The 114,314-nt window shown below is 67.5% G+C and carries 102 protein-coding genes, 1 rRNA gene and 3 pseudogenes (1 of these 106 running past the window's edge); 53 read left to right on the forward strand and 53 right to left on the reverse strand.

Going from position 1 to position 114,314, the window contains the following annotated elements; all coding sequences use genetic code 11:
- The 7 genes from AB0M22_RS32745 to AB0M22_RS32775 all read right to left on the reverse strand — a co-directional run.
- A 16S ribosomal RNA gene (locus AB0M22_RS32745) occupies positions 1–88 on the reverse strand; the annotation flags it as partial.
- 571 nt (positions 89–659) lie between these two features.
- Positions 660–1,655, reverse strand: coding sequence for a TAXI family TRAP transporter solute-binding subunit (locus AB0M22_RS32750; RefSeq protein WP_364735169.1), 996 nt, complete (start codon positions 1,653–1,655; stop codon positions 660–662).
- A gap of 190 nt (positions 1,656–1,845) precedes the next feature.
- Positions 1,846–2,439 carry a TetR/AcrR family transcriptional regulator gene (locus AB0M22_RS32755; RefSeq protein WP_364735171.1) on the reverse strand — a complete coding sequence of 198 codons (594 nt, stop codon included), beginning with the start codon at positions 2,437–2,439 and terminating at the stop codon, positions 1,846–1,848.
- On the reverse strand, positions 2,436–3,521 hold the full coding sequence (locus tag AB0M22_RS32760; RefSeq protein WP_364735173.1) for a saccharopine dehydrogenase: 1,086 nt from the start codon (positions 3,519–3,521) through the stop codon (positions 2,436–2,438). Before AB0M22_RS32760 ends, AB0M22_RS32755 begins: the two co-directional genes overlap by 4 nt.
- Before the next feature lie 72 nt (positions 3,522–3,593).
- Complete coding sequence (locus AB0M22_RS32765) at positions 3,594–4,589, reverse strand: TAXI family TRAP transporter solute-binding subunit (protein WP_364735175.1); 996 nt, start codon at positions 4,587–4,589, stop codon at positions 3,594–3,596.
- On the reverse strand, positions 4,586–6,613 hold the full coding sequence (locus tag AB0M22_RS32770) for a TRAP transporter fused permease subunit (protein ID WP_364735177.1): 2,028 nt from the start codon (positions 6,611–6,613) through the stop codon (positions 4,586–4,588). Before AB0M22_RS32770 ends, AB0M22_RS32765 begins: the two co-directional genes overlap by 4 nt.
- Positions 6,614–6,701: 88 nt before the next feature.
- Positions 6,702–7,685, reverse strand: a complete 984-nt coding sequence (locus AB0M22_RS32775; RefSeq protein ID WP_364735179.1) for a YafY family protein — start codon at positions 7,683–7,685, stop codon at positions 6,702–6,704.
- A 62-nt stretch (positions 7,686–7,747) separates the two neighbouring features.
- Here AB0M22_RS32775 and AB0M22_RS32780 point away from each other — a divergent pair, with 62 nt between their 5' ends.
- Complete coding sequence (locus AB0M22_RS32780) at positions 7,748–10,033, forward strand: excinuclease ABC subunit UvrA (RefSeq protein ID WP_364735181.1); 2,286 nt, start codon at positions 7,748–7,750, stop codon at positions 10,031–10,033.
- A 6-nt stretch (positions 10,034–10,039) separates the two neighbouring features.
- On the opposite strand, the gene AB0M22_RS32785 is transcribed toward AB0M22_RS32780, so the two are convergent.
- On the reverse strand, positions 10,040–10,798 hold the full coding sequence (locus AB0M22_RS32785) for a tyrosine-protein phosphatase (RefSeq protein ID WP_364735183.1): 759 nt from the start codon (positions 10,796–10,798) through the stop codon (positions 10,040–10,042).
- Positions 10,799–10,898: 100 nt separating this feature from the next.
- The gene (locus AB0M22_RS32790) at positions 10,899–11,225 is read right to left on the reverse strand and encodes a hypothetical protein (RefSeq protein WP_364735185.1); all 327 of its coding nucleotides are present in this window, start codon (positions 11,223–11,225) and stop codon (positions 10,899–10,901) included.
- A gap of 74 nt (positions 11,226–11,299) precedes the next feature.
- Here AB0M22_RS32790 and AB0M22_RS32795 point away from each other — a divergent pair, with 74 nt between their 5' ends.
- The gene (locus AB0M22_RS32795; protein WP_364735187.1) at positions 11,300–12,187 is read left to right on the forward strand and encodes a glycosyl hydrolase family 32; all 888 of its coding nucleotides are present in this window, start codon (positions 11,300–11,302) and stop codon (positions 12,185–12,187) included.
- 5 nt (positions 12,188–12,192) lie between these two features.
- Here AB0M22_RS32795 and AB0M22_RS32800 read toward each other — a convergent pair whose 3' ends face one another.
- Positions 12,193–14,352 carry an HAD-IIB family hydrolase gene (locus AB0M22_RS32800; protein ID WP_364735189.1) on the reverse strand — a complete coding sequence of 720 codons (2,160 nt, stop codon included), beginning with the start codon at positions 14,350–14,352 and terminating at the stop codon, positions 12,193–12,195.
- A 24-nt stretch (positions 14,353–14,376) separates the two neighbouring features.
- A complete protein-coding gene (locus AB0M22_RS32805; RefSeq protein WP_364735191.1) occupies positions 14,377–15,333 on the reverse strand; it encodes a carbohydrate kinase family protein in 957 nt (318 codons plus the stop codon).
- Positions 15,334–15,468: 135 nt separating this feature from the next.
- Between AB0M22_RS32805 and AB0M22_RS32810 the strand changes: the two genes are divergently transcribed.
- The 4 genes from AB0M22_RS32810 to AB0M22_RS32825 are packed head-to-tail and all read left to right on the forward strand — an operon-like array spanning position 15,469 to position 19,915.
- Positions 15,469–16,881, forward strand: a complete 1,413-nt coding sequence (locus AB0M22_RS32810; protein WP_364735193.1) for an L-fucose/L-arabinose isomerase family protein — start codon at positions 15,469–15,471, stop codon at positions 16,879–16,881.
- Positions 16,878–18,365 (forward strand): FGGY-family carbohydrate kinase, encoded by a 1,488-nt coding sequence (locus AB0M22_RS32815; RefSeq protein ID WP_364735195.1) that lies wholly within the window; start codon positions 16,878–16,880, stop codon positions 18,363–18,365. The genes AB0M22_RS32810 and AB0M22_RS32815 overlap by 4 nt, the downstream gene beginning before the upstream one ends.
- Positions 18,366–18,423: 58 nt before the next feature.
- Positions 18,424–18,891 (forward strand): thioredoxin family protein, encoded by a 468-nt coding sequence (locus tag AB0M22_RS32820; RefSeq protein WP_364735197.1) that lies wholly within the window; start codon positions 18,424–18,426, stop codon positions 18,889–18,891.
- A 19-nt stretch (positions 18,892–18,910) separates the two neighbouring features.
- A complete protein-coding gene (locus tag AB0M22_RS32825) occupies positions 18,911–19,915 on the forward strand; it encodes a glycoside hydrolase family 172 protein (protein ID WP_364735199.1) in 1,005 nt (334 codons plus the stop codon).
- Here the strand turns inward: AB0M22_RS32825 and AB0M22_RS32830 are convergent.
- Entirely contained in the window at positions 19,907–20,410 is a 504-nt protein-coding gene (locus AB0M22_RS32830) for a hypothetical protein (RefSeq protein ID WP_364735201.1), read from the reverse strand. The two genes, AB0M22_RS32825 and AB0M22_RS32830, sit on opposite strands and share 9 nt — an antisense overlap.
- Before the next feature lie 78 nt (positions 20,411–20,488).
- Between AB0M22_RS32830 and xylB the strand changes: the two genes are divergently transcribed.
- The gene (gene xylB / locus AB0M22_RS32835) at positions 20,489–21,973 is read left to right on the forward strand and encodes a xylulokinase (RefSeq protein WP_364735203.1); all 1,485 of its coding nucleotides are present in this window, start codon (positions 20,489–20,491) and stop codon (positions 21,971–21,973) included.
- Between the two features lie 7 nt (positions 21,974–21,980).
- Here the strand turns inward: xylB and AB0M22_RS32840 are convergent, their stop codons facing one another.
- On the reverse strand, positions 21,981–22,655 hold the full coding sequence (locus AB0M22_RS32840) for a GH25 family lysozyme (protein ID WP_364735205.1): 675 nt from the start codon (positions 22,653–22,655) through the stop codon (positions 21,981–21,983).
- A 245-nt stretch (positions 22,656–22,900) separates the two neighbouring features.
- On the opposite strand from AB0M22_RS32840, the gene AB0M22_RS32845 reads away from it, so the two are divergent.
- Both AB0M22_RS32845 and AB0M22_RS32850 read left to right on the forward strand, forming a co-directional pair.
- Complete coding sequence (locus tag AB0M22_RS32845) at positions 22,901–24,625, forward strand: amidohydrolase family protein (protein ID WP_364735207.1); 1,725 nt, start codon at positions 22,901–22,903, stop codon at positions 24,623–24,625.
- A gap of 199 nt (positions 24,626–24,824) precedes the next feature.
- Positions 24,825–25,493 carry a maleylpyruvate isomerase family mycothiol-dependent enzyme gene (locus tag AB0M22_RS32850; RefSeq protein ID WP_364735209.1) on the forward strand — a complete coding sequence of 223 codons (669 nt, stop codon included), beginning with the start codon at positions 24,825–24,827 and terminating at the stop codon, positions 25,491–25,493.
- Here AB0M22_RS32850 and AB0M22_RS32855 read toward each other — a convergent pair.
- Entirely contained in the window at positions 25,490–26,683 is a 1,194-nt protein-coding gene (locus tag AB0M22_RS32855; RefSeq protein ID WP_364735211.1) for a cytochrome P450, read from the reverse strand. The genes AB0M22_RS32850 and AB0M22_RS32855 overlap by 4 nt on opposite strands.
- 192 nt (positions 26,684–26,875) lie before the next feature.
- Here AB0M22_RS32855 and AB0M22_RS32860 point away from each other — a divergent pair, with 192 nt between their 5' ends.
- Entirely contained in the window at positions 26,876–27,505 is a 630-nt protein-coding gene (locus AB0M22_RS32860) for a maleylpyruvate isomerase family mycothiol-dependent enzyme (protein WP_364735213.1), read from the forward strand.
- A 54-nt stretch (positions 27,506–27,559) separates the two neighbouring features.
- Positions 27,560–28,084, forward strand: a complete 525-nt coding sequence (locus AB0M22_RS32865; RefSeq protein ID WP_364735215.1) for a DinB family protein — start codon at positions 27,560–27,562, stop codon at positions 28,082–28,084.
- Between the two features lie 5 nt (positions 28,085–28,089).
- Here AB0M22_RS32865 and AB0M22_RS32870 read toward each other — a convergent pair whose 3' ends face one another.
- Together AB0M22_RS32870 and AB0M22_RS32875 are read right to left on the reverse strand one after the other, a co-directional pair.
- Positions 28,090–30,387 carry a LuxR C-terminal-related transcriptional regulator gene (locus AB0M22_RS32870; protein ID WP_364735217.1) on the reverse strand — a complete coding sequence of 766 codons (2,298 nt, stop codon included), beginning with the start codon at positions 30,385–30,387 and terminating at the stop codon, positions 28,090–28,092.
- 92 nt (positions 30,388–30,479) lie between these two features.
- A pseudogene (locus tag AB0M22_RS32875) lies at positions 30,480–31,796 on the reverse strand (2-isopropylmalate synthase); the annotation flags it as partial.
- A gap of 241 nt (positions 31,797–32,037) precedes the next feature.
- Here AB0M22_RS32875 and AB0M22_RS32880 point away from each other — a divergent pair.
- Positions 32,038–32,709, forward strand: coding sequence for an FCD domain-containing protein (locus AB0M22_RS32880; protein ID WP_364735219.1), 672 nt, complete (start codon positions 32,038–32,040; stop codon positions 32,707–32,709).
- Positions 32,706–33,512 carry an ATP-binding cassette domain-containing protein gene (locus AB0M22_RS32885; RefSeq protein ID WP_364735221.1) on the forward strand — a complete coding sequence of 269 codons (807 nt, stop codon included), beginning with the start codon at positions 32,706–32,708 and terminating at the stop codon, positions 33,510–33,512. The genes AB0M22_RS32880 and AB0M22_RS32885 overlap by 4 nt, the downstream gene beginning before the upstream one ends.
- 36 nt (positions 33,513–33,548) lie before the next feature.
- Here the strand turns inward: AB0M22_RS32885 and car are convergent.
- Positions 33,549–37,065 (reverse strand): annotated as a pseudogene (car, locus tag AB0M22_RS32890) (carboxylic acid reductase).
- A 249-nt stretch (positions 37,066–37,314) separates the two neighbouring features.
- Here car and AB0M22_RS32895 point away from each other — a divergent pair.
- Complete coding sequence (locus AB0M22_RS32895; protein WP_364735223.1) at positions 37,315–37,692, forward strand: YciI family protein; 378 nt, start codon at positions 37,315–37,317, stop codon at positions 37,690–37,692.
- Between the two features lie 13 nt (positions 37,693–37,705).
- Positions 37,706–38,974, forward strand: a complete 1,269-nt coding sequence (locus tag AB0M22_RS32900) for an RNA polymerase sigma factor (RefSeq protein ID WP_364735225.1) — start codon at positions 37,706–37,708, stop codon at positions 38,972–38,974.
- On the opposite strand, the gene cpt is transcribed toward AB0M22_RS32900, so the two are convergent.
- On the reverse strand, positions 38,975–39,508 hold the full coding sequence (gene cpt, locus AB0M22_RS32905; protein WP_364735227.1) for a chloramphenicol phosphotransferase CPT: 534 nt from the start codon (positions 39,506–39,508) through the stop codon (positions 38,975–38,977). It lies immediately after the preceding gene.
- 175 nt (positions 39,509–39,683) lie between these two features.
- On the opposite strand from cpt, the gene AB0M22_RS32910 reads away from it, so the two are divergent.
- The gene (locus AB0M22_RS32910; protein WP_364735229.1) at positions 39,684–40,157 is read left to right on the forward strand and encodes a hypothetical protein; all 474 of its coding nucleotides are present in this window, start codon (positions 39,684–39,686) and stop codon (positions 40,155–40,157) included.
- On the opposite strand, the gene AB0M22_RS32915 is transcribed toward AB0M22_RS32910, so the two are convergent.
- Genes AB0M22_RS32915 through AB0M22_RS32930 form a run of 4 tightly spaced genes read right to left on the reverse strand, consistent with a single transcriptional unit; the run spans position 40,151 to position 42,088 of the window.
- A complete protein-coding gene (locus AB0M22_RS32915; RefSeq protein ID WP_364735231.1) occupies positions 40,151–40,390 on the reverse strand; it encodes a hypothetical protein in 240 nt (79 codons plus the stop codon). The two genes, AB0M22_RS32910 and AB0M22_RS32915, sit on opposite strands and share 7 nt — an antisense overlap.
- A gap of 43 nt (positions 40,391–40,433) precedes the next feature.
- A complete protein-coding gene (locus AB0M22_RS32920) occupies positions 40,434–41,198 on the reverse strand; it encodes an alpha/beta hydrolase (protein WP_364735233.1) in 765 nt (254 codons plus the stop codon).
- Positions 41,199–41,222: 24 nt separating this feature from the next.
- Positions 41,223–41,723 carry a hypothetical protein gene (locus AB0M22_RS32925; RefSeq protein WP_364735235.1) on the reverse strand — a complete coding sequence of 167 codons (501 nt, stop codon included), beginning with the start codon at positions 41,721–41,723 and terminating at the stop codon, positions 41,223–41,225.
- The gene (locus AB0M22_RS32930) at positions 41,720–42,088 is read right to left on the reverse strand and encodes a hypothetical protein (RefSeq protein WP_364735237.1); all 369 of its coding nucleotides are present in this window, start codon (positions 42,086–42,088) and stop codon (positions 41,720–41,722) included. The genes AB0M22_RS32925 and AB0M22_RS32930 overlap by 4 nt, the downstream gene beginning before the upstream one ends.
- Before the next feature lie 21 nt (positions 42,089–42,109).
- Between AB0M22_RS32930 and AB0M22_RS32935 the strand changes: the two genes are divergently transcribed.
- On the forward strand, positions 42,110–42,706 hold the full coding sequence (locus AB0M22_RS32935; RefSeq protein ID WP_364735239.1) for a TetR/AcrR family transcriptional regulator: 597 nt from the start codon (positions 42,110–42,112) through the stop codon (positions 42,704–42,706).
- A 4-nt stretch (positions 42,707–42,710) separates the two neighbouring features.
- Here AB0M22_RS32935 and AB0M22_RS32940 read toward each other — a convergent pair whose 3' ends face one another.
- Positions 42,711–43,367, reverse strand: coding sequence for an HAD family phosphatase (locus AB0M22_RS32940; protein ID WP_364735241.1), 657 nt, complete (start codon positions 43,365–43,367; stop codon positions 42,711–42,713).
- Between the two features lie 213 nt (positions 43,368–43,580).
- Between AB0M22_RS32940 and AB0M22_RS32945 the strand changes: the two genes are divergently transcribed.
- On the forward strand, positions 43,581–44,252 hold the full coding sequence (locus AB0M22_RS32945) for a PaaI family thioesterase (protein ID WP_364735243.1): 672 nt from the start codon (positions 43,581–43,583) through the stop codon (positions 44,250–44,252).
- Positions 44,253–44,432: 180 nt separating this feature from the next.
- Here AB0M22_RS32945 and AB0M22_RS32950 read toward each other — a convergent pair whose 3' ends face one another.
- From AB0M22_RS32950 to AB0M22_RS32960, 3 genes are read right to left on the reverse strand one after another with little or no spacing between them, the layout of a single operon-like run.
- Positions 44,433–45,596 carry a sulfotransferase gene (locus AB0M22_RS32950; protein ID WP_364735246.1) on the reverse strand — a complete coding sequence of 388 codons (1,164 nt, stop codon included), beginning with the start codon at positions 45,594–45,596 and terminating at the stop codon, positions 44,433–44,435.
- Positions 45,597–45,637: 41 nt separating this feature from the next.
- A complete protein-coding gene (locus AB0M22_RS32955) occupies positions 45,638–46,414 on the reverse strand; it encodes an SDR family oxidoreductase (protein ID WP_364735248.1) in 777 nt (258 codons plus the stop codon).
- Positions 46,414–47,577, reverse strand: coding sequence for a hypothetical protein (locus tag AB0M22_RS32960; protein ID WP_364735250.1), 1,164 nt, complete (start codon positions 47,575–47,577; stop codon positions 46,414–46,416). Before AB0M22_RS32960 ends, AB0M22_RS32955 begins: the two co-directional genes overlap by 1 nt.
- A gap of 91 nt (positions 47,578–47,668) precedes the next feature.
- Here AB0M22_RS32960 and AB0M22_RS32965 point away from each other — a divergent pair, with 91 nt between their 5' ends.
- The 3 genes from AB0M22_RS32965 (at position 47,669) to cysC (ending at position 51,408) form a co-directional block, all read left to right on the forward strand.
- Positions 47,669–48,565, forward strand: coding sequence for a helix-turn-helix domain-containing protein (locus tag AB0M22_RS32965; RefSeq protein WP_364735252.1), 897 nt, complete (start codon positions 47,669–47,671; stop codon positions 48,563–48,565).
- A gap of 75 nt (positions 48,566–48,640) precedes the next feature.
- On the forward strand, positions 48,641–49,573 hold the full coding sequence (gene cysD / locus AB0M22_RS32970) for a sulfate adenylyltransferase subunit CysD (RefSeq protein ID WP_364735254.1): 933 nt from the start codon (positions 48,641–48,643) through the stop codon (positions 49,571–49,573).
- Complete coding sequence (gene cysC / locus AB0M22_RS32975) at positions 49,573–51,408, forward strand: adenylyl-sulfate kinase (RefSeq protein ID WP_364735256.1); 1,836 nt, start codon at positions 49,573–49,575, stop codon at positions 51,406–51,408. Before cysD ends, cysC begins: the two co-directional genes overlap by 1 nt.
- Before the next feature lie 58 nt (positions 51,409–51,466).
- Here the strand turns inward: cysC and AB0M22_RS32980 are convergent, their stop codons facing one another.
- The gene (locus AB0M22_RS32980; protein ID WP_364735258.1) at positions 51,467–52,624 is read right to left on the reverse strand and encodes an epoxide hydrolase family protein; all 1,158 of its coding nucleotides are present in this window, start codon (positions 52,622–52,624) and stop codon (positions 51,467–51,469) included.
- A 117-nt stretch (positions 52,625–52,741) separates the two neighbouring features.
- Between AB0M22_RS32980 and AB0M22_RS32985 the strand changes: the two genes are divergently transcribed.
- The 12 genes from AB0M22_RS32985 (at position 52,742) to AB0M22_RS33040 (ending at position 68,515) form a co-directional block, all read left to right on the forward strand.
- A complete protein-coding gene (locus AB0M22_RS32985) occupies positions 52,742–55,561 on the forward strand; it encodes an AAA family ATPase (protein ID WP_364735260.1) in 2,820 nt (939 codons plus the stop codon).
- A 139-nt stretch (positions 55,562–55,700) separates the two neighbouring features.
- A complete protein-coding gene (locus AB0M22_RS32990) occupies positions 55,701–56,822 on the forward strand; it encodes a CaiB/BaiF CoA-transferase family protein (RefSeq protein WP_364735262.1) in 1,122 nt (373 codons plus the stop codon).
- Positions 56,823–56,939: 117 nt separating this feature from the next.
- On the forward strand, positions 56,940–58,736 hold the full coding sequence (locus tag AB0M22_RS32995; protein ID WP_364735264.1) for an acyl-CoA dehydrogenase: 1,797 nt from the start codon (positions 56,940–56,942) through the stop codon (positions 58,734–58,736).
- A 35-nt stretch (positions 58,737–58,771) separates the two neighbouring features.
- A complete protein-coding gene (locus AB0M22_RS33000) occupies positions 58,772–59,398 on the forward strand; it encodes a QsdR family transcriptional regulator (protein WP_364735266.1) in 627 nt (208 codons plus the stop codon).
- Position 59,399: 1 nt separating this feature from the next.
- A complete protein-coding gene (locus AB0M22_RS33005) occupies positions 59,400–60,392 on the forward strand; it encodes a pyridoxal-phosphate dependent enzyme (RefSeq protein WP_364735268.1) in 993 nt (330 codons plus the stop codon).
- 184 nt (positions 60,393–60,576) lie between these two features.
- The gene (locus AB0M22_RS33010; RefSeq protein ID WP_364735270.1) at positions 60,577–61,362 is read left to right on the forward strand and encodes a GntR family transcriptional regulator; all 786 of its coding nucleotides are present in this window, start codon (positions 60,577–60,579) and stop codon (positions 61,360–61,362) included.
- Complete coding sequence (locus tag AB0M22_RS33015) at positions 61,363–61,590, forward strand: ferredoxin family protein (protein ID WP_014984269.1); 228 nt, start codon at positions 61,363–61,365, stop codon at positions 61,588–61,590.
- A 12-nt stretch (positions 61,591–61,602) separates the two neighbouring features.
- Positions 61,603–63,030 carry an ABC transporter substrate-binding protein gene (locus tag AB0M22_RS33020; protein ID WP_364735273.1) on the forward strand — a complete coding sequence of 476 codons (1,428 nt, stop codon included), beginning with the start codon at positions 61,603–61,605 and terminating at the stop codon, positions 63,028–63,030.
- On the forward strand, positions 63,027–63,905 hold the full coding sequence (locus tag AB0M22_RS33025) for an ABC transporter permease (protein WP_364735275.1): 879 nt from the start codon (positions 63,027–63,029) through the stop codon (positions 63,903–63,905). Before AB0M22_RS33020 ends, AB0M22_RS33025 begins: the two co-directional genes overlap by 4 nt.
- Positions 63,902–64,639 carry an ABC transporter ATP-binding protein gene (locus tag AB0M22_RS33030; protein ID WP_364735278.1) on the forward strand — a complete coding sequence of 246 codons (738 nt, stop codon included), beginning with the start codon at positions 63,902–63,904 and terminating at the stop codon, positions 64,637–64,639. Before AB0M22_RS33025 ends, AB0M22_RS33030 begins: the two co-directional genes overlap by 4 nt.
- The gene (locus AB0M22_RS33035) at positions 64,636–67,323 is read left to right on the forward strand and encodes a fumarate reductase/succinate dehydrogenase flavoprotein subunit (RefSeq protein ID WP_364735280.1); all 2,688 of its coding nucleotides are present in this window, start codon (positions 64,636–64,638) and stop codon (positions 67,321–67,323) included. Before AB0M22_RS33030 ends, AB0M22_RS33035 begins: the two co-directional genes overlap by 4 nt.
- Positions 67,324–67,369: 46 nt before the next feature.
- Entirely contained in the window at positions 67,370–68,515 is a 1,146-nt protein-coding gene (locus AB0M22_RS33040; RefSeq protein ID WP_364735282.1) for a MarP family serine protease, read from the forward strand.
- On the opposite strand, the gene AB0M22_RS33045 is transcribed toward AB0M22_RS33040, so the two are convergent.
- Positions 68,512–69,093: an NAD-dependent epimerase/dehydratase family protein gene (locus AB0M22_RS33045; protein WP_364735284.1), complete on the reverse strand. Its 582-nt coding sequence runs from the start codon at positions 69,091–69,093 to the stop codon at positions 68,512–68,514. The two genes, AB0M22_RS33040 and AB0M22_RS33045, sit on opposite strands and share 4 nt — an antisense overlap.
- A 71-nt stretch (positions 69,094–69,164) precedes the next feature.
- On the opposite strand from AB0M22_RS33045, the gene AB0M22_RS33050 reads away from it, so the two are divergent.
- Together AB0M22_RS33050 and AB0M22_RS33055 are read left to right on the forward strand one after the other, a co-directional pair.
- Positions 69,165–70,619 (forward strand): carboxylesterase family protein, encoded by a 1,455-nt coding sequence (locus tag AB0M22_RS33050; protein ID WP_364735286.1) that lies wholly within the window; start codon positions 69,165–69,167, stop codon positions 70,617–70,619.
- Positions 70,620–70,975: 356 nt separating this feature from the next.
- A complete protein-coding gene (locus AB0M22_RS33055) occupies positions 70,976–71,182 on the forward strand; it encodes a DUF397 domain-containing protein (RefSeq protein WP_364735288.1) in 207 nt (68 codons plus the stop codon).
- Between the two features lie 87 nt (positions 71,183–71,269).
- Here AB0M22_RS33055 and AB0M22_RS33060 read toward each other — a convergent pair whose 3' ends face one another.
- Positions 71,270–71,995, reverse strand: a complete 726-nt coding sequence (locus tag AB0M22_RS33060) for a hypothetical protein (protein ID WP_364735290.1) — start codon at positions 71,993–71,995, stop codon at positions 71,270–71,272.
- 130 nt (positions 71,996–72,125) lie between these two features.
- Complete coding sequence (locus AB0M22_RS33065) at positions 72,126–72,803, reverse strand: GntR family transcriptional regulator (protein ID WP_364735292.1); 678 nt, start codon at positions 72,801–72,803, stop codon at positions 72,126–72,128.
- 103 nt (positions 72,804–72,906) lie between these two features.
- Between AB0M22_RS33065 and AB0M22_RS33070 the strand changes: the two are divergent.
- The 3 genes and pseudogenes from AB0M22_RS33070 to AB0M22_RS33080 all read left to right on the forward strand — a co-directional run.
- Positions 72,907–73,413: pseudogene (locus tag AB0M22_RS33070) on the forward strand (YbhB/YbcL family Raf kinase inhibitor-like protein); the annotation flags it as partial.
- Positions 73,411–73,932 (forward strand): SRPBCC family protein, encoded by a 522-nt coding sequence (locus AB0M22_RS33075; protein ID WP_364736099.1) that lies wholly within the window; start codon positions 73,411–73,413, stop codon positions 73,930–73,932. The pseudogene AB0M22_RS33070 and the gene AB0M22_RS33075, both read left to right, overlap by 3 nt.
- A gap of 43 nt (positions 73,933–73,975) precedes the next feature.
- On the forward strand, positions 73,976–75,004 hold the full coding sequence (locus AB0M22_RS33080; RefSeq protein WP_364735294.1) for a fused (3R)-hydroxyacyl-ACP dehydratase subunits HadA/HadB: 1,029 nt from the start codon (positions 73,976–73,978) through the stop codon (positions 75,002–75,004).
- A 121-nt stretch (positions 75,005–75,125) separates the two neighbouring features.
- Here AB0M22_RS33080 and AB0M22_RS33085 read toward each other — a convergent pair whose 3' ends face one another.
- From AB0M22_RS33085 to AB0M22_RS33100, 4 genes are all read right to left on the reverse strand, one after another.
- The gene (locus AB0M22_RS33085) at positions 75,126–77,546 is read right to left on the reverse strand and encodes an excinuclease ABC subunit UvrA (RefSeq protein ID WP_364735296.1); all 2,421 of its coding nucleotides are present in this window, start codon (positions 77,544–77,546) and stop codon (positions 75,126–75,128) included.
- 31 nt (positions 77,547–77,577) lie between these two features.
- A complete protein-coding gene (locus tag AB0M22_RS33090) occupies positions 77,578–77,805 on the reverse strand; it encodes a hypothetical protein (protein WP_364735298.1) in 228 nt (75 codons plus the stop codon).
- A gap of 122 nt (positions 77,806–77,927) precedes the next feature.
- On the reverse strand, positions 77,928–78,338 hold the full coding sequence (locus tag AB0M22_RS33095; RefSeq protein ID WP_364735300.1) for a VOC family protein: 411 nt from the start codon (positions 78,336–78,338) through the stop codon (positions 77,928–77,930).
- Between the two features lie 5 nt (positions 78,339–78,343).
- Positions 78,344–78,793: an AraC family transcriptional regulator gene (locus tag AB0M22_RS33100; RefSeq protein WP_364735302.1), complete on the reverse strand. Its 450-nt coding sequence runs from the start codon at positions 78,791–78,793 to the stop codon at positions 78,344–78,346.
- A gap of 176 nt (positions 78,794–78,969) precedes the next feature.
- On the opposite strand from AB0M22_RS33100, the gene AB0M22_RS33105 reads away from it, so the two are divergent.
- The 3 genes from AB0M22_RS33105 to AB0M22_RS33115 all read left to right on the forward strand — a co-directional run bounded on the left by AB0M22_RS33105 (position 78,970) and on the right by AB0M22_RS33115 (position 81,677).
- Positions 78,970–79,707 (forward strand): DUF6882 domain-containing protein, encoded by a 738-nt coding sequence (locus tag AB0M22_RS33105; RefSeq protein ID WP_364735304.1) that lies wholly within the window; start codon positions 78,970–78,972, stop codon positions 79,705–79,707.
- Between the two features lie 214 nt (positions 79,708–79,921).
- Complete coding sequence (gene aspS, locus AB0M22_RS33110; protein ID WP_364735306.1) at positions 79,922–81,214, forward strand: aspartate--tRNA(Asn) ligase; 1,293 nt, start codon at positions 79,922–79,924, stop codon at positions 81,212–81,214.
- Positions 81,215–81,332: 118 nt separating this feature from the next.
- The gene (locus AB0M22_RS33115) at positions 81,333–81,677 is read left to right on the forward strand and encodes a hypothetical protein (RefSeq protein ID WP_364735308.1); all 345 of its coding nucleotides are present in this window, start codon (positions 81,333–81,335) and stop codon (positions 81,675–81,677) included.
- Between the two features lie 10 nt (positions 81,678–81,687).
- On the opposite strand, the gene AB0M22_RS33120 is transcribed toward AB0M22_RS33115, so the two are convergent.
- Entirely contained in the window at positions 81,688–82,044 is a 357-nt protein-coding gene (locus AB0M22_RS33120; protein ID WP_364735310.1) for a hypothetical protein, read from the reverse strand.
- 226 nt (positions 82,045–82,270) lie between these two features.
- Positions 82,271–83,080, reverse strand: coding sequence for an endo alpha-1,4 polygalactosaminidase (locus AB0M22_RS33125; RefSeq protein ID WP_364735312.1), 810 nt, complete (start codon positions 83,078–83,080; stop codon positions 82,271–82,273).
- Positions 83,081–83,234: 154 nt separating this feature from the next.
- On the opposite strand from AB0M22_RS33125, the gene AB0M22_RS33130 reads away from it, so the two are divergent.
- The 3 genes from AB0M22_RS33130 (at position 83,235) to AB0M22_RS33140 (ending at position 86,231) form a co-directional block, all read left to right on the forward strand.
- A complete protein-coding gene (locus tag AB0M22_RS33130) occupies positions 83,235–83,864 on the forward strand; it encodes a TetR/AcrR family transcriptional regulator (RefSeq protein ID WP_364735314.1) in 630 nt (209 codons plus the stop codon).
- 27 nt (positions 83,865–83,891) lie between these two features.
- Positions 83,892–85,664, forward strand: a complete 1,773-nt coding sequence (locus AB0M22_RS33135; RefSeq protein ID WP_364735316.1) for a long-chain fatty acid--CoA ligase — start codon at positions 83,892–83,894, stop codon at positions 85,662–85,664.
- 72 nt (positions 85,665–85,736) lie between these two features.
- The gene (locus AB0M22_RS33140) at positions 85,737–86,231 is read left to right on the forward strand and encodes a phosphoribosyltransferase (protein WP_167462628.1); all 495 of its coding nucleotides are present in this window, start codon (positions 85,737–85,739) and stop codon (positions 86,229–86,231) included.
- Between the two features lie 6 nt (positions 86,232–86,237).
- Here the strand turns inward: AB0M22_RS33140 and AB0M22_RS33145 are convergent, their stop codons facing one another.
- Positions 86,238–86,774, reverse strand: a complete 537-nt coding sequence (locus AB0M22_RS33145; protein WP_364735319.1) for a MarR family transcriptional regulator — start codon at positions 86,772–86,774, stop codon at positions 86,238–86,240.
- A gap of 316 nt (positions 86,775–87,090) precedes the next feature.
- Between AB0M22_RS33145 and AB0M22_RS33150 the strand changes: the two genes are divergently transcribed.
- The 5 genes from AB0M22_RS33150 to AB0M22_RS33170 are packed head-to-tail and all read left to right on the forward strand — an operon-like array spanning position 87,091 to position 93,749.
- Positions 87,091–87,960: an ABC transporter permease gene (locus AB0M22_RS33150; protein WP_364735321.1), complete on the forward strand. Its 870-nt coding sequence runs from the start codon at positions 87,091–87,093 to the stop codon at positions 87,958–87,960.
- 11 nt (positions 87,961–87,971) lie between these two features.
- Positions 87,972–88,964, forward strand: coding sequence for an ABC transporter permease (locus AB0M22_RS33155; protein ID WP_364735323.1), 993 nt, complete (start codon positions 87,972–87,974; stop codon positions 88,962–88,964).
- Positions 88,964–90,646, forward strand: a complete 1,683-nt coding sequence (locus AB0M22_RS33160) for an ABC transporter substrate-binding protein (protein ID WP_364735325.1) — start codon at positions 88,964–88,966, stop codon at positions 90,644–90,646. Before AB0M22_RS33155 ends, AB0M22_RS33160 begins: the two co-directional genes overlap by 1 nt.
- Positions 90,643–92,289 carry an ABC transporter ATP-binding protein gene (locus tag AB0M22_RS33165; RefSeq protein WP_364735327.1) on the forward strand — a complete coding sequence of 549 codons (1,647 nt, stop codon included), beginning with the start codon at positions 90,643–90,645 and terminating at the stop codon, positions 92,287–92,289. The genes AB0M22_RS33160 and AB0M22_RS33165 overlap by 4 nt, the downstream gene beginning before the upstream one ends.
- A gap of 56 nt (positions 92,290–92,345) precedes the next feature.
- On the forward strand, positions 92,346–93,749 hold the full coding sequence (locus AB0M22_RS33170; protein WP_364735329.1) for a DUF2252 family protein: 1,404 nt from the start codon (positions 92,346–92,348) through the stop codon (positions 93,747–93,749).
- A 1-nt stretch (position 93,750) separates the two neighbouring features.
- Here AB0M22_RS33170 and AB0M22_RS33175 read toward each other — a convergent pair whose 3' ends face one another.
- From AB0M22_RS33175 to AB0M22_RS33185, 3 genes are all read right to left on the reverse strand, one after another.
- Positions 93,751–95,124: a serine hydrolase domain-containing protein gene (locus AB0M22_RS33175; protein WP_364735331.1), complete on the reverse strand. Its 1,374-nt coding sequence runs from the start codon at positions 95,122–95,124 to the stop codon at positions 93,751–93,753.
- A gap of 144 nt (positions 95,125–95,268) precedes the next feature.
- Positions 95,269–95,976 (reverse strand): cupin domain-containing protein, encoded by a 708-nt coding sequence (locus AB0M22_RS33180; protein WP_364735333.1) that lies wholly within the window; start codon positions 95,974–95,976, stop codon positions 95,269–95,271.
- Between the two features lie 275 nt (positions 95,977–96,251).
- A complete protein-coding gene (locus AB0M22_RS33185; RefSeq protein WP_364735335.1) occupies positions 96,252–96,713 on the reverse strand; it encodes a MarR family transcriptional regulator in 462 nt (153 codons plus the stop codon).
- 104 nt (positions 96,714–96,817) lie between these two features.
- Between AB0M22_RS33185 and AB0M22_RS33190 the strand changes: the two genes are divergently transcribed.
- The gene (locus tag AB0M22_RS33190) at positions 96,818–98,404 is read left to right on the forward strand and encodes a nitrilase-related carbon-nitrogen hydrolase (protein WP_364735337.1); all 1,587 of its coding nucleotides are present in this window, start codon (positions 96,818–96,820) and stop codon (positions 98,402–98,404) included.
- On the opposite strand, the gene AB0M22_RS33195 is transcribed toward AB0M22_RS33190, so the two are convergent.
- The 6 genes from AB0M22_RS33195 to AB0M22_RS33220 all read right to left on the reverse strand — a co-directional run bounded on the left by AB0M22_RS33195 (position 98,380) and on the right by AB0M22_RS33220 (position 104,552).
- Entirely contained in the window at positions 98,380–99,591 is a 1,212-nt protein-coding gene (locus AB0M22_RS33195) for an arylsulfotransferase family protein (RefSeq protein WP_364735339.1), read from the reverse strand. The genes AB0M22_RS33190 and AB0M22_RS33195 overlap by 25 nt on opposite strands.
- Positions 99,592–99,672: 81 nt before the next feature.
- On the reverse strand, positions 99,673–100,665 hold the full coding sequence (locus AB0M22_RS33200) for an aminotransferase class I/II-fold pyridoxal phosphate-dependent enzyme (RefSeq protein WP_364735341.1): 993 nt from the start codon (positions 100,663–100,665) through the stop codon (positions 99,673–99,675).
- A 4-nt stretch (positions 100,666–100,669) separates the two neighbouring features.
- Complete coding sequence (locus tag AB0M22_RS33205) at positions 100,670–101,692, reverse strand: 3-oxoacyl-[acyl-carrier-protein] synthase III C-terminal domain-containing protein (RefSeq protein WP_364735343.1); 1,023 nt, start codon at positions 101,690–101,692, stop codon at positions 100,670–100,672.
- Positions 101,692–102,363: an SRPBCC family protein gene (locus AB0M22_RS33210; RefSeq protein ID WP_364735345.1), complete on the reverse strand. Its 672-nt coding sequence runs from the start codon at positions 102,361–102,363 to the stop codon at positions 101,692–101,694. The genes AB0M22_RS33205 and AB0M22_RS33210 overlap by 1 nt, the downstream gene beginning before the upstream one ends.
- A complete protein-coding gene (locus AB0M22_RS33215) occupies positions 102,360–104,075 on the reverse strand; it encodes a thiamine pyrophosphate-binding protein (protein WP_364735347.1) in 1,716 nt (571 codons plus the stop codon). The genes AB0M22_RS33210 and AB0M22_RS33215 overlap by 4 nt, the downstream gene beginning before the upstream one ends.
- A gap of 198 nt (positions 104,076–104,273) precedes the next feature.
- Positions 104,274–104,552: a hypothetical protein gene (locus AB0M22_RS33220; protein WP_364736101.1), complete on the reverse strand. Its 279-nt coding sequence runs from the start codon at positions 104,550–104,552 to the stop codon at positions 104,274–104,276.
- A gap of 407 nt (positions 104,553–104,959) precedes the next feature.
- Here AB0M22_RS33220 and AB0M22_RS33225 point away from each other — a divergent pair, with 407 nt between their 5' ends.
- Positions 104,960–105,787, forward strand: coding sequence for an SAM-dependent methyltransferase (locus tag AB0M22_RS33225; RefSeq protein WP_364735349.1), 828 nt, complete (start codon positions 104,960–104,962; stop codon positions 105,785–105,787).
- Here the strand turns inward: AB0M22_RS33225 and AB0M22_RS33230 are convergent.
- Positions 105,784–106,803: an NADP-dependent oxidoreductase gene (locus AB0M22_RS33230; RefSeq protein WP_364735351.1), complete on the reverse strand. Its 1,020-nt coding sequence runs from the start codon at positions 106,801–106,803 to the stop codon at positions 105,784–105,786. The two genes, AB0M22_RS33225 and AB0M22_RS33230, sit on opposite strands and share 4 nt — an antisense overlap.
- Before the next feature lie 151 nt (positions 106,804–106,954).
- Here AB0M22_RS33230 and AB0M22_RS33235 point away from each other — a divergent pair, with 151 nt between their 5' ends.
- Positions 106,955–107,683: a hypothetical protein gene (locus AB0M22_RS33235; protein WP_364735353.1), complete on the forward strand. Its 729-nt coding sequence runs from the start codon at positions 106,955–106,957 to the stop codon at positions 107,681–107,683.
- 94 nt (positions 107,684–107,777) lie between these two features.
- On the forward strand, positions 107,778–108,515 hold the full coding sequence (locus AB0M22_RS33240) for a hypothetical protein (RefSeq protein ID WP_364735355.1): 738 nt from the start codon (positions 107,778–107,780) through the stop codon (positions 108,513–108,515).
- Between the two features lie 14 nt (positions 108,516–108,529).
- Here the strand turns inward: AB0M22_RS33240 and AB0M22_RS33245 are convergent, their stop codons facing one another.
- From AB0M22_RS33245 to AB0M22_RS33270, 6 genes are all read right to left on the reverse strand, one after another.
- Entirely contained in the window at positions 108,530–109,342 is an 813-nt protein-coding gene (locus tag AB0M22_RS33245) for an SAM-dependent methyltransferase (RefSeq protein WP_364735357.1), read from the reverse strand.
- A 92-nt stretch (positions 109,343–109,434) separates the two neighbouring features.
- Positions 109,435–110,487 carry a BadF/BadG/BcrA/BcrD ATPase family protein gene (locus tag AB0M22_RS33250; protein WP_364735359.1) on the reverse strand — a complete coding sequence of 351 codons (1,053 nt, stop codon included), beginning with the start codon at positions 110,485–110,487 and terminating at the stop codon, positions 109,435–109,437.
- A gap of 44 nt (positions 110,488–110,531) precedes the next feature.
- Positions 110,532–111,818, reverse strand: coding sequence for a 6-phospho-beta-glucosidase (locus AB0M22_RS33255; RefSeq protein WP_364735361.1), 1,287 nt, complete (start codon positions 111,816–111,818; stop codon positions 110,532–110,534).
- Entirely contained in the window at positions 111,818–112,708 is an 891-nt protein-coding gene (locus tag AB0M22_RS33260; RefSeq protein ID WP_364735363.1) for a carbohydrate ABC transporter permease, read from the reverse strand. Before AB0M22_RS33260 ends, AB0M22_RS33255 begins: the two co-directional genes overlap by 1 nt.
- Before the next feature lie 3 nt (positions 112,709–112,711).
- Positions 112,712–113,668: a sugar ABC transporter permease gene (locus tag AB0M22_RS33265; RefSeq protein ID WP_364735365.1), complete on the reverse strand. Its 957-nt coding sequence runs from the start codon at positions 113,666–113,668 to the stop codon at positions 112,712–112,714.
- A gap of 7 nt (positions 113,669–113,675) precedes the next feature.
- On the reverse strand, positions 113,676–114,314 hold the final stretch of the coding sequence (locus AB0M22_RS33270; RefSeq protein ID WP_364735367.1) for an ABC transporter substrate-binding protein. 702 nt of this gene lie beyond the right edge of the window; the window shows 639 of its 1,341 coding nt (coding positions 703–1,341); the start codon falls outside the window, past its right edge; the stop codon is at positions 113,676–113,678.

Consider the following 114,314-nt stretch of genomic DNA (forward strand, 5'->3'; position numbering starts at 1 on the left):
TGTACCCCGAAGGGCCTTACCGCTCGACTTGCATGTGTTAAGCACGCCGCCAGCGTTCGTCCTGAGCCAGGATCAAACTCTCCGTTGAAGACTCTTGACTTACCCCGAAGGGCTAATCAGAAGAATAACTAGAGTCCGAAAACCTAGCAAAACAAAACGCCAGCAAAAAGATTTGCTGACTAAATGTCCAACCTCTCAACCGGGGGGTATGAGAAGCCGGAACCAATTAAATAATTGGCACTGACATTCATCGACACACTATTGAGTTCTCAAAGAACACACGCACACACCACTTAGCGGGCTTGGCCCGATCGGTCGGTGAGGCAACTTTTACAGCTTAGCGCAACCATGAACCCGACGTGAAATCGAGGTGCCGGTCTTGCTAGTGTGAGCGTCAGGCGCTCCTCGTACGACCTCGTTTCCCGGTCCTCCGCTCAGCATTTCCGCTGGGCTTCTCGGCTCCGGGTCGGTGTCCGTGTCGCTCTGACTCGAACTAAGTTACGCGTTGGCGAACGCCTCGTCAAATCCCCTGCGCAGCCCGAGAATTCGCAGGTCAAGCCCCCTGACATCGGCCGAGAATCCGCCCGGATCGCCCGAATGTGACTCAGGCCACGAAGACTTCACCCGAACGAGCCCGGCCGGCCTTCCGGCAGCCCCCGTCAGTTGGCCAGCGCGTGCTGGGCCCCGCGGTGCAGCGGAACCGGGTTCGTCTCCCGCGCCGCCTCCCGCACGATCCCCTTGGCCGCGGCGTTCGCCTGTTCCAGCTGAGGTTTCCGATCGAACAGCGCCTTGGTCAGCACGCAGGCGACATCGGCATCCAGGTTGTCGCGCACCAACAGCACGTTCGGGACCACGATGGACGGCACGTCCTCCGACAGCCCATAGGTGGAAGCGGGTATCGCGCCCAACTCGTACACCGGGTTCAGGATGCGCATGCCGGCCAGCTGCTCAGAGGTGTCGAGGAAGCGGAACTTGTCCCCGCCCGACTTGAACAACTCCGTCAGCCCCGGCGTCGGCAAACCGCCGGTGAAGAACAGCGCGTCGAGCGAGCCGTCCTTCATACCGGCGACGGCCTTGGTCAGATCCAGACGATTGACCGCGATATCACTGTCCGGGTTCAACCCGCCGGAGCGCAGGATGCGCCGCGCCAGCATCTCGGTCCCGGACTTCGGCGAACCGGTCGACACCCGCTTGCCGCGCAACCCGGCAACGGACGTGATGCCGGAGTCGGCGCGCACGACCACCTCGGTATAGCTGGGATACAGCCGCGCCAACGCCTGCACCGGCTGCTTGTCCCCGTCGAAGGTTCCGATGCCGAGCACCGCGTCGGCCGCGGTATCGGTCTGCGCGAACGCCACCTGATACTTGCCGGCCACCAGGTCCTGAATGTTCTGTACCGACGCCATCGTCTCCGCGGCGGTCGCCGTCACTCTGCCGTCGGTGGCCAGCGTGATCTGATCCGCGTAGGCGGTCCCCAGCGCGGAGAACACACCGGATGCGTTGCCCGTGGCGATATCAAGCTTGGTCCCCTGCTTCACCTCGCAGGTGACCGGAGCACCCGAGTCGGTCGGTGGCCCGTCCTGGCGCTGCCCGCAGCCGGCGACGAACCCCGCCGACACCGACACCACGGCGAAAACGATCGCCACTCTTCTCATCTCGTCCTCCCTGGAGCGGGCCGAGCGACCACACCGGCCGCGACCAACCCGCCCGCCCACCAACTCGACGCCCATGCGGGCAGCTCCACATCACCGATCACGACCGCAGACGACTGGTCCCGTCGACAAGGCGTGACGATATCAACGCCACCCGCCCAGCTACTGAAAAACGTTGGTATCCGGTCGATTTTCAGCCCCGCAGCAAAGCGACAGCGGTGGCGACCAGTGCGTCGTCGGTCGCCGCCGTGCGTTCGCCGGCGATGCCGGAACGGAACAGCGCGGCGCCCTCGATGAGGATCGTGAAGACCGCGGCGCGCGCGTCGCGAACGGCTTCCGGCAGGTCAGGGTTTCCGGCGCGCACGACATCGGCGACGTGGGATCGATATGTCCCGTAGAACTTTCGCAGCACCGCCGCGACAGCGTCGTCATGTCCGGCCAGCGCCCACAGCTCGGTATAGACCCGAACGAGCTGCGGGTCGTCCTGCTCTGCCAGCAACGTCCGCACCAACTCCTCGGCCGAATCCGGCTGGGCGACCGAGGCGAACACCGGAGTCAGGCGCTCGCGGGATCGCTGCAGAGTGCGCTCCAGGACAGCGGCCACCAGGTCGGCGCGCCCGGGAAAGTAGTACTGGAGATGCCCGAGACGCACGCCTGCGGCGGTGGCGACCGCACGCATCGTCAGTTCCCCGTGTCCGGACTCGGACAGGATGTGTTCGGCGGCATCGAGCAGCTCGGCCCGCCGCTGCGCGCCCTTGCCGGTACCGCCCGGGGTGCCGTCGCTCATGCGGCCTCGTCATCGGCGGGTGCGTGGCCGACGCGCAGCTCGACGCCGTGCGCGGTAAGCAACTCGCGAACCCGTACCGGATTCGGAATCTGTTCGGGGAAGGCCACTCCGGTCGGCGCAGGCAGACCATCCGTGCCGAGTATCCGATGCACTCCGAGCATGGCACCGACAGCCGTCAGATGCGCTTGACCCGCAGGGTCGGTGACCGTCGCGCTGTACGTACGGCCGGCGTGAGCGACATCGACCCGCAGCCGGGCGACCCCGTTTTCACCGGGTGAGTACAGCAGCGCGCGCCGCGCCGGCGTGAAGCACTCGCCCCGGCCCCAGCGGAAGAAGCCGAGCCGCTTGACCGCGAGCAATGCGGAAGTGGATGCGGCAGAACTGAATCCGATCCGGGTGGCCGCGGTCGCGGTGCCGAGTGTGAGTGGCAAGGTGAACTGCTCGGGAGTGTCGATGCGGGCAACCCGGGTGACCGAGTCACCGATGCACACCTTGCGAACGTCGCTGAGCGGCATGACGGTTTGCCGCCGTCCGTCGCGGACGATCTCGTAGTCCAGCCCCAGCCGGTCCATGAATTCGACGGAGTCGGCGCCCGCTCGATCGTTCAGATCCCAGCGGATCGAGATGTCGACCGTGTCCGCGCCACCCAGCTCCGCGGCGAGGTGGGCGACGACCAGGCTGGTCACTCCACCCATCCACGCGGAGCTGAACAACACCGGCGCGGTCGGGCCGAGCATCGCCGCCACGGTCGCCGCTCGCTGCATCCGCGCGGTCCATCGGGTGACGTCGACATACGGCACTCCCCCGGCGACCGCCGCACGCAGCACCCGGTCGTCGGGATCGTTCACCACGCCGACGACTGCCCGGATCCGAGCCTGAAAGGGCTTGGGATCGGCCAGATCCCAGGTTCGAAGCGCTGCTCCGACTTCTTCGGCCAGGGTCCGTCCGCGCTCGATCGTGCGGCCGGTCAGCAGCAGCGGCCAGGACCTCGCCGCCATCCGCGCGAACTCACCACCAACCGTTCCGTAACCGCCCACGACCAGCACCGGACCTTGTCGGTCGAACTCGAGTTCGTCATCCATGGTCACCAATATAGGTCAAACGACCTAAAATAGGAGGTGAGGTCCGGCACAGCAGGGTGTTCGAGGACCTGCTTACTTGGTCAGGGCGTGGTCGGCGCCGCGGTTCAGGGGGACGGGGTCGGTTTTGCGGGCGTCGTCGCGGGTGATGTCCTTGGCGGCGGAGTTCGCTTGTTCCAGTTGGGGTTTGCGGTCGAAGAGTGCCTTGGTGAGGACGCAGGCGAGGTTGGCGTCCAGGTCGTCGCGGACCAGCAGGACGTTGGGGACGACGATGGTTTTCGCGTCGGCGGACAGGCCGTAGGTGGCGGCGGGGATGGTGCCCGCCTCGTAGACGAGGCTCAGCTTGCGCATGGCGGGGAGCTGGTCGGTGAGGTCGAGGAAGCGGACCTTGTCCTTGGCCGAGGTGAACAGGTCGGTGATGCCGGGGGTGGGCAGGCCGCCGGAGAAGAACATGGCGTCGATGGAGCCGTCCTTCATCCCGTCGACGGTTTTGGTGAGGTCGAGGCGCTGGGCGGAGATGTCGCTGTCGGGGTTCAGGCCGGCGGCTTGCAGGACGCGCTGGGCGATGACCTCGGTGCCGGACTTGGGCGAGCCGGTGGATACCCGCTTGCCGCGCAGGTCGGCGACGGAATTGATGCCAGAGCCGGTGCGCGCGACCACCTGGGTGTAGTTCGGGTAGAGCCGCGAAAGCGCCTGCACCGGTTGCTTTTTGCCGTCGAAGCTGCCGGTGCCGAGCACCGCGTCCGCCGCGGTGTCGGCGAGCGAGAACGCCACCTGATAGGTGCCGGCGACGAGCTGCTGGATGTTCTGCACGGACGCGCCGGTCTCCGCCGCGGTCGCCTTCACCTTGCCGTTGGTGGCCTGGGAGACCTGGTCGGCGTAGGAGTTGCCGAGCGCGAAGTACACGCCGGTCGCGTTGCCGGTGGCGATGCCGACCCTGGTCTCCTGCTGCACCTCGCAGGTGATCGCGCCACCCGCGTCGTGGTGCGGCGCGTCCCGGCGACCCCCGCATCCGGTGAGCAGACCGGCCGATACCGCGGCGACGGCGAAAACTACGGCGACTCTTCTCATGTCGTCCTCCTTCGAGCGAGCAGAGTGATCCCGACGGCCGCGACGAGTGCGACCAGGCCGGCGATGAGCGCGCCGGTCTCCAGGTACAGCAGCAGCAGACCGCCGATCGCGGCCAACGCTCTGGCCAGCGGTTTCGCCGGACCGACGCCGAGGATCCAGCCGCCGGTGGCGACCGCGAGGGCGGCGACGCCGAGGCAGGCGACGGCCGTGGTCCACAGGATGCCGAGCACCGGACCGCGGCCGAGCAGATACTCGCCGGGTTCGGTGAGCACGAAGACCACCGGCACCAGGAACGCGGGCAGCGCGTATTTCAGCGCCTGCCACATGGTCGGCACGGTGCGCGCGCCGGTGACCGCGGCGGCGCCGACCGCGGCCAGGGCCGTCGGCGGCGTCACCTCGGAGAGCACGGAGTAGTAGAAGACGAACATCGCGGCCGCCGGCGGCGGCACGTCGAGCGCGAGCAGCGCGGGGCCGATGATCGCCCAGCCGATGATGAACGACGCGGTCACCGGCACCGCGAGGCCGAGCAGGGCCAGAGCGATCGCGGCGAGCACAACGGTGCAGGCCAGTACCACGGTGTGGTTGTCGGACAACGACTTCGCCGCGCGCACGAGCAGCGAGGCGAGCTGCGCGCCGAGCCCGGTCTTGGTGGTCATCGCGGTGATCACGCCCGCCGAGGCACACACCGCGACCACCGGCAGCGCGGCCCGCACGCCGCTGCCGATCGCGTGGAACACCCGCCGTGCGGAGAGCGCGGTCTCGCGGGTGCGCGGGTCGAAGAAGGCGAGGACGAACGCCAGGCCGGTCGCGTAGACGACGGCTTTGGTGGCGCTGACATCCAGCAACAGCAGGACAACGATCGCGATCAGCGACAGGAAGTGATAGCCGAAACGCAGCAGCAACCGCCAGGCCGAAACCCCGTCGGTCTCCACCGGTTTGGTGCCCAGCCGGCGCGCGTCGATCTCGACGGCGAGCAGGATGCCGAGGTAGTAGAGCAGCGTCGGAATCAGCGCCCAGCCGAGCACCGTCACATACGACACCTCGAGGTACTCGGCGACGATGAACGCCGCGACACCCAGGGTCGGCGGGGAGAGAATCGCGCCGACCCCGGCCGCCGCGAGCATGCCGCCCGCCTGTTCCGGTGGGTACCCGGCGCGTTTGAGGATCGGCCAGGTGACCGCACCGATGGTCACCGCGGTCGCGGTGCCCGACCCGGATACGGTGCCGAGCAGGAATCCCGAAGCGACGGCGGTCCGTCCGGCCGCGCCGCGCGAGCGCCGGAACGCGGCCACCGACAGGTCGACGAAAAACTGTGCCGCGCCGGAGAATTCGAGCACCGCGCCGTACAGCGTGAACAGCACGATGTAGGTGGCCGCGACATCCAAAGGCGTGCCGTAGAACCCGCTGCCCGAGTTGTAGAGCGCGTCGATGATCTGCCCGAAGTCCAAGCCCGCGTGCGCGATTGTCCAGTCCTGCGGCAGGAATCCGCCGTAGTACCCGTACGCGACGAACACCAGGCAGACCGCGACGAGCACCCAGCCCGTGGTCCGCCGGCAGGCTTCCAGCACGAGAACGAGCAGCACCGCGCCCATGGCGACGTCGACGGGATCCAGCAGACCCTGGCGATCCAGGAAGGCGTTGTAGCCACCGCCGCCCGAGCCGATCGGGAACGGCAGCACCGGATACAGGCACACCAGCATGGCGGCAACGGCGAGCAGCCAATCGAATACGCCCGGCCCGTCGCCTCGATCGAGGAACCGCACACCGGAGCGGTAGGCGATGAACACCAACGGCAGTGTCGCCGCGAGGAATACGACGAGGTAGTACTGACTTCCCTGCGGCAGCGGCCGAAAGACCTGCCACACCACCAGGATCGCGACCACGAAGGACACCGTCGCGACCACCCGCTCGGCCCAGCCGGTCAGTACCCGGGCGGGGCGCTCCTCGTCATCGACCTCCAGCAGTGTGGGCCGTTCTTCTACGGGCGCCTCGGACTCCAGGCGATCGCCCGCCTTGTTCGACATGGCGGAACGATAGCAACGCACGACCGGTCGTATACCGGTATTGAAAACAGGCGAATCGGTCATTCTTCGATTCCGCCTCCCCCGCGCGTCAGTCCGGGCTTGCCACCTGCGGATTCCCCGCCGCGCGAAGCAGTTTGGCGCCGACCTCGTGCAGCATGCGCTTCATCTCCGGCGGTTCCCGCACCTCGAATTCCACGTTCAAGTGGGCGATCCGGACGGCGGTCCATTCGAGCGAGTCGGCGCTGGTGCGGATCAGGCAGCTGTGCTCGTCGATCGGCTCGACCTCTTCCGGTCGCACCCGGAAGGTGTCGGCGAGTTGCTCGGCGGAGGCGTGCACGAGGAACACCACGGTGCGCATCGGCCGCGCGTGCGCGAGCTGAGCGGTGACGAATGCCGCAGCGTCTTCGGCGGGCAATTCCCTTGGCGCGCAGCGCACTCCGGTCGGAAACGGCGCGTCGATCCGGTCGAGACGGAAGGTGCGCCAGTCGGCCCGATCGATGTCCCAGGCGACCAGATACCAGCGGCGGCCCGCGGAGACGAGGCTGTGCGGTTCGGCGAACCGCTTGGTCTCCGCATCACTCTTGTCGCGATAGCGGAACCGGATCCGCTCGCCGTCCCGGGCCGCGGCGGCCAGCACGACCAGCGTTTCCGGGTCGACCCGCGGCCCGGCCGCGGGGCCGCCCAGCGACACGGTCGCCGAATCGATCGCGTCCACCCGCCCGCGCAGCCGCGACGGCAACACCTGCTGAAGTTTGACCAGTGCCCGCGCGGCCGACTCCTCGATGCCCGCCACCGAGCCCTGGGCGGCGCTGCGCAGACCCAGCGTGATCGCGACCGCCTCCTCGTCGTCGAGCAGGAGCGGCGGCAGATCGGTCCCCGCCTCCAGCCGATATCCACCGACCGAGCCGAGGCTCGCGTGCACCGGGTACTCCAGCTCACGCAACCGTTCGATGTCCCGGCGCACCGTGCGCACGGTGACGCCGAGGCGGTCGGCCAGCTCGGGGCCGGTCCATTCGCGGCGGGTCTGGAGCAGCGACAGCAGTTGCAGCAGCCGCGCGGCGGTCTCGGTCACTGTTTCAGTATGCCGCTTAATGAGGACTGATCCTGACCTCATTGCCGCATAGCGTGGTTGTCGTGAATGCAGAGCGAGAGACCATCCAGATCGTCGGCGCCCGGGAGAACAACCTGCGCAACGTCACGCTGGAGATCCCGAAGGGCAAGATCGTGGTCTTCACCGGGGTGTCCGGGTCGGGCAAATCCTCGATCGTGTTCGGCACGGTCGCGGTCGAGTCGCAGCGCCAGCTCAACGAGACCTACACCTGGTTCATCCGCAATCGGCTGCCGAAGTACGAGCGGCCCGAGGCGGACGCGATCGACAACCTGGCGCCCGCGGTGGTCGTCGATCAGCGGCCGATCGGCGGCAACTCGCGCTCCACCGTCGGCACCATGACCGACATCCAGTCGATCATCCGGGTGCTGTTCTCCCGGCACAGCGAGCCGAGTGCCGGTGAGGCGACCGCCTATTCGTTCAACGACCCGCTGGGCATGTGCCAGGAGTGCGGCGGACTCGGTCACGTGGTGCGGCCGGACCTGGACAAGCTGCTGGACACCGGCAAGTCGCTCAACGAGGGCGCGATCACGTTCGCGCCGTTCGCGATCGGCACGTTCCAGTGGCAGCTCTACGCGCAGTCGCAGTTGTTCGATCCGGACAAGCCGTTGCGCGAGTTCAGTGCCGAGGAGTGGCAGCTGTTCCTGCGCGGCAACGGCTTTCGGGTGCCGCGACCGAACAAGACCGGCGGCGTGGGGAGCAACGCGTACGAGGGGCTGCTCGAACGGTTCGATCGCCTGTACATCAAACGTGATCTCGACTCGTTGTCGGACAAGAACCGGGCGGCCGCGCGCGAGGTGGTCACCGAGGAGATCTGCCCGTCCTGCGGCGGTGCGCGGTTGAGCGCGGCCGCGCTGGCCAGCCGGATCGACGGGCTCGGCATCGCCGACTACGGCCGGTTCGAGGTGTCGGACCTGATCGACGTGCTGGGTGCGATCGACGATCCGATGGCCGAGGTGATCGCCAGGGCCGCCATCGACCGGCTGCGGCGGATCGAGGAGGTCGGGCTCGGCTACCTCTCGCTGGACCGGGAGACCTCGTCGTTGTCCGGCGGTGAGGCGCAGCGGCTGAAAGTCGTTCGGCACCTCGGTTCGAGCCTCACCGGCATGACCTACATCTTCGACGAACCGAGCGTCGGCATGCACCCGCGCGACGTCGGCCGGTTGAACAACCTGCTGATCCAGTTGCGCGACAAGGGAAACACGGTGCTGGTGGTCGAGCACTCCCCCGACGTCATCCAGATCGCCGACCAGGTGGTGGACATGGGCCCGGGTGCGGGCGCGCACGGCGGTCAGGTCGAGTTCCAGGGCACGGTCGAAAAGCTCCGGGCCTCGGGCACTTTGACCGGTGAGCTGCTGCGCCGGGTGCAGCCGGTCAAGGAGGTCACGCGCACGCCGACCGGGTGGCTGACCGTTTCCGATGTGGCGCTGCACAATTTGAAGAACGTCACCGCACGGTTCCCGACCGGCGTGCTGACCGCGATCACCGGTGTGGCCGGCTCGGGTAAGAGCACGCTGGTCTCCGGGGCGTTCCTGGGCGCACACCCGGACGCGATCGCGGTGAGCCAGTCCGCGATTCACGCGTCGCGGCGGTCCAGCCCCGCCACCTACATCGGGATCATGGATCCGATGCGGCAGCTGTTCGCCAAGGAGCACGGCGTGAAGCCGGGGCTGTTCAGCTTCAACTCCGAGGGCGCGTGCGCCGAATGCGGCGGCGCGGGCGTCATTTTCACCGATCTGGCGTACATGGATCCGATCACCACCGTGTGCCAGACCTGTCACGGCCGGCGATTCCGGCCGGAGGTTCTCCCCTACACGGTGCGCGGCGCGTCCATCGCCGACGTGCTGGACATGACCGCCGAGCAGGCCCTGGATTTCTGGGACGGCAACGCCGACAGCAAGATCCGCACGCCGTTGCGCTCGCTCAACGAGGTCGGGCTCGGCTATCTCACCCTCGGCCGTTCGCTCAGCTCGCTGTCGGGCGGTGAACGTCAGCGGATCAAGCTGGCCGATCACCTGCACCGCAGCGGCGGGATCTATGTGCTCGACGAACCGACCACGGGCTTGCACATGGCCGACGTCGATACGTTGATGGCGCTGCTGGACCGGCTGGTCGACGCGGGCAACACGGTGATCGTCATCGAGCACGACCTGGACGTGGTCAAACGTGCGGACTGGGTGATCGACCTCGGACCGGACGGCGGCAAGCACGGCGGCGAGATCGTGTTCACCGGAACGCCGGCCGCGTTGCTCGCGGACGAGAACTCGATTACCGCCGATTACCTGCGGCGGAGCATGGGCGAGGCGGCATAGGCCCGGTTATTCGACCATCGCGCGGCGCAGGGCGGTCAGTTCGGCGGCGCTCAGGCCGTTCGCGCGCAGCCAGTTGGCCGCGCCGCCATGGTGGGCGTGCAGGCCGGCGACGAAGCGGCGCATCGGTGCCGGGTCGACGGCGAAGATACGGGTGCGGGCCAGCGTGAGGCCCTGGTAGGAGACCATGGTGGCGAGCCGGGCGCGGATCCGGACGATGCGTTCGGCGGTGAGCACGTAGTCCGCGATGATGGCTTCGGGGCGGACACCGACGGCGTCGAGCAGGACGGCGGCGAGGATGCCGGTGCGGTCTTTGCCTGCGGCGCAATGGAAGACGACCGAATGGCGGCCGGTGTCGGCGATGATCCGGGCGGCGGCGACCACGGATTCGCCGCTGCCGGAGAGGAGTTCGCGATACAGCCCGCACAGGTCGAACCGGTCCGCGTCCGGCACGAGTTCGCTGGGCGTGGCCGCGCTCGACAACTTGCACACGGGCAGATTGACCAGGCGCACAGCACTTTCCGCGAGCAGGCCATACCCCTCCTGTGCCGTTTCGGCGGGCGTGCGCAGATCCACCAGAGTCCGCAAACCCACGGGACCGAGCAGCTGCGCCAGATCGGATTCGGACAGCTGCTGCGGCGTGCTGGAGCGATAGACGACCCCGAAACGGGTTGTGCCGCCGTCGTTCACGGGCAGGCCACCGAGATCGCGCACGTTGTCGATCTCCGCGAACTCCACCCACCGGCGCGGGTCGAGATGGGTATACATGACAACTCTCTGCCGGACCCGGATCGACGCCTTCCGAACCCCGCCCACCCAGTTTAGTCCGCGGCGATCATGGCGGTGGCGTAAACGTGTTGCCGGGCTCTCATTTTCGTGTTTCGCTGGCAACGTATTCGCGGGCATGAACCTGTGTCGCGGTGGAGCAGGCCAGTGGACGGCCGCTGCTGTCCGGCATCCATGCCTGCTTCAGCTTGGGCATGATCGGTGGCGCGGCGCTCGAGCGCGCGCACGTCGCGCTCGCGGCCCACTTCGTCGGCGTCGGCGTGCTGGTCGTCGTGGCGACATGCTCGGCGCGCGGGGGATGCTGCCGTCGTCCACCGACCGCATTGTTGGGGTTCGCGCTGTTCGCCGGGTCGATGTTCGTCGGCCGGCTGCTGCCGCCGCCGGGTCGGGCGCGCTGCGACCACGGCACTGAACCGGCCACAATGCGATACCCGAACCGCATCAGTGCGGGTGATCGGCCGCGGGGCGAGGATGATGAGACGTATGGCGATGCGCGAAGTGGTCTGTGCGGGCGCCTTTGTGCGTATCTACGATCCGGGCGCCGGGGAGGCCGAGCCCTGGTACATCAACGATCACACGATCGTCCGGGACGCGGGCGGGCGGTGGCATCTGTACGGGATCACCCATCCGGAGCCCGCGAATCCGTTCGAAGAGGTCGAGTTCGCGCACGCGACGGCGGACGAACTGCTCGGCCCGTGGACCAAGCAGCCGCCCGCGCTGGTGGTCGACCCGGACTACGGGGAGACGCATCTGTGGGCGCCGTATGTGGTCGCGGCGCACGGGCGGTACTACATGTTCTATGCCGGCGGCGGCCCGGACCGGACCGCGGCGCAGATCAACCTGGCGACCTCGACGGACATGTTCACTTGGGCGCGTAGGCGTTCCGGGCCGTTGTTCACCGACGGCTACGACGCGCGAGACCCGATGGTGGCCCGGGTCGGCGATCAGTGGGTGATGTACTACTGCGCGACCAGCGAACCCGCGGGCGGCAATCACGTGGTCGCCTACCGCACCAGCACCGATCTCGTGCACTGGGGCGACCGGCATATCGCCTACACCGACCCGACCGTGGGCACCGATGCGGGAAATACCGAGTCGCCGTTCGTCGTTCAGCAGGACGGCTGGTGGTATCTGTTCATCGGCCCGCGGCCGGACTATGTCGGCACCGACGTGTTCCGCAGTGACAACCCGTTCTGCTTCCGGATCGGTGACAAGGTCGGCCATATCGCCTCGCACGCGGCGGAATTGGTGCACGACGATGTGCGCTGGTGGATCACCAGTGCGGGCTGGGGGCAGGGTGGGGTGTACCTCGCTACGCTGACCTTCCCGCCGGCCCGCGATCCCTATTCCGCGAAAGCCGTGCCGCGGTAACGGGTTCAGGCCGCGCGGTCGGCCGGTCGGGAGCGGGCGGCCTGGATCGCCGCGATGATCTCGGCGGCCCATTCGGCGGGATTGTGTTGCCCGAGCAGGTCGCTCAGGCAGGACAGTCGCTGCGTGCGCTGGGCCGGTGGGAGAAGCAGTGCGCGGTGGAGTGTTTCGACGAGGTCGGCGGGTGAATTCGGCTCGGTGAGCAGCGCGCCGGTTGCCAGTTGTTCGGCGACGCCGGCGTGCCGGGAGAGCACCAGCACGCCGCGACCGTGCACCGCGGCCTGGGCGGCGATGAACTCCTTCGCGGTCAGGTTCATGCCGTCCTGGAGCGAGGTCACCCAGAACACGTCGGCGGCCAGGTAGTGGTCGATGACCTCAGGGAAGGTCAGGAACTGCGGGAAGTATTCGATGGGCTGCCAGTCGTCGGCCGCCCAGGCGCGGTTGACCTCATCGATGCGGCGTTCGAGCAGCCGGCGGGTGTCGTCGTAGGCGGTGATGCCGGGCTCCGGCGGCGGGCAGACGAGCCGGAAGCGAAGTGCGCCGCGCAGTTCGGGGTGGCGGACCAGGAGATCCGCTATGGCGTCGACCTTTTGCACGGGGGCTTTGACATAGTCGAGGCGTTCGACCGAAAGCACCACGGGGCCAACGGGTTTTCCATGATCGAGCGAGCGCGAGCGGGCCAGCTCTGCGATGGCCAACCGATCGATGCCCAACGGATGAACGCCGACCGCGGGCGGTTGAGCGAGGTCGGCCAGCGAGCCGAGAAAGCGTTCGGCGAAGACTTCGGTGTGGAAACCGGCCCAGTCGAGCGCGCCGAGCGATTCGCGGATCTCGGCGGCGGGCGGCAGGGCGGCGAAGACGTCCGGCTCGGGAAACGGGGTGTGGTGGAACAAGCCCACCCGCAGGTCGGGCCGGGTCTCGCGCAGCCGGCCGGGGACGAGCCACAGGTTGTAGTCGTGCAGCCACACCGTCGCGCCGGGAGCGGCCCGGAGGCTGATGTGGTCGGCGAATCGGGTGTTCACCTCGCGATACGCGGCCCAGGCGGTGGGATCGAAGCGCAGTCGGTGCGGTTGCGACATCAGCACCGGCCACAGCGCCTCCTTGCAGGCCCGGTGGAAGTACTCGCTCCACTCGGCCGAGGTCAGCGGCAGGAAGGCGAGCGGAAGTCCCGTGTCGTGATCGTCGAGACGTCCGGCGTCGTCGGGTTCGATGACCACGCCGGCCGCCCACACCGCCCGCAGATCACCGGTGAACACGCTGTTCAGCGTCGGCAGAATGCCGTTGGGGCTCGACGGGGTTCGCCAGCCGTCCGGCGTCCACGTGACCGGTGCGCGGTGGTATCCGACGACCAGCGGATAGTCGGGCTCGACCCAGCCGAGTTCACGTAGTGCCGCGAGAATGCCCGCCGCACCCGGCCGGTCTGGTCGATGCGCCGCTTGCGTCGGCGGAACCGCTGCCAGCAGACCACTTTCGGCGTTGCCCACGAGCACGCCGTGCGCGCCGCGGCCGAACATCGAACGGTCGTTGCCGGAGTCGCCGGCGACCAGCACGCTGTCCATCGACCAGCCGCATTCTCCGGCGAGCGCGACGAGCGCACTGCCCTTGTCCGCGTGTGCGGGCAACACGTCGAAGTAGGTGTCCGCCGAGTACTGCCACGAGCAGCCCAGTGCCACAACGGTGTCGGTCAGTTCCGGGGTCAGGTCCGTGCGCGACAGCAGGAACGAGCAGCGGCCGTCCTGGGCTACGCCTTCCTGATAGGTCAAGGCCGGAAAGTGCTGTAGGGCAGCGCGAACGAGCTCGGCGCCGGGCCACCCGGCGCGCAGGCGTGATTGCACCGTCGCGACCGGGGCCAGATCCGTCCCGTCGACGACGCTGGCGCCGACGTCGGCGATGATCCACCGTGGTTGCGGCACAAGCGGATCGCGCAGTACCTCGCGGATCGAGTCGAGGCCGCGGCCGGTCGCGAAGACCACCGTCACCTCGGGATGGCGGGTCAGCGCGTTGCGCAGGCGCAGCCGATCGGCGTCGGTACCGCCCAGCAGCGTGCCGTCCAGATCCGTGACCAGGACCTTACCGGTGCCCGCGGCACCCGCAGCGACGCCGCAGCATCGATTGCCGGGTGAACCAGCTTCCGGCTCAACAGATTTGGAACCCTCGCCGGTTGCCATCTACGCAACGATAGCAGGATCGCATCACACCGTGGGTACGCGAGCGAGCCACTGTGGCAGCTCTGCCAGGTCCAGTGCGGCGCTGGAGCCGAGGGCCGTAGTAGCCGCCGCACCGCAGGCCACCGCGGTCGCGAGGCAGTCGGACAGCGACTGTCCGGCCAGGTGAGCGTGCAGAAAACCGGCGTTGAAGCAGTCTCCGGCCGCGGTGGTGTCGACGACTTCGACCGGAACCGCGCCGATCTCGCACCGCAGACCGTCTCGAACCGCGATGGCTCCCCCACTGCCCCGCTTGACGACGACCATATCCACCAGGCCCGCAAGGATATCTATCGCCGCGTCGAGCGACGGAACGCCCGTCAAGCGCAATGCCTCATCGGCGTTCGGCGCGAAAATATCCACCTGCCTCAGTATCTCGCGCACGGTCGGCGTCTCGAGCGTGCACGGAACGTCCTGGCAGTCCATGAAAACCTGAGTCCCGAGCTCATGCGCGACCTCGAGGGCGGTCAGCACATCCGCGCCGTGTTGTAGCAGCGGCAAGACCACCACTCGCGCACGGTGTTCGCGCAATACGATTGAGAGTGGATACGCCACGACCGGATCCTGATAACTCACCATCGCCCGATCCACCGGCGACGACAAGGCCGCGGTCACACTGCGCACCGGCGCCGCGTGAAAGCGAAACCCGCTCTCGTCGAGCCCCTCCGCCCGCGCCGCCGCCAGCACCTGCGCGCTGAACAGATCGGTGCCGAAATCCGTCGACCACACCACGTCGTGCCCGAGCCTGCGCATCGCCATCGCCGGCGTGAACGCCCCGCCCGGCAGCATCTCGAAGCCCCGGGCGAACACCTCGGTCCCCGGCTGAACGGGCCGGGACAGTCCGTGGAAGACGAGATCGGCGTAATACGCGCCGACAACGAGCACGCGGTATCGATTGTGCGCTGGGGTCGCGGGATCGACCCGCCCCGCCGGGTCCGTTCCCATCGGCCGACCGTAGCAAACCGCACCTCATCACCCAGGCCGGTCGCGCGATTTGCCGAATCCGCCCAATTGTTTTGTTCTGCCTGGTATTTCTTGAATCAAACCGTCTATCCGACCACCCTGCGCGGAGGGACCGGCATGGCCCGTATCGGTGTAATCAGCATGTCCGACGGTCGCGATTATGTGCACGCGGGCATTGCGGACTTCATCAGCTCGACGGAGGACCACTTGGTCGCCGCGCTGATCCAGGCCGGGCATGAGGTGGTGCGTGGCGAGGAGACGATCAGCGACAACGCGTCGGCGAGTTCGGTGGCGCGCGGCGTCGCCGCGGCCGAGGTCGATCTGACCGTTTTCCACTACGCGGTCTGGGCGTTCCCGCACTTCACCATGCTGGCCGCGGGCGCGACGCCCGGCCCGCTCCTGCTGCTGTCGAACATCGACCCGGTGCAGCCCGGCATGGTCGGCATGCTGGCCGCCGGCGGCGCGCTCGACCAGATCGGGCGCACCCACACCCGGCTGTGGGGTGATCCGGCCGATCCCGCGCTCATCGAGGCGATCGGCGTGCAGGCCGGTGCCGCCGCCGCGGTGGCGAGCCTGCGCGGCAGCACCTTCGGGCGCTTCGGCGGACGACCGATGGGCATGAACACCGCGGTCGCGAATACCGATCAGTGGCAACGGATCTTCGGCATCGACGTCGAGGAGATCGATCAGTGGGAGATCGTCCGGCGCGCCGAACTGGCCGACGCGAGTGAGGCGAAGGCGGCCCGCGAATGGCTCGAAACCCACGCCGCGGGCGTGCATTACGACGGCGCGAAGCTGACGCCGGAGATCCTGGAGCGCCAGATCCGTTCGTATCTGGCGGTGCGTGAGCTGATCGCCGAATGGCGCCTGGACTTCTCCGGCATCAAGGGTCAACCCGAACTCACCCAGTACTTCGCCACGATGGACATCACCGAGGCCTTCCTCAACGATCCGTACGACTGGAACGGGCCGAAGGAAACCCACGTGTGCGCCACTGAGGCGGACATGGACGGCGCGCTCACCATGCAGCTGCTCAAGCAGATCGCCGGTACCCCGGTGCTTTTCGCCGATGTGCGGCACTATCACGCCGATCGCGACATCTGGGATCTGTGCAATTCGGGTCAGCACGCGACCTGGTACGCCGCCCGCAGCGCGGACCCGGCGGAGAACCTCGCCAAGGTGCACCTGTATCCCGAGGTGTTCTTCTTCCCGGCCGGCGGCGCCTCGGTGCATCACCTCGCCGCGCCCGGCGGCATGACGCTGGCCCGCCTCACCCGCAAGGACGGCGACTACCGAATGCAGTTGATGCTCGGCGACTTCGAGACCTACGACGAGCAGACCAACGAAGCGCTGATGAAGCAGTCCACCTGGGAGTGGCCGCACGCCTTCGCCCGGCTCGACGCCCGCGCCGAGGATTTCCTGTCCCGCTTCGGCGCCAACCACATTCACGCGGTGCCCGGCGATCACCGGGCCGCCGTGCGGGCGGCGTGCGAGCTGCTCGGCGTCACCCTCGACGAGTTCGTCCGGTGACGAGGTTCCTCGGCGTCGACATCGGTACCTCCAGCTCGAAGGGTGTACTCACCGACGAGCGCGGCACCGTCCTGGCCAGATCCGAACGCGCGCACGGCGTTTCCACGCCGCGTCCGGGGTGGGTCGAGCACGACGCGGAGCAGGTGTGGTGGGCGGACTTCGTCGCGATCATCCGCGACCTCGTCGACGCGGCGGACGGCGGCGCCCTCGACGGCCTCGCCGTCTCCGGCATCGGCCCGTGCCTGCTCCCCACCGACGCGACCGGCCGACCGCTGCGGCCCGCCATTCTCTACGGCGTCGACACCAGGGCAACCGTCGAAATCGCCGAACTCGAAACCGAATTCGGCGAGCAAGCCGTGCTCGAACGCGCCGGGTCGCCACTGACCAGTCAAGCGGTCGGTCCGAAACTGCGCTGGCTGGCCCGGCACGAACCCGAGGTCGCCGCCCGAACCCGCATGCTGCTGATGGCAAGTTCCTTTCTGGTGCACCGGCTCACCGGCCGCTACGTGCTCGACCATCAATCGGCCAGCCAGTGCGTCCCGATGTATGACCTGCGGAACCGCGAATGGGCAACGGACTGGGCCGAACTCGTCGCGCCGGGCTTGCCACTGCCCGAGCTCGCCTGGCCGACCGAGGTCGTCGGCCGGATCAGCGCCGAGGCCGCGGCGAGTACCGGTCTGCCCGTTGGCCTTCCGGTCACCACCGGCACCATCGACGCCTGGGCCGAGGCGGCCAGCGTCGGCGTGCGCGCGCCGGGCGACGCGATGGTCATGTACGGCACGACCATGTTCCTGGTGCAGGTGCTGACCGATCCGCGCCCGCACCCGGGACTGTGGGGCACCTGCGGAACCTGGCCCGGCACATACACGCTCGCCGCGGGCATGTCCACCTCGGGCGCGGTGACCGACTGGCTGCGCAACCTAGTCGGCGGCGAATTCTCCGACCTGGTCACCGAGGCCGCGCAGGTGCCCGCGGGCGGCCGCGGACTGCTGGTGCTGCCCTACTTCGCCGGCGAGCGCACGCCGCTGTTCGATCCGGACGCCCGCGGCATCGTCGCGGGACTGACCCTCGGACACGGACGCGCCGAGCTGTATCGGGCGGTCCTGGAAGGCATCGCGTACGGCGTGCGGCACAACCTCGCCGCGATGACCGAGGCCGGTGGCCAGGCCGGGCGGCTGGTCGCGGTCGGCGGCGGCACCAAGGGCGGGCTGTGGACGCAGATCGTCTCCGACGTCACCGGCCTGCCCCAGCAACTGCCTGCCGAGACGATCGGCGCCTGCCTCGGCGATGCTCTCCTCGCCGCGGAGGCCGCGGGCGTCGACACCGCGAACTGGAATCCGGTCGTCTGCACCGTCGAGCCTTATCCTGAACGCACCGAAGAATACGATGCGTACTACCAGCGCTACCGCGAACTGTACGAATGCAGTACGGCTATTACCCATTTCCTCGCGAGCGAACAACACCGCAAGGGGGTGTTTTCCTGAGCCTCGCCGGCCATGCGAGGATGCAGGGTTGCTCTGTCGGAATCAATACGAGGATCTCATGCCCACTCTCCCCCTGACCCCGGCGAATTTCGAGGCCGTCATCACCCGCCACCCCATCGTGCTGGTGGACTGGTGGGCCGACTGGTGCGGCTGGTGTACCCGGTTCGCCCCGGTGTACGAGTCGTCGTCGGAGCGGCACCCCGACGTCGTGCACGGCACCGTCGACGCCGTGGCGGAAGAAGCGATGAAGAACGCGGCGGAGGTCAGCGCGTATCCGACGCTGATGGCTTATCGCGAGGGCCTGCTCGTTTACAACGAGGCCGGCTATATCGATTCCGAATCGCTCGAAGAACTCGTCCAGAACATCAAATGGCTGGACATGGAAAAGATCCGCCGGGAATTCGCCGAGCAACACGGCGCTCCGGCCGATCCATACGGTGCGGTCACCCCGGCCGTACCGGGCGCGACCTCGCGGATGGCGGGACTCGCGCCGATCCCGAGTAGATACGGCTGGCCCGGCCTGTAACCAACCCTGGAGGCGCCCGATGGAACTATGGCAGCTGGACAACACGCGCACGCGGTCGATCAGCGCCGAGAACCCGACGGGCGCTCCGGGCCAGGGCGGTCGCGCGACCACCGGCACCGGCGCGCACGCGGCCCGGTTCCTCGGGGTCGGCTGGAAGGTGTCGCCGTCGATCCTGCTCGACGACGGCGAAACCGCCACCCTGGCAGACATTTCCGGCCCCGGCGTGATCCGGCATATCTGGCTGACCACCGATCGCGGTGCGCTGCGCGACATCACGTTGCGGATCTCCTGGGACGACGCGAGCGAGCCGGCGATCGACCTGCCGCTCGGCTACTTCTTCTGCAACGGCTGGGAGGAACTCGCCCTGGTCGAGTCGGAAATGATCGTGGTCGCGCCGGCGGGTGGCCTGAACAGCTACTGGGCCATGCCATTTCGCGAGCACGCCAGGATCACCCTGGAAAACCACTCCGGCCGGACGGTTCCGGTGTACTACCAGGTCACCTACACCGAGGAAGAGGTACCGGCCGCCGCCGGATACCTGCACACCCAGTGGTCCCGCCGCAATCCGTTGGGCCACCCCGCCATTCACACCGTGCTGGACACCGTTCCCGGGCCGGGTCGCTACGTCGGCACCTACCTTGCGATGCGGCCCAACGCCCCCGGCTGGTGGGGCGAGGGCGAATTCAAGTTCTTCCTCGACGGCGACACCGAATTCCCCACCCTGTGCGGCACCGGCACCGAGGACTACTTCGGCGGCGCTTGGAATTTCGACATCGACGGGACCTACCGCAGGTACTCGGCACCCTACGTCGGGCTCGTCCAAGTGATGCCGCCGGACGAGATCTACCAGCCCTACCAGCAATTCGGCATGTACCGCTGGCACGCGCACGACCCGATCTGCTTCGACCGCGAACTGCGGGTCACCGTGCAAGCGCTCGGCTGGCAGGGGGATGCCTATCTGCCGCTGGAGAATTCGGATATCGCCAGCACCGCGTGGTACTACCGGGCCGTGACGTCACGGTGATTCGCCGGGCTCGGCATCCAGCTCGTCGAGGTCCATGGCGAGCAGTTCGTCGGCACGGGCCAAAGCGTCGTCCATAGACGCCTGGATGCCGTCGAGCACGTCCATGCCGCCCAGCAGCTCGTCGAAATCGCGCAGGACGGACTGCACCTCCGCGACAGCCGGATCGACCCGGTACCAGGCGACGGCGGCGTGCCACCACGGGTCCTCGTCCACCCACGCCCACATGACGTCACGGACCAGGCGGGCATCGGGGGTGTACACCTGGAACTGCTCGTCGGAGCCGTCGGCGCGGTGCTCGATCTCGTAGACGCCGTCCGGGAGCAGGCGGGTCTGGATGTATTCGTGTTCGCCGCGGTTGATCACGATGAACGGGCATTCCGGATCGGGCGGCTCGTCCAGCAACTCGGTGAGCAGGTCGTCGGTCAGCTCCGGTACCGGGTCTCCGGCACCGGTCCGGACATGCACGTCGGCAGGTCGGTCCGGATCGTCGGTCACCGAGCCAGTGTGCCCGATCCGGGCATCGAATACCCGAAATGCGTCGTGCGGGGACGGTTCGGGTGCAAGGTGGAGCGTATGTGTGCGGCAATGGTGGCCGGGGTGGACAGCTCTACTCAGTCCTGCAAAGTGGTGGTCTGCGATGCGGACACCGGGGAGATCCTGCACCAGGCGCAGGCCCCGCATCCGGACGGCACCGAGGTGGCGCCGCAGGCGTGGTGGGACGCGTTGTGCACGGCGGGCGACGGGTTGTTCGACCAGGTGGACGCGATTGCGGTGGCCGGCCAGCAACACGGGATGGTCGCGCTCGACGCCGAGGGGAATCCGGTGCGCGATGCGCTGCTGTGGAACGACGTCCGGTCCGCGGCGGCGGCCGACGAGCTGATCCTCGAACTCGGCGGGCCGCAGGCGTGGGCCGAGGCGGTCGGCAGCGTTCCGCTCGCCGCGTTCACCGTGACCAAGTTGCGCTGGCTGGCCGATCACGAGCCGCAGCTGGCCGACCGCACCGCGCGGGTGCTGCTGCCGCACGACTATTTGACCTGGCGGCTGCGCGGCGGCGGACCGTCGAATCCGGCGCTCGAACCGACCACCGATCGGGGCGATGCCTCGGGTACCGGGTACTGGTCGCCGGCGGATTGCGAGTATCGCAAAGACCTGCTCGCGCTCGGGTTTCGCGGGCGGACGCCCGAATTGCCCAGGGTGCTCGCGCCGGCCGAGGTCGCCGGGCGCACTCCGGGCGGGGTGCTCGTCGCGGCGGGGACCGGTGACAATGCCGGTGCCGCACTGGGTCTCGGGCTCGGGGAGGGCGATGTGGTGGTTTCGCTGGGTACCAGCGGCACTGTCTTCGCCCGGTCTACGGCGCCCAGTGCCGATGCCAGCGGGGCGGTCGCCGGGTTCGCCGACGCGACCGGCGCTTTCCTGCCGTTGGTCTGCACGCTCAATGCCGCGCGAGTGCTCGAATACGCCGCCGCTCTGCTCGGAGTCGATCTCGCCACGCTCGAATCGCTTGCCGCGCAGGCTCCGCCGGGCGCGGACGGACTGGTGCTACTCCCCTACCTGTCCGGCGAACGGACGCCGAACCTGCCGCATGCCACCGGCAGTTTGCACGGTCTGCGGCCGGAGACCATGCGCCCCAGCCACATTGCCCGCGCCGCCTTCGAGGGGATGCTGTGCAATATGGCCGAGGCGCTCGACCATCTGCGTTCGCGGGGTACCGGGGTGCGGCGAATCCTGTTGATCGGCGGGGCCGCTCGGTCCACGCTGGTCGCGGAGATCGCCGCGCAGATCTTCGGTGTGCCTGTCACTGTTCCGCAGCCGAACGAGTATGTGGCGCTCGGGGCGGCCCGGCAGGCGGCGTGGGCGCTCAGTGGTGCGGCGGAGCCACCGACCTGGTCCGCGCGTACGGTCGCCGAGATACCCGCCCCGGATGCCCGCTCGATCGGCACGCACATCCGGGCGGAATATCAGCGGGCGCAAGGGGATCTGTACGGCGGATCCAGTGCCGCGCCACCGGCTCCGGTGCCACGGCGACAGCGGCGGCGCAGTCACGAGCGGAGGACGTGAGTACCACTCAATCCTGCTGCGGCAGGATGAAGTTGTTCAGCGTGTCCGTGCTCCCGTTGAACTTGTCCTTGCCCTGCTTGGATCCGGAGACCGCGTACTGCATGAGGGTGTAGGCCTGCCAGCCCCCGGGCAGCTTCTCGGTCGAATCGGCGGAGTGCAGCAACCAGAACGGGTTAGCACCGAATGCGTGGGAGTCGCCGGTGCAGGTTTCCCACCAGTCGGTGGTGGTCGCGATCACCGGGTGCGGGCCCTTCGACCTGTTGATGTACGTGTTGTCGAACATAGCCAGCCAGCTGACCATCGCGGTGGGGTCGAGTCCATAGCACTTGTCCGTCTTGGAACTGTCCCGCAAGACGATGGCTCCGGGCATTGTGTGTTTGTCAGCAGCGGTCGAGCCGCCACCGCCATGTTCCACAAAGTGATTGGCCTGGTCCATACCGTTGCTCAGATTGGGCGCGGCAACGTGATACGCGCCGTGAAACAGACCGGCTTTGCTCGCGGAGTCGTTCAGCTGGATGAATGCCGCGTTGACGCCGTCTCTTCCGTCCGTCGCCTTGGCGTAGGAGAAGGAGGCGGTCTTCTTCACGTTGCCCCAGTTGACCCCGGCGGCCTCCACGTCGATGCCCTCGATGCCGCCGTCCGCCCGCGCCGCACTCGACGGCGACAAACCGACCAGCGCCACGACACAAAAGGCGGCCAGCGTACTGATCCGAGCGGACCTTCCGCGCATGCATGATCCCCGTTCTCCGTGGTGTCCGCTGCCGCGACAGCGAGTGGACCGAGCGACCCACCGTTCTCGTATTCGTTTCTGCGCGCGGCCTGGATGGATAGGCCCATCTACGGCCAACAGGTGACCTCGGGTAACTACCCGTGCGACCATGTACGCCATACCGGAGGTATCAGATACCGGAGGGCATGGAGGCGCAGATGACGCGGTACGACGTGGTACTTCGCGGCGGGTCGGTATTCGACGGCGCGGGTTCGCCACCGCGGACCGCGGACGTCGGCATCCGGGACGGCAAGGTCGTCACGATCAGCGCCGAACCGCTGCCGGACGGCGTCCGCACCATCGACGCGACCGGCAAGTGGGTCATTCCGGGCATGCTCGACGTGCACACCCACTACGACGCGGAGGTGCTCGGCAGTCCCGGGCTCGGCGAGTCGGTGCGGCACGGCGTCACCTCCGTAGTGATCGGGAACTGCTCGCTGTCCACGGTGTACGCCGAGGCCGACGACTGCGCGGATATGTTCGCCCGGGTCGAGGCGCTGCCCTGGGACGCGGTGCATTCGGCGGTGAAGGAACACAAAGACTGGGACGGGCCGCGCGCCTACGCCCAGTCGCTCGCCGCGCGGCCGCTCGGCGCGAATGTGGCGGCGCTGCTGGGACATTCCGATATTCGGGTCGCGGTCATGGGGCTCGGTCGCGCGGTCGACCCGCAGGCGCAGCCGACCGGCGACGAGCTGAATCGGATGCGGCAGATGCTGACCGACGCGCTCGACGCCGGCTTCCTCGGCCTGTCCACCATCCGCAGCTCGTTCTCGAAGCTGGAGGGGGTGCGCTTCCCGACCAGGCAGCTGCCCTCGACCTATGCCGGCTGGCGTGAATACGCGGCGCTGAACAAGATTCTGCGGCAACGAAACCGGATCCATCAGAGCACGCCGAACCTCACCTCGCGGTTGGAGATCGCCCGCTACTTCGCGCAGAGTGCCGGTCGATTCCGCAAGCCGCTCAAGACAACCCTGATCGCGGGCATGGATGTGAAGGCCGACCGCACGACCGCGCGGGCCGCGATCAGCGCGGCCTGGATCGCGAATATCGTTGGCGGGGCGGCATTCCGGTGGCAGCATCTGCCGGTGCCGTTCGAGGTGTACGCCGACGGCGTCGATCTGGTGGTGTTCGAGGAGTTCGGCTCCGGGGTGGCGGCGTTGAACATCCGCGATGTGATGAAGCGCGGCGAGCTGCTGGCCGACGAGTCCTACCGCAGGCAGTTCCGCAAGGATCTCGCGAAGAAATACGGTCCACGGGTGTGGCATCGGGACCTCTACGACGCCCAGATCATGGCCTGCCCCGAGGCCGAGGTGGTCGGCAAGTCGTTCGGCCAGGTGGCCGACGAGCGCGGCATCCAGCCCGCCGACGCGTTGCTCGACCTCGCCGTCGCGCACGGCGCGAAGCTGCGCTGGCGCACGGTCATCGCCAACGATCGCGACGACGTGCTCGACCGGCTGCAACGCTCGCCCAACGTGCAGGTCGGATTCGCCGATTCCGGTGCGCACCTGCGCAATATGGCCTTCTACAACTTCGGCCTGCGCATGCTGGAACGTACGCACCAGCGCGACTTCATGCCGATCGAGGCGGCGGTGCACCGGCTGACCGGCGAGCTGGCCGACTGGTACGGCCTCGACGCAGGCCGCCTGCACGAGGGCGCCCGCGCGGATATCGCCGTCATCGATCCGGCCGGCTTCGACGGGTCGAGTGCCGGCTACGCCGAAACGCCATTTCCCGGCATCGCCGGACTGAATCGGATGGTCAATCGCAATGACCGGGCCGTGGCCGCCACCATTGTCGGCGGACACGTCGTTTATGAATACGGCGCCTTCGTCCCCGGCTTCGGCACCACCCTCCACGCAGGCACTTTCCTGAAACCCGCCTAGTTTGCTTGCGCGACACGCCGGTTTGAAACGCCGAGTTCCCACACTCCGGCGTTTTGGCCGGCAATAGGCATAGCATCGCCGGAAGGGGATATACCCGGCAAATCCCAATAAATTACGCGGCAGCGTCCTGCCCGGCCGACAAATCAAAGGCCGGCGATATCTGCGGACACGGGAGGAATGGTCGCGGCGAGGAGAAACAATGACCGATACCGAGGTGCGCGCGGCGATCACGGCGGAACGGACGGAACTCGCCGAAATCTTGACCGGCCTCGACGCCGACAGCTGGGACGCACCGACGCTGTGCAAGGGCTGGCGGGTGCGCGAGGTCCTCGCGCACATCACCCTGCCGTTCCGCCTGTCCGAAACCCGGTTCGCGCTCGAACTGCTCCGGGCGGCAGGCGGTTTCAACAGATTGGCCGATCATGCCGCCCACCAGGACGCGGCCAGGTACAGCGCCGAGGATCTGCTGAAGTCGCTGTGGGACAACGTCGCTCACCCGTGGAAGCCGCCGGGTTACGGGTTCGCGGGCGCGTTGAGTCACGACATCATCCACGGGTTGGACATCACGGTCCCCCTCGGCCTGGAACGCCGGGTGCCGGAGGACCGGCTGCGGCTCGTGCTGGACGCCGTAAATCCCAAGAGCGTCAAATTCTTCGGCGTCGACCTCAAAGGAATCGAACTCCGCGCCGAAGACCTCGACTGGAGCTATGGCACCGGCGAAGTCCTCTCCGGCACCGCCCAGCACCTACTGCTCGTGCTGTGCGGGCGCACCCTGCCCGACGGAACGCTGCACGGCGAGAACGCCCAGCAGTTCAGCTGGTCCGGGCAACACGGACGCCACCGCAAACACCTGCCCAGCCCGGTTTAGTCGCCTACGAACAAAGGCAAAGCATGCAGGCCATGTTCACGGAATGACGAGCGCCAGCGGATTTGATCGCGCGGTATTGCCAGCTCGATTCGCGGGAAGCGGTACAGGAGGCTGCCGATGGCGATGCGGGTTTCGAGTCGGGCCAATGGGGCGCCGAGGCAATAGTGAATGCCGTGACCGAGGGCGAGGTGTGATTTTTCCTGTCTCCACAAGTCGAGTGTTTCAGGATTGGGCACGAACAATGGATCCCGATTGGCAGACGCGGTACCGAGCAGCACGGTTTCCCCGACGGGGATTCGGACGTCGCCGATGGTGATGTCTTCGGTGGGAAAGCGGCGGATGGCGAATTGGCTCGGATGGGCGTAACGCAGCAGTTCCTCGACCGCCGAATCACTCACCGAAGGCGCGGTCTTGCGCAGCGCGGCAAGTTGTTCCGGGTTGTCCAGCAACGCGAGAACGGCCTTGCCGATGAACTCGACGGTGTTCTGGTACCCGGCCCAGAGGATCAGGAATGCCATGGACACGAGTTCGCTCTCGGTGAGCCCATCGCCCGCATCGCGCACCGCGATCAGGTCGGACAGGAAATCATCGGCGGGTGCCGCGCGCTTGGCGGCGACGAGATCGACGATGAATCGTTCCATGCCGACAACGGCCTGCTTGGCCTGTCGGGGCTCATTCGGATCGGGGGCGAGCAGCGTATTCGTCCACACCCGGAATCGCTCACGATCGTCGTTCGCGACGCCGAGTAGGTCGTTGATCACCGTCAGCGGCAATGGCGCGGCGAACTCGGCAATGAGATCCGCCTGTTCACGGCCGGCGATGCGATCGAGTAGGCGATCGGCTTCGGCCTGGATCCGGTCTTGCAGACTCTCGATGCGCCGACGGGTGAAGGCATGAGCGACCAACCGACGCAAACGCGTGTGGTCGGGCGCGTCGGTATTGAGCAAATGCGCCTCGAAGACCTGCGGTAGTGCGAAACCCCGATATCCCGTGCTGGACGACCGTTTGTCGCTCGACAGACGCGAGTCGGCAAGCCCGCGACGGACATCCGCTTCCCGGGTGACCAACCATGCCTCGGTGCCATCGGGCAGCGCGACCCGGTGCACGGGCGCACTCTCGCGCAGCTTCCGGTGCACGACATACGGATCGACAAGGTACTCCGCATCGAAAGGTGCGATCGGTGAGGTCAAAGCTCTACTCCCGGATGGCTGAACGGTCGCGGCGTGCGGGTGCGGTGCCCGGCCCCATCATGCAGAGCCCCGCCGGTCCCCGGCAAATGCGCCCCAAAACGCGACCCTCGATCCTGTTGCGGGATCACGAATTTCCCTCGTCGTGTGGCATCTCGCCGCGTGGCGGGGAATGATCTCCGGCGAGGAGACATGATGACGGAGACCGAGGTGCGCAAGGCGATCACGGATGAGCGGACCGACCTTGCCGAGTTGCTGGCCGGGCTCGATGCGGAGAGCTGGGACGCGCCGACGCTGTGCAAGGGGTGGCGGGTGCGGGAGGTGGTCGCGCATATGACCATGCCGTACCGGCTGTCGGGGCCGCGATTCGCGTTCGAGATGGTGCGGGCGGCGGGCAGTTTTCATCGGATGTCGGATCGGACCGCCCGGCACGACGCCGCGGAGCTGTCCGCCGAGGACCTGCTGAAGTGGTTGTGGGACAACGTCGCTCACCCGTGGAAGCCGCCGGGTGGCGGATTCGAGGGTGCGCTTAGTCACGATGTCATCCACGGTCTGGACATCACCGTCGCGCTCGGCTTGGACCGCAAGGTGCCCGAGCACCGATTACGCCTGGTCCTGGACGCGATCAATCCGAAGAGCGTGAAATTCTTCGGAGTTGATCTCAAAGGAATCCAGCTGCACGCCGATGACCTGGAGTGGAATTATGGGTCCGGCGAGGTCGTGTCCGGCGCCGCGCAAGACCTGCTGCTGGTGCTGTGCGGACGCACCCTGCCAGCCGGCCGGTTGCACGGCGACAAGGCGACGCAGTTCACCCGTCCGGGCTGACGCGCGGCGATAAATCACGAGCCTCCGGCAACCCCGGCGAGTTACAGTCGCCCCGTGACCTGGACCGCACCCGACCGCACCCGAACCAACCCGCCGCTGATCGCCGACGAACGGCCGATGTTGCAGGCCTGGCTCGACTTTCACCGCGACACCCTCTTGCAGAAGTGCGCGGGGCTCGACGAGAAACAGCTCAAAGAGCGGTCGGTCGCACCGTCGACGCTGTCGCTGCACGGCCTGGTCCGGCACCTGTCCGAGGTCGAGCGCGGCTGGTTCCGCCTGGCCGCCGCAGACCTGGACGTGGAATACATCTATTGCAGCACAGACAATCCGAATGGCGATTTCAACGACACCGAACACGCCGACCCTGCCGCAGATTTCGCGCTCTACCAGCAGGAGATCGAACTGGCCGACGCCGCGGTCGCCGGCCTGTCGCTCGAGCACACCTTCCCACATCCCCGTCGCCCGGAACTGGTCTACAACCTCCGCTGGGTCTACACACACATGATCGAGGAGTACGCGCGGCACAACGGGCACGCCGACCTGCTGCGCGAACGCATCGACGGCGCGACCGGCGACTGACCCGGTCAGAGCGTGTGCCGGCTGACCCAGGCCGCGACCTGCGCGCGTGATTCGAAGCCGAGCTTGGTCAGGATGTGGTCGACGTGGCTCTCCGCGGTGCGGATGGAGATGACCAGTTCGGCGGCGATGCGCTTGTTGCTGTAGCCGGCCGCGATCAATCGGGCCACGTCCTTCTCCCTGCGCGTGAGCTGTTCGTCGGCAACGGATTTCGGCGTCGGCGGCGGAGCGGCCTGCTCGACGCCGAGCGCGTAACTCACCGCCTCGTCCAGGGTGAGCGCGGCGCCGCTGTCGAACGACGCGCCGAACTCGTTGTCCCCCAGCGCATCATGCACCCGAAGGCGGACCTTCTCGCCGACCACATCGGTCATGGCGTGCGCGAGACGCTGTGTGCTACCGCGCCGCACCGTCGCCGCCGCCCCCATGAGGCGGGCGGCCCGGCGCTGGTCGCCACTCGCGGCCGCCGCCCAGGCGAGCCCGTCGAACGCGGACGCCGTCCAGACGCAGCGATCGAACAACCGCAACAATTCGACCGCGCGACGCAGATCCTCGATCGCCCTGTCCTCGTTGCCGTTTCGCCAATGATTCGTCCCGACCGCCCACCACGCGAGTCCGCCGAGCAGATGCGAACCGTGTTCGGCGGTCTTGGCCAGGAACTGCTCGGCCAACGTGCCTGCCCGCCCGTCCTCGAGCACCATCGCGCACACATACCCGAACGCGAGACACTCCATCTCCGTGCCGTGATGCCCACACGCGCGCGCCCGCACCGCGGCATCCTCGGCGATTTCGAGCGCCCGCACCGGATCGGCCTCGGCGAAAGCCAGCACCGACGCCAGCAACTGCGCCTCGACCAGCACCTCTTCGGCGGCCAATTCCGTTGCTATCCCGACACATTCGGCCAGGTACTCGTGTGCCGACACGGTGTCCGACAGCATGCCGGCGATGACCGAGGCGGCGGCCAGCGCCCGCGCCCGGTCGGAGGTCCGTGCGAGATCCTTGCTGAGCGCGTCCATCAACCACCGGTAGCCCTCCAGGAAGAACCGGTAGTGCTCCCAGAACGGCCGCAGCTCACTGGCGATCTGTAACCCGCGGTGCGCACCGTCCGGGTCGGCGAGCGCGAATTGCAGTGCCGCACGCATATTCGCGTGTTCACGCGTGACGTCGCGGAACCAGACGACATCCGCGTCACCCCAGTACTCGACGCGCCCCCGCTGCGCGACCCGGTAATAGTGGTCGCGATGCCGAAGTCGGAGCGCGTATTCGTCGCCGTGCGCCGCCAGCCGCGCCAGCGCGAACTGCCGCAGCGGCTCGAGCATGGTGTAGCGGCCGGTGCCGTCACCGTCCTGCCGATGACTCAGCACCGATTTGTCGACCAACCCGGTCAGCGCGTCCACCAGCGCACCGGGCGGCTCGAGCACGCACACCGCCTCGGCGGCGATCAGGTCGAAACCGCCCGCGAACACCGCGAGTTGCTCCCAGAGGAGCTGTTCGTCCGAGGTGCACAGGTCGTAGCTCCAGCGGATGGCCGCCTCGAGGGTCTGCTGGCGTTCCGGCGCGGTGCGCAGGCCGGTGGTGAGCAGGCGCATGGTGTCGTCGAGGCGTTCGAGCACCTGGTCCGGAGTGAATGCCCGTAGCCGCAGCGCCGCCAGCTCCAACGCCAGCGGAATACCTTCCAGCCGAAGGCAAATCGCCGCGAGCGCCCCGAGATTCGCCGGGGTGACCTGGAATTCGGGGTTCGCGGCGGTCGCTCGATCGATCAGCAGCCGCAGCGCCGGATTGTCGGTCGCGTCGACTTCGCCGGAGTCCTCGTCGATTTCGGGCACCGGCAGCGGCGCGACCGGCAGCACCTGCTCCCCCACCACGCCGAGCGGCTCCCGGCTGGTCGCCAGCACCCGGATGTCGGGGGTGCTGGCGATCAGCCGGTCGACGAGTTCGGCGCAGGCGCCGATCAGGTGCTCGCAGTTGTCCAGCACGAGCAGCAGGTGTTTGCCGCCGAGGTACTCGGTGAGGCCGGCCAGCGGAGCGCTGGTGTCGTCGCGCAGGCCGAGCGCTTGCGCGACGGTCAGCGCCACCAGTTCCTCGTCATTGACGTGGGCCACCTCGACCAGCCACACGCCGTCCGGAAAGGCCCGCCGCACCGCCTCGCCCACCCGCCGGGCCAGCCGGGTCTTACCGACGCCGCCCGGCCCGGTGAGGGTGAGCAGGCGGGTGCTGGACAGCAGTTTCCTGGCGGCGGCGACTTCGCTGCCCCGCCCGACGAAGCTGGTCACTTCGGCGGGGAGGTTTCCTGTCACGTACCGCGCCACGCCGATTACCTTCGCACGGACGGGCGCGCCGCCGGGCGTTTTGCCCGAAGACGCCGTGCGGGTCAGGACGTCGGCAGCGTCGGATAGACCGTCTCGAACAGCGCGCGCAGCTCGGCGGCGGTGATCTCCCGGCCGGTGCCGTCGGTGTGCGCCTGCACGTGCCTGGCGAAGTCGATCTGCTGATGGCGGGGCAGGTCGAGGCCGAACTCCGTCTTCAACAGGTAAGCGATGCCGCCCTTGCCCGACTGCGAGTTGACCCGGATGACCGCGTCGTAGGTGCGGCCGAGATCGGCCGGATCGATCGGCAGGTACGGCACCTGCCAATCCAGTTGGCGTTCCGGGATTCCCGCCTGCGCGGCCCGGGCGCGGTGCGCCGCCATGCCTTTGTTGATCGCGTCCTGGTGTGTGCCGGAGAACGCGGTGTGCACGAGATCGCCTACGTACGGATGACGTTCGTGCACCGGCATGCGGGTGCAGTACTCGACGGTCCGGCGGATCTCGTCGATATCGGCGAAGTCGATCATCGGATCCACGCCCTGCGCATGCAGATTCAGCGCCAGGGTGGCCAGATCGACGTTGCCGGTGCGTTCCCCGTTGCCGAAGACACAGCCCTCGACGCGTTGCGCGCCGGCCAGCACCGCGAGTTCGGCGGCGGCGATGCCGGTGCCGCGATCGTTGTGCGGGTGCACGGACAGGATGACGCTGTCCCGGCGGGCCAGGTTGCGGTGCATGTATTCGATCTGGTCCGCGTAGACGTTGGGCGTCGCGACCTCCACCGTGGCAGGCAGATTCAGGACGACCGGGCGTTGCGGGGTGGCGTCCCACAGCGTGGTCATCCGGTCGCACAGATCGAGCACGTAGTCGGGCTCGGTCAGGTTGAACACCTCGGGCGAGAACTGGAACCGCACGTCCGGCAGGCCGGTGGTGAATTCCAGGACGTCGCGGCCGCCGGCCAGGATCAGTTCGCGCAGCGCGGCACGGTCCTTGCCCAACACGGTGTTTCGCCAGGTGGGCGCGGTCGCGGCGTACATGTGGACGACGACCTTGCGCAGTCCGCGCACCGATTCGACCGTCCGTTCGATGAGATCCCTTCTGGCGGGGGTGAATACGACGATGGTGACGTCGTCGGGCGCGAGGTCGGTGTCGGCGATCAGCCGGACGAAATCGAAGTCGGTCTGCGAGGCGGACGGGTAGCCGACCTCGATCTCCTTGTAGCCCATGGCCACCATCAGTTCGAAGAAGCGGCGCTTGCGCTCGGGGTCCATGGGTTCGGCGAGGGCCTGGTTGCCGTCGCGCAGGTCGACCGGCACCCACAGCGGCGCGGCGGTGATCCGCGCGTTCGGCCAATCACGGTCGGCGAGCGGCACTTCCACCCGGTCGTAGACGGATCGGTAGCGGTGTGAGGGCATCTGGGAATGCCGCTGCGCATTCCAGGCGGGCGCGTTGCCGGGGATCGAGCCGGCGGGAGTGTTGATCGTCGGAAAAGACATGCGGTGCCTTCTGGTCGTCACGAAACAGAGGTGACCGGCCACGACAGAGCCCCACGGCGGGGGGCCGGTCGTTCAGGCCCCGCCGTGGCGGCTAAGCAGAAGCATGGTGCGCATGATGGCTAGACTATACACAACTCCTCAGACAAGTAGAGAGGTTGCGATGGTCTCGCAGGTACGCCGGCACCCGCTGGCAGCGCAGGCGGCCGAGCTGCTGATGACCCGCATCAAGGCGGGTGAATGGCCGCTCGGACACCGTTTACCAGGTGAAACGACCCTGGCCGCGCAGCTCGGCGTCGGCCGCTCGACGCTGCGCGAAGCGATCCGCGAACTCGCGGGCAAGGGCGTGCTGGACAGCAGGCAGGGCGCGGGTGTGTTCGTCACGGCGCTGGACGCGAAGGACGATTGGGACGTGGTGCTGCGCCGCGCCACCATCGCCTCGGTGATCGAGGCACGGATCGCCATCGAGGCCGAGGCGGCCGCCCTCGCCGCGCACCGGCGCACCCGCGCCGACCTGCGTATCCTCCGTTCCACCCTGCTCGCCCGCGAGGCACACGGCGAGCCGGTGGCCGAGCACGTCGACGCGGACATGGCCTTCCATCGCGCGGTGCTGGTCGCGGCGCACAACGAGGTACTGGTCCAGCTGTTCGACACGTTCCTCCCCCGGCTGCGCCTGGCGATGATCGACATGCTGACCATCCGCCCGGTGCCGTCCGAGCGCGCCGACCACGCCGCGCACGAACTTCTCGTCGAGGCGATCGTCGCCCGAAACCCCACGGCCGCAGCGGAACTCAGCCGCTCCCATCTGACCTCATTGAAGGAGGCTTTCACGTGACCGGAGCCCCGGTGCTCGAACTGACGGACGTGACGTTCCGCCGCGAGGGCAAGAAGATCATCAACGGCATCTCGCTCACCGTGCGCGCCGGCGAGCACTGGGCACTGCTCGGGCCGAACGGCGCGGGCAAGAGCACGCTGCTCGGCTTCTGCGGCGCGGTCACCTTCCCCACCACGGGAACCGTCCGTGTGCTCGGTGAACAGCTCGGCCGGGTCGAACTGCAACGCCTGCGCCACTCGATCGGCCATGTGAATCCGCGGCACCCGCTGCAATATCCACTGACCATCCGCCAGGTCGTGCTGACCGGGATCACCGCGACCATCGATACGCCGATGCGCTGGAACCCGACCCCGGATCAGCTCGTCCGCGCCGACGCGATGATCGACACCGTCGGCCTCACCGGCAAGGCCGACAACACCTGGAACACGCTCTCCCAAGGCGAACGCGGACGCACCCTGATCGCCCGCGCGCTCATCGCCGAGCCGCGACTGCTGCTGTTCGACGAACCCTCCACCGGCCTGGATCTCGCTGCGCGCGAACAACTCCTGGAAACCATCGACACCCTCGGCGATACCCACCCCGAGGTCGCGTCGGTGCTGGTCACCCATCACCTCGAAGAGCTGCCGAGCACCACGACGCACGCCCTGCTCATCGCCGACGGCCACACCGTCGCCGCTGGTCCGGCCCGGGAAACCCTCACCACCGACAATGTCACCGCCGCCTTCGCGCATCCGGTCGAGGTCCGCTACGACGGTCGCTGGACCGCCCGCGCCGCACACGCCACGCCCGCCTGGCCGACCTGATCCCGGTGCGGCGCAGTGCCGCACCGGGTTTCGCGCTCAGAGCAGTCCGCGCATCTTCAGGTTGGTGATGTACTTGACGATGATCGGCGCGGTGACATGCGGAATGTCTTTGTCCTGGCCGACTTTCGCCTCCTGCACCGCGGCGTGGAATCGTTCGGTGGGCGCGAACGAACCGCGGATCGGCTGCTCGGGTTGCTGATAGTTGTGCAGCAGCGGCAGCAGCGAATGTTGCCGCTGCTGTTCCGGCAATGCGCGCAGCGCGGTGTCGAATCTGCGCAGCCAGTCGTCGTATTCGGCGATCCGCTGGATCGAATAGCCCGCGTCGATCAGCCAGTCGACGTACTCGTCCAGGCCGATGCCGTCGTCGTACGGGTTCATCACGTGATAGGTCTCGAACCCGTCGGTCACCTGCTCGCCGAGGGTGGTGATGGCCTCGGCGATGAAGTCGACCGGCAGGCCGTCGTAGTGCGCCCGCTGCCGGTTGCCGTCCGCGTCGGTCTGGTAGAACGAGCCGGGCGCGACGCCGGTGGCGACCAGGCTGAGCATCATCCGGGTGAACATGTCCGGCAGGTTCAGCTGGCCCTCGTACCGGCCGCTGACCAGGATCATGTCGCAGCGGAACACCGCGACCGGCAGCCCGCACAGGTCGTTGGCCTGCCGCAGCAGCACCTCACCCGCCCACTTGCTGTTGCCGTAGCCATTGGCGTAGCTGTCATCGACCGCGCGAGTCGGGCTGGCCACCCGGATGTCCGCGTCCTCGGTGAACGCCGACGGTTCGATCTGCGCGCCGACCCCGATGGTCGACACATAGGTGAACGGCTTCAGCTTCGTGGTCAGCGCGAGCCGGATCAGCTCGGCGGTGCCCGCCACATTCGGGCCGAACAGCTGGCTGTACGGCAGCACGTGGTTGACCAGGGCGGCGGGATCGACGATCACGTCGACCGTGTCGGCCAGTCGCTGCCAGGTCTGCCGATCGAGGCCGAGGTCCGCCTCGCCCTTGTCGCCGGCGATGACCTCGAGGTGGTCGGCCGCCAGATTCCGGTAGTGCCGCAACAACTCCGGGTCACCGCTGTCGAAGGTCTGGTCCAGCCGGGCGCGGGCCGCCGCGTCGTCCTTGGCTCGCACCAGGCAGATCAAACCTCCCGCCGACCAGGGACAAGCGCTCGAGCCATTCCAGCGCCAGGTAGCGGCCGAGGAAACCGCTCGCGCCGGTCAGCAGAACCGTCCGCACTTCGGCGCTGGGAGGCGGCAATGCCGGTGCGGCGGCTAGGGTTTCGGCGTCGATGAACTTGTCCAGGGTGAGATCACCGGCGTGTGCCGCGGTGGCGTCGCGGCCGTGCACCGTCGCGAACGTCGGCCGCTTCGAGCCGCCGGTCCGTTCCGCCTCGATGTAGTCGGCGATGGTCTGCAGATCCGTCGCCGGGCTGACGATGACGCCCACTGGCACGTCGAGGTCGTAGATCTCGTGCAGCAGATTGGCGAAGGTCAACGCGGACAGCGAATCTCCACCCAGGTCGGTGAAGTGCGCGTCCGGCCGCCGGTCCGCGGTGGACGCGCCGAGCAGCGCGCCGGCCGCCCGGCTGACCGTCTCCAGCACCGGCCGATCGGCCCCGTCACGACGCAGCGCGCGCAGCTCGTCGGCCTGTCCCGCGGCCAGCTCGAGGTAGAGCTGTTCGAGCCGATCACCGTAGTGCTCTTTGAGTTTCGGCCGCGCCAGCTTGCGGATGCCGGTGAGCAGGCCGTTCTCCAGCGTGAACGGCGTGGTCTCGAGCAGGAGTCCGCGCGGGATCTCGTAGGACTGCAATTCGGCCGTGCGCGCGACCTCTTGCAGCGAGTCGCTGATCAGCGATTTCAGCGCCTCGGCGTCGCCGCCGGTGCGCACCAGCGCTTCCGGCGTGGGCACGACGACCGCCAAAAGGTAAGCGCGAGCGCTGTTTCCGTAGATGTAGATCTGCTGCACGACCGGGCTGCTGTCGAACACCGCCTCCAGCGTCGAGACGGTGACGAACTCGCCCTGGGACAGCTTCTGCACGTTGTTGCGCCGGTCGAGGTAGACCAGCTCGTCCGGACCGAGCTCGGCGACGATATCGCCGGTCCGGTAGTAGCCGTCCGCGTCGAACACGCCCGCGGTGACCTCGGCCCGCTTGTAGTAGCCGGGGAACATGTCGTTCGACTGGACCAGCAGCTCGCCGCGCGGATGCGGCCGGTCGGTGCGGAAGTAACCGAGTTCGGGCACGTCGACCAGCTTGTAGTCGGTGACCGGCGGGCGGCGCACGTGCCCGTCGATGAACACGGCACCGGACTCGGTCGAGCCGTAGCCTTCCAAGAGATGCAGGTCGAGGTAGGTTTCGACGAACGCGCGCAGCTCCGGGGAGATCGGCGCGGACCCGGTCAGCGCCGTGACGAACCGGCCGCCGAGCAGCGACCGGCGCTGATCCGCCATCACCTCGGCCTCCAGCTCCGCCCGATCGGCGCCGTCGGCGGAGCGCCGATCCAGCTCGCTGTGGAACTCCTGGAACAGCATGTCCCAGATCCGCGGCACGAAGTTCAGCTGGGTCGGCCGCACCAGCGCGAGATCCTCCAGCAGCGTCGAAAGATCGCTCCTGGCCGCGAAATACGCGGTGCCGCCGGTGCCGAGCGTCCAGTACAGGACGGCGCGACCCATGACGTGACTCATCGGCATGAAGTTCAGCGTGATCGCCGGGGTCGAACCCTCCTGTCCCCAAGCCGCTTTGGTCGACTTGCGCCAGAAGTTCGCGACCAGCCGCTCGGTGTACATGGCACCCTTGGGCGCGCCGGTGCTGCCGGAGGTGTAGATCAGCAGCGTCAACGGGTCGGCCTCGGCCGGCACGAAATCCGTAGTGGTCAGGGCTTTTCCACGGTCGAGCACGTCAGCGAGGGTTTCCAGCACCGCTGGGCTGCCCGCCTCGGCCAGCCGCGCTCGGGCCGCTTCGAACGCCTCGCGCTGCGCGTCCACCTGCGGCAGGTAGTCGAACACGACCAGCCGCTCGGGCGTGGCGGCCAGCGCCAGTTCGACGGCGTCGGCGAGATAGTCGACGCTCGACGCGATCACCCGCGGTTCGGTCTCCTCGACGATCGGGCGCAGCTGACTGACCGGCGCGCTCGTCTGCAACGGAACCGACACCGCACCGAGCGGGACCAACGCCAGGTCGATGGTGGTGTAGTCGACACTGCTGAAGCCCAGGATGCAGACACAATCACCGGGTCGGACCACGTCCGCGAGCGCACCGGCGAAGGCGTCGATGCGCGTCGACAGTTCGCCATAGGTGATGGTGTCGAAACTGGGCAGCAGTTCGGTGGCGACGCGCCCGGTCGCCTGGTCTTCGACGAACCGCACGGCGCGTTGCCCGAGCGCGGGCCGGTCCGCGTAACCGGACAGCGCGGTTCTGACGAGCTGGGACAGCCGCAGGCCGGGTTGCTCGAGCGCCGCGGTCACCGCCTCGTCGGGCAGTGCGCTGACGAACTGTGCGTCCGTGGCGTGCAAATCTGCGATGCGGGCTGCGAGCCGCTCTTCACGGGAATCTATCGACATAAGGTCCACCTCCACGACCAGCAAAAACTTGACGGGATCAGGTAGAAACTCGGCGGCGCGATACGCGCCCGCCGTTATTACCTTAGCAAAACTAACGTCTTTGTTGGCTGGGAGTCTGCTGTGAACAGCGCGGCGGGCCAACGCAAACGCGTCTCGCGGCCACCCGCGGAAAAATCCGGGGAGAATCTTCGGCGAGATGTCGATCCGGGCGATGACCGTTCGATGCAGTGAGGTGAGGATCGACCGATCTTGACGACGACGAGCAAAGGACCCGAGATGCGCTACATGATGTTGATCCACGTCGACCCGACCACCGCGCCGGAGCCGGACGAGGCATTGTTCGAGCAGGTCGGCAAGGTGATCGAGGAAATGACCAAGGCGGGCGTGCTGCTGGACACCAACGGCCTGCGCCCGGTCACCGAGGCGGTCAAGATCAACCAGAGCGGCGGCAAGCAGACCGTGCTGGACGGCCCGTTCACCGAGTCGAAGGAGGTCGTCGGCGGCTACTGCATCTTGCAGACCAAGTCGAAGGACGAAGCGGTCGAGTGGACCTCGCGCTTCCTCGGCGTGCACGGGCCGGAGTGGGATATCGAGGTCGAGATCCGGCAGATCGACGAGCCGGCCTGATCGGGCAGCGCGGATGAGCCCCGACCGGTCGCCTGAACAGACCCATCGCGCCGTGGAAACGGTGTGGCGGATGGAATGGCCGCGGCTGGTCGCGGGGCTCACCCGCGTCGTCGGCGATATCGATGCCGCCGAGGAACTGGCGCAGGACGCGCTCGTCGCGGCGCTCGAACAGTGGCCGCGCGACGGCGTGCCGCCGAATCCCGGCGGCTGGCTGATGCTCACCGCCAAGCATCGGGCGATCGATCGGATCCGCCGCACGCAGAACCTCACCCGCAAGCTGGCGGTGCTCGGCCACGCCATGGTGACCGAGCGGTCGGCGGATCCGGAACTCGGCGACGCCGTCGAGGACGATCTGCTCCGGATGATGTTCACCGCCTGTCATCCGGTGCTGTCCGAGCAGGCGCGGGTGGCGTTGACGCTGCGGCTGCTCGGCGGGTTGACCACCGAGGAGATCGCCCGCGCCTTCGTCGTCCCGGAATCCACTGTGGCGCAACGCATCGTCCGGGCGAAACGGACCATCGCCGCGAAACGGGTGCCCTACGAGGTACCCGAGGGCCCGGAGCTGACCGAGCGGCTCGCCTCCGTGCTCGCGGTCGTCTATCTGATCTTCAACGAGGGGTATACGGCGACCGCGGGCGCGGACTGGATTCGAATCGAGCTGTGCCAGGACGCATTACGGCTCGTCCGCATCCTGGCCGAGCTGCTGCCCACCGAACCCGAGGTGCACGGGCTGGCCGCACTACTGGAGTTGCAGGCGTCGCGGCTGCCCGCGCGCACCGGTCCCGCGAAAGATATTGTCCTGCTTGCCGATCAGAACCGGTCACGATGGGACCACCTGCTGATCCGGCGCGGATTCGCGGCGTTGGCGCGGGCCAACGCGGTCGCCAGGGACCGCGATCTGCCGCCCGGCAACTACGCGTTGCAGGCCGCGATCGCCGCCGTGCACGCCATGGCGGCGACCACGGAAGACACCGATTGGCGACGCATCGCCGGCCTGTATGCCGTTCTCGCCGAACGCTTCCCGTCCCCGATCGTCGAACTCAATCGCGCGGTGGCGGTGAGCAAGGTGCACGGCCCGGCAGCCGGCCTCGACCTCGTCGACGCACTCGCGTCCTCGGGCGCACTGGACACCTATCACCTCTACAACGCAGTCCGCGGCGACCTGCTCGTCCAACTCGGCCGCCCGGAGGAAGCGCGAACAGAGTTCCTGCGCGCCGCCGAACTCACCGCCAACGACGCCGAACGCGCACTGCTCCTCGACCGCGCGCGGGACGCGCATTAGTCACGTGACGTGAGCCGCGATCACCCGCGCGCAGGCCAGGGATTCGGTCAGGGTCGTATCCACCTCCAGGTCGTAGACCATGCCCTGGTGGACCACCTCCGCCTGCGAGACCGCCATGCCCGGCACCCGATCCCCGCGGGCGACCTCGCGGCCGGCGGCGACCGCGCTGTCACAACGGACACCGACCCACAGCACGCTCAATCCGGCCACCGCCTTCTGCCAGCGCTGCTGCGACGACGCGCCGCCGAGGAAGACCTCGTCGACGATGATCCGGCCGCCGGCTCTGGCCATCGCGGCGACGCCCTCGATCCACGCCGCCTCCAGGCGCAGGAATTCCAGCCCGATCCGCACGCCGCCGTCGGTCGCGAACTCGATCCCCGCGCCCGCGGCCCGCAGCGAAACGGGCAGGGCCTGGATCAGCGTGTCGACGCCGAGGGTCAGCCAGGCATCCGGCAGGACCGCCTGCAGACATCGGGCGATACCGGACTTCCCCGAACTGGAGCCGCCATTGAGCACGATCACCTGAGTCGTCACGTCGTCACGTTAGGCGCGACACCAGCATGCCTCCAACAAATTTCGCCAAATGCCGCCCGCCGTTCACGTTCGCGGGCGCCGCTCTAGTCCGGTTGTAACGCCGTGGTAATCGCCGCACCGCAATCGCGTGTGAGCATGCTACGAAATCGCTTACCTCCGAAAGGAATCCGGCCACGTGCGGCAGTTCTATCGAGCAGTGCTCCTGGACGACGACCACCGGCTGATCGGCTATGTGGAGCCGGACACCCAGCTCGAGGAACACGCGTGGATCGGCAACCACGCCGTTCAGGGCATCGAACGGCTGCTGAGCACGCCCGCCCGCGTGGTGTGGGCCAGGCAGCGGATCGGCCGCGAAAACCTGTACGCCACCGCCGCTTCCGTCGCGCCGCTGGTCCCGCCGGAACACGGCTGCACCGGCCGCTACGTCCTCAACCACGATCAACTCGGTTACGTGGACAAAGCGACCGTGCGGGAGAACGCGGCGCGCCGGCGCGTCCATCCGCTGCCGATGCTCACCGCCGAGGGCGGCGCCGACCTGCACCCGCTGGCGGGCAAGTGGGCGCACGACCGGATCTCGGTGGGCGACAACGTGCCCGCGGGGTTCGAGCTGTGGAAGTTCGATGTAGCCGAACTTCACCAGTTTCAGTAAATAGTGGGCAATCCGCCGACGACACGCGGCATCTCAACCGTGTCGTCCATCGCTTGCGCGCGCACGTCCGCCAACTTGTCGAGGAAAGCCTCTGCGGAACCGAACCGGGCCGCAACCTGCGCTAACAGTTGTTCAGCTGGTTTCATGAAGTCCATACCGCTCAGCATGACCGGTCGAATGACCAACAGCAGCGCCGTTAGCGCACAGTTTGCCGAAATGTCTTGCGCGCGCAAGCGTCATCCGGTTTCTGCTACCGGATGGAAACGTCTGATTCGATCAGGCGCGGCGGATCGGCTGCCAGGTCTGGGTCGCGTCGGTGGTGAGGAAGAGACCGACGAGGCGATAGACCTCGGCGGGCTTTTCCACGACCAGCAGATGTGAGGCGCCAGGGATGACGGCGAGTTCGGAGTCCGGGATCGCGCGGTAGAGGGCGATGGTGTGTTCCAGACTCATCGCGTCGTCGTCGGCGGCGATCACGAGGGTCCGGCTGGTGATGCCCGCGAGTTCCTCGACCGTCATGGTCGGTTCTTCGCGCGCCATCCGCAGGACCTTCTCGGCGACCACGGCGAAATGCTCCTGGCCGTCCGGTGACACCTCGCCGTAGCGAGTGGCCAAGCGCTGCATCGCCTCCCCGTGGCCGAAACCGTCGAGCACGCCGGGCAGGATGCCGTCGCGGTGGAAGTTGCCGCTGATCGAGACGAGCCTGCCGACCAGATCCGGCCGGCGGATCGCGACCAGCAGCGCGACGATCGCACCGTCGCTGTAACCGACCAGGTGCGCGGGCCCGCCGACCACCTTGTCCAGGAACGCGATGGTGTCCTGTGCCATCAGGTCATAGGAGATCGGACCCTCGACATCGGGCGTGCGGCCGTGCCCGCGCCGGTCCATCCGGAAGACGCGGAAGTGCTCCGCCAGTACGGCGACGGCGGGCTCGAACGACCGCGAGTCCACGAAGCCGCCGTGCAGCAGCAACACCGGCTCGCCGTCGCCGGTTTCGTCATACCAAGTCCGGACCTCGCCGAGCTGTACCTCTTGTGCCATATGTTGATCATGCTCGATCGCCGGTCAGGCGCGCGGCACGGCCCGAACTTCGGCTTCGGCCAGCTCTTTCAGCGTCAGCAGTTGCTTTCGCATCATGATCAGATCGCCGATCGCCAGCAGATGTCCGACTGCCCGTGGCGAATTCATCCGAACGCGGACGACCAGACGCGTACCGGCGCCCTCAGGATGCACCGCATAGGTGACGGCCACTTTCCCGGTGAAGAGGGTGATGTGCCGATTCGGCTCGAAGGAGATCAAGTCGAACAGCCCCATGAAGCGTTGCCCCACTGCGAGTTCGGTGAGCCGGGGCTCGCGATGCCGCGGACTGGGGCGGCCCCAGTGATCGAGGAGGTCGTAACTGTATGGCGCTACCCGCAATTGGCACAGCCAGGCATAGACCAGGTCGGGTGGGGCATCGATGCTGATGGCCCGATCGACTTGCAGCCCATCGGGTCTCAGGTCGTCACACGGCATCGGGTCGGCGCATTCCGCCGCGGTCGAACCCCAGACCAGCCCGGAAATCATGCCGCGGCGGCTATCTGGCGGAGCAGCCGGCGCACCACAACCTTGTGGCCGCCGCTGCCGATGACCAGTGCGCGGTAGATCTTGCCGTGCAGCCCGGGGAAATTCCCCCAGGATTTGGCGCGGACGCGGGTCCGGCTCGCGCCTTCGTCGTCGAGTTCGAAGACCAGGGCGTACTCCGAGAACCAGTGCCGTCCCTTCATGGCCAGCCGGGCGGGGGCCTCCGCGGCATCCAGCACGAAACCGCCCGGCACGGTGGACGGATCAGCCGGGTCTCTGCAGATAACTTTGAGCAGTGCCTTCCAGGCCCGATCGCGATTCGCGTCGATCGATCTGGCATGCTCATCAATGTAGGACAAACGCTCCATATAGAAGGAACGTACTAGTACATGGCACCTCCCCGCAAGCACGACACCGACGTGATCCTCGACGCAGCGCGCGCCCTGGTGCTCGCCGACGGGCCGCGCGCGGCCAGCGTGGCGGCGATCGCCGAGGCCAGCGGCGCGCCGGTCGGCACGCTGTATCACCGCTTCGGCAACCGCAACGGTGTGCTGACCGCGGCCTGGCTGCGCGCGCTCGAACGGTTCCAAGGCGGCGTGCTGACCGCCGCAGGCGACCCCGACCCGGTCGAGGCCGGTGTCGCGATGGTGCGCGCCGCGCTGGCCTTCGGTCGCGAATTCCCCGACGACGCAAGACTTCTGCTCAACGTGCGCTTCCGCGATCTACTCGACGGCGGCCCCGACGACGACTTCCGCGCCCGGCTCGCCACCATGAACGCGCCGCTGATCGAACACCTGCGCCGCCTCGCCACCGACCTGTTCGGCCGCGCGGGCAAACGCGAAATCGACGCCGTCAGCCGAGTAGTCGTCGACCTCCCCTACGCCACCCTGCGCCGCCACGCCCCCGGCCTGCCCGATTGGCTGGACATCGACCTCCCCGAGGCCGCCCGCACCCTGCTCGCCTCCTACCGCACGAGCGGGACCTGACGGGTCAGGCCGGTTCGGTGACCAGAGTCGGCGTCAGCTCGGCGAGGTCGGTGATGACGTGGGTGGCGAGGGCCAGGGCATCGGCGGCCGGCGGGTACTCCGGGCGCGGGGCGGCGATGACGCGCATGCCTGCGGCGTGGGCGGAACGCATGCCGTTGCTCGAATCCTCCACTGCGGCACAGTCGGTGGGGCGTTGGCGGAGGAACGCGGCGACGGCCACATAGACATCGGGGGCCGGCTTGCCGCGGTCGACCTCCTCGGTCGAGAAGGTCACGTTGAAGAATTCGATCAGCCCGGTGCGGCCGAGCACGACGTCGATCAGCGCCCGCGGCGACGAGCTGGCCACGCCGAGCGGCCACTGCTCGCTCATCCGCTGCACCGCGTCGATCGCGCCGGGCAGCAGGGGGACCTCGCGGTCGTAGTGCGCGGCCATCCGCTCGATCACGTCGCGCGCCACCGTCTCCGGCGCGGCGTCGACCCCGAGGTCGGTACTCAGATACTCCGACCATTCGCGGGTGCTCATGCCCATCAATCGCTGCTGCGCGTCGGGCAGCCACTGCCCGCCCTGCTCGGCCACATAGTCGCGACGCACCTGTTCCCACACCGGCTCGGAGTCGATCAGTACGCCGTCCATGTCGAAGACAACCGCCGTAATACCCATCTACCCACAGCCTTTCGCCGCCGGACCGGTCAGTGCGTTCGGTGGTGGACGGTTATCGAGCACGCGCCGCCAACCTTCTGGTTCCTCCCTGAGTAACCACGATCGATGATCGCGAACCAGCCTAGGCCACCCCGGGCGTTTCGAAACCCACTCGGCGGACCGTCGGACGCCCACGAAGTGAGCACCCGGCGGGCAACCTATAACGTGTTCTGCATGAACGAACAACAGGCCGGTGACTCGCTGCCAAGCAAGGAGCACCACGAGGGCGCGTTCCGGCCGATGAGTGAGCTGATCAACGCGCACGAGCAGAGTGTCGACATCACCCGCGGCGGCCCGCACTACGGCGAATTCATCGAGCAGGTGCGCGGGCTGATGGATCGTGTGCGCCTCTCCTCCCCCTCCGACGAATTGGCCGTGGAGACGATCGGCCTGCTCAAGCAGCTGAACGACAAGCTGGACGCCGCGAAGGTGGACGAGTGGTCCACACCGAACTGGACCAGGCACGACCTGCCGGGCCGGGGCAACATCACGCTGCCGCCGTTCGTCTTCGATCATGTCGGCCGCGACGGCGTCGACGCCCGCATCACCTTCCGCACCTTCCACCTCGGCGGCAACAACGCCGCGCACGGTGGCGTCATCGCGATCGGCTTCGACGACATACTCGGCATGGCCGCGGCGGTCTACGCGGGCGAGGTGACCCGCACCGCGTCGCTCACCGTCGACTACCGCTCCATCACCCCGCTGCATACCGAGCTGAAGGTGCGCGCCTGGGCCGAACGCCGCGAAGGCCGCAAGGTCTATGTCCGGGCCACCCTGCATGACGGCGACCGCCTCTGCGCCGAAGCCAACGCCCTTTTCGTCGTGCTCAAGCCCGGCCAGCCGTAACTCGCCGGCCGGCCCGGTCCACCCGGAATTGCGCACTCTGCACTTCTGCACGAGATGTCCCCGCGGCCAACCCTATTCGCAGTCGGCCCCGCGACGCGACCGATGTCGCGCCGCAGGCCCGATTACTGCACACTCTGCACGTCTGCATGAAATGCCATGCGCGGCACCTGCTCCCGCCGATCAACGGCCCGGAAAGTGCGCCTCCCGATACTCCGCGAACCGCTCGTCGACCTGATCCGCGGTGAGACCGAAGTCCGCAAGCGTGTAGCGGTGCACGGGACGCGCTGCACCGGAGGTGCTTTCCGAGTGCAGCGCCGTCATCGCCGACGTCGCCTCCTCGGTCAACGGCAGATCGAAATGCCGGTAGATCGATTCGACCGTCCCGATCGGGTCCGCGACGAAGTCGTCATAGTCGACATCGCAGAACTGAGCGGCATTGTGCCGCTTACGGTCCGCCAGGAACCGATCCGCGCCCCGCGCCCACAGATCCAATTGCGCGCCGCCGACCACCGGCCCGCGGAACTTGTCCGACCACCCGGCCGAGGCCTGCTCGTTGAGGCTGCACACCGAGGCGATGATGGTGCGCGGATCGCGATGCATCTGGATAACGAGCGCGTCCGGATACACCTCGAAAATGGCATCGAGTGCGAATAAATGGCTGGGGTTCTTCAACACCCAGCGCCGCCCGGCGTCGGGCAGGCCGATCAGTTGCAGGTTGCGCCGGTGCCGGCGATAGGCGTCGGTCCAGTCCTGCTCGCGCAGCCATTCGGAGTAGGTGGGCAGATATCCGAGGCACTCGTAGGACACCGACATCGCCGACTGCCGGAGCAACTGCCAGCACTCCTCCACCTGGTCGGCGGAAATATGGTGCACGCCCATGAATTCGGGATGCTCCACGTGATGCTGCTCGAACGCGGCCTCGATCCGCTGATACACCGGGTTGCTCGCCCAGGTCTCCCGGGGCGGGCGCGGCTGCGGCATCTCGGTGAGCCACATCTCCAGACCCTGGTGCGCCGGATCGGCATTGAGTAGCCGGTGCACCGCGGTCGTCCCCGAGCGGGGCAGGCCGGTCACGAAGATCGGCCGTTCGATCGCCACCTCGGCGTGCTCCGGAAAGCGTTGCCACGCGGCCTCGCTGAGCAGCCGGGCGATCAGGGCCCCGCGCAGGAACGCGCGATTCACCTTGTTGCCGAACGGCGTCAGCTCCGCGTCCTTGGCATAGGACTCGAGCAGCACTTCGAGCCCGACGCGGTAGTCGTCGGCACCGAAATCGGTCAGCCCGACGACCTTGGTCGCCGACGCGTGCAGATCATCGATGGTCCCGACATCGTCCCTACCGATCAACGTTCATCTCCTCCGTAGTGGTGCGAGACAGTCGCACCCGATCAGTGGTGGTATTCGCCGCCGTTGACGTCCAGGCACGCGCCGGTGATCGCGCGCGCCATGGGCGAGGCGAAGAACACGACCGCGTCGGCGATCTCGTCGGGTTCGGGCAGCTTGCGCAGATCGATGGTCTTCGCCGTCTCGGCGTAGACCTCGTCGGCGGTGATGCCGCGCTGTTCGGCGAGGTAGTTGAAGTACCACTTCAGGTTGTCGGCCCAGATGTAGCCGGGCGCAATGGTATTCACCCGGATGCCGCGCGGTCCCAGCTCGGTGGCCAGGCTCTGGGCCAGGGCGAGCAGGCTGGCCTTGGCCATCTTGTAGGGACCGAAGGTGCGCCGGGAGTGCCGCAGCACCGCCGAGTTGATCATCACGACGGAACCGTTGGACTCGTCGAGCGCGGGGATGAACAGCCGGGTCAACCGCAGCGCGGCAAGCACATTGGTCTCGAATCCGGCGCGCACCTGATCCAGGTCGACGTCGGCGAGATCGGTGATCGGCGGGATCGCGAACGCGTTGTTGACCAGCGTGTCGACCCGGCCGAACGCGCTGTGCGCGGCCTCGACCAGATGGACCGCGGCGGCCTCGTCGTTGATGTCGGTCGGCACCACCACCGCGCGCCGGCCGAGCTCGGTGATTTCCTTGGCCACCTCGGTGAGCCGCGATTCGGTGCGCGAAGCGAGCACCACGTCCGCGCCCGCCTTGGCGCTCTGCACCGCGATGGCGCGACCGAGCCCGGGGCCGACCCCGGAGACCACAACAACCTTGTCCTGCAACAACATCAGCCGAGCATCCTTTCCGCGACGGCAGCCTGCCGTACCGCGATTCGTGCGCGCCATTGTTCCGGCGTGACGCTCGCCTGGTCGTGGAACGGAAGTCGCTGCGCCAGGTCGTCGACCGGCACCACCTCGACCGTCGGGCCGTCTTCGGGCTTCATGTCGCGGGCCAGGCGCTGCCAGCGGAACTGTAGATAGCCGCGATCGTGCCCGGTCCGTTCGATCCAGTTGGCCAGACCCGGATTTCGCTCGCTGACCACCAGTCGGATCATTCCGTCGGGGTCCACGTGCGCCTGGTCGGCGGTGAGGCTGGTCTGGTGGTTGATGTAGTCCAGCGACAGGTACCACATGCTGCCGAGCTGGAAACCCTGGTACGGCGCATCGGATTTCGGCACCGTGATGATCATCGCCTGATCGTCGGTCAGCTCGTAGTGCCCGGCCGAGGAGAACTGGGTGGTGAGACCGCCAGGCGTGGAACGGGGTTCGGTCATCGTGTTCACCGGCAGGTTCAGATAGAACCAGCCCGGGAAGGCGAGGAAGGTCTGCAACCGGGAGATGAGCATCTTGCCCGCGACGCCGTACCGCTTGGTCAGCAGGTCCTTGGTCAGCGGCGGCGGTGCGTCGCCGACGCGGTCGACCCGTGCGATCCGGATGGTGCCGGGCTTCTCGGTGGCCCAGTCGCTGTAGACCTCGCGGACCACCAGCATCGCCGAGTCGGCGGCGAGATGTACGTAACCCGGGCGCGATTCGCCTGGTCCGAGCCGGAGTTCGTAGGAACCGTCCGGCCCGATCTCCAAGGAACGGTCGTCGAACGCGGTCTGACTGTCCGGCACATCCACCGGCGAGTAGTTGCCGTTGAGCACCTGGAAGCTCAGATCGCTTGTGCTGCCGCGCTTTCCGGTGACCACGTATTCCGCGTCCGGCCGCAGATAGGAGTGGAAGTACAGGGTGTCCGGGTTGTCCAGGCCCATCTTGGTGTACGGCCCGGTGGACTGGACGAAGAACGGGAAGTCCCGCTCGTAGGCCCACGCCATCTGTAAGGCCGCGCGAATGCTGCCCGCCAGGTAGTCGTAGCCCTCGACGAGGTCCTGTTCGGTGCGGATGTGCGCCGCCTCGGTGATGATCTGCTCGGCGGCGGCGATGGCGTCCGCGAACGGCTGTGTCAGCAAAAGGTCTCCATTGAATCGCGGTGTTCCAAATACGTACCACTCTGGTACATTTCGTCTGAGGCAAGATTAGAACGTGTTCTAGGAGTGGTCAATGGTCGCCCGTAGATCCGCACCGACCGTGCGGGTGGTTCAGGTAATGGATTTCCTGGTCGAGCAGCGCGGCAAGCGCTACGGCCTGTCCGAGCTGGCCCGCGCCCTCGACCTGGCGAAACCGACCTGCCTCGGCATTCTCACCGAGCTCACCGCGGGCGGTTACCTGGTGCGCGACGCCGACACGCTCACCTACGGCCTCGGCCCGGCCCTGATCGCCGCGGGCCGAGTCGCGCAGGACAGCTTCGCGATTTCCGCGCTCGCCCGCGCCGAGCTGGAGAAACTGACCGCGCGCTACCGCACGACCTGCACCGCGTCCGCCGTGGTCGGCGAGCAGATCATGGTCCTGGAGAGCACCGGTCCGGGCCTGGTCAAGGTCGGCGCGGCCTACCATTTCGCGCCGCCGGTCGGGCTGATGTACGTGCTGTGGGATACCGACGCGGCCTTCGATGCCTGGCTGGCCAAGCCGGCCACCGTGCCGTTGCAGCAGGACGAGGCGCGGCTGCGGCAGATCGTCGCCGAGTGCCGCGAGCGCGGTTACCTGGTGGAGAGCCTCACCGCCGCGGGCCGCAGGTTGTATTCGATGCTGGCCGGATTCGCCGCCCGCGATCTACCCGACGACCTGCGCGAACTGGTCGGCGAGCTGGTCACCAGCCTCGGCGAGCGGGTATACCTCGGCACGGATCTACGCCCGCGCAAGGAACACCCCGTCAGCCTGCTCGCCGCGCCGACCTACGGCGGCGACGGCCGGCAGAACATGGTGCTGACCATGTACGTCGGCAAGTCGATCACCGGCGCCGAAATCGACCGGCGCGGAACCGCTCTGGTCGCGGCTGCGGACGCCGTGACCACCGCTTCGGGTGGTAATCGACCGGCGCAGCAGTCATCCTGGAGTTGACCCCCGCGGTGTTCCGCCGATTCCGGTCCGGCACGACCTGTTGCCAACTATCGAAACGTGTTCTAGTTTTGCGGTGTGAGCCAGTACGCAAAGTCGACGGCGAGCACCTACGAGCTGCCTCATCTGGACGCGCTCGAGGCCGAGTCGGCACATATTTTCCGAGAAGTCGCGGCAACCTTCGAGCGTCCGGTGTTGCTGTTCTCCGGCGGCAAGGACTCGGTGGTGATGCTGCACTTGGCGGCCAAGGCCTTCTGGCCCGCGCCGCTGCCGTTTCCGGTGCTGCACATCGACACCGGGCACAACTTCGATGAGGTGATCGCCTTCCGCGACGAGACCGTCGCGCGGTTCGGGCTGCGACTGGTGGTCGGCAGCGTGCAGGACGACATCGACGCGGGCCGGGTCACCGAGGAGACCGGTCCGCGCACCTCGCGTAACCGATTGCAGACCACCACGCTGCTGCGGTCGATCCACGAGGGCAATTTCGACGCGGTGTTCGGCGGCGCGCGCCGGGACGAGGAGAAGGCGCGGGCCAAGGAACGCGTCTTCAGCTTCCGCGACGAGTACGGCCAGTGGGATCCGCGCAGCCAGCGGCCCGAGCTGTGGAACCTCTACAACGGCAGACACCGTGCGGGGGAACACATTCGGGTGTTCCCGCTGTCCAACTGGACCGAGCTCGACATCTGGACCTACATCGCCGCCGAGGGCATCGACCTGCCGCCGCTCTACTACGCGCACCGCCGCCCGGTGGTCGCCCGCGACGGAATGCTGTTGGCGCACACGCGCTTTCTGGAATTGCTGGACGGCGAGGAACCGCACGAGACGACGGTGCGGTTCCGCACGGTCGGCGACGCCACCTGCACCGGCTGCGTGGAGTCGACCGCGGCCACCCCCGCCGAGGTGGTCACCGAGGTCGCCGCGGCCCGGGTCACCGAGCGGGGCGCGACCCGCGCCGACGACCGGATCTCGGAGGCGGGCATGGAAGATCGCAAACGAGAGGGCTACTTCTGATGACCGCAACCCTGCTGCGTCTCGCCACGGCGGGCAGCGTCGACGACGGCAAGTCCACCCTCATCGGGCGCCTGCTCTTCGATTCCAAGACGATCTTCACCGACCAGCTCGCCGCCGTGGAGCGGACCAGCCGCGACCGCGGCGACGACTACCCGAACCTGGCCCTGCTCACCGACGGCCTGCGCGCCGAACGCGAACAGGGCATCACCATCGACGTGGCGCACCGCTATTTCGCCACGCCCCGACGGAAATTCATCATCGCCGACACCCCGGGCCACATCCAGTACACCCGGAACATGGTGACCGGCGCGTCCACCGCCGACCTGGCGCTGATCCTGGTCGACGCCCGCAAGGGTGTGGTGGAGCAGACCCGCAGGCACGCGTTCCTGGCCAGCCTGCTCGGCATCCCGCACCTGGTGCTGTGCGTGAACAAGATGGACCTGGTCGACTGGTCGCAGGCGCGGTTCGAGGAGATCCGCACCGAATTCGCCCAGTTCGCGTCGAAACTCGACATCTTCGACCTGACCTTCGTGCCGATGTCCGCGCTGGACGGCGAGAACATCGTGCACCGCGGGGCGAGCATGCCGTGGTACGAGGGCACTCCCCTGCTGCACCATCTCGAAGAGGTGCACATCGCCTCGGACCGCAACCTGATCGACGCGCGGTTCCCAGTGCAGTACGTAACCCGCAGCCACGCACAGGATTTCCGGGGTTACGCGGGCACGGTGGTCGGCGGTGTGTTCAAGCCCGGTGACGAAGTGGCCGTGCTGCCTTCGGGATTCACCACCACGGTCGAGGCGATCTGGGGTCCGGGCGGCAAGCCGGTCGCGGAAGCCTTTCCGCCGCAGGCGGTCACCATGCAGCTGGCCGATCACCTCGACGTGTCCCGCGGCGATATGATCTGCCGTCCGAACAACCGGCCCACCGCCGGGCGCGATCTCGACGCGATGGTCTGCTGGTTCGCCGACGAAACCCAGCTCACGCCGGGCTCGACGTACACCATCCGGCACACCACCCGCACCGCCACCGCGGAGGTGCGAACCCTGGACTACCGGCTCGACGTCAACACCCTGCACCGGGACGAGAACGCGGAATCGTTGTCGCTCAACGAGATCGGCCGCGTGCAGCTGCGCACCCGGCAGCCGCTGCTGTTCGATCCGTATCGCCGCAATCGGTTCACCGGCAGCTTCATCCTGGTCGACGACACCACCAACAACACCGTCGGCGCGGGCATGATCACCGGCCCGAGCCTGCCGTCCTCGCGGGTGGTCTGGCATTCGACCGCGGTCGGTCGGGACGAGCGCGCGACCCGCGGCCTCACCGTCTGGCTGACCGGCCTGTCCGGCTCCGGAAAGTCGACCGTCGCCGTGGAACTCGAACGCCGGCTGGTCGCGGCGGGCCGTCCGGCCTTCCTGCTCGACGGCGACAACCTGCGACACGGACTCAACGCCGACCTCGGCTTCAGCGCCGCGGACCGGGTCGAGAACGTCCGCCGCGTCGGCGAGGTCGCCCGGCTGTTCGCCGAAGCCGGTGTGGTGGCGGTGGTTTCGCTGATCAGCCCGTACCAGGCCGACCGCGATCGCGTCCGCGCGGCGCATCTGGCCGCGGGCATCCCGTTCGTCGAGGTCTTCGTCGACACTCCGCTGGAGATCTGCGAATCCCGCGACCCGAAAGGCATGTACGCCAAGGCCAGGGCCGGTGAGATCAAGGGCTTCACCGGCATCGACGACCCGTACGAGGCCCCCGCCGAGGCCGAACTCGTCCTGCGTCCCGACCACGGCGATCCGGCGGCGATGGCGGCCACCATCCTCGCCCGTCTCTCCGGTCTCGAATAACTCCAGGTAGCCGAAGGGGCAGACAGCGGATAGCTGCCTGCCCCTTCGGCTTTCGCGCTCAGATCAGCGTGCGGAAGAACTCGCGCACATCACCGGTGAGCAGTTCGGGCACCTCGAGCGCCGGAAAGTGACCGCCGGAGTAGAACTCCGACCAGTAGGTGACGTTGTGCACCCACTCGGCGAACCGGCGGATGGCGTAGTCGCCGTCCTTGAACACCGCGACCCCGGTCGGCACGGTGCCCTTCGGCTGCGGCGCGAACATGCTCGCGTCGTGGAACCGCTCGTAGTAGTAGTTCGCCACGCTGCGCGCGGTAGCGGTGAACCAGTAGACGCTGACGTTGGCCAGCAGCCGGTCCCGGTCGATCGCCTGCTCGGGCAGCTCGTTCGCCTGGTCGACCCATTCCTTGTACTTCTCCACGATCCAGCCGAGTTGCCCGGCCGGCGAATCGGCCACCAGTTGCGCGAGGGTGTTCGGCCGGGAACCCTTCAGATTCATGTAGGCCGCGCCGTCGTTTTGGAAGTTCTTCATCCGGCCCAGCCGCTGCTGCTCGGCCTCGGTCAGCGCGGCCAGGTCGGCCGGGTCGCCGGTCGGGAAGGTGACCAGCGCGTTCACGTGCACGCCGAGCACATGGTCGGCGTCCACCCGGCCGAGCCGCGGGGCGATGAACGCGCCGTGATCACCGCCCTGCACGCCGTAGCGGTCGTAGTCGAGCCGGGCCATCAGCTCGGCCAGCGCGGCCGCGACCCGGCCGTCGTCCCAGCCCGCCTCGGTGATCGGCCCGGAGAAGCCGTGCCCCGGCAGGGACGGGATGACCAGGTGGAACGCAGGCGCGTCCGGCGCTTCGTGCGCTTTCGGGTCGGTGAGCGGGCCGATCAGGTCGAGGAAGTCGATCACCGAGCTGGGCCAGCCGTGCAGCAGGAGCAGCGGGGTGGCGTCCGCCTCGGCCGAGCGGATGTGCAGGAAATGCACGTTCTGCCCGTCGATGGTGGTGGTGAACTGCGGGTACTTGTTCAGCTCGGCCTCGGTAGCGCGCCAATCGAACTTCTCCGCCCAGTAGCCGGCGAGTTCCTTCAGGTACGCGGTCGGCACGCCGCGCTCCCAGCCGGTGCCCGGCAGGTCGTCGATCCAGCGGGTGCGGGCCAGCCGGTCGCGCAGGTCGTCTAGGTCGGCCTGCGGGATCTCGATGCGGAAAGGGCGGATCTCGTTGTTCGTCATGACATGAATACTTCGGGTAACGAGGGGGGTGGCGAATCACGAGAATTCGTTATTTCCGGCGGTCGCTGCCCGGCGGGCGGACTGGCATAAGCCGCTCGGGCCGGGCATGATCGCGGAGTGGTGAGCCTTCCCGTCCGCGGTGCCTTCGTCGGGCGGGCCGCGGAACTGTCCGCACTGCGGGAGGCCTACCAGGATCCCGAAGTGCACACCGTGCTGATCGCCGGCGAAGCCGGACTCGGCAAGTCCCGGCTCGTCGCCGAGTTCCGGACCCGGCTCAGCGCGGACACCGTGGTGCTGGCCGGTCGGTGTCCCGAATTCGCCAGTGACGGCGTGCCGTTCGCGCCGTTCGTCGCGGTCATGCGCGCGCTGCTGCGACAGCTCGGTGTGGCGGAGCTGGTCACGTTGCTTCCGGTGAGCCGTCCGGCGTTGTCCCGGTGGCTGCCGGAGTTGGCGGCGCAAGCGGGTTCGGCGGCGGCCGAGTCCGATCGGATTCGGTTGTTCGGCGAGATCCTTACCGTGCTCGAACAACTCGCCGTCCGACAACCAGTGGTCGTCGTGCTGGAGGATCTGCACTGGGCCGACGATTCGAGCCGCGAGCTGCTCACGTTTCTGCTGGCCAACTCGGCGCAACGCGATCTGCTGCTGGTCGGCACCTACCGCCCGGCGGATTCCGCGGCAATGCGCAGGCTGGTCGCGGGCCTGCGCCGCGATCCCGGTGTGCGGGTAGTCGCTCCCGCGCCGCTGACCCGGCACGAGGTCGGCAGGCAACTCGCCGCGCTGTTCGGCCGCGAGCCGGAGCCCGGAACCATTTCGCGAATCTTCGAGCGAAGCAATGGGATTCCGCTGTTCGTCGAGGCGCTCAGCAGCGCGCCGGACAGCCCCGACGAGCTGTCGGAACTGCTGATCGAGCAGCACGCCGGTCTGCCGCCGGAGACCCAGACGCTGCTGCGTCTTACCGCCGTCGTGGGATCGCCGGTGCCGCACGCCTTGCTGGAGTCGGCCACCGACCTCGGCCCGGACGCGCTGCATCGCGCGCTCCGTCAGCTCATCGACCAGCAGGTGCTCACCGCGCACGACACCGGATACGAGTTCCGGCACATACTGATTCGCGACGCGGTCTACGACCACATGCTGCCGATCGAGCGAAAGCACCTGCACGCCAAGCTGTCCCGCGCGCTGGCCGCGAACCGCGAACCGTCGAGCGCGGGTCAGCTCGCCTATCACGCACACGCCGCCGGTGAGCTGCCGCTGGCGCTCGAAGCCTCGTGGACCGCCGCCGAGAACGCGGAATCCGCCGGTGCACACGCCGAACGGCTGCGTCACCTCGATCGCGTGCTCGAACTCTGGGATCAGGCGCCGGCGGCGCGACAGGTCGCCACCGAACGGCTCGAGGTCCTCGAGCGGATCGTCGACGCCTGCTACCAAGCCGGTCTTGTCGAACGCGGCGTCGAGGCCGCCGACGAGGCGCTGCTGCTGGTGGATACCGCCGGCGCACCGCAGCGCGCGGCCCGCCTGTTCCACCATCGGGCCGGTCTGAAGAACCACAGCAGCCGTGGATCGGACGACGACCTCCGCCGTGCGCTCGAGCTGTTGCCCGCGCACCCGCCGACCGAGCTACGCGGTCAGGTACTCGCCGAACTGGCCGTCGCCCAAGCCTTCCGCAGCGACACGGCCGCGGCCGAAAGCAACGCGCTGGCCGCCGTCGAGGTGGCCGAACAGCTCGACGCCCAGGCCCTGGCCGCCCGCGCCTACGCCTACCTCGGCCTGGCGACCGCCGCTCGATTCGATACCGCGGTCGCCCATTTCGGCCGGGCCCGCGCCGCGGCGACGGCCGCCGCCGACCCGCAGGCCCTGCTCTCGGTGGCGCTCTGGGAGTCGGCCGTGCTGGTCACGGCGGGCGCGCACACCGCCGCGATCGCGACGATCCAGCAGGGCTTGCGCGCCGCCCACGAGACGTTTCGCTTCGCCGAGGCAGGTCCCATCCTGCTGGTCAAGTGGGCCCAGGCCCTGACCGCGCTCGGCCGCTGGCCGGAGGCGCTCGATCGCATCGACGAATCGCTGACCGAGCAGTTGCCCCCGCTGAGCAGGGCCGCGCTCCTGCTCGCGCACGCCAGAATTGCCGTGGCGCAGGGTGATTCGATCGCGGCAGGCACCAGCGCCGAAACCGCCGCGGGTCTGCTGAGCGACGGGCCATGGGCCCGGCAGTACCAGCTCCAACTGCGCACCGTCCGGTGCACGATCGCCCTCGCACTCGGCCAGATGCAGCGCGCGGCACAGATCTGCACCGACGCACTGTCGGCGGACGATCTCGCCGCCTACCACCACGAGGTGTGGCCACTGCTCGTCCACTCGGCCGGGATAGCCGAACTGCCAACGGATCTCGACGGAATCGCCGAATCCCTGCCGATCACCGGCCCGGTCGACGCCGCGCACCGCGCCGTCTTCGTCGCCACCCGCGGGTCCACTCCCACCGCATGGCACGAGGCGGTATCCGCCTGGCGCGCACTGAATCAGCCCTACGAATTGGCCGCCGCCCTCCTCGGCTGCGCCGAAGCCGAACTGGCCGTGGGCAATCGGGCGGCCGCGCAGACCGCGCTGCGTGAAGTCGCCGACCTCGCCGCCGATCTGGGCGCCACTCCCCTGACGACGACGGCCCACCGTACGGCCGAGCGCGCCGGACTCGCACTCACCGACCGCGCACCCGAACGGACCGGCACGCGCCCAACGACTTTCGGCCTCACCCCGCGCGAACTCGACGTCCTGCGCCTGGTCGCGAAAGGACTGAGCAATCGGCAGATCGCCGCCGAACTCTTCATCAGCGGCAACACCGCGGGCGTGCACGTCTCCCGCATTCTCACCAAACTCGGCGTCGCCTCACGCACCGAGGCGGCCGCCGCCGCGCACACCCAGCGCCTGCTGGATACCGAGGGGGAATGAGCGCTCCGGTCATGTCCTATCGAGCGGGACGGTCATTGGCGGCACTCCCCGAACCGGCTTAACCTCAGGTCACCGATCCGGACGGGTGGGGTTCGGCCGTGGCCGCATGCCCTCGTCGAGGACGACAGAGAGCGGAGACATGGGACCACTGCACGGAGTGAAAGTCATCGAGATCGCCAGTCTCGCCCCCGGCCCGTTCGGCGCGATGATCCTGGCCGATCTCGGCGCGGAGGTGCTGCGCGTCGACCGCGGCGGCGCCCCTGGTGCGGGCATCGTCTCGCCCGCGGGTCCGCTGGATCGCGGAAAGCACAGCATCACACTGGATCTCAAGCAGCCCGCCGACCGGGAGACGCTGCTCGGGCTTACTGATCACGCGGACGTACTCATCGAGGGGTTCCGCCCCGGCGTCGCCGAACGCCTCGGCTTCGGTCCCGCCGACCTCGCGGCCCGCAACCCGCGCCTGGTCTACGGCCGGATGACCGGCTGGGGCCAGGAGGGTCCGCTGGCGCACACCGCGGGCCACGACATCGACTACATCGCGATCTCCGGCGCGCTCGGCTTGGTCGGCCGCGCCGGGGAACCGCCGGTGCCGCCCGCGAACATGCTCGGCGACTTCGCCGGCGGCGGCCTGCTGCTCGCGCTCGGCGTGCTCGGCGCACTCTACGAGCGCGAACGTTCCGGCAAGGGTCAGGTGGTCGACGCGGCCATGGTGGACGGTTCCGCGCTGTTCACCGCGTCCATGCACGGCCTGCACCACCTCGGCCTGTGGAACTTCCCGCGCGGGGAGAACATGCTCGACGGCGGCGCGCCGTTCTACGACACCTACGAATGCGCGGACGGCCAGTTCCTCGCGGTCGGCTGTGTGGAGATCCCGTTCTACAACCAGATGCTCGCCCTGCTCGGCATCGACGACCCGGACCTGCCGTTCCAGCTGGACAAGAACGGCTGGCCGCAGCTGAAAGAGGTGCTCGGCGCCAAGTTCAAGGAGCGCACCCGCGACGAATGGGCCGAGGTCTTCGCCGGCTCCGACGCCTGCGTCGCCCCGGTGCTGAGCCCGTGGGAGGCCCACGAACACCCGCACAACCAGGCGCGCAACGCGTTCATCGAGGTCGACGGCGTGCTCCAGCCCGCACCCGCGCCGCGCTTCGACCGCACCCCGATCGATACCCCGGCCCCGCTCTCGTCGGATCCGGAACAGGTCCGAAAGCTGCTGTCCGGCTGGGGCGTTCAGGCCGAGCAGATCGATCGCGTGACCAGCTGAGCCGACTTCGACGCACAGCCGCTCCCCGTGCACTACCTTGATCCATGCGCGGGGAGCGGCTGCTGAGCTGCCGACCGTAAGATACAGTGGTTGGCACATGTCTCGAAAGGACGGCTGATGCGTTCCACGCTGCTTTCCCGGCGCGATCTCGACTTCCTGCTGTACGAGTGGTTGAACGTCGAGCAGCTCATCAAACGTGAGCGCTACGCAGATCATTCGCGCGAGACCTTCGACGCGGTGCTCGAGCTCAGCGAGCAGCTGGCCACCAAATACTTCGCGCCGCACAACAAGCTCAACGACGCGAACGAGCCGACCTTCGACGGCGAACGGGTCACCATCATCCCCGAGGTGGCCACCGCGCTCGCCGCCTTCGCCAAGGCCGGATTGCCCGCCGCGGCAATGGATTACGAACTCGGCGGGTCGCAGCTGCCGGTCACCGTCGCGCAGGCGAGCTACGCGTGGTTCCAGGCGGCCAACCCCGGCACCTCCGGCTACTCGTTCCTCACCGTCGCGAACGCGAATCTGCTGCTGACCCATACCGGCCCGGAGTTCACCGACCGGTTCGTCCGCCCGATGCTCGAGGGCCGGTTCTTCGGCACCATGTGCCTGTCCGAGCCGCAGGCGGGCTCCTCGCTGGCCGACATCGTCACCCGCGCCGAACCACAGGACGACGGCACCTACCGGCTGTTCGGCACGAAGATGTGGATCTCCGGCGGCGATCACGAGCTCGGCGAGAACATCGTGCACCTGGTGCTGGCGAAGATCCCCGGCGGACCGGCGGGCACCAAGGGCATCTCGCTGTTCGTCGTGCCGCGGTTCCTGGCCGAGGACGACGGCACGGTCGGCGAACGCAACGACGTCGCGCTGGCCGGGCTCAACCACAAGATGGGCTTCCGCGGCACGGTCAACACCGTGCTCAACTTCGGCGAGGGCCGCTGGACGCCGAACGGCGCCGCGGGCGCGGTCGGCTACCTGGTCGGCGAGCCGCATCGCGGGCTCAGCTACATGTTCCACATGATGAACGAAGCGCGGATCGGCGTCGGCATGGTCGCCTCGGCGCTCGGCTACACCGGCTACCTCGAGTCACTCGACTACGCCCGCACCCGCGCGCAGGGCCGGGCGAAGCTGCCCGCCGATCCGACCGCACCGCAGCGGCCGATCATCGAGCACGCGGACGTCAAGCGAATGCTGTTGGCGCAGAAGTCCTATACCGAGGGCGCGCTGGCGCTGGTGCTCTACTGCGCGCGGCTGGTCGACGAGCAGCAGACCGCCGAATCGGCAGACGAGAAGAAGGCACTCACGCTGCTGCTCGACATTCTCACCCCGATCGCCAAGAGCTGGCCGTCGCAATGGTGCCTGGAGGCGAACAACCTCGCCATCCAGGTGCTCGGCGGTTACGGCTACACCCGCGAATACAACGTCGAGCAGCACTACCGGGACAACCGGCTCAACCCGATCCACGAGGGCACGCACGGCATCCAGGGCCTGGATCTGCTGGGGCGCAAGGTAACCCAGCAGGGTGGCGCGAGCCTGCTCGCGCTCGACGAGCGGGTGCAGGCCACGGTGACCGCGGCGCGCGCCGCCGGCGGCGAGGCGGCCGAGCTTGCCGCGCAACTGGATTCGTCCTGGCAGCGCCTGGTCGAGGTAACCGCTGGTCTGTTCGCCACGGGCGATTTCGAGGCCGCGCTGGCGAACAGCTCGGTCTACCTGGAGGCCTTCGGCCATATCGTGCTGGCCTGGATCTGGCTCGAGCAGCTGCTGGCCGCCGCCGGGCAGACCGGCGATTTCTATGACGGCAAGCGGCACGCGGCCCGGTACTTCTACCGCTTCGAATTGCCCAAGACGGCACCGGCATTGGACCTGCTCGCCCGCCTCGACACCACTACGCTGGAAATGCGCGACGCCTGGTTCTGATTCGGTACACACCTCGAAGGATGTACCATTTTCCGATGACCACCCCCAGCCAGCGAACCACCCGCCCGCCAGGCCGACCGGCGTCGGCGACCCGGGAAGAGGTCATCGACCTCGCGCGGCAGGCGTTCCTGGCCGGTGAGCGGGTGGACATCCAGGCGATCGCGGCGCAGCTCGGGCTCAGCCGCGCCTCGGTCTACCGCTGGTTCGGCTCGCGCGAGGGCGTGCTCGGCACGGTGCTGGCCGGCGAGTTCGCCGCGCTGCTCACCCGCGCCGATGCCAAGCGGCGCTCCACCGGGGCCCGGCGCATCCTGGACGTGCTGTACCGGGTCAACCGCTGGATGACCGACAACGTGCCGTTCCGGCGGTACTTCGAGAACGAGCCGCTGGCCGGGCTGCGCATTCTCACCGCGAGCGACGGGCCGGTGCAGCCGCTGGTGGTCACCACCGTGCGCGAGCTCATCGCCCGCGCCGAACGCGAGGACGGCTACCGGCCACCCGTCGAACCGGACCTGCTCGCCTACACCCTGGTCCGGCTGGGCGAGGCCTTCCTGTACAACGATAATGTCGCAGGCATCCGAGGGGATGTCGACCGGCTGCACGAGGTGCAGGCCGCACTGCTCGGCATCCCCGAGGCGATCACGAGACCTCCCACCGGAAGCTGACATGTCGGACTCATTGCTGCACAAGCGTTTTCCAGACCTCGCCGACACCCTGCCGTATCTGCGCCTCGGCACCGCGCCGACGCCGATCCGCCCGCTGGACGTCGGCACCGGAGTCGCGCTGTGGTGCAAGGACGACAGCGGGTACGGCGACGGCGGCTGGGGCGGCAACAAGGTCCGCAAGCTGGAATGGCTGCTGCCCGAGGCACATCGGCGCGGCGCGCACACCATCCTCACCGTCGGCGGCACCGGCACCAACTGGGGGCTCGCCACCGCGCTGTACGGCCGCGATCAGGGCATCTCGACCCTGCTCACCCTGGTCGACCAGCCGATGGACGATCACGTGCGCGCCCAACTGCGGCGACTGGAGAAGTCCGGCGCGGCAGTACATCTCACGCACACCAAGCGGCGAACCATGGTGACCGCGCCCCTGCTGTACCTGCGGCACAAGATCCGCCGCGAACGCCCCTACTTCCTGCCGGTGGGTGGCTCGTCGCCGCTCGGCGCGCTCGGCTATGTCGAGGGCGCACTCGAATTGGCCGATCAGGTCGCCGCGGGCGTGCTGCCCGAGCCCAGTCATATCGTGACGGCGGTCGGGTCCGGCGGCACCGCAGCGGGATTGGCGCTCGGGCTGCGGCTGGCCGGGTTGCGGACGCGGGTCGTCGGCGTTGTCGTCAACGACTCGCTCCCGCTCGACGCGCCCCACATCGTCCGGCTGGCGTCCCGGGCGGAACGGCTGTTGCGTTCGCGCGGTGCGCAATTCGAGCCGACCGGGTTGCAGGCAAACGACCTCACCATCACCACCGACTGGCTCGGCCCCGGCTACGGTCACCCGACTCCCGCCGCGCGCGAAGCACAGTCGCTCGCGGCGCAGGACGGACTCCAGCTCGAAACCGTGTACACCGCCAAAGCATTGGCGGCCCTGCTGCACCTCGACACCGCCGACACCTTCGGCGCGGGCCCGGTGCTGTTCCTCAATACCTACGGCCCTCGGTAACTCGCCGCATTCGAATCGGCATGATCCGAATCCGGTCCCGCACCGCCGAGGTGGCGTATTGGCCGGTCTGTCCGGCATTTCACCAGGTCGGGGCCGGGTGGCGACGGCGCAATAACATCCCCTGATTCGCCGCCGCCCCGACGCCGGGATCCGGGCCGCCGATTCCGCACTATCGTCGCTATCCATGCAGGTCAGCGACAGGAAGGCGGCGGAAGTTGCAGCCGAACCCCCACCGGTGCGGCGGCTGCGCGCCGATCAAGCGCGACGAGTCGCCGATCTGCTCCGGCATCAACTGCACGCCGGCGCATTCGATGCCGGACTGCCCAGCGAGCAGCAGCTCGCGGCGGAATTCGAGGCGTCCCGCAATACGGTGCGCGAGGCCCTCGCGCTGCTGAAGGACGAGGGGCTGATCGACCGGGCGCCCAAGGTCGGCACCCGGGTCGCGACCCGCAAATACGATCACGGCCTCGACGCGCTGCTCGGCCTCCAGGAGACGTTCAAGGACCACGGCACCGTGCGCAACGAGGTCCGGGTCGCCATCCACGTCACCGCCCCGGCCGCGGTCGCGCGCCGCCTGCACCTCGCGCCCGGCGAGCGGGTCGTCTACCTCGAACGGCTGCGCTACCTCGCGGACATGCCGCTGAGCCTGGATCTCACCTACCTGGTGCCCGACATCGGCACCGAACTGCTCGGCCACGACCTGGAGCACACCGACATCTTCGTGCTGCTCGAACAGATCAGCGGCCACTCGCTCGGACACGCCGACCTCGCACTGGAAGCGGTACCGGCCGACCCGCACACCGCCTCCACCCTCGATATCCCCGGCGGCGCACCGCTGCTGATGCTCGAACGGCTGACCCACCTCGACGACGGCCGCCCGGTCGACCTCGAGTACATCCGCCTGCGCGGCGACCGAATCACCATGCGCGGCAGCCTGACCCGTAGCACCCCCGAATGGAAGGTCCTCTAGATGGCACTCGTGAACCAGCGCACCGATATTCCGGTGACCATCGACGAATCGCTGTGCATCCAGGGCTGCACGCTGTGCGTCGAGATCTGCCCGCTCGACTCGCTGGCCATCAACCCGGACAACGGCAAGGCCTTCATGCACGTGGACGAGTGCTGGTACTGCGGCCCGTGCGCCGCCCGCTGTCCCACCGGCGCCGTCACCGTCAACATGCCCTACCTGCTCCGCTGATCTGGAAGTCTGATGAAAGTACGCCTCGTTCCCGTCCTGCTCGCCGCCGCGCTCACCCTGACGGGCTGCTCCCTCGAGAGTTCGAACGACACCCCGGCCGGCACCGTGAAGGTCGTCGTCGGCTACCAGTCCAAGACCATCAACACCGTCACCGCCGGGACGCTGCTCAAAGCGCAGGGGTACCTCGAGCAGCGACTACAGCAGATCACCGATCGGGGTGGCGCGAAGTATCAGGTGGAGTGGCAGGACTACGACACCGGCGCGCCGATCACCGCGCAGATGGTGGCGGAGAAGATCGACATCGGGTCGATGGGTGATTATCCGTTGCTGATCAACGGGTCTCGGACGCAGGCGAACGAGCGGGCGAAGACCGCGCTGGTGTCGGTGACGGGGTACAACCCGAAGGGCGCGCTCAACATGGTTATCGTGTCGCCGGATTCGACCGCGACGAGCATCGATGAGCTGGCCGGGCAGAAGGTTTCGGCCAGCGTCGGGTCGGCCGGGCACGGCACGCTGGTGCAGGCGCTGACTCGGGCGGGCATCGATGCGGGCAAGGGCGTCGAGGTGCTGAATCAGCAGCCGCAGATCGGCGCGACCGCGTTGGAATCGCATCAGGTGCAGGCGCTTTCGCAGTTCGTCGCGTGGCCGGGGTTGCTGGTGTTCCAGAACAAGGCCAAGTTGCTCTACGACGGTGCGGAACTCGGGGTGCCGACGTTCCACGGGGTGGTCGCGCGGCGGGCGTACACGGCCGAGCATCCGGAGGTGTTGCAGGCGTTTCTGGCCGCGCAGCTCGATGCGACGGCGTTCCAGCGGGACAAGCCGTTCGAGGCCGCGAAGATCGTGGCGGATGGGTCGGGGCTGCCGCAGGAGGTCGTCTACCTCTACAACGGGCCGGGCGGAACGTCTTTCGACACCACGCTCAAGCCGAGCCTGATCGACGCGTTGAAAGGTGATGTGCCGTACCTGAAGTCGATCGGTGACTTCGCCGAGTTGGATATCGACCGCTTCGTCGACAGTGGACCGCTGCGGAAGGCGTTCGCCGAGGACGGGCGCGCCGACTACGACAAGTCGGTGGCGTCGACGGCGAATCCGAGCCTGATCAGTGGCACCGATCCGATCTGCGGTCGGGCCGTGACGGATTCGGCGCGGGCCGGTGAGGTGTGGATCGACGGGGCTGATCGGCCGCAGCCTGCCGCCGATGCCGGGTGCCTGCTGCGGGCGGTGCAGACCGCCAAGGCACAGGGCAAGGTGGTCCGGGCCGCGTATATCCCCGATGCTGAGCTCGGCACGCGGTGGTTCGCCGACAAGGCGAGTTGGGTGCGTGATGGTGATGTGTTCCTGCCGTTCACGACTCCGGCTGCGGCGCAGCGGTATCGGCAGGCACATCCGGCCGCGGTGAACGTGTCGTATGACCAAGCCGTCACGGAAGTCCGCCAATGACAACCGAAGTCCCGACGAAGACACAGATCACTGTTGCCTCGGTCCTTCCTGTGCAGGACGCGGCGGAGCCGCTCGAACGCGGTGATGGCAAGCAGCGCAAGGGACTTTGGCAGTCCCGGCTGATCCGGGTGGCATCGGTCGCCGCCGCGGTCGGTCTGTGGCAACTGCTCACCGTCAACAATGTCCGGGCCGGGCTCCGGTTCGACACGCTGCCCACGGTCACCGAGATCATCGCCGAGTTCGGCAAGCATCTGGGCTCGCATCAGTATTACCTGGATGTCGCCCAGTCGTTGATCCGGATCGTCACCGGGTTCGGGCTCGCCGCGGTGGTCGGCGTGCTGGCCGGCATCGGGCTCGGTCGATCCCGGCTGCTGGCCGATGTTTTCGGCCCGCTCACCGAGCTGGCCCGTCCCATTCCGGCGATCGCGTTGGTGCCGGTGGCGATCCTGATGTTCCCGAGCGACGAGTCCGGCATGGTGTTCATCACCTTCACCGCGTCGGTGTTTCCGGTGCTGGTCAGTACCCGGCATGCGGTGCGTGCGTTGCCGACGGTCTGGGAGGACGCCGTGCGGACGCTGGGCGCTTCGCGGGTCGGTGTGCTGGTGCGCGTGGTTTTTCCGGGGATCCTGCCCGGCGTGTTCAGTGGGCTGTCGGTGGGCATGGGCGTCGCCTGGATCTGTCTCATCTCCGCGGAGATGATCTCCGGCCGGCTCGGCGTCGGTTATCGCACCTGGCAGGCCTACACCATCGTCGACTATCCGGCCGTGTTCGTCGGCATGATCACCATCGGCATCCTCGGCTTCGGCACGTCCGGGATCGTCGAGCTGGCCGGTCGCCGGATCACCCGCTGGCTCCCTAGAGAGGTGTCCGAATGACCGCCACGGTATCGCTCGAAACGACCGGAATGCGGTTGCGGCTCAACGGTGTCCGGATCTCCTATGGTGACCGGACCGTCGTCGACGGGCTCGATCTCGATGTCGCGCCCGGCGAAATCCTGGTCCTGGTCGGCAAATCCGGCTGCGGGAAGTCCACGGTGCTGCGCGCGCTCGCCGGATTGCGGACGCCGCAGGGCGGTACGGTGCTGGCCGACGACGCGACCGTCACCGGGCCCTCGGCCGACCGCGCCCTGGTCTTCCAGGACGACGCGCTGCTGCCGTGGCGCACCGTCCGGCAGAACATCGAACTCCCCTTGCGGCTGCGTGGCCTGCCGCGCGGCAAACGCAAAGAGCGGGCGCAACATTGGGTGAGCGAGATCGGCCTCACCGGGTACGCCGACTTCCTGCCCCGCGATCTGTCCGGCGGTATGCGCCAGCGAGTTCAGTTGGCGCGCAGCCTCGCCGGCGCACCCCGCGCCGTGCTCATGGACGAGCCGTTCGGCGCGCTGGACACCCAGACCCGCGCGACCATGCAGCGCCTGCTGATCGACACCTGGCGCGCGCACCCGACCACCATCGTCTTCGTCACCCACGATCTGGACGAGGCCCTGCTGCTCGGCGATCGCATCGCCGTGCTCGGCGGCGGCACCCTCCGCGCGGTCGTCGACGTGCCGAACCCGCGTCAGGACGTCGATCGGCGCTCGGTGCGGGCCGAGATCTTGGAGAATCTGTGAACATTCCGGAGCTGTCGGATCGGGTCCGGCTGGACTGCGACGTGCTGGTCATCGGCGGCGGTACCGCCGGCACCATGGCCGCGCTCACCGCCGCCGAGGCAGGCGCGGACGTGCTGCTGCTGGAGAAGGCGCACGTGCGGCACTCCGGGGCGCTCGCGATGGGGATGGACGGCGTGAACAATGCCGTCATTCCCGGCAAGGCGGAGCCGGAGGATTACGTCGCCGAGATCACCCGGGCCAATGACGGAATCGTCAACCAGCGCACCGTGTATCAGACCGCCACCCGTGGCTTCGCCATGGTGCAGCGGCTCGAACGGTACGGGGTGAAGTTCGAGAAGGACGAGTACGGCGAGTACGCGGTGCGGCGGGTGCATCGGTCGGGTTCCTATGTGCTGCCGATGCCCGAAGGTAAGGACGTCAAGAAGGCGCTGTATCGCGTGCTCCGGCAACGGAAGATGCGGGAGAAGATCCGGATCGAGAACCGGCTGATGCCGGTGCGGGTGCTGACCGAGGGCGGGCGCGCCGTGGGCGCGGCCGCATTGAACACGCGCACCGGTGAATTCGTGGTCGTCGGCGCCAAGTCGGTGATTCTGGCGACCGGTCCGTGTGGCCGGCTCGGGTTGCCCGCTTCGGGTTATCTGTATGGCACGTACGAGAATCCGACCAACGCGGGCGACGGGTATTCGATGGCCTATCACGCGGGCGCGGAGCTGAGCGGCATCGAATGCTTCCAGATCAACCCGCTGATCAAGGATTACAACGGGCCGGCGTGTGCGTATGTCGCCAATCCGTTCGGCGGGTATCAGGTGAACGCGCAGGGTGAGCGGTTCGTGGACTCCGACTACTGGTCGGGGGCGATGATGGCGGAGGTCAAGCGGGAGATCGAATCCGCGCGCGGGCCTATCTATCTCAAGGTTTCGCATCTGCCGGATGAGACGCTCTCCACGTTGGAGGGGATTCTGCACACGACGGAGCGGCCGACCCGCGGGACCTTCCATGCCAATCGCGGGCACGACTATCGCACGCACGATATCGAGATGCATATCTCCGAGATCGGTTTGTGTGGTGGACATTCCGCTTCTGGAGTGTGGGTGGACGAGCATGCGCGGACCACGGTGCCCGGCCTCTATGCGGCGGGCGATCTGGCGTGTGTGCCGCACAACTACATGATCGGTGCGTTCGTTTTCGGCGATCTGGCCGGTGCGCACGCCGCGTCGACGCTCGATGCGGTCGCGGCCCCGGCCGAGCTGCCGGAGGATCAGCTGGCCGAGGCGCACGAGTTGATCTACCGGCCGTTGCGCCATCCGGAAGGTCCGCCGCAGCCGCAAGTCGAGTACAAGCTGCGCCGGTTCGTCAATGATTATGTGGCGCCGCCGAAGACGGCCGCCAAGCTGTCGATCGCGGTCGAGACGTTCGAGCGGATGCGGGGTGAGATCGCGGAGATCGGGGCCCGAACGCCGCATGAGCTGATGCGGGCCGCGGAGGTGTCGTTCATCCGGGATTGCGCCGAGATGGCGGCGCGTAGTTCGTTGACCCGCACCGAGTCTCGATGGGGTCTGTATCACGATCGCGCCGATATCCCGGAGCGCGACGATGTCGACTGGCGGTATCACCTCAATCTTCGGAAGAATGCCGACGGCACCATGGAATTCCTGAAGCGGCCGGTCGCGCCCTATCTGGTTCCGGTTCCTGGACTCGATGATTTGACGTCCACCGATCCGACCATCGTTCCGGTGCACCAGCCGGCGCCGCTCGGTGGTCGCGCGCCGCAGCAGGCCGACGAGGTCGGTGCGGTTCGCGAAACCGTCACTCCCCCTTCGCCTCGTCTCGTCGCGTTGCTCGCCCTGGATGCGCCGACGGTGGTCGAGCTGTCGAGTTACCTGACCGATGAAGACAGTGGAGTGCGGGTGGCGGCGCTCTCCATGCTCACCGAGAACACGCCGGAGGGTTTCGCCGCGGTGCTGGTCGAGGCGCTCGACGATGATGTCGCCGCGGTTCGGCGGGCGGCCGCGGCGAGCCTGCGGGAACTCGTCGAGGTGTTGCCTGGCGCAACCGGATTGGCCGAGCGGCTCGGGTCGCCCGATGCTGTTGTGCGGGCCACGGTCATCGATCTGTTGCGGGCGTTGCGGGCGGGTTCGGCTCCGCAATACGCTGCGGCACTGTCGGATACGGATCATCGAGTGCGGATCGAAGCGGTTCGCGCGCTGGTGTCGCTCGATGATCGGCAGGCGGTTTCGTCCGTCGCCGGCGACGGCATCCGTGAGGTTCGTATCGCGGTGGCGCAGGGCCTGGCGGCCATCGGCGGCGGTGGGCCCGAGGTGATCCGGGTTCTGGCCAAGGATCACGACCCGCTCGTCCGGGCCGCGGCGTCGGCGGCGTTCGCGGTGATCCGCCCGGACCCGAAAGATGTCGCGGAACTGTCTGCCGCACTGCGACATTCGGCCTGGCAGGTCCGAGTCGGCGCGGCCCGCGGCCTGGCGGGTGCCGAATCCGATTCCGCCGTACCGATTCTGGCCGAAGCGTTGAACGATCCGCATCTCGATGTGCGCAAGGCGGCCGTGCTCGCGCTGACCACCTGGCCGGACAACCGGGACGCGATCGACGCCCTCGAACGCGCCATCGATGACGTCGACGCCGACGTGCGCGCCTACGCCCGGCGCGCGTTACCGCAGACCACCCGCTGAAAACGGACATTCAAGACCCACCGGTATCGGTCAGTACATTGGAGGCGTGAATCTGCCGAATTGGCTCGACCTCGTTGTGCTTTCGGTGACCGCGGTGGCGGCGTTCTTCGGCTGGCGGCGGGGTGCGATCACCGCGGTCCTCGGGTTTCTGGGCATTGTCGCGGGCGCCGTTCTGGGCGCGGTCATCGCGACGGTGACACTGGCCCAGCTGGCGCCCGGTGGGCTGCGGTTGCTGATCGCCGTGCTGCTCATCGTCGCGCTGGTGGCGGTGGGTGAAACCGCTGGTCACCGGCTCGGGCGGGCGACGCGGCGCACTGTGCGCGGGCAGGGCGCGCAGCGGGCGGACGCGGTGGGTGGCTCCTTCGTGCATGCCGTCGCGGTGCCGCTCGCGGTGTGGTTGTTCGCGGTGCCGTTGACCATGTCGCCGAGTCTGGCTTCGGCCGTGCGTGAATCGCGGGTGGTCCGCACGGTGGACGATGTCGCGCCGTACTGGTTGGCGGGGCTGCCGAGCAAGCTGGCGACGCCGCTGGTCGATGCGGGGCTGGTGCTTCCGCTGGCACCGCCGGACGCGAACATTCTGACGAGCACAGTTCCCGCCGATCTCCAGAAGAGCGTGTTGCGTATTTCCGGATCGTCACCGGCCTGTAGGCGGACGCAGTTCGGTTCCGGGTTCGTGATCGCGCCGGAGCGGGTGCTGTCCAACGCGCACGTTGTCGCGGGCACCGCGAAGGTTTCGGTCGATACGCCCGGCGGGCCGATGCAGGCCACCGTCGTGCAGTTCGATCCGGTGCTCGATCTGGCGGTGCTCGCGGTGCCCGGACTCACGGCGCCGGCGGTTACCGTCGCGCCCGGGCCGGTCGCCGCGGGTGCGGACGCGATCGTCCTCGGCTATCCGCGCGGCGGGCTGTACACCGCCGCTGCCGCGCGGGTTGCCCAACGGACCGCGAGCCGGGTTCCCGACATCTACCACAGCGGGATCAGCGAACGTTCGACGTACGTGTTGAACGGTGCTGTGCAGGAGGGTGATTCGGGCGGGCCGCTGGTCGACACCCAGGGCCGGGTGCTCGGCATGGTGTTCGGTGTCGATCCGGACAACGAGGGTGTCGGGCTGGCCACGGAGCTGCCCGAGATCCTTCAGCGCCTGGGCGGTACCGACAACAGCGCCGTCGGTACCGGTCCCTGCATCGCCTAAGCGGCGTCGGCGATGATGATCACGCCGCGGGACGCGTCCAGCAGCGGAATCGTCCGGGCCGCAGCATCATCCACGTGCACGCGCGGATGAGCGGGCAGCTCGCCTTCGTAATAGGTTCCGGGACCGTAGAACTGGCCGTACTTCACCACCACGCCATCGATGTCGAGGACGGCCGCCTCGTGATCTTCGATCACTTGGGCACCGCCCGCCGGTTCCCACGCGATGCTCTGCGCGAGGAAACGCTTCGCGCCGGCGGCGCGGGCGGCGGCGATGAGGTTGCGCGTGCCCTCGGTGCGGATGCGCGAGTTCGCGTTCGCCGCCTCGGACAGGCGCGCGACATCGTCGGGCAGGTCGGTCAGCTGGTGCATGACCATGTCGGGGCCGAAGTCGACGACGGCCGCGGTCAGCGCGTCCAGGTCGTAGACATCGCAGATCACCGGGACCGCCCCGGCGTCGCGCACCTGGTCCGCCTTGGTGGCCGATCGGGTCATCCCCGCGACCTCGTGTCCCGCCTCGACCAGCAGCGGGACCAACCTTGTTCCGATCACGCCGGTCGCACCGGCCAGAAAGATCCGCATCATTCCACCCTAGTGAGCCGGTCGGGTGTGAGACGTTTCAACGTGTCGTCGGCGATTTGTGAGGAACTCGAATGCACACGTCAGTAGTGGACCTACCCCAAGGAAAGGTGCGCGGGAGCGCTACCGGATCCGTGCACGCGTTTCTCGGAATACCTTATGCGGCAGCGCCATTGGGTGCCGAACTGTTCCAGGCGCCCGGCCCCGCGCCCACCTGGGATGACGAACGGGACGCCACCCGATTCGGCCCCACCGCACCGCAGCTGGGCTATCCGGAGCCCCTGCGCTCGATTCTGCACAACCCGATCATCGAGGGGCCCGAGTTCCTCAATCTCAATGTGTGGACGCCCGATCCGACCGCCTCGGGTCTGCCGGTCATGGTCTGGATCCACGGTGGGGCGTTCCGCGTCGGTTCCAGCGCGGTCTCGGTGTACAACGGGCATGCGTTCGCCCGGGACGGTGTTGTCCTGGTCAGCCTCAACTACCGGTTGGGCGCGATCGGTTTCGCCGCCCTCGAAGGCACGCCCGCCAATCGCGGCATCCTCGACCAGATCGCCGCGCTGGAGTGGGTCCGCTACAACATCGCCGCCTTCGGTGGAGACCCCGCGCAAGTCACCCTCTTCGGCGAATCCGCGGGCGCGATGAGCGTCGCCACGCTGCTCGCGTCGCCCCTGACCACCGGCCTGTTCCAGCGCGCAATCATCCAGAGCGGCAACGGATCCATCGCCTCCACCCTCGACGACGCCCGCCTCGTCGCCACCGACTTCGCCGGACGGCTCGACACCACCCCCGAGGCCGCCGAAATCCCCGCCCTCCTCGAAGCAGAGCGAAACCTGGTCCTCGACTTCACCCTTCGCCAGGACCCGGCCCGCTGGGGCCGATCCACCCTCACCGCCAGTCTCGGCCTGATGGCCTTCCTCCCTACCATCGACAACCACGTCCTCACCCAACTCCCCGTCGATGCGATCGCCGCGGGCGCAGCCCACGACATCCCCCTCATCATCGGCACCACCGCCGACGAATTCCGCCTCTACACCGCGCCCGCCGGCCTCACCCTCACCCCCGATTCCCTCACCAATGTCCTCAGCGCCCGCGGCCTGGACCCCACCGTCGTCGACACCTATTCGGCCAACCGCCCCAACGCAACTCCCGGCGACCTCCTGGCCGCCATCCTCACCGACTGGGCCTTCCGCGTCCCCGCCACCCGCCTCGCCGAAGCGGCCACCACCGCCCACGTCTACGAATTCGCCTGGCCCACACCCCACCTCGACCTCCGCGCCTGCCACGCCAGCGAAATCGCCTTCGTCTTCGACACATTGACCGCCGAAGGCACCACAATGATGCTCGGCCCCCACACCCCACCCCAAACCCTGGCATCCGAAATCCACCACACCTGGACCGATTTCGCCCACGCCCGCACCCCCTGGCCCCCTTACAACCCAACCACCCGACAAGTAATGACCTTCAACACCCCACGCTCCCAACTAATCTCAAACCCCCGCCCCGACGAACTAGCCCTCTGGACCTGACCGCTCGGACGTTTCACGCACACCAGCTTTTCGAGACGTGCTCGATTTGCCGGTCATATCGTGCACGGCGAAATGGGAAGTGCGCCGCATGCGACACCGTCGGCAATGGTCGGCGGAATTGCGAAACCTCTTGAATGGCAGCAGGTAGAACGCGGCACGCGGCGTTATGCGTAAAACGCGCAAAGCGGGCATTACCGCTTCCGGAGCGGGATGGCCACGGGTTTGAGTCGAGCGAAAATCAAGGGTAGCGCTGGGGTGGGATCGGGTCGTATCGTGGCTCGGCTCGATGGTGTGTGGCTATCGTGGACGCGGCAGCAGCCGCGCTCGCATTCTGAGGATCACAAAGGAGTATGCCCGTGAACGTAGACCTGTCCGGCGCGCAGTGGTTCAAGAGCCGTCGCAGTGGTGCCTCCAAGGATTGCGTGGAGGTGGCCTTCATCGAAGGTGGCGCGGTCGGTGTCCGGGACTCGAAGAACCCCACCGGACCGGCCCTGGTGTTCGCCCCCGAAGCCTGGGACGCCTTCACCACACGGGTAGCCGACGGCGACTTCGACCGCGCATAACTCCACCCTCAGCCAGCCGTCGAGCCCGACTCCAAGAGTCGGGCTCGACCCCTGCGAACACCGCTCATGCGTAAGAGTTGTCGGGAATCAGGCTCGGATTTCGGGCGGGTGAATTCGCCCGGTTGGGTAGATGGGCTCTGGTCGGTCTTCGAAGAGGTAGTCGCGGAAGGCTTGTAGGTAGTCGTCTAGTTGTTGTTGATCGTCGAACCTGATCTCGGTGGGGTCGGACCATTCGGCGGGGGTTGGATGCCAAGTGATCATGAAGTCGAGGGCTTCGCGCATCATCAACGCGTATGCCGAGTCCCGGGCGACGTTGCCACGGACCACCGGGGCGGCGGTCGGCATCGAGGCGCAGTACCGGGCGGAGTGCATCCAGACGAGTGGCCAGAGGAGGCCGCCGATGTGCGGGATTTCGTCCCACCACGTGGCCTGTGCGCCAAGGGTTTCGCTTGCTCGCGCTCGGCCGAGGGGTGCTGCGATCGGTGTCGGAAGGTCGAAGTGCTCACCGGTTCGGCTGACGGAGCGCAGGGTCGGGCCGGTTCGGAGATTGTCGGCGGGGTACCAGACGCCTCGCCATACCGGGACGCCGACAAAGGGTGGGTTCACCGGGAGTGGTTCGGCCAGTGAGACATCGACCGTTATGCGGCGTACCGGTGGCAACGAGCCGCCGTGGGCCAGGGCGGCGACGAGGGTCAGGCAATCTCGCGCGTCGTATCCGGTGACACCCACGCCTTGCTCCAGTGGTGGCCATTGACAATACGAGCCGTTCGCCGGCAGATCGAACTCGATCCAGAATCGCCGTACCGTTGACATGCGCGATTCCTCCGATCGATCTGTGGCACCGGACGAATGATGCCAGCGTCGATCGATGACAGCCACACGATTATTCGGGTCCACAGCGTTGGCCGAGGCCCCGCTCATCCGACCGGGTCGGCGCGAACGGTCAGGTTTCGGTAAGCCCCGCGGCGGTCAGCGTGAGGTGGTGGATCAAGGTCTCGGCCGCGGCGTCGGCATCGCGAGCCAGCGCCGTTTCCTCCAACCTGCGGTGTTCCACAGACCCGTCCCGGCCGGGATTGCGCTGCCCGGACCAGCGCCGGGCCAACTCGCTCGCGATCCACATGCGATCGAAAGTCTCCAGCAGGAACGGATTCCCGCAACCTTCCAACAGCGTGCGGTGGAAGACCCGGTGCGCCTCGGACCACTCTTCGGTGTAGAACTCGCCGCCGTCCGGCACGAACGGCGGCGTGCGCGCCAGCCGATGGTGCGCGGCACGCACACGCGCCTCCCAGTCGATGTCGCCGCGCTCGATGGACATCCGCAGCATCGCCGGCTCGATGGTCCGGCGCGCCTCTGCGATCTCCTGCCAGCGACGATCGGAGAAGGCCGGGACGGCGAAGCCTCGATTGTGCAGCCGATCGGCGAGCCCCTCACCGACCACCCGCACCAGCGCTTCCCGCACGACGGCGAGGCTCACGCCCTGTTCCTTGGCGAGGTCCTGGGGTTTGAGCGCCGCACCGGGCGCGTACTCCCCACGCATGATCGCGTCCCGCAGGTGCAGGTAGATCTGCTCGCTGAGCATCTGTTTCCCCGACGAGGTCGAGGCAGCAGCCGTCCTGGTCATGCACCGAGTATAGACGATCTGGCAGATAATCGATTATTAGTGCTATGGTCGATCTAGCGGTCACACCGCCGATCTCCACGCACGGCTTGAAAGGAACGACGCGATGAGCGCCAACAACCCCTTCGCCCGCCTACCCGAGGCGGCCACCTTCACGGTCACCAGCAACACCGTCACCAACGGCGGCGCCTGGTCACCCGAGCAGCACTCCGCCGGCGCCCCCGGCGGCAAGGACACCTCCCCGCACCTGTCCTGGAGCGGAGCTCCGGAGGGCACGAAGAGCTACGCCGTCACCGTCTACGACCCCGATGCCCCGACGGGCTCCGGGTTCTGGCACTGGGCGGTCGCCGACATCCCGGCCACGGTCACCGAATTGCCCGAGGGCGCGGGCGACGACACCGGATCGGGCCTGCCCGAAGGCGCGTACCAGATCCTCAATGACGCACGCGCAGCACGCTTTCTGGGCGCGGCCCCGCCGGCCGGTCACGGCAAGCACCGCTACTTCGTCGTGGTGCACGCCCTCGACGTCGACACCATCGGCGTCGCGGCCGACGCCACCCCGGCCATCCTCGGCTTCACCATGTCCGGCCACATCCTCGGCCGCGCGGTCCTGACCGCCACGGCGGAAACCCTTCCGGCAGGCGAAGTTCCAGCACCGGACACCGATCGGGTCGAGGTCTCCCGTCTCATCCCCGCCGCCCCCGACGCCATCTTCGCGGTCCTCACCGACCCGAACGGCCACGTGGACATCGACGCCTCGGGCATGCTCCTCGACGCCGAAGGCAAGCCGGTCACCCAGGCCGGCGACCGCTTCCTGGTCCACATGGACCGAGAAGCCTTGGGCGACTTCCCCCTCGGCAAGTACGACGTCGAGGTCGTCATCACCAAGTTCACCGCGGACCAGGAGATCGCCTGGACCGTCGAGGGTCAGATCCGCCCGCCGGTCCGCCACATCTACGGCTACCGGCTGGAGCCGACCGAAGACGGCACCCTGGTCACCTCCTACTACGACTGGTCCGAGATCGACGAAAAATGGCGCGAGCGCCTCACTTTCCCGGTGGTCCCCGAGTCCGCCCTCAAGGCCACCCTCGGCATCCTGGAGCGCACCGTCCGCCGCCGCGCCGCCGAATGACGCCGATTACGATGCCGGGGAATCCAACACAAGGAGCGGCTTGATGGAAGCAACGTTCGATGTGGCCGCCCTGGTCGGCCACCACTACCGGGCCGAGGACTATTACGAGGTCGGCCGGGAGAAGATCCGCGAATACGCCCGCGCGGTACAGGATTTCCATCCGGTGCACTGGAGCGAGGACGCGGCCGACGAACTCGGCTACCCGGGCCTGGTCGCGCCGACCACGTTCGTCTCGATCCCCGCGATGCTGGCCAACCGCAAGCTGTTCGAGACCGTCATCACCGGTTACGACGTATTCGTGCAGACCGACCAGGTTTTCGAGATGTACCAGCCGGTGGTCACCGGCGACCGGCTGATCAGCGACGTCGAGCTCGCCTCGGTGCGCCGGGTGGCGGGCAATGACCTGCTCACCATCAAGAACACCTTCACCGACCAGACCGGCAAGGTCGTGCAGGTCATGCACACGACCGTCGCGGGCGTCACCGGTGCCGACGTCGCCGCCGGAATCGGCGACGCGATCGAGCGCGTGGTCATGCACGGCATCGAAATCCCGTCCCGGGCAACGATGTCCGAGCAGCCGATCGAATCGAAGCCGACCTCGGTGACCGATCCGACCCTGTCCGAGGTCTCCCGAAAGCGCGCACCGCGCACCGCGATCCGCTTCGAGGACCTCAACGTCGGCGATGAACTCCCCACGCGGGTAACCCAACTCACGCGGGGCGACCTGGTGAACTATGCCGGCGTGGCCGGCGACGCCAACCCCATCCACTGGCACGACGATGTCGCCTCGCTCACCGGCCTGCCCGACGTGATCGCGCACGGCATGCTCACCATGGGCCTCGGCGCGGGCTTCGTCACCGGCTGGCTCGGCGACCCCGGCGCCGTGACCAGGTACGGCGTCCGTCTCTCCAACTACACCGTCATCGACGCGCGCTCGTCCGGCAGTGTGGAATTCAGCGGGCGGATCAAGTCACTGGATCCGGAGACCAGGACCGCCGTCGTCGTGATCGTCGCGAAGTCGGCGGGCCGCAAGGTCTTCGGTCTCGCCACGGCCAACGTCCGCCTGGCCTGACGCCACCCACCGGTCCGGCGACACGCACCGAAGTGCACTGCTGGACAAGTGATCACCGGGAACCGGTGCACTTGGCGTCTCGCCCGACGCCAGCACCAGTTCCCGGTGATCGTTCGACCGACTATTTCCGCGTCCGCGAGGACTTCTTCGGCGCGCCTACGTACTGCGCGAGATGCTCACCGGTGAGCGTGGAACGATCGGCAACCAACTCCGCCGGGGTGCCCTCGAAGACGATCTTGCCGCCATCGTGACCGGCCCCCGGCCCGAGGTCGATGATCCAGTCGGCGTGCGCCATCACGGCCTGATGGTGCTCTATGACGATCACCGACTTACCCGACTCGACCAGCCGATCCAGCAGGGCCAGCAGGTTTTCCACATCGGCGAGGTGCAGCCCGGTGGTCGGCTCGTCGAGGACGTAGACGCCGCCCTTGTCGCCCATGTGCGTGGCCAGCTTCAGCCGCTGCCGCTCGCCGCCGGACAGCGTGGTCAGCGGCTGGCCGATGGTCAGGTACCCGAGGCCGACGTCGGCAAGTCGCTCGAGGATGGCATGCGCGGCCGGAATGCGCGCCTCCCCCGACCCGAAGAACTCCTCGGCTTCGGCCACCGACATCGCCAGCACCTCGCTGATGTCGCGCCCGCCGAGGTGGTAGTCCAGCACCGAGGCGTCGAATCGCTTGCCCTCGCACACCTCACAGGTGCTCGCGGTGCCCGCCATCATCCCGAGATCGGTGTAGATGACGCCCGCCCCGTTGCAATTCGGGCACGCACCTTCGGAATTGGAGCTGAACAGCGCCGGCTTCACGTCGTTGACCTTCGCGAACGCCTTGCGGATCGGTTCGAGCAGCCCGGTGTAGGTCGCCGGATTGCTGCGCCGGGAACCGCGGATCGGCGTCTGATCGACCGCGATCACCCCTTCCGCGGCGGGTACCGACCGATGCACCAGCGAACTCTTGCCGGAACCAGCAACACCGGTGATGACGCAGAGCACCCCGAGCGGGATATCGACGTCCACATTCTGGAGGTTGTTCGCCGACGCGCCCCGAATTTCCAACGCGCCCTTGGGCTCTCGTACCGACTCCTTGAGCGCCGCCCGATCGTCGAAGTGACGTCCGGTGATGGTTCCGCTGTCCCGCAGCCCCTCGACGGTCCCCTCGAAACAGACTGTGCCGCCACCGGATCCGGCGCCGGGACCGAGATCCACGACGTGGTCGGCGATGACGATGGTCTCCGGCTTGTGCTCGACGACGAGCACCGTGTTGCCCTTGTCCCGCAACTGCAACAGCAGATCGTTCATCCGCTGGATATCGTGCGGGTGCAGCCCGATGGTCGGCTCGTCGAACACGTAGGTGACGTCGGTGAGCGCCGACCCGAGATGCCGAATCATCTTGACCCGCTGCGCTTCACCGCCGGACAGCGTGCCCGACGGACGTTCCAGCGAGAGGTAGCCGAGCCCGATCTCGACGAACGAATCCAGGGTGTGCACCAGCGAATCGAGCAACGGCTTGACCGATGGTTCGTCCAGTGCGCGCACCCATTCCACGAGATCGCGGATCTCCATCGAGCACAGGTCGGCGATGTTCTTGCGCTTGATCTTCGACGACCTGGCCTCGGCGCTGAGCCGGGTCCCGTCGCAGTCCGGACAGGTGGCGAAGGTGACCGCGCGGTCGACGAACGCGCGGATGTGCGGCTGCATCGACTCCCGGTCCTTGGCCAGGAACGACTTCTGGATCTTCGGGATCAGCCCCTCGTAGGTGAGGTTGACGCCGTCGACCTTGACCTTGACCGGCTCCTTGTAGAGGAAGTCGTTGAGTTCCTTCTTGGTGTACTTGCGGATCGGCTTGTCCGGGTCGACGAAGCCGGACTCGGCGTAGACCCGCACGGTCCAGAAGCTGTCGGATTTCCAGCCGGGAATGGTGAACGCACCCTCGGTCAGCGATTTGGAGTCGTCGTAGAGCTGGGTGAGGTCGATGTCGGAGACCGAGCCGCGTCCCTCGCAGCGCGGGCACATGCCGCCGGTGATCTTGAAGCTGCGGCGTTCCCGGACAGTCCGGCCGGCGCGCTCGATGCTGACCGCGCCCGCGCCGCTGATCGAGGCGACATTGAACGAATACGCCTGCGGCGAGCCGATATGCGGCTTGCCGAGCCGGCTGAACAGGATGCGCAGCATCGCGTTCGCGTCGGTCGCGGTGCCGACGGTGGAGCGCGGATCGGAACCCATTCGCTGCTGATCGACGGTGATCACCGTGGTCAGCCCCTCGAGCACATCGACCTCGGGGCGCGCCAGCGTCGGCATGAAGCCCTGCACGAACGAGCTGTAGGTCTCGTTGATCAGCCGCTGCGACTCCGCGGCGATGGTGCTGAACACCAGCGAGCTCTTGCCCGAGCCGGAGACGCCGGTGAACACCGTCAGCCTGCGCTTCGGGATCTCGATGCTGACATCCTGCAAGTTGTTCACCCGCGCGCCGTGCACGCGGATCAGGTCGTGACTGTCGGCAACGGGTTGCGCGGGCGCTTTCGTGCCCTTCTTCGAGGCGGTGGTCATCGTGTCTCCATCTAACCGGTGATCGGTGCTGTCAGGCGGCGTTCGGGCGAAGGTTGCGCCGCTTGGCGCGGTAAGGCTGGACGTACATGTACAAACCGGTGCCCATCAGCAAGAACAGCGGCGGCAGCGGCAGATAGAACAGCCAGACCGCGGTCTCGGTCAAGCCGAAGGCCGCGCCGATGAACGCGAGCACGACGGTCGCGGTGAAGATGAGCGACAGCAGACGGTGCAGCTGCCGATTTCGCTTGCTCCAGGCCATGATGTCATTTCCTTTCCAGTTCGGAGGCTATCCGGCAGTTACCGCGGCAGGCAGCGAACACGCTGAACTGGAGCCTGGTCCAGCGCGGTGGGCGCTGCGCCGTCTGCGTTCGGTGAGCTGACTCAGCTCTGCTGCTGGATCCGGACCATGTTGCCGGCCGGATCGCGGAACGCGCAGTCGCGCACGCCGTAGGGCTGGTCGGTCGGTTCTTGGACCACCTCGGCGTCGGCGGCCTGCAAACGTTCGAAGGACCCGTCGAGGTCCTTGGTTGCCAGCACGATGCTGCCGTAGGTGCCCTTGGCCATCATCTCGTCGACGGTGCGGCGCTCGTCGTCGGTGAGGCCGGGGGTGGCCTCCGGCGGGAACAGGACGATGGAGGTGCCGGGCTGATCGGCGGGTCCGACCGTGATCCAGCGCAGCGCGTTGTAGCCGACGTCGTTGCGGACCTCGAAGCCGAGGGTGTCGCGATAGAACGCGATGGCGGCGTCCGGGTCGTTCTGCGGAAGGAAGCTCGCGTGAATGGTGATGTTCATGCTGATCAGGCTAATTCCGGGGCAGCCGCCTGCGCTTCTCGATTCCTGATCGGTCTGGTGACCTGTTTGGCCACGCACGACGGCATGCCCGCGGTCGACTCCGCCGCGTCGCGTTTGTAGGCGCTCGGCGGGACCCCGACCAGCTCGGTGAAGCGGGTGCTGAACGTGCCCAGCGACGAGCAGCCGACCGCGAAACAGACCTCGGTGACGCTCAGGTCGCCGCGGCGCAGCAACGCCATCGCGCGCTCGATGCGCCGGGTCATCAGATAGCTGTAGGGCGCCTCGCCGTACGCGAGCTTGAACTGCCGACTGAGGTGACCGGCCGACATGTGCGCGTCGCGGGCCAGGGCCTCAACGTCGAGGGGTTGCGCGTACTCCCGGTCGATCCGATCACGCACCCGGCGCAGCCGCGCGAGGTCGCGCAGGTGCGACGCGTCGGCGGAACTGCTGGTCATGGGTCCGATCGTGCCATGTCGCGTCGGAGTTGCCCAGCGGGGTCGTCGCGGCATATATATTTGCGGCCGCGGTTCGAATTCGCGGCGAGTTTCGTTCTACCCGTGCCGCGAGAACTTAATGGACCTTAATTCTATGGGGATGCACCGCGTCGTTCGATACGACAGTATCGACGGTCGTGACCGCTTATCTCGACCCCGAATCACCAACGCTCGAACAGTTACTCGATGATGCCGCATTGATGTCTTTCGAACATCAAGACCACTGCGTCCAGGTACTCGGTGAGCATCGATGGCAGGTCGGTTATGAACCGCCGCGGTTCGAGTTCTTCGGCGATCACCCGTTGGCGTGCAAGCGGTTTCACGTGCTGGGCACGGCGGCGCCGAGGCCGCGCAGCTGGCTCTGGAGTTGGGCGAACAACGATTGGTATCCGCCGGAGCTGACCGAGCTGGCCCGGTCGGTGCGCGATTACGGTCTGCGGCACGGGATTTCGGCGTTGCACACGGCCGAGGTGCCGTTCGCGCGGCTGCCCGGATCGCCGACCGAGGCGAGCCGGGTCACCTGGCTGATGGGCGAGCTGGCCAAGGCGGTGTCCGGCAGTTGGACCTGGTACAGCTGCGATGTCGGCGGCGGCACGCGGCTCGCGGTGCTGATCGAGCATCCCGATCTGACGCTGCCCGCCCCGGATCTGCCGCGGGTCCGGCGCGTGCTCGATTGGGCGCTCGAGCTCGGCGTGCCCGACCACAAGCGCATTCTGTTCAGCTACGCCATGCAGCGGGGACTGGACCCACGGTTCAACCAGGACGCCTCGAAGCTGCGCATGACCAGTCCCGGCGTCCAGGTCGTCATCACGTTCAACGAGAACGGTCACATCACGGGGATGTCGTCGTCGCGCGGCACCGCCACCATCGGGTAGCCCCGGGTTAATCGCTGGCGTCGACGATTCGACCGGCTAGGATCGGTGACGCGGCGTTGACGAGCGTGACGAACTCCGAGCCGCGTCGGCCGGTCACCGACTGAGAAAATCGACCAGCCAGAGGCAGCGAGCAGCACGCTGCGAAGGTGTGGTGGCACCGCGACGGACCCGATCGCCCACACCTCCCGGGGATAGCTACCAGGAGGTGAAACTGATGCCACGCACTCTTTGTTCGGCCCTGCCGACCACTCGACCACGTAGCGGCCCGGTGACCATCGAGGGATGGATACACCGGCGCCGGCAACTCGCGAACGTCACATTCGTTGTGCTGCGCGACCGTTCCGGATTCGCGCAGATCGTGGTGACCGATCCCCTGGTCCGCGAACAGGTTTCGGGCCTGCCGGAGGAAACCGTGGTTCGGGTGACCGGGACGGCGCTCGAGAACGCCAAGGCACCCGGCGGAATCGAAATCATCGACCCGGCAGTGCATCCGCTCGGCGCGCCCGCCGAGCCGCCGCCGGTCGAGCTGTGGCGACCCAGCCTCGGCGTCACCCTGCCGACCGCCCTCGACCATGCCGCGATCACCTGGCGGCATCCCGCCCGGCAGGCGGTGTGGCAGATCGCGGCCGCCTCCATGTCGGGCTTCCGTCGTCACCTCGACGGCGCCGGATTCACCGAGGTCACGACGCCGAAGATCGTCGGCCAATCGACCGAGTCCGGCGCAAACGTGTTCACGCTGGACTACTTCGGCTCGACGGCCTACCTCGCGCAGTCCCCGCAGCTGTACAAGCAGATGCTCACCGGCGTCTTCGAACGGGTCTACGAGGTCGGCCCGGTCTTTCGCGCCGAACCGCACGACACCGCCCGGCACCTCGCCGAATATGTCTCCCTCGACGTCGAATTCGGCTTCATCCGCGACCACCGCGACGTACTCGCCCAGCTGCGTGCCGTTCTCGCCGCCATGGTCGATTCGATCGGCGAAAAGGCCGGGGCCGCAGTGCGAACCGTGGGCGCCGAGCTGCCGTTCGTGCCCGAGCAGATCCCGGTCATCCACTTCCGCGAGGCCCTGGAACTGGTCGGCGCAGCACCGACCGAACCCGACCTCGCACCCGAGCACGAACGCTTCCTCGGCAAGTGGGCGAAGGCGCAATTCGACTCGGATTTCCTTGCGGTAGAGGGATATCCGGCGGTCAAACGCCCCTTCTACACGCATCCGCAGCCGAGCGACCCGCGCTGGACGAACTCCTTCGACCTGCTCTTCCGCGGGCTCGAATTGGTCACCGGCGGCCAACGGCTGCACAACCACGCCGACTACCTCGAGGCACTGGCGTCCCGCGGCGAAGACCCCGCCGAATACGCCCCCTACCTCGAAGCCATGCGCCACGGCATGCCCCCGCACGGCGGCTTCGCCATCGGCCTGGAACGGTGGGTCACCCGCCTCATCGAAGCCGACAACATCCGCCACGCCACCCTGTTCCCCCGGGACCTACACCGCCTCCGCCCCTGACCCTCGATCAGGACATCCCCGTGGCGCACCCCGTGTTTCGCCGCTGGGATGTCCCGATCGAGACACTGGCGGTACGGTGGTGGCCAGCGGTTTCGGCGGCGTGGCGAGAGTGGGGAAGATGACGATCATGAGTAGGTCCATACGGCGGCTCGAGCCGGGCAGCCGAGACACACAGGTGTTCGGCGAACCGTATGAAACCGCCGATGGTTCCACCGTCATCACCGTCACCAGGGCCGGCGGCGGACCGTTCGCGACGACGCCGCTCGGCATCTTCGTCATCCATGACGGCAAGGTGTCCTGGGAGTCGGCGATCGACACCACGCGCGTCGCTTTGTTCGCCGAGTTCATCGGGCTGGCGGCGGCGGTGATCGCCACCCTCGCAGTGTTCCGCCGGCCGCCGTGGCCCGATCTGTCCGCCAACGGGTTGAGCGCGATGCGAAATCTCAAGTCGGCGTGGAAATAACGCCGGACTTTCAGTGCGTTTCGTAGACGTAGCAACCGAATCCGTCGACCCGCGCCGGCAGTGACGCCTCGCCGTAGGCATTACCGCCGGATTGCCCCTCGCAGACCGCGATGATGTCGGGCTTCGGCTGCACGCCGCGCTGGTGCAGCTTGAACTTCTGCTTGATCTGACCGGCCTCAGGTGCGCCGTTGTTCGCCTGGCAGTTCCCGGACCCCTTCGCGCCGACCTCCTCCGGCTCCTCGATGGAGTCGCAGATGTAGGTCCACTGCTCCTCGGCGGTGGCGGCCGAGGCGAGAGCGGTCAGACCGGCAGCCGCCGCGACGAACAAGATTGCGAGGGTGACGATCCGGGCCGGGCGAAAGCGCATGACAATCCCCATTCTGTACGGTGTCGTTCCAGGCGATAGCGCGAACCGTAGCGGAATAGGACGCGGCTTTGCCCGATTTCCACCGGGTGTCGCGAGCGAATCATCGACCATTGAAAAGCCGGAGCGAAACTCCATAAAAGCCGTCGGCGAATATCGGCAATTCCGGCGGAACTAATGTTTGTCGAAGTCGCGCGTCGGGTAAAGACGCGCCGAACTCATCCGGCAATCAGCAGGTTTCACGCCAAGCGTCGAGTTCGCGGTTCTTCCGGATAGAAGACAGCCCGAGCCGGGCCGAGTCCGCGCAGAACTCGGTGAGCTTCAGCTTGTACTCCGCGTGGAACACCGGCTTGCCCGCCTCGATGAACGGCGTCAGCTTGTCGCAGGTCGCCCGTTCCTCGAAGCACTGCTCGTTGACCGAGAAGTCGAACAGACCGGCCAGCGTCGACACCTGGTCCAGATCGTTCTTCAACCCGATGGCCAGACCGCGATCGTGCGCGAGACCCGCCAGCATGCGGTTGTACGCCAACTGATCGGCGGCGGTGATCTTCAGATCGCCGGTGTCCTGGTTGTGCAGATCGGCCCAGTCCGGTTCGACGCCGTCGAAGCCCTTCTGCTTGCACAGATCCATCCGCTTCGCCATCAGCGGCTTCAGCACGTCGATCTGTTTGACGTCGAGCCAGCGCTCGTCGTCCCACTCCGGGACCGGGCCGCTCTTCACGCTGTCCGGGAAGTCGCCCGCGTCCGGCCGGTAGGGCTCCCACGAGCCGCCCGACATGTAGCAGATCACCTTCCGCCCCTGGTCGTGCAGGGTTTTCACGGTCGCCGCCGGGTTCTCGAACAGGTCGATGTCGTAGACCTGGGCGTTGATCGAGGTGTCGACCGGCTCGTTGTGCAGCTGCCACTGCCAGGTGAGCCCCTTCTCCGGGTGCCACCACGGGCCCGGATCCGCCGCCGCGGAACCGAACGAGCACACCGCGACAACCGTGGCGACGGCGGCGAAGACGGTCGTGCGTAGCGAGGTTCGAGCGAAAGCCATACCGGCACAGTAGAACCAGGCCCGCCGATCCGTTAGATGAAGTTCGTACTGTTCAGCGGACGGCCGCCAATCGTCCGCCGATATATGCGGACTCGAAATCGAGATTTTCGGCCAGATACTGGAACTTGACACAGCGCTGTGTCAGGATTCGTTCATGTCCACCGTCCTCCGCCCGTTCCGCGGGGTCAGCGCCGAACAGCGGCTGGCCCAGCGGCGCGCCGACCTGCTCGATGCGGGCCTCGACGAGATCGCCGAGGTCGGGGTCGCGAAGCTGCGGATGAGTTCGGTCTGCGAGCGGGCGGGCTTGACCCAGCGGTACTTCTACGAGCACTTCCGCAACCGCGACGAGCTGCTGGACGCCCTGCACGAGACGATGATCAGCGACCTGATCACCCGCACCGTCGCGGCCGTCGAGGCGGAGCCGCTGGATCTGAAGGTGCGGGCCCGGGTGGCCGTCACGACCTTCCTGGATTTCTTCACCGAGGAACCGCGCCGCGCTCGCCTCTATACCGAAGGCGCTACCTTGCCCGCCCTCGCGACCCGCAAAGCCGAGGGCATCCGCCGCTATGCCGAACAGGCGGCGCGTCAGGTCTGCGCCGTCTACGGGGAGACCGACGCCAAGACCCAAGCCCGCATCGCCCTCGCCGCGTTGGTGGTGGTGAACGGCAACGCCGTGGTCACCCTCGCCTGGCACAACGGCGAAATCGACACGCCCAGAGACGAATACATCGATCTGCTCGCCCAGATCTTCGTCGACGCCCTGGTCGGCGTCCATCAGCACTGACCCGACCCCTCGAGCCAGGAGATACCTATGCCCACCTTCGCGTCCGCCGCACCGACCCTATGCGCGGCCTTCCAAGCCACCGTCGCCCGCAACCCGGACAAGGTCGCGGTGCGCACCCTCGGCAACCGGATCACGCTGACCTACCGCGAGTGGGACGAGCAAGTCCGTTCGCTGGCCGCCGGATTCGCCGCCCTCGGGGTCGGGCACGGCGATCGGGTCGCGTTGCTGATGACCAACCGGCCGGAGTTCTATCCGATCGACGTCGCCCTGCAACACCTCGGCGCGACCCCGTTCTCGGTCTACAACACCTCCTCCCCCGAGCAGCTGAACTACCTGCTCACCGACTCGGCCGCGACCGTCGTCGTCTGCGAAAAGCAGTACGCCGCCACCGTTTTCGCGAGCCAGGACGGCGCCCGCGCCGAGCACGTGGTGTGCATCGACGGCGCACCGGAGGGCACGATCACCCTGGACGCGGTCAAGGCCCGCGGGCTCGACGGCTTCGACTTCGACTCCGCTTGGCGCGCAGTGCAACCCGACGACGCGCTCACCCTCATCTACACCTCCGGCACCACCGGCAGCCCGAAGGGCGTGCAGCTCACCCACGCCAACATGATGGCCATGGTCGACGGCACCGAGCGACTGGCCGGCGCCACCCCGGACGAGCGGATGGTCTCCTTCCTGCCCTCGGCGCACGTGGCCGACCGCTGGTCGGGGCTCTACATCCTGGAGGTGCTCGGCAACCAGCTGACCACCGTCGCCGACCGCGCCGAGTTCGCCGCGACCCTGGCCGACGCCCGCCCGACCGTGTTCGGCGCGGTCCCGCAGGTCTGGCAGAAGCTCAAGGGCGGCATCGAGGCCAAGGTCGCCGAGGCGACGGGAGTCAAAGCGGCACTGGCGAAGTGGGCGTTGAACGTGGGCCGGACCGCGTCCGACGCGCGCCTCGACGGCAGGCCGGTCCCGGCGATCCTCGCCCTTCAGGAACGCCTGGCCGACGCGCTCGTCCTGTCGAAGCTGCGCGCCGCGGTCGGCCTGGCCGACGTGCGCCTCGCCCTCTCCGGCGCCGCCCCCATCGCCTCGGACGTGCTGCGTTTCTTCAACGGCGTCGGCATCGCCGCCTCCGACGCGTGGGGCATGTCGGAGCTGTCCGGCATGGCCACGATGAGCCCGCCCGGGCAGGTGCGCCTCGGCACCGTCGGAAAGATCGTGCCCGGCAACGAGATCCGGATCGCCGAGGACGGCGAGGTGCTGGTGCGCGGCCCGATCGTGATGAAGGGCTACCTGAACAAGCCCGAGCAGACCGCCGAGGCGATCGACGCCGACGGCTGGGTGCACAGCGGCGATATCGGCGCCCTCGACGCGGACGGCTTCCTGAAGATCGTCGACCGCAAGAAGGAACTCATCATCAACGCGGGCGGAAAGAACATGTCGCCCAGCAATATCGAGAACTGGATCAAGGCGTTCGCACCGATGATCGGCCAGGCCGTGGCGATCGGCGACAACCGCAAATACAACGTCGCGCTCATCGCGCTCGACCCCGACGCGGCCGCCGCCTACGCGGACAAGGCCGGAGTCGCGCTCGACGCCGCCGTGCTCGCCAAGGATCCCGGCATCCAGCAGATCGTGGCCGACGCTGTCGCCCAGGCGAATTCGAAGCTGTCCCGGGTCGAGCAGATCAAGAAGTTCACCATCGTGCCGGACTTCTGGCAGCCGGGCAGCGAGGTGCTGACCCCGACCATGAAGCTGCGCCGCAAACCGATCAATGCGCGCTACGCCGCCGACATCGACGACCTCTATTCCTGAACCGTGCCGCCGGCCACATCGTGGCTACTCGTATGCTCTGTGCGCAGTCGCGACGAGGGAGATGGAGGATCCATGGCGGATCGGGAAGTACTGACCTGGGATTTGTTCGGTTCGGCGAGCCGGGAGTTGGCGACCACGATCGCGGACGACGGGTTCGAGCCCGACCTGATCCTGTCCATCGCCCGCGGCGGGTTGTTCGTGGCCGGCGCGCTCGGCTACGCGCTGGACGTGAAGAACCTGCACGTGATGAACGTCGAGTTCTACACCGGCATCGACCAGCGCCTGGACCTGCCGGTCATGTTGCCGCCGGTGCCGCAGGCGGTCGACCTGGCCGGGGCGACCGTGCTGGTCGCCGACGACGTGGCCGACACCGGCGCCACGCTCAAGCTGGTACGCGACTTCTGCGAAGACCACGTGGCCGAGGTCCGCTGTGCGGTGATCTATCAGAAGCCGCGTTCGGAGGTCGACTGCGAATACGTGTGGAAGCACACCGATCGCTGGATCAACTTCCCGTGGTCCACCGAGCCGCCGGTGGTGCAGCGGCAGGTCAAGGTGCTCGACGCGTAAGCGCGCTCAGTGTTCCTTGCGCGCGCAGGAGACCGCGTCGAGGCGCTCGCCGAGCGCGTTCACCTGGTCGCGCAGGGCGATGAGATCGTCGAGCGGGTAGCCGACCGAGGCCATCACCGACTCGATCATCTCCTTCGCCTGGCGCTGCAAGGCGAGACCCGCTTCGGTCGCGCGCAGTTCGACCGAGCGGCGGTCGTGCGCGCTGCGCACGCTCTCCACGAAGCCGTGCGACTGTAGTCGCTGGATCAACGGCGAGACGGTGCCGTAGTCCAGGCGCAGTTGTTCGCCGAGCTCCTTCATCGTCATCCCGGGCCGTTCCCACAGCGCCAGCAGGGCCAGGTATTGCGGGTAGGTGATCTCCATCGCCTCGAGGAACGGCCGGTAGGCGGCGGTCATCGAGCGCGAGGTGGAGTACAGGGCGAAACACAGCTGGTTCGCCAGCGACAGCAGGTCGTGATCGGAATCCCCGGCGGTTGCGGTGGTGCCCGGCGCTGCGGCCGGTTCGACACGCACCGCGGAACTGGGATGCGCTACTTCGGGCATTCAATCACCTTACGCCAGCAAGTTTGCCGCTGCTCATGGGCTATTCCGGTGTCTGCGAGACGGTTCGGGCGGCGCTGCCGGGAGGTTGCCCGCCGGACACCGCGGTGCCGGGGGCGAGACTCCCGGCGCCGGCGGCCGTCCTCGCGCGGGCCTTGCGCCTGATCCCAGCGACGCAGCCGTCTGCACGGTCGAAAACCACTGCTGGGCAGCGTTTCTGGGCGGTGCCGTCGAATTAGGATCTTGCTGAGGCAATCAGTGGATCACCCCCTGCTCCTTCTCTACAGTGACGCAGACATCCGATGAATTGGGGGGTTAGTTGCGGTCGCGCTGGTATCGATTCTCGAGCGATCGCTGGAGCACGTTCGGCCTCGTAGTAGTCGTGTTCTTCGTCGTGGTCGCCGCTTTCGCGCCGCTGATCAACGGTCTGCTCGACATAGATCCGTACACCTTCCACGCCGAGACCCTCGACGCGCAGAGCGTCCCGTCCGGCAGTTTCGGCGGCGCGAGCACCGCGCACCCGCTGGGGGTCGAGCCGCTGACCGGTCGAGATCTGTTGGCGGTCATTGTCGCCGGCACCCGGACCTCGCTGTTCATCGCGCTCGGCGCGCTGGCGATATCCACGACGCTCGGCCTCGTGATCGGCGTGACCGCCGGATTCATCGGCGGCTGGGTGGATCGGATCCTTTCCGGAGCGATCAATGTGCTCTTCGGATTTCCGTCCCTGCTCTTCATGATCGCACTCAGCGCGGTGCTGCCCGCCACGTTCCCGCGCCCGGTGCTGGTGGTGTTCATCGTGGGCATCTTCGGCTGGCCCGGGATGGCGAGAGTGATTCGAGCGCAGGCGTTGTCGCTGCGCAACCGGAACTTCGTCCGGGCCGCGCTGGTGATCGGCGTTTCGCCGCTGCATGCGCTGGTCCGCGAGGTGCTGCCGAATTTGCGCGCGCTGGTCGTGGTTTTCGCCACCACGAGCATGCCGGGACTCATCGCGACCGAGGCGTCGCTGTCCTTTCTCGGGGTGGGTGTGCCCGCGCCGACACCGTCGTGGGGCAGGTCGATCGGCGACGCGGTGGCGTGGGTGCAAACCGATCCGTGGTTCCTGATCTTTCCCGGCATCGCGTTGGTCCTGCTCACCTTGGGGTTCAACCTCGTGGGTGACGGTCTACGGAATGCGTTCAACGCGGGATGAGGTGGACAATCGTGCGCCGTCGGCTGTCGTCGTCGGCAGTGAAGCTGCTGGTCGCGCTCGGCGTGCTGCTCATCGTCGCCTTCCTGACCTATGCCGTGTTCTACCTGCTGCCCGCCGATCCGGCGCAGCTCGCGTGCGGAAAGCCGTGCACGCCGGACAATCTGCTCAAGGCGCAGCTGTACATGGGCCTCGACCATCCGTGGTATCAGCAGTTCTTCGACTTCATCGCCGGTGTCGCGGTCGGGCGTAGCTACGGCTCGGGGTTGGCGACGATCCAGTGCGCCGCACCGTGTTTCGGCTATTCCTTCCAGCAGAACGAGTCGGTGGCCACGCTGATCTTCGAGCGCTTCCCGATCACCTTGTCCATCGCCATCGGCGCCGGGGTGTTGTGGCTGATCCTCGGTGTCGGTGCCGGATTGGTCGCGGCACGGCGACCGGGCAGGCCGGCCGATCGGGCCGTCACCTCGTTGGCCGCACTCGGACTGTCGACCCCGACGTATCTGCTCGGCCTCCTCGCGGTGCTGCTGTTCGGGTTCACGCTCAACGTCATTCCGGTGAGCGGCTATGTGCCGCTGAGCGGCGGCGTCGTCCAGTGGGCCTGGCACCTGGTCGCGCCGTGGGTCGTGCTCGCCCTGGTGAACGCGGCCATGTACGCCCGCATTTCGCGCAATCAGCTGATCGAGATCTTCCGCGAGGACTTCATCCGCACGGCGCGGGCCAACGGCCTGGCTGAACGGCGCATCGTCTTCGCGCATGCGGTGCGCAACATTCTCGCGCCGATTCTGACGTTGTTCGCGGTCGACCTCGGCGCGCTGCTCGGCGGGGCGGTGATCACCGAACAGGTCTTCGGCATGCCCGGCCTCGGCCGGCTGCTCATCGACGCGGTGCACACCGTCGATCTCCCGGTCATCGTCGGGGTCACCATCTTCTCCGCCGCGATCGTTCTGGTCGCCAATTTCCTCATAGACGCGGTTCTCGGACTGCTCGATCCCAGGGTGAAGTGATGAAGAAACAAGCCAAGTCGGCGCTCGCCGCCGCCGCGCTCGCGGTGGCGTTGTCGGTGACGTCCTGCAATGCCAACCCGACCGAGGGCGCCCGGGACTCCGCCCAGTCCGTCCCGCCGCAGAAGGGCGGGACGCTGCGGATCCTGTCGTCGAACACCGACTTCAACTTCGATCCGGCCAAGTCGACGAACCTGGCGATCACCTCGCTCAGTTTCATCGCGCGCCGGCTCACCACCTGGCAGGCCGAACCGGGCAAGGAGATGACGCCGATCCCGGATCTCGCCACCGATACCGGAACCACCACCGACGGCGGGCGCACCTGGAAGTACACGCTCAAGGACGACCTGAAATTCCAGGACGGTTCGCCGATCACCTCGGCGGATATCAAGTACGGCCTGGAACGCTCGTTCGCGCCGCTGCTCTCGGGTGGCTTCACCTACCACCGCACGCTGCTCCAAGGCGGCGAGGCGTATGACGGCCCGTACAACGGCAAGTCGCTCGACTCGATCGAGACGCCCGATGCGAAAACGGTAATCTTCCACCTCAACAAGCCGTTCGGCGACTTCCCCTGGATCGCCTCGCAACCCGCGTTCACGCCGGTGCCCAAGGCGAAGGACAACCCGGCGACGTACTTCCAGTCGCCCGTCGCGTCGGGGCCCTACCAGGTCGAGAAGTTCGACAAGGCCTCTGAGGTTGTCCTGGTGCGCAATCCGAACTGGGATCCGAAGACCGACACCGCGCGCACGGCCGGTCCCGATCGGGTGATTTTCCAGCTCGGAATGCAGCAGACGACGATCAGCCAGGAATTGATCGCCGACACCGGTCCCGCCAAAGCGGCGTTCTCCGCCTCGTTCGTGCCCGCCTCACAGTTGCCGCTGGTTCGGTCGAACCCGTCGGCGAAGAACCGGATCGCCGAGGCCGGCGGCGGATCGCTGTACCAGCTGCAACTCAACGTCAGCAAGTCGCCGCTCAATGATCCGAAGGTCCGGCAGGCCATCGTCTACGCGACGGACAAGCAGGCGTTTCGCACCTCGCTCGGCGGTGAGTCCCGCGGCGACTACGCGACCACCAACATTCCGCCGGCGATCCCGGGTTACCAGAAGTTCGACGCCTTCCCGACTCAGCCGACCGGTGACGTGGAGAAGGCGAAGCAACTCCTCACCGAATCGGGCCACCCCAACGGTATCGACCTGGTGCTGGTGACCAAGAACGACGCGACCAACTCGGCCGGCGGCCAGGCCATCGAGGCCGGAATGCGCCGCGCGGGCATCCGGGTCACCATCCAGGCCCTCGACAACGCCAGCTATGACGACATCACCCAGCACAAGGACGGCTCCGGCTACGACCTGGCGCTGGCCAGCTGGCAGGCCGACTTCCCGAGCGCGGCGTCGATGTTGCAGCCCAGCTTCGGCACCTCGGAGATCGGCAACGGCGGCTTCAACATCTCGCGCTACAGCAATCCGCGGGTGGACGACCTGATCGCCAGGGCGACCGCGGAAGTCGACCCGAAGCGGGCCGGTGAGCTGTGGCTCGAGGTCGACCGGATCGTCACCGGCGATGCCGCGAACGTGCCCCTGGTCAACTCGGTGAACACGTTCATCTACGGCAGTGACGTCCGCAACTTCTATGTGCCGCCGTTCCCCGCCTACCCGGTGTACTTCAAAGTCTCACTCGCGCAATGACAACACCGCCGGTCCTGGCCGTCCACGAGCTCGGCATCGCGATCAATGACCAGACCATCGTCAGTGGCCTCGGTTTCGCGATCGAGCGCGGCAAAACCCTTGCGCTGGTGGGTGAATCCGGTTCCGGCAAGTCGCTCACCGCGCTGTCGATGCTCGGCTTGCTGCCGCCGGGGTCGGCCACGACCGGCGCCGTGACCCTGTCGGGCAAGAGCTTGTTCGGGATGAAACCCGAGGCTCTCCGGCAGGTGCGTAGGAGCGAGATCGGGGTCGTCTTCCAGGACCCGGCGGCCGCGTTCGACCCGGTCTACCGGATCGGGCAGCAACTGCGCGAGGTGATCCGCACCGACCGCAAATACGCCAAGCAGCAGGCCGATTCACTGGTGCTGGAGCTGTTCGAGCGGGTCAAGATCAACGATCCGGAGCGGGTGGCGGCCAGCTACCCGCACGAGATCTCCGGTGGGCAGTTGCAGCGCGCGATGATCGCGATGGCGATCTCCCGCGCGCCCCAACTGATCATCGCCGACGAACCGACCACCGCCCTCGATGCGAATGTGCAGGCCGAGGTGCTCCAGCTCTTTCGAGAGTTGCAGCAGGACAACGACATCGCCATTCTGTTGATCACCCACGATATGGGCGTGGTCGCCGACCTCGCCGATGATGTCGTTGTGCTACGCAACGGCAGCCCGGTCGAGGCGGGGCCGGTGCGGCAAGTACTCCTGGCGCCGCGGCAGGACTATACGAAAACACTGCTCGCGGCGGTGTTGCAGCTCGAGCCGCCGGTGTCGAGTTCGGTTGTCGAAGCGGCGAAGCCGGTCATCGAAGTCGAGAACCTGACCGTCGACTACCGCAAGGCGGGTGCCAAGTTCACCGCCTTGCAGGAGGCGAATCTCGTTGTCCGCGAGCATCAAATCGTGGCACTCGTCGGTGAATCCGGGGCCGGGAAATCGACGCTGGGTCGCGCATTGTGCGGGCTGGTCACCCCCGCCGCGGGCCGGGTCACGCTGAACGGTGAGCCGATCGCGGTGCAGCGCAAGCGAAGTCGCCGCGCGCTCGGCAAACAGCTCGGCGTGGTGTTCCAGGACCCGATGTCCTCGTTGAATCCGCAGCACACGGTGCTGCAATCGATCGAGCTGCCGCTGCGCGTACACACCGCGCTCGACGCCGGGCAACGAAGCGAACGAGTCGCCGAACTCCTCGACGAGGTATCGCTCGACCCCGACTTGATCACGCGCTACCCGCGCCAGCTCTCCGGTGGCCAGCGCCAGCGCGTGGCCATCGCCCGCGCGCTGGCCGTGCAACCCGATGTCCTCGTGCTGGACGAGCCGACGAGCGCGCTGGACGCGGCCGTGCAGGCGTCGGTCCTGGCGCTGATCCGGCGGCTTCAGTCCAAGCTCGGATTCGCGGCGGTGTTCATCACCCACGATTTCGCCATCGTCCAGCAACTCGCCGACCACGTCGTCGTGCTGCGCGACGGCGCCATCGTCGAACAAGGTCCCACCGCCCAGGTGCTGACCGCAGCCCGATCGCCCTACACCCGGCGCCTGCTGCTCGCCGTGCCGGTTGCCGAACCCGCGGTTCAGCAGCGCCGGCGCGAGCTGTGGGCACAGACGCAACCCGGTCTGCTGGTCAACTCGCTCGATTGATGATTTGCTGTGAGTTGTCTGTAGTCGCTTTCCCGGACTGAGCAGGAAGGGACCCGATGAGCACACAACTTTCCGAAGCCGCAGCGATCTCGCCCTCGTCGGCGCGAGTCCGGGCGATGCCCGCGGTCAGCCGCGACAGCGAGGCAGGTCGCGCGGCACGCGCACGAGCGCCGAGGCGTTCGGCGGGCGAATGGGATCCGAGCGGTCGTTCGATGTCGGCGCTGGGCCGGTTGCAAGCCCAGGAAGCGGTGCGGGACACCGAGTTGCTTCCGTTGCGCTACGCCAGGATGGCGTCCTCGGCGTGGGCGTATCTGCGCGGGGCGGCGGCGGTGATGGCCGCGGACCTGGCCGCTCGCGAGCATTCCGGCCTGACCGTGCAGATGTGCGGGGACGCGCACATCCTCAACTTCGGTTTGTGGGCCTCGCCCGAGCGGCAATTGCTGTTCGACGCGCGCGACTTCGACGAGACCCTGCCCGGGCCGTTCGAGTGGGACCTCAAACGGCTCTGCACGAGCGTGTACGTGCTCGCCGCCACCGAGGGAATCGCGGCTGCGACCGCGGACGCGGCCGCAGCGGCCGCTATCGACGGCTATCGCACGGCCATGGGCCGCTACGCGCACATGGGTGAGCTGGAGGTGTGGTACGACCGGATCACCGCGGATGTGCCGTTGCGGAACCTCACCTCACAGTTCGCCAAGGACGCCAAGCGGACGATCGGCAAGCAGAGCAAGAAGCGCTCGCAGGAGGGGACGGCCCGCCAACTGGTCACCGTCGAGAACGGGCAGCGCCGCATTGCCGAGGATCCGATCAAACGCCGCCACGTCGCCCTCACCGATCTGGATGAGGTCAGGGTGTACGAGCAGATCTTCGACACCTACCTGGCCTCGATCCCACCGCACCTGATCCGGCTCGTCGGGCGCTTCTCCCGATTGGACACGGTTCAGCAGGTGGTCGGGGTCGGGAGCGTCGGGATGCGGGTCTACCTGCATCTCATGGAGGGCGACAGCGGCGAGCTGGTCTTCTTCCAGATGAAACAGGCGACCGCCTCGGTCTACGAGGAGTTCCTCGGCCCGAGCGTCTTCGGCAACCACGGCGAGCGGGTCTGCGTCGGTCAGCGGTTGATGCAATCCGCGAGCGACATCTTTCTCGGTTCGGTGCGGGTGAACGAGATCGATTACTACGCCAGGCAATTCCGCGACATGAAGATCATTCCCAGCGGCAGTCAGATCGCCGGCTACCTACCGCAATTCGCCGAGACCTGCGGTTCGGCGCTGGCCAAATCACACGCCCGCAGCGGCGAACCCGAGGCGATCGAGGCGTATATCGGCAAAGGCGCGGCGTTCGCCACCGGGATTCTCGATTTCGCCCGCGGGTACGCCGCTCAGACGCACACCGATCACGCCGCGCTGGTAGCGGCGATCGAGTCGGGCGAGGTGAAGGCCGCGGACCAGGGCTGGTGAGTCAGTCTCTGCCCTGCCAACCGGCCGGGTCGACACCGCCGGGGATCGGTCCGGCGGGCTCGTAGGGTGCGCGGGTGAATACGTAGCTCACCAGTTCCAGACGCGTGGCCGTGCCGTCCGGGCCGGGCACGAACTCCATGCGTTCGCCGGCGTAGTAACCGTCGAGTCCGGTCCAGGAGCCGTCCGGCTCGGGGCGGAATCGGGACTGCCGGCCGCCGTGTGCGAGAGCTTTCAGTTGGAGCAGGCCGTCGGCGCGCAGGTGCAGGGCGATCGACGCGGTGCCCCAGTACCAAGTTCCGGTGAGCGCCAACAGGTTCGGGTCCACGGCGGGTGCGGGCAGCCATTCCTCGGGCAACGCGGGCTCGTGCTCGGCCAGGATGTCCAGCAGCGCGAGGTCCAGCTTGCCCCGGATGCCGCCGTAGGTGGTGTTGGACAGGAACAGCACGCCGGTGCGATCTTTGGGGTCGGCCCAGACGTTGGCGATGAAGCCGGGCATGGCTCCGCTGTGACCGGCCAACCGGCGGCCCTGGTGGCGGCGCAACTGGAAGCCGAGCCCGTACCCCATGCTCCACTCGTCGCCGTCGTCGACCGTGGCGGGATCACGCATCTCCGCCAGGGTGTCGGCCCCGAGCACATCGCCGGTGTCGCCGCCGACGAACGCCGCCCAGCGGGCGAGGTCCTGCACGGTGGACCAGAGTTGGCCGGCCGCGCCCATCGCGCCGTGGTCGTGCGCGGGCTCCGCGAGCACCACGTCGGCCCAGGGATGCACCGCGCAACCGGTGGCGTGCGGTGCCGCGGGCGACACCGTGGTGCGCGTCATGCCCAGCGGGACAAGCACTTCGGCGTGCAGCGCGGTGAACCAGCTGTGCCCGCGCAGCCGGGCGACCAACTCGCCGAGCGCGGCGAAGCCGACGTTGGAATAGTGGAACCGACGCCCCGCCCGGTGCACCAGTGCCCGGCTACCCGCATCGCTGTCCAAGCTGTCGGCGAGCTCGGCCCAATCGCCACCCTCGGTGCGCTCCCACCATTCGCCGGGTGACTCCGCGCGCAGGCCTGCGGTGTGTGAGAGCAGCTGGGCAACCGTCCGGTCCCCCAGCGGCGCGCCGGGCACATGCTTGGCCACCGGGTCGGCCAGGTCGAGTTTGCCCTCGTCGCGCAGCCGCAGCACCACGGTGGCCACCATCGACTTGGTGATCGACCCGATGCGGTACTGCGTATCCGTGGTCGGCTGGACCCCGTCGACCCGGCCCCTGGCACCGGACCACACGAGCTGACCGTCGCGCACCACGGCCGCGATCAGCGACGGCACGCGATATTCCGCCTGCTCGACGGCGACCCGGTGCAACAACGCCCGCTCGGTCGACGGCAACAGCATTCTGCGACTTCCCTTCACTCACCCGGCAACTCGGACCCGGCGCCCTGGAGCCCCGCGTATCGCCCTCAGGGTATCGCCGGGTCCGGAACGCCCGAACGGACCGGCCGCCTCCGCCGTCACTCGACGGCGGAGGCGGCAGACCGGCTATCGATGGCGGGTGATCACCACAGGCTTGATGTCGGTGGGGACATCGGCGAAGGCGGAGACCGGGATCCCGAAGGACGCGGCGAGGACCTCCCGCGGCAGGGAGTTGAGGGTACCGACGATGCCGATGTCGTCGTTGGGTTCGCCCGCGCTGGTGTTGAACATGACGAGAACGTCCAAAGGCGTATCGGCACTGGCATTTTCGAAGTAGTGGAAGTATCCCTGCGGGGCGAAGACCAGGTCGCCCTGGCCGGCTTCGAACACGTCGTTGTGGTAGGTCCCGTCCGGATGCGTCCCCAGAATCGACCACTTCGCCCGGCCCGAGATGATGAAATTCAGCTCCCAGGCCGAGGGATGCCAGTGTGGCTCACGGATGCCGCCGCCGTCGAGATGGACGAAGTACACGGACCCCTTCTGCCCCTTCAGCACCGGGAAATTGTCTTCGTTGGCGCCTTGCAGGTAACCGCCGTCGTGATTGGCCCGGTCCGACGCCGTCAGTTTGAACAAATGTGGCGCGTTGTTGAGATTGCTGTCGACCGCGCCCTCGTTCCCGAGCCCGTCCGGCGCGGCGGGGCTCGCCGCCGCTGCCCCGACCAGGCCGCCGCCCAGCGCCGCCGCCCCCACCGCGACCACACCGGTGCCGATCAGCGCCCGGCGGCCGATCGCACCATTGTCGTTGTCCTGCTTCACATTAACGTCGTCAGACATGTCGCCATCTCTCCCGAAGCATCAGAAACACACGGATTTAGTTAGCACCTCTAAAGTTCAAGCTAACCCCGTCACGCATACCCAGCCAGGTGACACCCGCCACAGTCGCACGAACCGCCACCAACTGGCGTAATTTCTCGCAAACCCTTTGAGCGTCAGTCACTCCCGCAAACTTCGGGCACCCACCCATGGCAGTCATCCGCCTCGGCTGCACGCCCCGGATGCCGTCGCGCCGAGTCCGCGGCGCCGCGACGTGACCGGAATCATCGAATCCATCAGTCCGAATCCGTATCGGTACCAGCAGTTTTCGATCGAGTGAGCTTGGTAAGCAGCCGCCTCAGTTGACGCTGCTCCGCCAGGCTGAGGCCGGCGACGGACGACCGGGTGAGCATGGCCGTGCCGAGTTGCCGCCGGACGTCGCGGCCAGTCTCGGTCAGTGTCACGATCTTGGCCCGCCGGTTCGCCGGATCGACCTCGCGGGTGATCAGCCCCTTCTCCTGGAGGCGGTCGGCGAGGAAGGTCACCGTGGACGGATCGCAGCCCAGGGCGGCGGCGAGCTGCCGCATCGACGGGGTCGCGGTCGGCTCGATCTGCCACAGGGTCTTGGCCATGACAGCGGTCAGCCCGAGGTCGCCGACGGTCTCGGCGAGCAGCGAATTGATCTGCTCGGCCGCGGTGAAAACCAGGTCCAGCACGTCGTAGACCAGCGATTCCTCGATGCTGCCGCGCTCAACCATAACCACACGATACTTGGGCGCTCAAATACTTGACAACTCCAAGTATTAACATGCCAGACTGTCGACACTTGGATGCTCCAAGTGTTTGGTTCAGGAGATTTCGGATGACCACGGGTACGAGCAAGCAACTGTCCGACAGCGTCGATTCCGGCGCCGACCCCTCGTCGAACACCGGGCGACCGCCCGACCGACTGCGTTATCTGTGGCTCGGCGGCGGTGCGGTCCTATCGCTGTTCGCGGTCAACGGCCGTTGGGATATCCCGTTGGCGGCATGGCTGTTTTCCATTCTGCTGCTGCGTTTTTCGCGAACCAGCCGCGTGGTCACCGGGGTCGGCGCGGTCTGGCTGGCCGGGGTGGTCGCCGCGATGTTCTTTCTGTGGCACGTGGCCGTTCCGCTGACGGGGATGACCGTGCTGGGCGGCGTTGCCTTCGGCACTGTGCTCACCCTCCCCTACCTGGTGGACCGCCTGCTCGCGCCCCGATCGGGCACGGCCGCGAGCCTGCTGTTGTTTCCGATGGCGTTGGCGGCGTGTGAGTTCCTGTTGGGGGTGTTCGGTCCGTTCGGCACCGCCTACGGCCTGCTCGCCGATACGCAGTACACCAATCCCGCCCTGCTGCAAGTGCTCTCGTTGTTCGGCCCGTACTCGGTCGGGTTCCTCATCGGTGGCCTCGCCACGGTCGTCAACCACCTGTGGGAGCGTCCGTTGTCCTGGCGCAGCGCTCGCGTGCTCGGCGTCTATGCTGCCGTGCTCGGCGTCGTAATCGTCGGCGGCAGCGCACGATTGGCGTTCTTCCCGGTAGCGACCGCGCAAACCGTCCGCATCGCCGGTATCAATCCGAGCATGGCGGCGATGGATGCGCAGATGCGGGCGCTGGGACAGCCCGGACTCGACATGATGGCCATACCGCGGTTCGACCCGGCCACGGTGCCGCAAGAATCGAAGGCGGTCATCGACGGCCTGTTCGACGACACCCGGCGGGCCGCGCGCGCAGGCGCGAAAATCGTTCTGTGGTCGGAGAATGCGGCCATGATCTCGGTGCCGCAAGAACCGGCTTTCCTGGCGGCCGCGCAGACCCTGGCCCGGCAGGAGCAGATCTACCTGAACGTTGCCGTCCACGTCTACCTGCCGACCGCACCCTACGGCCGCGACGAGACCCATTTCCTCGCCCCCGACGGCGCGATCCTGTGGACCTACCAGAAAGCTCACCCGATTCCGGGCCTGGAGACCTACACCCCCGGCGACGGAAAGGTCCCCGTGGTGGACACGCCTTACGGCCGAATCGCGAACGTAATCTGTTACGACGCAGACTTTCCCGACATGATGGACATCGACGCCGACATCGTGCTGGTGCCGGGCGGCGACTGGCCGCAGTTCGGCCGCCTGCACACCCAGATGTCGAGTCTGCGCGCGATCGAGAACGGCTACGCACTGGTCCGGCAGGACTTCAACGGCTGGTCGGCCGCCTTCGACTATCACGGTCAACCCATCGCCACCCAGGACACCACCGTCGATCGAGACCCGTGGATCGTGGACGTACCGATCCACGGCACCACGACGCTCTACCGGCTTGTCGGCGATATCTTCGCTTGGCTATGTCTGGCAGGCACTTTCGTCGTCGCCGCGATCGGCGTCAGGACGCGGCGCAGGCAGCATCCGCCGAGCGATCAGGGGGTCCAAGGGTCCGAGTAGGCGCGGTAGGTGCCGAACGGGAGGGTCGCGTCGTAGACCAGTTCGCCGGTCGGGGAAAATTCGGAGATGCGCGGCACCACGCCCCAGCTGACCACTGTGTTCCCGTTCGGCAGGCCCTGCGCGTTGCCCATCGCGACCGTCACCAGCCCGCTGGGATGAGTTTGGTTGCGTAGCAAGGTCGCTCGCCGGTGCTCGAGATCGAGATGGATCCACTGCACACTGGACGGGCCGAGCGTGCTCGGCCCGCTGGAGTTGTTGTTGAACAACCGCAGCGTTGCCGGATCACTGAATTCGGCGTCGTGCTGGAAGGCGAACTGGACCCCGGGCCCGAGTTCGAGGGTGGAGTTCTTACCACCGAGCTGCCAGTTGATCGCACCGGTGTGCGCATCGATGCCGTAGACGGCAGAGGTGTTCCGCATAGAGACGACCAGATCGCCCGCCGGGTCCAGCGCGATCGAATTCATATGGTATGGGTCGTAACTGGTGTTGCCGGGAATCAGACCCGGAGCCTCGGTATCGGTCAGTGGGATGTGCGCCGCGGCGCTCCACTGGAACAGCACCTCGTTCGTCGCGACGTCGACCACCGAGGCGATGCAGTCGAACATCGTGCCGTCCTTCGGACCACCGATCGCGGTGAGGTCGGCGGCGACCTCCCGGTACGCGGTGATCAGGGCACGACCGTCCGGGGTGAGCCGGAATTCGTGGACATCGGAGCTCAGACCCGCACCGGGAGTGACGGTGGCGATGATCCGGTACTGGTCGTCGGCGAGGTAATCGACGCCGGAACCGTGCCCACCGACGGTGCTGCCCTGCCACCAGGTCAATACCGGTTTGCCCTGATAGGTCTGGGTGCGGAAATTCGCCACCCCCTGACCGGGAGGCGGTGTGTAGCGCCAGATCTCGCGGCCGGATCGATCCGCGATCACGTTGGCGGGCGCACCACCGGGCAACCCGGACAACACCGCCCCGACCTCGGGCACCAGCGCCGCCGCGCTGACACCGGCGGTGTAGAAGATGTACGCCGGGGCGTTGCCCGATCGATCCACCTCGACCATATACGCGGGCGTCCCGATCGGCGGAGTCGGTAGAAACGGCACGGCCGACGCTGCGGGCATCGCCGAACCGACGGACAGCGAAACGGCGGCCACCGTAACCAGGGCGATGCGGGCCGGCCCCAAAAGACTCAACTCCTTGGCGATCCTGTACGAGCGATCAGCTTCTGCGGGCCGTCCTGCCGCGATCGGCAAATATCCCGTGAACGTCGTACTCTACCGTGCGGCGGTGACGACCGCCTCCGTTGCCGCGGGATTGCCCACGGTGATCCGGATGCCGGTGGCGCAGTGCTTCACCTGGATGCCGTCACGGGCGAAAACCGCTCGGAGCCGGTCGAGTTCGGCGGGGGCGCAGCCGGACAGGTAGACGAAGTTCGCGGCGCTGGTATGGACGCGGTAGCCGAGATCGCGCAGGCCGGAGGTGAGCCTGCCGCACTCCTGGGTGATGGTTGCGGTGCGTAGCGCCAGTTCGTCCTCCGCGGCATAGCAGGCGCGGACGCCGGCCTCGGCCAGGGCGGTCATCCCGAAAGGCAACTGCCAGCGGCGGATTCGGGTGACTACCGGGGCGGAGCCGAAGGCATAGCCGACCCGTAGCGCGGCCAGCCCGTAGGCCTTGGAGAAGGTGCGCATCACCACCAGATTGGGGTGTCGCTCGACCAGCGCGGCGGTGTCCACGCGGTCGCCGGGTGGCACGAAATCGATGTACGCCTCGTCGAAGACCACGGTGACCGACGGGTCGGTGCGTTCGAGGAACTCGGCGAACGCACTGTGCTCGATGCAGGTTCCGGTGGGGTTGTGCGGGCTGCACAGTACGACCACCGCGGTCCGACTGTCGATGGCGGACGACATCGCCGCCAGATCCTGATGCCCGTCCGGCGTCAAGGGCACCTCCACGACCCGGCCGCCGACCGTTTCGGTCAGCAGCGGGTAACCGTCGAAGGTCGGCGTCGCCATCACCACCCCGGCGCCGGGCGTGACGAACTCTTGCAGGATATGCATGATCACGCCGGTCGCGCCCGCGCCGACCACGACACGATCCGGCGGGTAGCCGAGCCGTTCCGCGATCAGCCCGGGCAGCCTGCGCGGCAGGAACTCCGGATAGCGGTTCGCGGCGACCAGCGCGCCGGTCATCGCGGCACGCACCGAAGGCAGTGGGCCATAAGGGTTCTCGTTGAGCGCGAGCTGATGACCGAGTTGCACAGTCGGCACGGCCTCAGCGTCCGCCCCAGCGCACCGCGGCGGCCGCGGCGAAGTCCCCGGCATGCGCGAAGCCGGCGAACATGACCAGCGAACCGGCGGGCACCCGGCCAGCCTGCACGGCCTGATCGAAGGTGACGGGAATGCCTGCGGCGAACAGGTTTCCGCATTCGTCGAAGGTGTCGGGATGCTTGTCGACCGGCAGTTGCAGGGCATCGCGCCAGTTGCGCAGGAACGCGCGGTTCGGCTGATTGGTGATCAGCAGGTCCAGTTCGTCCGACCGCACGCCGATCCGGCCGCACACCGCGTGCGCCGCCTCCGGGACGATGCGGTTCCCGCGCGCAAGGACTTTCGCGATCTTCGACTCGGTGAACCCGACGTGTATCTGGCCCTCGCCGGCCTCCCAGTACTTGCGCGGCGGATCGGCGACCACAGTCATCTGGCCCGCGAACTCGGGGAGGTGGCGGGTTTCGATGTCGAGAATCGGTGACGCATCGGACTTTACGAGCAACCCGACGCCCGCGCCGTCGCCGGGGATGGCGGCCTGCGGTTTACCCCGAACCTGCTCCTGGGTGAAGACCTGCCCCGCCGCGTTCTGCACGGTCACGATCAGCGCGGAGCGGGCATCGCTGTTCAGCATGAGCTGACCGGCCAGCTTCATCGCGTGAATGAACGCGGCGCACCCACCGTTGTGCAGGTCGATCAGCCACTCCGGCGTGATGCCGAGCCGGGCGGCCACCTCTCCCCCGTTGCCGACGATGAAAGCCTCCGGCATCTGGGTGTGCACGATGAGAATGTCGACCTCGTCGAGCATTTCGCTGCCTCGCCGCTCCAGCATCGGGGCGATGGCCTGTTCCGCCATGTCGGCCGGTGTCTCGCCGGGCGCCAGGTGCCTGCGGAACGGCGGCGCCTTGAACATGGCGCTCGAGATGGCGTCCTCGGGGTCGGCATAGCGCAGGAAGTAGTCCGCGGCGACGCGGTTCTTCGGCAGGTAGCTGGATACATCGACAAGACTGATGGTGTCGGTCGCGGTGCTCATCAGCTCATCCACTCCGGCTTGATCGGCAGCCCCTTGCTATGGCGGTGTTCGCAGATCGCCTTGACGTTGCTCAGCTCCATCCGATGCCCCGCGTAGAAGATGTTCCAGAAATCGCCGACCCAGACCGGGCGCTCCGGCGGCGCGGTGTCGGGGTAGCCGTTCTCGTCGTAGAACGGATGATGGCAATTGGTCCACAGGACAACCGATCCCGGCTTGTTCAGCACCAGCTGCGCGTCGGCCACCCGCATCATGTAGATCATCCAGAGGTGATCGGGCTGATCCCAGGCACAGTGGTAGTCGACAGTGCGGGCCGCCGCGTTGGCGACGGTGCGGGTATAGATCCGGGTGTTGTCGCCGATGCGATCGTCGGACACCCACAGGTCCGGCTCCGCGGTCCGCTCGAAACCTCGCATGCTGTAGGTCCATTCGCACAGGCTCCGGGTATCCGCGAGATACTCGAACACCTCGTCCGGCGGCGCCGCGATGTACTCGTGCACAGTGCAGAACTCCCCGTACACGTCGTCGTGCGGGTACACGGCACGGGTCATGTCGAGCACCATCGGCATGGCCTGTTTCAGTGGGAGCTCCTCGACTCGATACACGCCGGGCACATCGATGTCCAGCGCTTCGATGGGCTCGGCCTTGATCGTGGTCGGTGCGGTGTCGGTCATGCGGAGAGCTCCTTCAGAAATGGTGCGAACGGAGGGATTTCGTCGGGGTCGCAAAGGATTTCGATGAACACGGGACCGGTCGCGTCGCGGGTCTCGTCCAGTGCGGCTTCGAAGGAGGCGCGAGTGTCGGTGGAGTAGGCCGGGATGTGCGGAAACATCGCGGCGACCGCGGCACCGATACGCGCTGAACCGAATCTGTTGTAGGTGTAATCCCCCGAGTAGTAGAGCTGTTCACGGGTCACGCACATCGCGTGGGCATTGTTGTTGAAGATCACGAACGTCACCGGCACGTGCTGCTCCACGGCCGTGTGGACTTCGTGGCCGTGCATGAAATAGGCACCGTCCCCGGCGATTACGAACGTTCGGCGGCGACGTCCGAGCGCACTGCCGATGCCCGCGCCGAACGCGTATCCCATACCGCCCATGCCGAGGGCAATGACAAAGCGACTACCGGTGGGCACCGGCAGGTGATGCACCGCCGCCGCGCCCGTATTACCCGCGTCGACAACCACATCCATGCCCGGCTCCAGCCTGGCGTTGATCGCCTCGACCGCGTCGCGGTAGCGCACGCCCGGCCCGGCCGCGGCCGGAACCCGCAGAGCCGGCGAGGCAATCGGGTGCACCGGCTCGTAGCCGAAGTCCGCTCCCGATGCCGCCGACGCCACCTCCAGCAGACGTGACCGGAGCGGACCGCGCAGCCAAGCATCTGTCCGCACGAATGCCGGATCGATACCCAGATGCAGCACTCGAGGGCAATTCGCCAGGGGCGCATCGAGACCCGCACGTGCCATCACCGGCATCGGGGTACCGACCAGGACGCACAGCACGGCATCGCCGACGAGTTCGGCCACCCGCGGATGGCCCATGCTGCCCGCGATGCCGGCGAACAACGGATGATCGTTCGGAAAGGCATCTTTGGCATCCGGCGTCACCGCTACGACGGCGCGCAACGCCCGCGCCATGATGACGAGTTCGGCTCTGGCGTCCGCGCGAGCCACCTCCGGACCGGCGATGATCACCGTGAGACCGGTACCCGCCGCGGACCCGACGAGTGCCCGCGCCTCGTCGCGCGCCTGCGCCTCGTCGCCGTCTTGGCCGATGAGCAGTCCGTCTCGCACGCCCGAACCCGATCCCGCGGACATCTCCTGAGCCTGAATATTCTTGGGCAGCAACAACACCGCCGGACCGCCGCCCATCGCGGCACGAATCGCCTGCTGGACTGCCGCGGCGGCGTCCTCGGCCCGTTTCAGCTTCACGCAGAATCGCGAGACCGAGCCGAACAATCGTTCCGCGTCGATGCGCCCGACGCCCCCGCCGGTGTCCTGAAACGCCCCCCGCCCTTCGAGCGCGAGCGGCGGCTGTCCGATCAAGGCCAGCACCGGAACTCGTGAGTCGAACGACTCCCCCAGCGCGGCAACCAGATTCAACGCACCGCCGCCGGAGGTGGCAGCGACGACACCGAGTCGATTGGTGGTGCGCGCGTAACCGTCGGCCATTGTCGCGGCACCGAACTCATGCTTTGCGACGATCCCGGTGATCCGCGCGGTACTGCGCTGCAACGCATCGTAGATGTCTTCGATATTCGCGCCGCCGACACCGAAGACGTGGTCAGTGTGCTCGGCGATCAGCTCGACAACGTGGTCGGCGACGGAAATTCTTTGCTTGACGGCGGTTTCGCTCGCCGCTTCCAAAATAGATCGCGTGCGATTCATCGCCCACAATGTATCTGAGACAGTCACTTGTTCACAATGTGACCTACATCACTACTGAATGGAAATAGCTTGCTGCACAACAACTTTGAACAAGCGACCAATTGTTGGTCCATTGACCAACCGAACCAGGCAGCGCCACAACCGAACCCGGCTCAACGAGACAACCCCGCCGAGCCGGTGACCAAATGCCCTACCGGCTCAGCCGATCACGGAGTTCATGATCGTGCCCGCGCTGGTGGCCACCGCGCCGCCCGCCATCGCGCTGGCGATCATCTTCGGCGACTGCAACCCGCCGCCGTTCCACTTCTCCCACGCGAACCGGCCGCCGCCGTAGGTAATGGCGGTGATGCCGGACAGTTGGACCAGCCAGGTGAAGTAGCGGCCCATTTGCAGCAATTTATCCGCGAGCGGAGGCGCCTCCGGTGTGGGATTGCCGACCTCCGCAAGAACGGTGTCGTGTAGCGCGGCAAGAATCATGCTCACGTTCGTGCTCCTTTTCGCAGGCTGAGGTGGGACCGGACACGAGGAATCGCGGTGTGCTTCGCAAGACGCGGATATCGAAGAAAAACTCGTGACCTGCGCAATTGAACCGCACCAAGATCACGTATGCCCCGCGACACACCGCACAAACGACATAACGCCCATACAAGCGACCGACCGGTTTGTCACCCACCGCAGGGCCGTTCCGGCGGCGGTTCACGGAAATGATCAAGGAAACCGGTGGGTTCCCCGTAAACCCACCTATATACCGCTGAATCGCCGCGTGCCAGGCGTTCGCTGGAATATCCTTGCCGAGCAAGAATCGCAGTAGCAGTCGCCGGCCGTGGGCGACTCGGCGGCCACCGGAACCGACCCTCCCGTGACCGCCCCAGGAGGGAATCACCATGCCGGACAGCCAGTCACCGACCACCACCGGACTACCGACCAGGATCGATACCAGCGTCGCGCACGAGGCGCGCGTCTACGACTACTGGCTAGGCGGGCGGGACAATTATCCGGCCGATCGCGCCCTGGCCGACACTATCGCCGGCCACATTCCCGCCATCCGCACCATGGCCCGCGCCAACCGCGCGTTCCTCGGTCGCGCGGTCGGCTACCTGACCCGCGAGGCCGGGATCACCCAGTTCCTCGACATCGGCACCGGCATCCCCACCGCAGGCAACACCCACGAGGTGGCTCAGCGGCTCAATCCGGCGGCGCGCGTGGTCTACGTGGACAACGATCCGATCGTGCTCGCGCACGCCCGCGCCCTCATGTCGAGCAACCCGCAGGGCAGGACCGCGTTCATCCACGCCGACCTGCACGACCCGGTCGGCATCCTGCGCGACGACACCCTCGGCGCCACCCTCGACCTCACCCAGCCGGTCGCCATCATGCTGGTCGCGATCATGATGTACTTCCGCGACGAAGACGACCCGCACGGCATCATCAAAAACCTGCTCGACGTGGTGCCCTCCGGCAGCTACCTGGTGATCAGCCATCCCACCGCGGATTTCGACGAGCACGCCATGTCCCGCGTGGTCGACTCCGCCGAACACGCGGGCATCACCTTCTACCCGCGCAGCCACACCGAGACCGAGATCCTCTTCGCCGGCACCGAACTCGTCGAGCCGGGCGTCGTCCCGGTGGTCACCTGGCACCCAGCACCCGGCGACGAGCCCGCCGATCCCGAATCCGCCTGGTACTGGGCGGGCATCGGCCGCAAGCCCTAGTCGGCGACCTTCACCACGACCTTGCCGAAGTTGCGGCCCTCGAGCATGCCGAAGAACGCGTCGGGGGCGTGGTCCAGGCCCTCGGTGACGTCCTCGAGGTAATTGACGCTGCCGTCGGCGACCCAGCCGGCCATGTCACGCAGGAAATCCGGGTACAGCTCGCGGACGAACTCGGTCTGGATGAAGCCGCGGATGGTCAGACTCTTGATCAGGATGCGGCCGTAGAACGCGGGCAGCTGATCCGGTCCGTCGGTGTCGCCGGTGGAGTTGTAGTTGGCGATGAGTCCACAAACCGGGACACGCGCGTAGGTATTGAGCAGCGGATATACCGCTTCCGCGACCGCACCGGCAACGTTTTCGAAATAGACGTCGATGCCGTCCGGCACCGCGGCCTTCAACTGCTCGGCGAAATCGGGGGCGCGGTGGTCGATAGCGGCATCGAAGCCGAATTCGTCGATCAGATACGCGCACTTCTTCGGCCCACCCGCGATGCCGACCGCGCGGGCCCCCTTGACCTTTGCGATCTGCCCGACCGCCGAACCGACCGGCCCGGTGGCGGCGGCGACCACGACGGTCTCCCCTGCCTTCGGCTGACCGATCTTCAGCAGACCGGAGTAGGCGGTGAAGCCGGGCATACCGAGCACGCCGAGCGCGGTCGAGACCGGCGCGATCTCGGGATCGAGCTTGCGCAGATACGACGCGTCCGCAACGTCGTGCGTCTGCCAGCCCGAATACCCCAGCACCACATCGCCTTTCGCGAAACCCGAGGCGCGCGAATCGACCACCTCGGCGACCGTGCCGCCGACCATCACCTCGCCGATCTCGATCGGCTTCGCATACGACTCGGCCGTACTCATCCGGCCGCGCATGTACGGATCGAGGGACAGATACAGCGTGCGCAACAACACCTGCCCCTCGTCGAGCGGCGGCAGTTCGGCGGTTTCGGTGCGGAAATTCGCCGCGGTGGGTGCGCCCTCCGGGCGCGAAGCAAGCACGATTCTCGTCGTCTCGACCATGGATCCGAGCTTAGTCCCGGGCCCGCCGGGCTAACGGTGACGGCGATGCGACCGATAGGCGGGTGTCGGATAGCACGACACAGCTGCATCGCGCCCAGTTAGCTGAGCCGACCGTTTCGCCTACGACGACCACTTGCATAGGGAGTTTCTCTTGGCACGCCTAAGTCGCACCCGAGTCGCCTTGACCATCACCACAGCCGGCCTCGCGGTCCTGCTGTCCGCGGGCACCGCGGCCGGCCGGCCGATCGGCCCCTTCGATGTCGGCGGGGCGATCGAGGTCGAATACGACCAGGCCGGCGGCGGTGCGGCCTTCGGCGACCCGGTCAACCCCGAATCGGACGCGGGGCGCGGCGGCAAGTACCAGGCCTTCGAGCGCAACGCCTCCATCTACTGGCACCCGGCCACCGGCGCGCACCAGGTCGGCGGCGCGATCCGCGACAAATGGGGCAACCTCGGCTTCGAGAACGGCTTCCTCGGCTACCCCGTGACCCGGGAACAGTCCACCCCGGCGAAGGCCGGCCGCTACAACCATTTCCAGGGCGGTTCGATCTACTGGTCCCTCGGCACCGCCGCGCATCAGGTCGGCGGCGCGATCCGGGAGAAGTGGGGCGCCTACGGCTGGGAGAACAGCCCGCTCGGCTTCCCGATCACCGACGAGGCCACGGCCAAGAGCAACGGCCGCTACAACCTGTTCGACGACGGCGCCATCTACTGGTCGCCCGCGACCGGCGCGCACGTGATCTGGGGCGCGATCCGCACGACCTGGGAGGCCAGGGCGGGCGTCAACGGCGGCTACGGCTACCCGACCAGCGACGAATACGACTACCAGAACGGCAAGGCCCAGGACTTCCAGGGCGGCCGCATCACCTGGCAACCCTGACCCGCCCGGGGCGTGGGTCGATGTCGCATGCCATCATCGCCTACCAACGCTCCGCCCTGTCTTGTCACCGAGTAAGCCTGACTGAGGAGTTCTCTTGGCCCGCCTTCGTACCCACCGCCGGTCCAGCAACGCGACGCTGGCCACGGCAACCGTCGCGCTGGCGGTGCTGCTCGCCGCGGGCACCGCGACCGCGCGCCCGATCGGCCCATTCGAGGTCGGCGGCGCGATCGAGGCCGAATACGACACGGCCGGCGGCGGCGCGCTCGGCGACCCGACCGCCCCGGAGGCCGACGCCGCCAACGGCGGCAAGTTCCAGACCTTCGCGAACAACGCCGCGATCTACTGGCACCCCGACACCGGCGCGCACGAACTCGGCGGCCCGATCCTGGACAAGTGGCGTGCCCTCGGCGCGGAGACCGGCGGCCTGCGCTACCCCGTCACCAGCGAGCAGTCCACCCCGGCCAAGCCGGGCCGGTTCAGCCACTTCCAGGGCGGCTCGATCTACTGGTCCGTCGGCACCGCCGCCCATCAGGTCAGCGGCGTCATCCGGGACAAGTGGTACGCGCTCGGCGCGGAGAACAGCCCGCTCGGCTTCCCGGTCACCGACGAGGCCCCAGCCAAGGGCGGCGGCCGCTACAACCTGTTCAACGACGGCACGATCTACTGGTCGCAGAAGACCGGCGCGCACGCCGTCTGGGGCTCCATCCGCACCAGCTGGGAAGCCAGGGCCGGCGCGGACGGCATCTACGGCTACCCCACCGGCGACGAATACGACTACGAGGGCGGCAAGGCCCAGGACTTCCAGGGCGGCCGAATCACCTGGCGTCCCTGAGGGATTCGACCGGATCAGACCTTCTTGCCGACCGCCCCGTAGAGCGAGACTCGCTTGTCATAGCTCTGCGGGGGATCGATGCCCTCGTTGCGCCAGCGGTGGATCACCTCGACGCCGGGCTCGACGAGTTCGAGTCCGTCGAAGAACCGGGTGACTTCGGCCCGTGAACGTGGGCGCACCGGGATCCCGCGGTCGGCATAGACCTGCAACAGCCGCGCCATGCCCTGCGGGTCCTTGTCGCCTTCGTCGAAATCCGTGGTGACATGGGACATCGCCAGGTACGAGCCCGGGGCCAGCGGTTCCAGCAACGTCTTGACCATCTGGTAGACGTCGCCGGGCACGAAATGCACCACCGCCATGAGGGATACCGCGACGGGCTGCGAAAGGTCCAGTGTCGCAGCCAGTTCCGGTGCGGCCAGGATGGCCTCCGGTTCCGCGGCATCCGCCTGGATATAGGCGGTGCGGCCCTCGTCCGCGCTCACCAGTAGGGCTCGCGCGTGCGCGAGGACCAGCGGGTCGTTGTCGACGTAGACGACCCGCGACTCGGGCGCCTGCTCCTGGGCGACCTGGTGCAGGTTCGGCGCGGTCGGGATGCCGGTGCCGATGTCGAGGAACTGCCGCACGCCCTGCCCGGTGAGGTAGCGGGTGGCGTGCCGCATGAACTCGCGATTGGTCCTGGCGGTCAGCTGGACGTGCGGAAAGTCTTGCAGCGCCTGCTCAGCGGCGACTCGATCGGCATCGTAGGAGTCCTTGCCGCCGAGGAAATAGTCGTACATCCTGGCCGGATGCGCGACGTCGGTATGCAGGTCGATCGGGCCATCGGACACGCCGAAGTCTCCTTGCGCGTTAGGGATGTGTACTACGAGGTATACCGCATCCGAGCAAGCGGCCAGTTGAGAAACGGGCACTCCAGCTCAGCTCACGCCGGCTGGCCCATTTCGCTCGGGTACTCGGGACGGCCGTCGGTGGCGGGCAGGGTCGGGTAGGCGGCGCGGAGTCGTTCGTGGGCGGCGGGAGTCGCACCGAGGTGGTCGAGGCCGAGCAGCGCCGCGCCGAGAACCGGTGGGGCGACGACGATTCGGGGTTCGGCGAGGGGAGCCGCGGTGGCGAGCCTGCGCGTGACGTTGTCGATCAGCAGCGGTTGCCGGGCCGCGAGGACGCCGCCGCCGAGGACGACCGGCGTCGACTCGTCGAGCAGGTCCAACTTGCGCAGCACGACGAAGGCGAGCCGGGTGATCTCGTCGGCTTGCCGATCGATCAGGCGCAGGGCGGTCGGATCGCCCGCCTCGGCCGTGGTGAACAGGACGCGGACCAGCTCGTGCAGTCGTTTCTCCGGTAGCTGCCCGAGGTGGATCGCCTCGGCCACCGCATTCGCGCCGGCCAGGCCGAAATACTCGCCGATCGCCGCGGACAACGCGGTCGGCTCGCCGCGCCCGTCCTCGGCCCGCGCGGCATGCCACATGGCCTCGGCCGCCATGCCGCCGCCACCGCCCCAATCACCGGTCAGCACACCGAGCGCCGGGAACCGCGCGGTGCGGCCGTCCGGCAGCAGCCCGACGCAGTTGATTCCCGCGCCGCAGACCACCGCCACGCCGCGCGGACCGTCGGTGCCCGCGCGGAGCAGGCCGAAGGTGTCGTTGACGACGCCCACGGTCAGACCCCACGGCCGCGCCGCGATGGCGGCATGGATCCGCTGCTCCTCGATCGGCAGGTCGACGTTGGCCATACAGGCGCTGACCCTCGTGGTGAGGATTCCGCCGCGAGTCAGCCCGGCCTGCCTGGCCACCGACTCGACCAGCGGGCTGAGACCCTCGATCGCCTTGCGCGCGCCGGTCCGATGTGGCTGATAGCCGCCGCCGCGCGCGGTCGCGAGGATCGAACCGTCGCGCCCGACCAGGGTCACGTCGGTCTTGCTGTTGCCTGCGTCAATGGCCAGGACGCCCGGAACCTGTTCATTATGTGGGAGTTTCATCAGACGCTTCCCCCGCCAACAGTGCACGGTGTTTGTCGGCATGATCACACCCAGCTCAGGTAAGCGCGGTTATGGGCGATCAGCCGGTCGGTCAGCTGATCGGCCAGTTCGTTCTGGCCGACCAGCGGGTGAGCTAGTAGCGCGTCGAATACTCGATCGCGACTACCGTCGAGCGCGGCTCGCAACGCGAGCTGCTCGTAGGCGGTGACGTGGGCGATCAGGCCCGCGTAGCGGGGTTCCACCGGCGGTTGCGGTAGTGGGCGCACCCCTGCGGCGCCCACCTCCGCCGGCACTTCGATCACGGCGTCGTCGGGCAGGAACGGCAGGGTGCCGTCGTTGCGGGTGTTGACCACCTGGATGCCGGTGTCGCCGGTGCCGAGCAGGGCGGCGAGCAGATGGACCGCGGCCTCGGAATAGAAAGCGCCGCCGCGGGTTCCGAGCAGTTCGGGCTTCGTGTCCAGGGTCGGGTCTGCGTACATCGTCAGCAGCTGCTGCTCGATGGCCGCGACCTCGGCGGCGCGCGAACCCTTGGTCGCGGACTCCTCGACCACCACGTCGTGCTGATAGAAGTAGCGCAGGTAATACGACGGCACGACGCCGAGCCGCTGGATCAGCGGAAGCGGTAGCCGCACATCGGCGGCGATCTCCTCGCCGAAGCCGGCGAGGAGATCGGGTAACGCCTCGTGCCCCGTGCCCGCGCCCGGATAGTCGAGCACAGTGACGCCGCGCACCCAGGTGAGGTGATTGAGGCCGACATGGTCGAGCCGAATACACTCCGGGTCGATCCCCAAGTGCGCGGCGAACTTTCGCTGGAAGCCGATGGCGACGTTGCACAGTCCGACGGCCTTGTGTCCGGCGGTTTGCAGTGCGCGGGTGACGATCCCGACCGGATTGGTGAAGTCGATGAGCCAGGCGTCCGGGTTGGCCCGGCGCACCTGCTCGGCGATCTCCAGCACCACCGGGACGGTGCGCAGCGCCTTCGCCAGTCCCCCGGCGCCGGTCGTTTCCTGTCCGACACAACCACATTCGAGCGGCCAGGTCTCGTCCTCGTTGCGCGCCGCCTGCCCGCCGACCCGCAGCTGGAGCAGCACAGCGTCGGCGCCGTCGACCCCGTCCGCGATCGAGGCGGCCGTGCTGACCCGCGCACTGTGCCCCTGTTTGGCGAAGATCCGGCGGGCCAGACCCGCGATCAGCTCCAGGCGGTCCAGGGCCGGGTCGACTAGAACCACCTCGTCGATCGGCAAACTCGCACGGAGACGGGCGAATCCGTCGATCAACTCCGGCGTGTAGGTGGAACCACCGCCGACTATGGCTATCTTGAGTGCGCCCATCAGCCCTTGACCCCTGTCAGTGTCACGCCTTCGATGAAGGCTTTCTGTGCGAAGAAGAACAGGATGATCACCGGCGCCATCACCAGCAGGGTGGCGGCCATGGTGAGGTTCCAGTTGGTGTGGTGCGCGCTCTTGAACGACTCCAGGCCATAGCTCAGCGTCCACGCGCCCGGGTTCTCGCTGGCGTAGATCTGCGGGCCGAAATAGTCGTTCCAGCAATAGAAGAACTGGAACAGCGCGACCGCCGCGATGGCCGGCTTGGCCATCGGCAGCACGATCCGCAACAGGATGCGCAGCTCACCGCAGCCGTCGATGCGCGCGGCCTCCAGGTAGTCATCGGGGATGGTCAGCAGGAACTGGCGCAGCAGGAAGATGGAGAAGGCGTCGCCGAAGGCCAGCGGGATGATCAGCGGCCACAGCGAGCCGGTGAGGTGAAACTGCTTGGCCCAGATCAGATACATCGGGATGACGGTCACCTGCGGCGGCAGCATCATCATCGACACCACCGCCATCAGCGCCAGATTGCGGCCGCGGAAGCGAAACTTGGCCAGCGCGTAGGCGACCGGGATGCTGGACAGCAGCGTCAGCGCGGTGCCGGCCAGCGCGTACACCAGGGTGTTGCGCCACCAGGTGAGGAATCCCGGTGTGTCCCAGACTTTTACGTAGTTCCCCCAGTGCCACTCGGCGGGCCACAGGTCGGCGGTGAGCGCCTGCCGGTCCGACATCACCGAGGTGAAGAAGACGAACACGAACGGCATCAGGAACAGCAGCGCCGCCGCAATCGCGAACGCGTGCACGGCAACCCAGTTCAGCAGGTCTTTCCGGCGCGCGCCCCTGGCCTCGACCGTCGGCACGGTGACCGGCACCGGCAGCGTGGTGGTCATGGTCATCGCTCAGTCCTCCTGCAGGAAGCCGGATTTGCGCCGCAGCAGCAAGGCGGTGAACGCCATCGACAAGGCGAACAGGATCACCGCGACGACACACGCTGACCCGAGATCGAAGCGCTGGAAGCCGAGGTTGTAGACCATCTGCGGGAGCGTCCAGGTGGAGCCGTGCGGGTAACCGGCCTCGAACGCCTCGCCCGAGTTGCCCGCCTTGCCGCTGGCGACCTTCCCGGCGACCATCGCCTGGGTGTAGTACTGCATGGTCTGGATCACGCCGGTCACCACCGCGAACAGCACGATCGGCATGATGTTCGGCAGGGTGACATAGCGGAATCGCTGCCATGGGCCCGCGCCGTCCAGCTCGGCCGCCTCGTACTGTTCCCGCGACACGTCCAGCAGTGCCGCGGTGAAGATGACCATCAGATCACCGATGCCCCACAGCGCCAGCATGGTCAGCGCGGGCTTGGACCATTCCGGGTCGGTGAACCAACCCGGTTGCGGCAGACCGAGATTGCCGAGCAGGTGGTTGACCGGCCCGGTTCCCGGATTCAGCAGGAAAGCGAAGGCGATCGTGGCCGCGACCGGCGGCGCGAGGAACGGCAGATAGAACACCGTGCGGAAGAACCCGAGCCCGGTCTTGATCTTGGTGACCAGCAGCCCGATGCCGAGGCCGAAGACCACGCGCAGCGACACCATGATCAACACCAGCCACAGCGTGTTGCCCAGCCCCTGCCAGAAAAATGGGTACTTGCTCAGGACGTAGTCCCAGTTCTTCAAGCCGCTGAAGGTCGGCGCGGCGAACCCGTCGTACCTCATGAAGGAGAAGTAGAGGGTGGACAGCAGCGGGTAGGCGAAGAAGAAACCGAACCCGATCAGCCACGGGGACAGGAACGCCAGGGTGCGCAGATTCCCCCGGCGGCGCTTGCGTTTCAGCGCCGCCGGGACGGTCGCGGTCATCGTTGCCATCGCTACATCACTTCGCCTGGGCGATCGCCTCGTCGATTTCCTTCGCGGTCGCCGCCAGGCCCGCCGCGAGGTCGGTCTTGCCCGCCTCGTAGTCGTAGCCGAAGTTGCGCAGCGAAAGCTGGTACGCGCCACCGTTGATGCTGGACGGAGTGGTGGCGGAGTGCGGGTTCTTCGCGATGTCGATGAAGGTCTTGAAGTTCGGATCCGCGGTCAGCTTCGGCGAATTCAGCGCCTCGTTGGTGCTCGGCACGTTGTGGATGGCGTTGGCGAAGCTCACCACCGCGTCGGTGTCGGTGGTCAGGTACTTCACCAATTGCCATGCGGCCGTCTGCTTTTGGCTGGAGTTGGCGATGCCGATGATGGTGCCGGTCTGGTAGCCGCGGCCATAGGTGGCGGCCTGGTCGTCCGGCACCGGGAAGGGCGCGGTGGCCCAGTCGAAGCTCACCGGGTTTTCCGCGATCGACGCGGTGCGCCACTCACCGTCCAGGGACATGGCCACCTGTCCGGTGTGGAACGGATTCTTGGCGCTGAACTCCTCGCCGAAGGTGGTGCGGTATTTCTCCAGCTTGTCGTAGCCGCCGAGCTTGGCGATCAGGTCCTTCTGCCAGGCGAACATCGCGGCGACCTTGGGATCGGTGGCGATGTT

It is taken from the genome of Nocardia sp. NPDC051756, assembly GCF_040681495.1.
Taxonomy (GTDB): Bacteria; Actinomycetota; Actinomycetes; order Mycobacteriales; family Mycobacteriaceae; genus Nocardia.

What these genes read in the sequence shown, in the direction of transcription:
- AB0M22_RS32750 (WP_364735169.1), bottom strand. Translation starts at nt 1,655, where the DNA reads ATGAGAAGAGTGGCGATCGTTTTCGCCGTGGTGTCGGTGTCGGCGGGG.
- AB0M22_RS32755 (WP_364735171.1), bottom strand. Translation starts at nt 2,439, where the DNA reads ATGAGCGACGGCACCCCGGGCGGTACCGGCAAGGGCGCGCAGCGGCGG.
- AB0M22_RS32760 (WP_364735173.1), bottom strand. Translation starts at nt 3,521, where the DNA reads ATGGATGACGAACTCGAGTTCGACCGACAAGGTCCGGTGCTGGTCGTG.
- AB0M22_RS32765 (WP_364735175.1), bottom strand. Translation starts at nt 4,589, where the DNA reads ATGAGAAGAGTCGCCGTAGTTTTCGCCGTCGCCGCGGTATCGGCCGGT.
- AB0M22_RS32770 (WP_364735177.1), bottom strand. Translation starts at nt 6,613, where the DNA reads ATGTCGAACAAGGCGGGCGATCGCCTGGAGTCCGAGGCGCCCGTAGAA.
- AB0M22_RS32785 (WP_364735183.1), bottom strand. Translation starts at nt 10,798, where the DNA reads ATGTATACCCATCTCGACCCGCGCCGGTGGGTGGAGTTCGCGGAGATC.
- AB0M22_RS32795 (WP_364735187.1), top strand. Translation starts at nt 11,300, where the DNA reads ATGGCGATGCGCGAAGTGGTCTGTGCGGGCGCCTTTGTGCGTATCTAC.
- AB0M22_RS32800 (WP_364735189.1), bottom strand. Translation starts at nt 14,352, where the DNA reads ATGGCAACCGGCGAGGGTTCCAAATCTGTTGAGCCGGAAGCTGGTTCA.
- AB0M22_RS32805 (WP_364735191.1), bottom strand. Translation starts at nt 15,333, where the DNA reads ATGGGAACGGACCCGGCGGGGCGGGTCGATCCCGCGACCCCAGCGCAC.
- AB0M22_RS32810 (WP_364735193.1), top strand. Translation starts at nt 15,469, where the DNA reads ATGGCCCGTATCGGTGTAATCAGCATGTCCGACGGTCGCGATTATGTG.
- AB0M22_RS32820 (WP_364735197.1), top strand. Translation starts at nt 18,424, where the DNA reads ATGCCCACTCTCCCCCTGACCCCGGCGAATTTCGAGGCCGTCATCACC.
- AB0M22_RS32825 (WP_364735199.1), top strand. Translation starts at nt 18,911, where the DNA reads ATGGAACTATGGCAGCTGGACAACACGCGCACGCGGTCGATCAGCGCC.
- xylB (WP_364735203.1), top strand. Translation starts at nt 20,489, where the DNA reads ATGTGTGCGGCAATGGTGGCCGGGGTGGACAGCTCTACTCAGTCCTGC.
- AB0M22_RS32845 (WP_364735207.1), top strand. Translation starts at nt 22,901, where the DNA reads ATGACGCGGTACGACGTGGTACTTCGCGGCGGGTCGGTATTCGACGGC.
- AB0M22_RS32850 (WP_364735209.1), top strand. Translation starts at nt 24,825, where the DNA reads ATGACCGATACCGAGGTGCGCGCGGCGATCACGGCGGAACGGACGGAA.
- AB0M22_RS32860 (WP_364735213.1), top strand. Translation starts at nt 26,876, where the DNA reads ATGACGGAGACCGAGGTGCGCAAGGCGATCACGGATGAGCGGACCGAC.
- AB0M22_RS32880 (WP_364735219.1), top strand. Translation starts at nt 32,038, where the DNA reads ATGGTCTCGCAGGTACGCCGGCACCCGCTGGCAGCGCAGGCGGCCGAG.
- AB0M22_RS32900 (WP_364735225.1), top strand. Translation starts at nt 37,706, where the DNA reads ATGAGCCCCGACCGGTCGCCTGAACAGACCCATCGCGCCGTGGAAACG.
- AB0M22_RS32920 (WP_364735233.1), bottom strand. Translation starts at nt 41,198, where the DNA reads ATGGCACAAGAGGTACAGCTCGGCGAGGTCCGGACTTGGTATGACGAA.
- AB0M22_RS32925 (WP_364735235.1), bottom strand. Translation starts at nt 41,723, where the DNA reads ATGATTTCCGGGCTGGTCTGGGGTTCGACCGCGGCGGAATGCGCCGAC.
- AB0M22_RS32930 (WP_364735237.1), bottom strand. Translation starts at nt 42,088, where the DNA reads ATGGAGCGTTTGTCCTACATTGATGAGCATGCCAGATCGATCGACGCG.
- AB0M22_RS32935 (WP_364735239.1), top strand. Translation starts at nt 42,110, where the DNA reads ATGGCACCTCCCCGCAAGCACGACACCGACGTGATCCTCGACGCAGCG.
- AB0M22_RS32940 (WP_364735241.1), bottom strand. Translation starts at nt 43,367, where the DNA reads ATGGGTATTACGGCGGTTGTCTTCGACATGGACGGCGTACTGATCGAC.
- AB0M22_RS32945 (WP_364735243.1), top strand. Translation starts at nt 43,581, where the DNA reads ATGAACGAACAACAGGCCGGTGACTCGCTGCCAAGCAAGGAGCACCAC.
- AB0M22_RS32955 (WP_364735248.1), bottom strand. Translation starts at nt 46,414, where the DNA reads ATGTTGTTGCAGGACAAGGTTGTTGTGGTCTCCGGGGTCGGCCCCGGG.
- AB0M22_RS32965 (WP_364735252.1), top strand. Translation starts at nt 47,669, where the DNA reads ATGGTCGCCCGTAGATCCGCACCGACCGTGCGGGTGGTTCAGGTAATG.
- cysC (WP_364735256.1), top strand. Translation starts at nt 49,573, where the DNA reads ATGACCGCAACCCTGCTGCGTCTCGCCACGGCGGGCAGCGTCGACGAC.
- AB0M22_RS32980 (WP_364735258.1), bottom strand. Translation starts at nt 52,624, where the DNA reads ATGACGAACAACGAGATCCGCCCTTTCCGCATCGAGATCCCGCAGGCC.
- AB0M22_RS32990 (WP_364735262.1), top strand. Translation starts at nt 55,701, where the DNA reads ATGGGACCACTGCACGGAGTGAAAGTCATCGAGATCGCCAGTCTCGCC.
- AB0M22_RS32995 (WP_364735264.1), top strand. Translation starts at nt 56,940, where the DNA reads ATGCGTTCCACGCTGCTTTCCCGGCGCGATCTCGACTTCCTGCTGTAC.
- AB0M22_RS33000 (WP_364735266.1), top strand. Translation starts at nt 58,772, where the DNA reads ATGACCACCCCCAGCCAGCGAACCACCCGCCCGCCAGGCCGACCGGCG.
- AB0M22_RS33005 (WP_364735268.1), top strand. Translation starts at nt 59,400, where the DNA reads ATGTCGGACTCATTGCTGCACAAGCGTTTTCCAGACCTCGCCGACACC.
- AB0M22_RS33010 (WP_364735270.1), top strand. Translation starts at nt 60,577, where the DNA reads ATGCAGGTCAGCGACAGGAAGGCGGCGGAAGTTGCAGCCGAACCCCCA.
- AB0M22_RS33015 (WP_014984269.1), top strand. Translation starts at nt 61,363, where the DNA reads ATGGCACTCGTGAACCAGCGCACCGATATTCCGGTGACCATCGACGAA.
- AB0M22_RS33020 (WP_364735273.1), top strand. Translation starts at nt 61,603, where the DNA reads ATGAAAGTACGCCTCGTTCCCGTCCTGCTCGCCGCCGCGCTCACCCTG.
- AB0M22_RS33025 (WP_364735275.1), top strand. Translation starts at nt 63,027, where the DNA reads ATGACAACCGAAGTCCCGACGAAGACACAGATCACTGTTGCCTCGGTC.
- AB0M22_RS33030 (WP_364735278.1), top strand. Translation starts at nt 63,902, where the DNA reads ATGACCGCCACGGTATCGCTCGAAACGACCGGAATGCGGTTGCGGCTC.
- AB0M22_RS33045 (WP_364735284.1), bottom strand. Translation starts at nt 69,093, where the DNA reads ATGCGGATCTTTCTGGCCGGTGCGACCGGCGTGATCGGAACAAGGTTG.
- AB0M22_RS33050 (WP_364735286.1), top strand. Translation starts at nt 69,165, where the DNA reads ATGCACACGTCAGTAGTGGACCTACCCCAAGGAAAGGTGCGCGGGAGC.
- AB0M22_RS33060 (WP_364735290.1), bottom strand. Translation starts at nt 71,995, where the DNA reads ATGTCAACGGTACGGCGATTCTGGATCGAGTTCGATCTGCCGGCGAAC.
- AB0M22_RS33065 (WP_364735292.1), bottom strand. Translation starts at nt 72,803, where the DNA reads ATGACCAGGACGGCTGCTGCCTCGACCTCGTCGGGGAAACAGATGCTC.
- AB0M22_RS33080 (WP_364735294.1), top strand. Translation starts at nt 73,976, where the DNA reads ATGGAAGCAACGTTCGATGTGGCCGCCCTGGTCGGCCACCACTACCGG.
- AB0M22_RS33085 (WP_364735296.1), bottom strand. Translation starts at nt 77,546, where the DNA reads ATGACCACCGCCTCGAAGAAGGGCACGAAAGCGCCCGCGCAACCCGTT.
- AB0M22_RS33090 (WP_364735298.1), bottom strand. Translation starts at nt 77,805, where the DNA reads ATGGCCTGGAGCAAGCGAAATCGGCAGCTGCACCGTCTGCTGTCGCTC.
- AB0M22_RS33095 (WP_364735300.1), bottom strand. Translation starts at nt 78,338, where the DNA reads ATGAACATCACCATTCACGCGAGCTTCCTTCCGCAGAACGACCCGGAC.
- AB0M22_RS33100 (WP_364735302.1), bottom strand. Translation starts at nt 78,793, where the DNA reads ATGACCAGCAGTTCCGCCGACGCGTCGCACCTGCGCGACCTCGCGCGG.
- aspS (WP_364735306.1), top strand. Translation starts at nt 79,922, where the DNA reads ATGCCACGCACTCTTTGTTCGGCCCTGCCGACCACTCGACCACGTAGC.
- AB0M22_RS33115 (WP_364735308.1), top strand. Translation starts at nt 81,333, where the DNA reads ATGACGATCATGAGTAGGTCCATACGGCGGCTCGAGCCGGGCAGCCGA.
- AB0M22_RS33120 (WP_364735310.1), bottom strand. Translation starts at nt 82,044, where the DNA reads ATGCGCTTTCGCCCGGCCCGGATCGTCACCCTCGCAATCTTGTTCGTC.
- AB0M22_RS33125 (WP_364735312.1), bottom strand. Translation starts at nt 83,080, where the DNA reads ATGGCTTTCGCTCGAACCTCGCTACGCACGACCGTCTTCGCCGCCGTC.
- AB0M22_RS33130 (WP_364735314.1), top strand. Translation starts at nt 83,235, where the DNA reads ATGTCCACCGTCCTCCGCCCGTTCCGCGGGGTCAGCGCCGAACAGCGG.
- AB0M22_RS33135 (WP_364735316.1), top strand. Translation starts at nt 83,892, where the DNA reads ATGCCCACCTTCGCGTCCGCCGCACCGACCCTATGCGCGGCCTTCCAA.
- AB0M22_RS33140 (WP_167462628.1), top strand. Translation starts at nt 85,737, where the DNA reads ATGGCGGATCGGGAAGTACTGACCTGGGATTTGTTCGGTTCGGCGAGC.
- AB0M22_RS33145 (WP_364735319.1), bottom strand. Translation starts at nt 86,774, where the DNA reads ATGCCCGAAGTAGCGCATCCCAGTTCCGCGGTGCGTGTCGAACCGGCC.
- AB0M22_RS33160 (WP_364735325.1), top strand. Translation starts at nt 88,964, where the DNA reads ATGAAGAAACAAGCCAAGTCGGCGCTCGCCGCCGCCGCGCTCGCGGTG.
- AB0M22_RS33165 (WP_364735327.1), top strand. Translation starts at nt 90,643, where the DNA reads ATGACAACACCGCCGGTCCTGGCCGTCCACGAGCTCGGCATCGCGATC.
- AB0M22_RS33170 (WP_364735329.1), top strand. Translation starts at nt 92,346, where the DNA reads ATGAGCACACAACTTTCCGAAGCCGCAGCGATCTCGCCCTCGTCGGCG.
- AB0M22_RS33175 (WP_364735331.1), bottom strand. Translation starts at nt 95,124, where the DNA reads ATGCTGTTGCCGTCGACCGAGCGGGCGTTGTTGCACCGGGTCGCCGTC.
- AB0M22_RS33180 (WP_364735333.1), bottom strand. Translation starts at nt 95,976, where the DNA reads ATGTCTGACGACGTTAATGTGAAGCAGGACAACGACAATGGTGCGATC.
- AB0M22_RS33185 (WP_364735335.1), bottom strand. Translation starts at nt 96,713, where the DNA reads ATGGTTGAGCGCGGCAGCATCGAGGAATCGCTGGTCTACGACGTGCTG.
- AB0M22_RS33190 (WP_364735337.1), top strand. Translation starts at nt 96,818, where the DNA reads ATGACCACGGGTACGAGCAAGCAACTGTCCGACAGCGTCGATTCCGGC.
- AB0M22_RS33205 (WP_364735343.1), bottom strand. Translation starts at nt 101,692, where the DNA reads ATGAGCACCGCGACCGACACCATCAGTCTTGTCGATGTATCCAGCTAC.
- AB0M22_RS33210 (WP_364735345.1), bottom strand. Translation starts at nt 102,363, where the DNA reads ATGACCGACACCGCACCGACCACGATCAAGGCCGAGCCCATCGAAGCG.
- AB0M22_RS33215 (WP_364735347.1), bottom strand. Translation starts at nt 104,075, where the DNA reads ATGAATCGCACGCGATCTATTTTGGAAGCGGCGAGCGAAACCGCCGTC.
- AB0M22_RS33220 (WP_364736101.1), bottom strand. Translation starts at nt 104,552, where the DNA reads ATGATTCTTGCCGCGCTACACGACACCGTTCTTGCGGAGGTCGGCAAT.
- AB0M22_RS33225 (WP_364735349.1), top strand. Translation starts at nt 104,960, where the DNA reads ATGCCGGACAGCCAGTCACCGACCACCACCGGACTACCGACCAGGATC.
- AB0M22_RS33230 (WP_364735351.1), bottom strand. Translation starts at nt 106,803, where the DNA reads ATGGTCGAGACGACGAGAATCGTGCTTGCTTCGCGCCCGGAGGGCGCA.
- AB0M22_RS33250 (WP_364735359.1), bottom strand. Translation starts at nt 110,487, where the DNA reads ATGAAACTCCCACATAATGAACAGGTTCCGGGCGTCCTGGCCATTGAC.
- AB0M22_RS33255 (WP_364735361.1), bottom strand. Translation starts at nt 111,818, where the DNA reads ATGGGCGCACTCAAGATAGCCATAGTCGGCGGTGGTTCCACCTACACG.
- AB0M22_RS33260 (WP_364735363.1), bottom strand. Translation starts at nt 112,708, where the DNA reads ATGACCATGACCACCACGCTGCCGGTGCCGGTCACCGTGCCGACGGTC.
- AB0M22_RS33265 (WP_364735365.1), bottom strand. Translation starts at nt 113,668, where the DNA reads ATGGCAACGATGACCGCGACCGTCCCGGCGGCGCTGAAACGCAAGCGC.